Here is a 115,343-nt window from a genome sequence, read left to right as displayed (position 1 = left end):
GTAACTGCAGCAGGCGGTCCAGATCATCCGGATGCAGACACGGGCGCGCGGCATCGTGCACTAACACCCAGTGCGCGCCCTGCGCCGCCTGTAATCCCGCCAGCACCGACTCGGCACGCGTTTCGCCGCCGGTCACGCGCACAACACGCGGATCGCTGGCCAGCGGCAAACGGGCAAAGTGATTATCGTCAGGGCTTAACGCGACGATGACCTGAGAAACCGCAGGATGGGAGAACAGACGCGCAATACTGTGTTCCAGAAGTGTGTGCTGACCAATCGTCAGATACTGTTTGGGACAGGTTGCCTGCATGCGGCTGCCGATACCGGCAGCGGGCACCACGGCAATCACATCCGCAGAGTGGGACTGATTGTTCATGTTTTATCGTTGTTGGTTTTGCGCAGCTTGTTGCGCGTTGCGTTTGTTCTGGTCAGGCACCAGACGATAGAAGGTTTCACCCGGCTTAATCATGCCTAATTCACTGCGTGCGCGTTCCTCGATCGCTTCAGAGCCGCCATTGAGATCGTCAATTTCGGCAAACAGTTGATCGTTACGCATTTTAAGTTTGGCGTTTGTCGCCTTTTGTACCGCCACGTCATCGCTGACGCGCGTAAAATCATGGATACCATTCTTGCCTAACCACAAGGAATATTGCAGCCAGCCAAGCAGCACCAGTAGCAGTAACGTCAGTTTTCCCATCCCGCCCCCTAAAAACGGCTCAATCATCCCATAACTTTACTCAGGACTCCACACTGGCAGCGAAAATGCCTGCTAATGCCGTTCGCCTGAGCAAAAAAAGGAGAAGAATGAGAAGGCACAAGACCGGAAAACTTTTGTAACCTGCTGGTGCGTTTAGACATCAACGCCGTTACCAGCGTGACAGAAACAGGAACAGTATCCAGAACTGGAGGGCGACAGCGATAACGCATATCAGGGAGGTCCATATCCATTGCCCACGCAGCCAGGTACTCAGTACCATGCCCGTCAGGACGGAAACCGGAAACAGCGCCAGGAAAAAGGGCCACGTGTAGAGAAAGAAAAACAGCGTACTGGAGCCGTACAACAGGAAAGGAATGGCCAGCGCACACCAGTAACATACGAAACCAATGATACCACCCGGTAACACCGAACGCGGTTCATCAGGCGTACGTGAGTCTTTGCGTGCCAGCATGGGGGTTATATTCTGCATAAATATCCTGTCAACGCGAAGGCGGCAAAACGGAATGCGCTCTGCCGCTGTCTGTTCAGGAACTGATAATATCGCGCTGGCGCAGCAGATCTAATAATTGGGGCGTCAGTTTTGTAACCAATTGTTCCCCATTAAGCCGGATTTCTGGCTGTTCCGGCGCTTCATAAACGCTGTCTATACCGGTAAAATTTCGCAATTCGCCCGCGCGGGCTTTTTTATATAACCCTTTCGGGTCGCGCGCTTCACAGACTGCCAACGGTGTATCGACATAAACCTCAATAAACCGCCCTTCATCCAGCAGATCACGCACCATTTGACGCTCGGCCCGATGCGGTGAGATAAACGCGGTCAGCACCACTAACCCCGCATCCACCATCAGTTTTGCGACTTCGCCTACCCGGCGGATATTCTCTTTGCGATCGGCATCGCTAAAGCCCAGATCGCGGCACAGGCCATGACGCACGTTGTCGCCGTCCAGCAGATAGGTGCTGACGCCGATGCGGTGCAACGCCTGTTCCAGCGCGCCAGCCACGGTGGATTTTCCCGACCCCGAAAGGCCGGTGAACCACAGCACCACGCCCTGATGGCCGTGCTGCTGTTCACGCGCATCGCGCGTGACGGGATGGTCATGCCATACGACATTTTCATCATGCCGGGCCATTACTGACCGCCCAGCAGATCGCGTGCATTCCAGTGCGGGAAATGACGACGAACCAGCGCATTCAGTTCCAGTTCAAACGCACTAAATTCACCGTGCTGCTGGGGGTTATCGGCCAGCGGCTCATGAATAAGCCCAGCCCCGACGGTCACGTTACTCAGACGATCGATGATAATCATTCCGCCGGTGACCGGGTTATCCTGATAGCTGTCGAGCACCAGCGGTTCGTCAAAGGTAAACGTCACCAGACCAATGCCATTCAGCGGCAGGCTGTCCGCCTCGCGTTTTTCCAGCGAGTTAATCTCAACCTGATGAATGACCTTTTCAACACGACCGCGCGCTTTTTTGCCCGCAATTTTTACATCGTAACTTTGCCCGGCCTGTAACGGCTGCTCTGCCATCCACACCACATCGACGGTGGCTGACTGAACCGCACGCAGTTCCGCGCTTGCCTCCACAAGCAGATCGCCACGACTGATATCAATCTCATCATTGAGAACCAGCGTAATGGCTTCACCCGCGCCCGCCTCCTGCAAATCGCCATCAAAGGTCACGATGCGGGCAACAGTCGATTCAACGCCGGAGGGCAGCACTTTAACCCGCTGGCCCACCTTTACGGTCCCGGACGCGAGCGTACCGGCATAACCCCGGAAATCAAGATTGGGACGGTTAACGTACTGCACCGGAAACCGCATCGGCTGATGATCGACGACTGCGTTCAGCTCCACCGTTTCCAGCACGTCCAGTAAGGTCGGACCGGTGTACCAGGGCATGCTTTGACTCTGTGAGGCGACGTTTTCGCCTTCCAGCGCCGACATCGGCACGAAACGAATATCCAGGTCGTCGGGCAGTTGTCCGGCAAAATCGAGATAATCCTGTTTGATCTGCTCGAACACAGACTGCTGATAGTCCACCAGATCCATTTTGTTGATCGCCACGACCAGATGCTTGATTCCCAGCAGAGTGGAAATGAAGCTGTGGCGGCGGGTCTGGTCCAGCACGCCTTTACGGGCGTCGATCAGCAGAATAGCCAGATCGCAGGTCGATGCCCCCGTCGCCATATTGCGGGTGTACTGCTCATGCCCCGGCGTGTCGGCAATGATGAATTTGCGCTTCTCGGTAGAGAAATAGCGGTAAGCGACGTCAATGGTGATGCCCTGCTCACGCTCGGCTTGCAGGCCATCCACCAGCAGGGCCAGATCCAGTTTTTCGCCCTGCGTACCATGACGTTTACTGTCACTTTGTAATGACGACAGCTGATCTTCGTAGATTTGTCGGGTGTCGTGCAGCAGGCGACCGATCAGCGTACTTTTCCCATCGTCCACGCTGCCGCAGGTCAGAAAACGCAGCAGGCTTTTGTATTGTTGTGCGGTCAGCCAGGCTTCAACGCCGCCCTGTTCGGCAATTTGTTGTGCAATTACGGTATTCATCTGGCGTCTCCTTAGAAATAACCCTGACGTTTTTTCAGTTCCATCGAACCGGACTGATCGCGGTCAATTACCCGGCCCTGACGCTCGCTGGTGGTCGAAACCAGCATCTCTTCAATAATCTCAGGCAAGGTTTGCGCTTCAGATTCCACCGCACCGGTGAGCGGCCAGCATCCCAGGGTACGGAAACGCACCATGCGCTGTTTAATCACTTCACCTGGCTGAAGGTTGATACGGTCGTCATCGATCATCATCAGCATGCCGTCACGTTCCAGTACCGGACGCGGCGCGGCAAGATAGAGCGGAACAATCTCAATGTTTTCCAGGAAGATGTACTGCCAGATATCCAGCTCGGTCCAGTTTGACAGCGGGAAAACACGGATGCTCTCGCCTTTGTTAATCTGGCCGTTATAGTTGTGCCACAGTTCCGGGCGCTGGTTTTTCGGGTCCCAGCGATGAAAACGGTCACGGAATGAGTAGATACGCTCTTTAGCGCGTGACTTCTCTTCATCACGGCGCGCGCCACCAAAGGCCGCATCGAAACCGTACTTGTTCAGGGCCTGCTTCAGGCCTTCGGTTTTCATGATGTCGGTGTGTTTGGCACTGCCGTGCACAAAGGGATTAATGCCCATCGCCACGCCTTCCGGGTTGCGATGCACCAGCAGTTCGGCCCCCATCGCTTTTACGGTGCGATCGCGGAATTCGTACATCTCACGAAACTTCCAGCCGGTATCGACATGCAGCAACGGGAAGGGCAGCGTACCCGGATAGAAGGCTTTGCGTGCCAGATGCAGCATCACAGAAGAATCCTTGCCGATAGAATACATCATGACCGGATTGCCAAATTCGGCTGCCACTTCACGGATGATATGGATACTCTCTGCCTCCAGTTGGCGCAGATGAGTGAGTCGTTTTTGATCCATCGTTTTTCCTCTCAAGCCAGATTGACAACGGCGGACTCACGAGCCCCCTGCTGTGCCGAATGCTGAAACCAGGCAAGTTGCCCGTGTAAATTAACCACTTCCCCAATCACCAGCAGGGCCGGGGAAGGCGCTGACGCTGCCAGCGTTTCAAGATGTTCAAGCGTGCCGGTCAGAACCTGTTGGTCGGACCGGGTGCCGCGGCCAATTACCGCCACCGGCGTCGACGCCGCGCGTCCATGGAGAATAAGCTGTCGACTGATTTCGGCGGCCTTCATCGCACCCATATAAATCGCCAGCGTTTGTCGCGCGCGCGCCAGGGACGGCCAGTCAATGTCATCACTGTCCGGCCGACAGTGACCGGTAATAAACAGAACGCTCTGCGCGTAATCACGGTGCGTCAGCGGGATACCGGCGTAGGCGGTTGCGCCAGCGGCAGCGGTAACGCCAGGCACGACCTGGAACGGAATGCCCGCCTGCTGGGCGGCCTGTAACTCTTCGCCGCCGCGGCCGAAGATAAACGGATCGCCGCCTTTCAACCGCACCACGCGCTTGCCTTTCTGCGCCAGCTGCACCATCAGTTGGTTGATTTCGTCCTGCGGTAACAGATGCGCGCTGGCACGCTTGCCCACGCAGATACGGTCGGCATCGCGTCGAACCAGATCCAGCACCTCTTCACTGACCAGATGGTCATAGAGCACCACATCGGCCAGTTGCATCACCTGCAGCCCGCGCAGCGTCAGCAGACCGCTGTCGCCCGGCCCGGCACCGACAAGGATAATCTCGCCCTGCCGGGGCGGCTGATCGCCCAGTTCGCTGTCCAGCGTCGCTTTGGCGGCCTCAACATCGCCTGTTGCCATCTGACTGGCAAAGCGGCCGTTAAAGATCCGTTCCCAGTAGCGGCGGCGATCGGACATGCGACTGAAGCGGGCTTTGACTTTGTCACGCCACTGCCCCGCCAGCTCGGCCATCTGGCCCAGATGAGACGGCAGCAACGTTTCCAGCTTTTCACGTAACATGCGGGCAAGGACCGGTGCCGTCCCGCTGGAGGAGATCGCCACCACCAGCGGTGAGCGGTCTACGATGGAGGGGAAAATAAAACTGCATTTCGGCTGATCGTCGACGACATTGACCAGTTTATGGCGGGCATTGGCCTCGTCATAAACCTGCGCATTCAGCGCGTTATCGTCGGTCGCGGCAATGACCAGAAACACCTTGTCTAGCTGTGCAGGCTCAAAAGCCGTCGCCAGCCATTCAAGCTGCTGTTCATCCAGTAAGGTTTGTAACTCCGGGCACAGCTCGCGTGAGGCAATCTGAATGCGCGCCCCCGCCCGACGCAGCAATTCAATCTTGCGCGCCGCGATATCTCCCCCGCCCACGACCAGTACAGGTCGACCCGCGAGATCGGCAAAAAGAGGCAAATAATCCACGTTAACCCTGGTGTTGTTACGATGCGTTATCGCGACTATACGTTCCCTAGTGAATTGAGATGAAATTACGAATTGGAATGAGATGTTACCGAATGGAATAACGCTAAAGAAAAGCTCAGAACAAAATGTGCTTAGCGGATGATCCTACAGGCCTTTCAGGACGATTCAAATTGTGTAATGAGCATCACAGTTTCATACTAGGCCACAAAAAATGCCCCTCCTTTTTAGGAATAAGCCACAAGGAACCCGACATGCTTGCCTTTCTCCGCCTGGCCGCACTGCTTGGTGGCAGCGTGATCTTCAGCGCTCAGGCCCTGACCGACCTCACAGGACACTTCGCCGAACAGCAGGTCCGTCATATCTCAACGTACTTTCCCGGTCGCATGAGCGGCAGCCCGGCCGAGTTGATGGCGGCGGAATACCTGCAACATCAGTTTACGGCCCTGGGGTTTGAAACCAATACCCGACAGTTCAATACGGGTTACACATGGCAGGAACGTGATGGCACATCACGCTGGCGCAAGCTTACCGCGACCTCGGTGATCGCCGCACGGGAAGGCAGCGCCCCACAGGAAATTCTGGTGATTGCCAGCCTGGATACCTGGATTCCACTCAGCGACAATGAGCAGGCGCGCGGCCTGGGTGGCCTGCGTTTGCAAGGCGTGGATGATAATGCTTCCGGATTAGGCGTGATGCTGGAACTGGCTAAGCAGTTAAGCCATAAGCCGCTTCATTACGGGGTGCGCTTTGTGGCGCTCAGCGCCAGCGAATCCCATCTGCATGGCATGGACGATTATGTGGCGCGCATGAGCGAGAAAGAGAAGAAGAATACGCTGCTGGTAATCGATCTCAACAGTTTGATTACGGGCGACCACCTCTATTTCAACAGCGGTATGAACACGCCGCGTGCCGTACGCAAACAGACCAGCGAACGCGCCCTGCTGCTGGCGCGTCGTTTTGGCATTTCCGCCGCCAGTCGTCAGCTCACGAAAAATGACTTTCACGGTGTCAATCCTTTCGATGCGGCAGGTTTTCCCTTACTGGATGTCACCGCCAGAAACTGGAACGCAGGCAGCAAAGACGGCGACCAACAGCGCCGCCGTTCCCGGCATTTCCCTGACGGTACCACCTGGCATCAGACCGACCGCGACAATCTGGATTTCCTGGATCACTGGCTGCCCGGTCGTATCAGTCTGCGCACCCATGACAGTGTGAAAGTCCTGCTGCCGTTACTGAGTGAACTAACCAACCCCAAAGTGTGAGGAGCTACGATGTACATCGTTTACCTGAACTATTTCCGCCCGATTGAGGACGTCGAGGCCCTGCTGGCTCCGCACATTACGTGGCTGGATCAGCATTTTAACAGCGGCGACTTTATCGCTGCGGGCCGAAAGGATCCGCGTACCGGCGGCATGATTATGGTCAAAGCAATGCCGCGCGCCCGGTTAGATCACATTCTGGCGGACGATCCTTTCGTTGCGGTGGCCCATTACGAGGTCACTAACGTCAACATCACGCGCGCAGCCGATGAAGTCGCGGTCCTCAAAGGTTATTAGCACGTCAGTGTGACCGACAGAAGAAGCAGGCTCTTCTGTCGGTTCAGGTAAAGTCAGACAGCTTTTGCCCCGCGTTAATAAGCGTTTTTAACAGCATCTGACGTCGCTCCTCGGGCGTATCCCGACTGACCATAAAACAAATCGCGGCCACGGCCAGATCGTTTCGGGCGCGAATCGGGGCGGCCATACAACAGGTAAAACTTTCAGACAGCCCTTCCGTCATCGAATAGCCCTGATGGCCCGCCCGATGAATATCGGTCAGAAAAGCCTGCTTATCTAAGACGTTACCATTGGCCAGCCGGTAATCCTCCTCGGGGATCAGGGCCAGAATCGCCTCATCACTCCAGTTACTCAACAGCAGACGGCCCGTTGCGGTCCAGGGAATCGGAATTTTAACGCCGATGTCTGAGGTGATTTTGAAAGGATGCGCATTGCTCTCTGACAGCACCACCGTATATTTATTGCCTTCCAGCATGCACAGCTGCACGGTTTCGCCATGCTCAGCAACCATCTCGATCATTAATTGATGCGCGCGGCGAATCAGAGGATTGTGCGCCATGTAGTCCGCACCGTAATAGTGCATTTCGCGGCCAAAATACACGCTGCCTTCTGCATCCAGTTCAACCAGCCCTGCCTCACTCAGCAGATTAACCAGTTCATAAACGCTGGAACGCGGCGCACCGGTCGCTTCAATCAGTTCGCGCATCGCCATCGGCTGGCGGGCAATATGCAGCTGACGGAAAATATCAATTACGCGGTCCACGCCGCGCGCTCTGGCGGGTTTATCTTCCTGCATACCACTTTTCTCCTACCGGCATCGCCACGTTAAATCGGTTCAGGCCGCCATCATACACAGCCAACATGTTTTTACCTGAGTACGCGCACAATAACCATCCTTTTCTTTTTTCTCCTGATGCTAATTATTGGGGCACCAAAAACGCGCACGCTGAATTAAAAAAAGAGACATCGATCACTTTTAATTTAAAAAACTAATCATTGATAAAAAATATTCGTGAGCCATACGTTAATGCTAAAAAATAATCCCGTTACTCGCTATTGCAAAATAATTAACATTGTGCAAATCTCGACCTATCCGGTATTGCAGATTTAATTCCGGTATACCAGACAAAGCAAGGTGACGATTTTAAGGGCATAAGTATGACTATCAAGCGTTACGGTACGGAAGGCGGCGTCGGAACCGGAGGACAAAAACTGCCTTTTGCACGTGCGGTCGAAGCCGATGGCTGGCTTTATATCTCCGGACAAACACCGATGACAGGCGGTGAAGTCGTAGAGGGCGGCATCATTGAGCAAACACGGCTGGCCTTTGAAAACTGCCTGACCATCATGCGGGAAGCGGGTTATCAGATTAAGGACGTGGTGCATGTGACGGCGGTCCTGACGGATGCCCGGTACTTTAGTTCATTTAATAAAGTGTTTAGTGAACTTTTTCACGACCATCCGCCCGCCCGAATCTGCAGCGTGCAGGACCTGGTTGTGGATTGCAAAGTCGAAGTCGATATGACGTGTTTTAATGCCGGACGAAAATAATAGCTGCGGTTTATTCGCCTGGTAAAAATAAACGCATCCAACAGAAAAGCCATAATTAAAAATATCCCGCCACATTATTTAATAATGTTGGTGATATCCCTCTTTTATTTGAGAGAAGAAATATGAATACCACTTTCCAGCAAAATGTATTCGTCCGGCTCCTTCCCGCTCTGCTCACCGTCGCGGCGCTGACCGGTTGTACACCGACCGAAAATAAAAACGAAACCGCAGGTGCAGCACCGCCATCCACGCTACAAACCGTTCTTCAGCGCGGCACATTGCGGGTGGGCGATTGCCTGAGTTTTGCACCGTTCGGTTTTTACGATAAAGCGGGTAATCCGGATGGTTACGATGTCGACCTGGCGAAAGCGCTGGCAAAAGAGATGGGCGTCAAACTGGAAATGGTGAATACCACCAGCGCTAACCGTATTCCCAATCTGCAAACCAACAAAGTGGATGTCGTGTTCTGTAATTTCACCCGTAACCTGACGCGCGCGAAAGAGATTGGCTTTACTCAGCCCTACGTGGTGGCCAGTGAAGCCATGCTGGTGCGTAAAGCGAGCGGGATCAAATCGGCCCACGACATGGCGGGCAAAACCATTGCGACCGTGAAAGGCTCGACCAACGGCGACGAAGTACGCAGCATGGGGATCGACGTGAAGATTCAGGAATATGACTCTTCTCAGGCCGCTATCCTGGCGGTGAAACAGGGACAAGCCGATGCGATGATTGAGGATAACAACTTCCTCGCCTACCAGGCCAAGCTCGATCCGACGCTGGAAGTGACAAACGAAGCGCTGGTCCCGCTGGAATATAACGCGTTTGGTGTTAAACAGGGCGATCAGATCTGGACGAACTACCTCAACGAGTTCCTGTTTGAAATTAATGCATCCGGTGAGAATGCCCAGCTCTACCAGAAATGGTTTGGCAGTAAACCTCGCTATCCGCTGAATCCGCAGTTCTGACCAGAGAGGACGCAGGTGATGTCCTGCGTCCTGTTAAGGAGGCTTCCTATGCGCTATCAATGGCTGACACTCTGGCAGTATGCCGACACCTTTCTCGCCGCGACCTGGCTGACGCTTCAGGTGACGCTGCTGGCGTTTATGCTGGCGCTGGCGCTGGGATTGCTGGCTGCCGTGGCAAAAGCCGCCCGCTTTGCGCCTGTTCGCTGGCTGAGCCACGGCTATGTTGAATTTATCCGTAACACGCCCGTGCTGTTGCAAATATTCATCGTGTTCTTTGGGCTGCCTTCGCTGGGCATCACCATGAGTGCGTTTACGGCGGGTGTGCTGGCGTTGGGCATTAACGTCGGAGCCTATCTGGCCGAGATTTTCCGGGCCGGGATTCAGTCGGTTCCTAAAGGTCAGCTGGAAGCCGCCTGGATTTTGGGCATCAGCCGCCGCCAGATGTTTATCAATGTGGTCATGCCCCAGGCAGCGCGCGCGGTCTGGCCCGCTATCGTGAATAACCTGATTCAACTGTTGCTGGGCACCTCACTGCTGTCAGCGATTGCGTTGCCGGAACTGACGGGCACAGCCACCGTGATTAACGCCCGGACGCTGCTCTACATCCAGACCTTTAGCGTTGTCGCGCTGGTCTACCTGTTTCTCAGCAACCTGTTCTCGTGGTTAGGGACGGTTGCGGGACGTCGGCTGTTCATGCCACCGCTGGTCGTCGCCGTAAAAAGGCCGCTCTGGTCACAGGCCAGAAAAATGCTGTCACCTTCCGCTAAACAGGAGCCGGTCCAATGAGCGAACTGATTCTCAGCAGCCTGCCATTGTTGTGGCGCGGTCTGATAATTACGTTGTTGCTGTCGGTTGCCGCCATTGTCGGCAGTACCTTGCTTGGCCTTCTGGCCGCCGTCTTGCGGACCAGCCGTCTGCCTGTCGCCCGGCAGATTGCGGTGATCTATACCGAGCTGTTTCGCGGCACACCGGTTTTGATCACGCTGATGTTTATCTACTTTGGCGTGGCGTATTTTGGCTATGACATCAACCTGTTTGCCGCAGGCATTTTGGGGCTGAGCATTTATCAGGGCGCATACATTGCCGAGATCTTTCGTGGTGGCATTGAGGCGGTCCCGAAAGGCCAGTGGGAGGTTTCCTGGATCCTCGGCCTGTCCAGACGACAGACCTTCACCAGCGTTATCCTGCCGCAAACCCGTGGGATCGTCTTGCCCCCGCTTGTCGGCCAGTATCTGTCGCTCATCAAAGATACCTCGATTGTCAGCATGATCGGCATGTCTGAACTGATGCATCAGGGCCAGGCCATCGTTGATCGTATCGGGCAGCCGGTGCTGATTTATGGTCTGGTCGCCCTGCTCTACTTCGCGCTTTGTTACCCGCTTTCTCGCTGGGTGCAACACCAGCAAACCAGGAACCCGTTATGATGAAAAATGCAGCCATTACCCTGAGCCGGATCACGAAGTCATTCGGCGCGACTCAGGTTCTGAAAGAAATCAGTCTGGATGTCTCGCCGGGCGAGGTTCTGGTGCTGATCGGAGCGTCCGGTTCGGGTAAAAGTACGGTACTGCGCATTATGAGCGGTCTGGAAAAAGCCGACGGCGGCGAAATTTGGGTTAACGGCATACCGCTGCACGATCAAAAACGGAGTCGCGATATCTGTGGGCACGTCGGCATGGTGTTTCAGCAGTTCAATCTGTTTCCCCACAAAACGGCACTGGGCAACGTCACGCTGGCCTTGATTAAAGATCAGAAACTCTCCGTCGCAGAGGCAAACGCGCGCGGCATGGCCGCGCTGGAACGCGTCGGACTGGCTGACCGCGCCGGCCACTATCCTTCTCAGCTTTCGGGCGGACAACAGCAACGTGTGGCTATCGCACGCGCGCTGGCGGTACAGCCCAAAATCATGTTTTTCGACGAAGCGACCTCCGCACTCGATCCCGAATTAGTCGGCGAAGTCATGGAAGTCATGCGCGGGCTGGCGCGTGAAGGGATGACCATGGTTGTGGTGACGCATGAGATGGGCTTTGCCCGCAAAACCGCTGACCGGGTGGTGTTTATGGATCAGGGCGTGATTGCCGAACAGGGCACACCAGACGCCATTTTCGGGCATCCCCAGAATCCACGCACGCAACAGTTTCTGTCACGCGTTCTTGAGCATTAAGGAGCCGCTATGTCTTTACGTCTTCCGCTAAACGCGGATGCCACGCTGGATGCCGCGCAGCCATCGCCCCGTTTTAAATCCGTTGCCGGTACCGGCGCGGCGCCGCTTGAGATCGGCACCGACGTCCTGCGCAGCGCAGCGGTGTTTTCGCCGGTGATGGTCATGAAACAGGCCGCACTGGAGAATAACCTGCAGCAACTCGCGGCATTCTGTCGCGAAAAAGGTGTCATGCTGGCGGCGCACGGTAAAACGTCGATGGCACCGACCATCTTACGGCGAGCTGTCAGTCAGGGCGGTGCATGGGGCATCAGCGCCGCCACGCCCGCTCAGGTCCGTGCCCTGCGACACTTTGGTATCCGCAATGTCTTTCTGGCAAACGAGTTAGTCGATCCTGCCGGTATTCGCTGGATCGGTGAATGGCAGCGCCAGCATCCTGACCACGGCTTTCTCTGTTATGTGGACTCACTGGCGGGCATCACGCTGCTGGAAGAGAACCTGGGCGATACGGCCATTGCCGTGTTGATTGAAGTATCGATTCCCGGCGGCAGAACAGGATGCCGAACCGAGGAGGAAGTGCTGAGGATAGCTGAACGCATCGCCCAGAGTCGTCACCTGCAGCTTGTCGGTGTCGCGGGCTATGAAGGGGCGCTGGGTGCCGCGCGTGATGCAGCGGGCGTGGCGTTAATTCAGCACTACTGCAACGTCATGTTATCTACCGCCACTCTGCTGGCTGAACGCCAGCTGTTTCAGAGTGAGACCATTCTGCTGAGCGCCGGTGGGGGGGCCTGGTTTGATGTGGTGACAGCGTGCTTTACCCAGGCCACGCTGCCGCTACCGGTTCAGCCTTTAATTCGCTCGGGGGCGTATATGGCACACGACAGCGGTCTCTATTCCCGTATCGCCCCCTTTGCGCAGCCGGGCTCAGGCCACCATTTTGAAGCCGCGCTGGAAATCTGGGGGCGCGTACTGTCCCGTCCGGAACCGGGACTGGCGCTGCTGGACTTTGGCCGACGCGATGTCCCTTTCGATCAGGATTTACCTGTCCCGCTATGGATGCGTGCCGCTGACGGCAGCGCATCGCGATCCGGCACGCATCTGTCGATCAGCGAGGTTAACGATCAGCATGCCTATCTGCGCCTTCCCGCGGATGAATCCCTTCAGCCGGGCGACTGGGTAGGATGCGGTATTTCTCATCCCTGTACCGCTTTTGATAAGTGGCGCTATCTTCCGCTGGTCGATGACGACTACCGCGTCGTGGACAGCGTAGAAACCGCGTTCTGACCGCAGAGAATCTCCACCGCTGAGGCCGCGACCCGGCCCATAACAAAACGGGCGATTCATCCGAATCGCCCGTTTTGTTATGCTGCCTTCATCAGCCTTCGTGCAAGCCGCACTCGCGTTTCAGGCCAAAGAAACGTGTTTCTTCTTCCGCCATGCCCGGTTCCCACTTACGCGTGGTGTGCGTATCTCCCACCGACAGGTAGCCTTCGTCCCACAACGGATGGTATTTCAGATTATGGGTTTGCAGATACTGATGAACCTGGCGGTTATCCCAGTCAATAATCGGCAGCACTTTAAACACACCGCGCTGAACGCCCAGCACCGGCAGACTGGCACGACTGCCTGACTGATCGCGACGCAGGCCCGCAAACCAGGTCTGGGCGCCCAGCGTTTCCAGTGCCCGGTTCATCGGCTCAACTTTGTTGATTTGATTGTACTGCTCAATGCCTTCAACCCCTTGTTCCCACAGCTTGCCATAACGCGCTTCCTGCCAGGCAGGCGACGTTTCGGCGCGGAACACCTTCAGGTTGAGATTGAGCTGGTCGGCCAGCTCATCTATAAAGCGATACGTTTCCGGAAACAGATAGCCCGTATCCGTGAGGATAACCGGAATATCGGGTTGCACACGCGTGACCAGATGTAGCGATACGGCAGCCTGAATACCAAAGCTGGACGAGAGCACATAAGCACCCGGCAGGTTTTCCAGTGCCCAGCTTACGCGTTCTTCCGCAGAGGCTTTTTCCAGTTGGGCATTCGTCGCGGCCAGCGCCATCGCGCGCTGGACCTTCGACATCGCATTCAGTGCTGCAAGATCGATACTCATTTTGCCTCCTGCCAGAAGTCGCGCGCAGGGTCCTGCACCGGTGCAACGATGCCCGCACGGATCACGAAGTCGCCAAAGCCTTCTGCGGCCTCGCGCTCTTTCGCCCAGCGCCCTACCAGCTCATCAATTGTGGCGAGAATTTCAGGTTCGGTAATGTTTTCACGGTACATACGTGGGATGCGCGTGCCGATACGGTTACCCCCAATGTGCAGGTTGTAACGCCCTGGCGCTTTCCCGACCAGGCCCACTTCTGCCAGCATCGCACGGCCACAGCCGTTCGGACAACCGGTAACGCGTAGCACGATGTGCTCTTCACCGACGCCGTGATTGTGCATGATCGCTTCAACCCGGGTGACGAAAGACGGCAGGAAACGCTCAGCCTCCGCCATAGCCAGTGGACAGGTCGGAAACGCCACGCAGGCCATTGAGTTTTCTCGCTGCGGCGTCACATTTTCCATCAGGCCATGTTCACGGGCAATCGCCTCAATCTGCGCTTTCTGGCTTTCTGGCACGCCCGCCACGATCAGATTCTGGTTGGCGGTCAGGCGGAAATCGCCCTGATGGATTTTGGCGATTTCGGCGATGCCGCTTTTTAACGGACGTCCCGGATAATCCAGCAGACGGCCGTTTTCAATGAACAGCGTCAGATGCCATTTGTTGTCGATCCCTTTGATCCAGCCGAAACGATCGCCGCGTGTAGTGAATTCGTAAGGGCGCGTCGGCTCAAACATCACACCGGCGCGCTTCTCAACTTCGGCCTTAAAGGTGTCAACGCCCACGCGCTCCAGCGTGTATTTGGTTTTGGCGTTTTTACGATCGGTACGGTTGCCCCAGTCGCGCTGCGTGGTAACCACCGCCGCGGCGACGTCCAGAATCTTCTCTACCGGAAAATAGCCGAATTCGCTGGCGGTACGGGCATAGGTCGCTTTGTTACCGTGCTCAATGGACAAACCGCCGCCCACCAGCAGGTTAAAGCCGACCAGCTTGCCGTTTTCCGCAATGGCAATAAAGTTCAGATCGTTAGCGTGCAGATCGACATCATTGTGCGGCGGGATCACCACCGTGGTTTTAAACTTACGCGGCAGGTAGGTTTCCCCCAGGATCGGCTCTTCGTCGGTTGTGGCGACTTTCTCCTGATCCCACCAGATCTCAGCATAGGCGCGGGTTTGCGGCAGCAGATGTTCTGACAGCTTTTTCGCCCATTCGTAGGCTTCCTGATGCAACGCGGATTCCACCGGGTTGGAGGTACACAGGACGTTACGGTTAACGTCATTCGCCGTCGCCAGCGCATCCAGCCCCACTTCGTGCAGCATCTGATGCGTAGGTTTGACGTTCTTTTTCAGGATGCCGTGAAACTGGAACGTCTGACGGTTCGTCAGACGAATGCTGCCGTAGAGCGTTTTCTCGGTGGCAAACTTATCGATCGCCAGCCACTGGGTCGGCGTGATAATCCCACCCGGCAGGCGGCAGCGCAGCATCATGGCATGGCGCGGTTCCAGCTTTTGCTCGGCGCGTTCTGCGCGAATATCGCGATCATCCTGCTGGTACATGCCGTGAAAACGGATCAGCAGGAAGTTGTCGCCGCTGAAACCACCGGTCAGTCCATCCTCAAGATCGTCAAGAATGGTTCCACGCAGATAATTGCTCTCTTTTTTTAACCGCTCTGCATCTGTCAGTTTGCCTTCAACCACCAGCGGTCCAGGGTATTTTTCAGTCATTAGTAAACGTCTCGCTGATAGCGGCGCTCAATGCGCAGCTCACTTAAAAATTCGTCAGCCGTTTCACGATCCATAGCACCGTGCTCGACCACCACATCCAGTAACGCCTGCTCAACGTCTCTTGCCATGCGATTTGCATCGCCGCAGACATACAGGTGCGCGCCATCCTGAATCCAGCGCCAGACTTCCGCACCCTTCGCGCGGATTTTATCTTGTACATATATTTTCTCTGCCTGATCGCGCGACCAGGCCAGATCGATGTGCGTTAACAGGCCGTCTTTAACATATTTCTGCCATTCAACCTGATACAGAAAGTCATCCGTAAAGTGCGGATTGCCAAAGAACAGCCAGTTTTTCCCGCTGGCCCCATCGTTATCACGCTGTTGCATAAAGGCGCGGAATGGGGCGATTCCGGTGCCCGGACCAATCATGATCACAGGTGCATCGGGATTCTCCGGCAGGCGGAAGTTATCATTATGTTCGATAAACACCCGGACTTCGCCGTCTTCTTCAACACGGTCTGCCAGCCAGGTTGATGCGCCGCCGCCACGCTGCCGTCCTTCGATATCAAAACGTACCGCACCCACGGTGATATGCACTTCGGTATCGGTCTCCGCCTGCGAAGAGGCAATCGAATACAAGCGCGGGGTTAAGGGACGCAGCAGGCCGGTCAGCTGCTCAGCCGTCAGTTGCGCAGGCGCCAGGCGAACCATATCGACAATCGGATAACGTTGCGCGTACTGTTGAAGTTTAGCTTTGTCATCCACCAGCGACAGCAGTTCGTCGTTGCGGGACAAAGTGGCGTACTGCGCAACAATTTGCGCGGTGTTGACCGTTAACTCGAAATGTTTCTGCAGCGCCTCTGCCAGCGGCAGCATCTGGCCCTGTACGTCAACCGGCTCATCGCCTTTTAACCACACCAGCTCCAGCAGTTCGCTGACCAACGCGGCATCGTTTTCATACCAGACGCCCAGCGCATCGCCGGGCTGGTAGCGCAAACCGGAATCGCCCAAATCAATTTCGATATGGCGGACGTCTTTATCCGAATCGCGGCCGGTGATTTTCTGATTGACCGATAAACTCGCGCTGAGGGGCTGCGTTTTGGAATAGGGGCTGGTGGACACTTCATTGACGCTGCCCGCCACGGTTGCCGCCGCCTGTGCGGGCGAGGCCGTCGGGACCCGTGCTTTCAGAATGTCGGTGAGCGCCTTGCGCCAGGCGCTGGCCTGCTCAGCATAGTCAACATCGGCATCAACCCGATCCAGCAGGCGTTCCGCCCCCAGCTCAGCCAGCCGTGTATCGAAATCTTTGCCCGCCTTGCTGAAGAATTCATAGGAGGTGTCGCCCAGACCCAGTACGGCAAAAGCCGCACCGTCCATTTTGGGCGCTTTTTTCGACATCAGGAATTTATGCAGCGCAACGGCTTCTTCCGGCGGCTCGCCTTCCCCTTGCGTGGAGGTCACCACAATCAGCAGCTTTTCCTGGCCGATTTGTTTAAATTTGTAGTCGCCGGCGTTCACCAGATTCACGGTCAGCTTTGCGGCCTGCAGGTCATCGCGGAGCTGTTCAGCCACCCGACGGGCGTTGCCGGTTTGCGAGGCGGAAAGCAGCGTAATCGCGGGCGCTTCAGGCTGTGCCGGAGCGCTGGCCACCGCCTGACCAGGCGCATGATTGACTTTGCCCCAGAAGTAGCCGGAGAGCCACGCCATTTGAGTGGTGGAAAAATCTGTCGTTGCTGCCTCTAAACGGGCAAGTTGCTCCGGAGAGAGCGGAAGCAGTGAACCTGGTGCCTGAGTCGTCATCGCGATAAAAATTCCAGTAGCAGAAATCCGGACCGAATAGTGGCGGAAGAGAGAGAAGGGTACAGCCAGCTATATTAACGATTAAAGACGCCTTCGACATATCAAATAACCAAAATGACTAAATGGTTTTTCAGATACAATTAATCGTTAAAAGTGGTAATCCTGACAGTCATCAACAGACTCAAGTAATCATCCTTCCCGCTCTGATTAATGGCGGGTGATTGCCCTGAATACGTGGCATAACGAATTGCCAACGCGACGATACGAGAGGATCGGGTGCCTGAGACAGTAACTGCATTATCGCCTGCGCTGACAGAGCGAATCCTGGATAAACTGGGCCTGGATCACTCCCCTGCCCCAGATGCGGCCGGGCTTCAGGCGCTTTACCGCGCCTGGTGCCAGAAGGTGCCCTTCGACAATATCCGCCGGCGCATTCTCGCGAACGATCCTCCTTCCCAACCGTTGCCCGGCACTACGGCCGACGATTTTTTCACGCACTGGCTACAATTTGGCACCGGCGGCACCTGCTGGGCCGGTCATGGCGCACTCTTTGCGCTGCTCATGCAACTGGGATTTCGTGCGCAACTCGGTGTATCCAGGATGCTGTCCTCGCGTCCGTCCCCCGTCGATTCTCCCGGTCATGGTCTGCTGTTGGTCACCCTCGACGATCGTCCTTTGGTGGTGGATGCTACGATGCTTCATGGCCATCCGCTGCCGCTTGAGGTAGCAGAGTATGCGCATCCCGTCTGGGGCACGCAGGTTCATCAGCAGGGCGACAGTTGGTTGATTAACTGGAAGCCGTTAGGTCGGGCAAGGCTGAATTGTCAGCTCCTGGCGCTTAATATCCCCTTCGCTGACTTTCAGGCGCGCCATCAAAAAAGCCGCAACACCAGTCGCTTTGACGGTGCACTGCTGATTCGTCGGGCAGGTCATGAAACACTCACCGGCATCGTTAAAGGTGAGCAGGTAGTAAGAGCCCAGGACGGAAGCGAAAGCTTCACGCCGCTGTCACAATCACAACAACATCAGTTGTTAATTGAACATTTCGGTATCGCCGAAGAAATCGTGGCGCGTCTTCCCGCCGACGTGTCGCACAACGGTTAACGGCTTTATGCCGGGTTAACGCCCTGATGCGCTTAACCATTCTGGCGATTGGCTGAGCAAACTGCGCTTAACGGGTGCGAAAAAGCTGCTTTTCAGGTAGAATTCGGCCCGTTTTTAATGCCTGAGAGCGATTATGTCTACCACGTTATTTAAAGAGTTCCAGTTCGAAGCCGCACACCATTTACCTAATGTACCGGCCGGACACAAATGCGGTCGTTTGCACGGTCACTCCTTCCTGGTGCGTCTGGAAATCACCGGCGAAGTGGATGCGCATACCGGCTGGGTGATGGATTTTGCCGAACTGAAAGCGGCCTTTAAACCCCTTTATGACCGGCTTGATCATTATTACCTCAATGACATTCCGGGACTGGAGAATCCGACCAGCGAAGTGCTGGCCAAATGGATTTGGGATCATATGAAGCCTCGCCTGCCGTTGCTGAGCGCGGTCATGATCAAAGAAACCTGCACCGCAGGCTGTACCTACCGCGGTTAACCGGCCGCCCTTCGCCAACGGGCGGCTGATCGGACACAGGGTTGATCAGTCGGCAGGGTTGCTGACATGTGCATTGTAACGTTCCGTCGGCTGTCATCCCGCTGTCATCTTTACCGACCAGGCTGTTCTCTCCTTCATTAAAGATCATGAGAATCAACAATGAACCTGAGAAAGCCTTTTCTGGCCTTGTCCGTTTTTATCACTGCCTCTGCCGCCGTCCAGGCGGAAAACATCCTTAACTTCCCGCAACCCGAAACGCTGCCGGATGCCTTCTATGCCGTCACGGAAATTCCGGCAGGCGGCATCATTAAATATGAAACCGATGCGAAAACCGGTTTCATCGTTGCCGACCGTTTTCAGTCCATGCCGGTTGCGTATCCGGCTAACTACGGTTCGCTGACGCAATCACTGGGCGGTGATAACGATCCGCTGGATGTGATCTTCTATACGCGCGCCCCACTCGCCCCCGGGACACTCATTAAACTGCGCCCGATTGGCGTACTGAAAATGATCGACGGCGGCGAAGTGGATGACAAAATTGTCGCCGTACCCGCCAGTCATGTCGATCCAACCTATGATGCGATTCAGACGGTAGCCGATTTGCCCAAAATGGAGCAGCAGCGGCTGGAGGCTTTTTTTCGCGTTTACAAGGAACTGCCCGAGGGCCGTAAGAAGGTTGAGCTGAAAGGGTTTGAAGACGCGAACGCCGCAAAAGCGGAGATTAAGCAGGCTTATGAAACCTGGAAAGCGAAACAGTAAATGAAAAAGGCGGCCAGGGCCGCCTTTTTGCTGTCAGGCAATATTCAGGTATTTATGCGTCTGCATCGACAGGCGCCAGTTGCGCGCAATGCAGGTTTCGATACACAGTTTAGTCGCATCATCTTTGCGACTGATCGGCTGCAGCGCAATAATGCGCGCTTTCGTGTCCTGAATCCCGGCCAGTAAATCGTCTAAGGCCTCCACATCACGTTGCCGTGCTACCGGATGTTTGATCTCATCTGCACGGCTCAGCGCCTGTGCCAGGACATCATAACCGCCGCGCATATTAACCTTCGGCGACACGGTCACCCAGGTTTGTGCAGAGCAGTGGATTTCGTGGGTCCCGCTGGTTTCGATCTGGCACTGAAACCCTGCGGCTTCCAGCGCGTCGGTCAGTGGGCGCAAATCGTAGATGGCCGGTTCTCCGCCGGTGATCACAATGTGACGGGCCGTCCAGCCCTGTTGCGCGATGCTGCTGAGCAGCATTGGCACATCCGCGTTGCCCCAGGCATCGCTTTCCACCGTTTTAACCAGAATATCGCCTAATGCTGTTTCCCGATCCGCCTGTTTTTCCCAGGTGTGTTTGGTGTCACACCAACTGCATCCTACCGGACATCCCTGTAAGCGGATGAAAATCGCCGGCACGCCGGTGTAATAGCCTTCGCCTTGCAGCGTCTGGAACATTTCGTTAATCGGGTACTGCATAATCATCTCTGTGAAGTTTTAAAACGTGATTATCGCAGAACTCAGCGCTGAGATCATGTCAGGTGATGCTGAACCGACGCGATCTGCTGTGAACGCGCCAGGCGACAGAAGGACATCAGGCGGGATCAGAGGGTCAGATCCACCCACACCGCCGCATGATCAGACGCTGCATTGACCTCTTTTTTCAGTTCGGGATAGGTTTCCCATTTTACCGGGCGAACACCGGGCCACATCCCTTTGCGCCACACGCCGCCTTTTTCGACCTTTTTCCACAGGGCGGGCGACAGCAAAATATAGTCAATTTTATTACTGGCGCTGCAACCGCCCCAGGTACCGGGATAGCCACCGTTATCAAACTTTTCATGGGTAAAGATATCTTTCAGGTCGGTGTCCTTCAGCAACGGCGATAAGGCCTCGCTGTCTGGCGTGTCGTTAAAATCGCCCGTGATCGCGATCAGGGTTTGCCCGTCTTTAATGCGTTGCTGATATATCGCTTTGACCCGCTCCGCCTGCCGTTTACGGCGGGCGTCAGAGCTGGCTTTTGCACCGTACCCTTTGCTTTTAAAATGGTTAACCAGCACAAGCAGGGTTTGACCGTCGGGCAAAGGAATCGTGAATTCGGGACAGTCGCGCGAGAAAATCAGCTCGCCCTGTTTATCTTTGTCATCGACATGGCTTCGGATTATGTCGATAGCAAAGTCTGCCGCGCTCATTAGCCCGACATCAATGCCCCGCTCATCGTTGCCATCAATCACCATCACATGATTAAACGGCGTGCCGCCGCGGGCAGGCAGCATCGTGTTATTAAATTCCAGCAACGCGGGGCGGCTTTCTGCTTCCACGACCGTCAGGATATCCGCCCTGAGATCTGTCATGACCTGCGCCGTTAATCCCATAGCAATCTCGTCTATCGGCGCACGTCGCAGTTCCAGCGATCCGACCCAGTCAGCACGGCCATTGGCGATAATGCGAATGCCGCTGTTGTCTGTGGGTCGGGTCAACAGTTTACCCCGGTTGCGCCGCAGGAGAACAAAAGGCCCGGTGTCTGACTTTTGCAGTCCCAGCGCCACCATCAGTTCAACCATCTGTTTTTTCATCGCGTCGGTATACTCAGCCTGCCCCAGCAGGGCATTCAGCTCGGCGAATTTTTCGAGTACCGGTTTTCCTGCACGCCATTCGTTCTGATTCATCGCTCTGGCGCGATCAAACAGGTTTTCAACGTTATACGAAGCCAGCCTCACAGGTTTTCTCCTTCAGCCAGTTAATCTTTGCCTGAAAGCGGTGATTCATGCGCCTCAGGCGAGCAACAGGATGCGTCAGATTCATGTATACAGCGTCAGTGTCGGTGGGTTGTGTTAAGCACAGATGTAAACAGCATAGACGTCGCAGAAAAAGGTGAGGAAGCCTGACGGCAAAGGCATAAAAAAACCCGCCACGTGGGCGGGTTTTCATCAGAAGTCAGAAGTCAGTAAACTTACTGGCCTTTTACTTCTTTCAGGCCGTTGAAGGGCGCTTTTGAACCCAGCGCTTCTTCGATACGGATCAGCTGGTTGTACTTCGCAACACGGTCAGAACGGCTCATTGAACCGGTTTTGATCTGGCCTGCAGCAGTACCGACCGCCAGGTCAGCGATGGTCGCATCTTCGGTTTCACCTGAACGGTGAGAGATCACAGCGGTGTAGCCTGCGTCTTTCGCCATTTTAATCGCAGCCAGGGTTTCGGTCAGTGAACCGATCTGGTTGAATTTGATCAGGATGGAGTTCGCGATGCCTTTCTCGATACCTTCTTTCAGGATCTTCGTGTTGGTAACGAACAGGTCGTCACCTACCAGCTGGATTTTGTCGCCCAGCACTTTGGTCTGGTAGGCGAAGCCATCCCAGTCAGATTCGTCCAGGCCATCTTCGATAGAAACGATCGGATACTGCTTCGTCAGATCTTCCAGGAAGTGGGTGAACTCTTCAGAGGTGAAGGCCTTACCGCCTTCACCGGCCAGCACGTATTTGCCATCTTTGTAGAATTCAGATGCCGCACAGTCCATTGCCAGGGTGATATCTTTACCCAGCTCATAGCCTGCTGCTTTTACCGCTTCCGCGATAACCGCCAGCGCTTCGGCGTTAGAACCCAGGTTTGGCGCATAGCCACCTTCGTCACCTACCGCTGTGCTCATACCTTTGCTTTTCAGCACTTTCGCCAGGTTGTGGAACACTTCTGAACCCATGCGGATCGCTTCTTTCACGCTTGATGCGCCGACAGGCTGAATCATGAATTCCTGAATGTCGACGTTGTTGTCCGCGTGCTCACCACCGTTGATGATGTTCATCATAGGCAGTGGCATAGAATATTTGCCTGGGGTGCCGTTCAGTTCAGCGATGTGCTCATACAGCGCCTGACCTTTAGAGGCTGCCGCCGCTTTTGCCGCAGCCAGTGAAACAGCCAGAATGGCGTTAGCACCGAAGTTAGATTTGTTCTCAGTACCGTCCAGGTCGATCATGATTTTATCGATGTTCGCCTGATCTTTCGCGTCTTTGCCTTTTACCGCTTCAGCAATCGGACCGTTAACCGCAGCAACCGCTTTAGTTACGCCTTTGCCCAGGAAGCGAGATTTGTCACCGTCACGCAGTTCCAGTGCTTCACGAGAACCGGTAGAGGCACCTGATGGTGCTGCAGCCAGGCCTACGAAGCCGCCTTCCAGGTGCACTTCAGCTTCAACAGTTGGGTTGCCACGTGAGTCGATAATTTCGCGACCGATGACTTTTACGATTTTGGCCATTACGATTTTCCTCAGTACAAGTTAGTCAATCCTAAGACAAACAACGCGCGAAAAGTTCGCGCGTTGTTCGTTAAACTTATTTCGCTAAACGCTTCTGATGCTCATGTGCTGCCTTCACAAACCCGGCAAACAACGGATGACCATCGCGTGGCGTCGATGTGAACTCAGGGTGGAACTGGCAAGCAATAAACCATGGATGGTTCGGGATCTCAATGATCTCAACCAACTGATCGTCGCCAGAACGTCCTGCCACGCGTAAACCCGCTGCTTCAATTTGCTTCAGCAGCATATTATTCACTTCGTAGCGGTGACGATGGCGCTCAACAATCGTGTCAGAACCGTACAGCTGGCGAACCTTGCTTTCCGGGGTCAACTGGCACTGCTGGCTGCCAAGACGCATGGTACCGCCCAGATCGCTCTGCTCAGAACGGACTTCAACGTTACCTTCTTCGTCACGCCATTCGGTGATCAAGGCGACCACCGGGTACTTACAGTCTGGCACAAATTCTGTGGAGTTTGCGCCTTCCATACCGGCAACATTGCGCGCGAACTCCATCAGGGCAACCTGCATGCCAAGACAGATGCCAAGATAAGGCACGTTGTTTTCGCGGGCATATTTCGCCGTCATCAGCTTGCCTTCGACACCGCGGTAACCAAACCCACCCGGAATCAGAATGGCATCTAAATCTTTCAGCAACTCGACACCGCGGGTTTCTACGTCCTGGGAGTCGATCAGCTTGATGTTGACGGTAACGCGATTCTTCAGCCCGCCGTGCTTCAGGGCTTCAATAACAGATTTATACGCATCCGGCAGTTCGACATATTTGCCCACCATACCAATGGTGACTTCGCCGCCCGGGTTCGCTTCTTCATAAATCACCTGCTCCCACTCGGCCAGATTGGCTTCCGGAGCATTCAGATTGAAACGCTTACAGATATAGTCATCCAGACCCTGCGATTTCAGCATGCCTGGAATTTTGTAGATGGAATCGACGTCTTTGAGCGAAATAACGGCTTTTTCTGGCACGTTACAGAACAGGGCAATTTTGCCACGCTCGTTGGCCGGCACAGCCCGATCGGAACGGCAGATCAGGACGTCTGGCTGAATACCGATAGAGAGCAGTTCCTTTACAGAGTGCTGCGTCGGCTTGGTTTTGACCTCGCCCGCTGCCGCCATGTAAGGCACCAGCGTCAGGTGCATGTACATCGTGTGTTCGCGGCCCACGTCGACGGCCATCTGACGAATCGCTTCCAGGAACGGCAGGGATTCGATATCACCGACCGTACCGCCGATTTCGACCAGCACGACGTCGTGACCTTCGCCACCTTCGATGATGCGCTCTTTAATCGCATTAGTAATATGCGGAATGACCTGAATCGTGGCACCCAGATAGTCGCCACGGCGCTCTTTGCGCAGGACTTCCGAGTAGATACGGCCAGTGGTGAAGTTGTTGCGGCGCGACATTTTCGTGCGGATGAAGCGCTCATAGTGACCCAAATCCAGATCGGTTTCGGCCCCATCATCAGTGACGAATACTTCACCGTGCTGTGTCGGGCTCATGGTACCCGGATCGACGTTAATGTACGGATCCAGTTTCATGATGGTCACGTTCAGACCACGCGCTTCGAGAATGGCTGCGAGGGAGGCTGCGGCAATGCCTTTACCCAGAGAGGAAACGACCCCGCCGGTCACAAAAATATAATTCGTTGTCATGCTGAACCTGAGAGTTTAGGTTTAAAGACGGTGGAATAACCAGGACGGGAAAACAGTATACTGGAAACCGCCATCAGCCACAATTGATGAATCACATCCCTCTCCTCACGCATTGCTGCGCGTACCTTAGCGGATAGCGGTTAACAAAATGTTGACGTACATCACAAAGTTGACGCGAAGCTGAATCGAGTAAGCCCAAGCGCGCACTTTATGCGCAGCGCTGGAATAATCAGCGTTTTTCGTCGGCTTTTACCTGCTGCCAGGCCGCTTCCATTTGTTCCAGCGTGGCGCCAGGCATAGACAGCCCCTGTGCAGTAATGATTGCTTCCACCGCACGGAAACGGCGTTCAAACTTATCGTTGGCCTTCTGTAGCGCGATTTCGGCTTTGCTGCCTAAGTGACGCGAGAGGTTAACCGTCGCAAACAGTAAATCGCCGATCTCTTCTTCCAGCTTTTGCGGGTCGACGACGCTTTGCTGCGCCTCGTGCATCACCTCATCGATCTCTTCATGCACCTTGTCGACCACCGGGCCCAGCGTGGTCCAGTCAAAGCCCACATTGTGGCAACGCTTTTGAATTTTATGGGCGCGCATCAGCGCAGGCAGCGCTTTTGGAATATCGTCCAGTGCCGAATGCTGGGCTTTCTCTGCCCGTTCCGCGCTTTTTATCGCCTCCCAGTTTTTCAACACCTCAGCGCTGTTCCCGGCGGTGCCTTCCGCAAAAATATGCGGATGGCGACGTTCCAGCTTGTCACTGATGGCATGGCAGATATCATCAAAATTAAAGCGCCCCTGCTCCTGTGCCATCTGGGCATAAAACACCACCTGAAACAGCAAATCGCCCAGCTCACCCCGCAGATCGTCGAAGTCTTCGCGCTGGATCGCATCCAGTACTTCGTAGGTTTCTTCCAGGGTATAAGGCGCGATGGTGGCAAAGGTCTGCTCGCGATCCCACGGGCAGCCCTGTTGCGGATCGCGCAGGGTTTTCATAATGCCCAGCAGGCGATCAATTGACGTCATAGGGTAATCCTTCCGGTGTTCCGTTGGCATAAACGCGGTGATAAAAGCAGCCAGGCGCACGTCGGTCAAAACGTGCGCCTGATGACAGGTTAGTGCAGGCGGCGGGCATCGATGATGTCAGGTACCTGATTGAGGCGAGACAGCACGCGCCCCAGGACCTGGTGATTGTAAATCTCGATGTCCATATCAATGGTGGCGAGCTGTTTTTTGGTATCGCTGCGGCTCGATACGCCGAGCACGTTGACCTTTTCGTTGGCGAGAATCGTGGTGATATCGCGCAACAGCCCGCTGCGATCGTTAGCCGTGACGCGCACCACCAGCGAATAGCCGCTGGAGTAGCTTTCGCCCCATACGGCATCGACGATGCGCTCTGGCGCGTTGGAGATCAGCTCCGACAGCTGATCGCAGTCGGCACGGTGAATGGAAATACCGCGTCCGTGGGTGATAAAGCCGACGATATCGTCGCCCGGGATAGGCTGACAGCAGCGTGCGATATGGTGCATGAGGTTGCCCACCCCTTCCACCACGACGCGACCACTTTCCTTGCGGGCAGACGGCGCGTGCGATTTTTGCGTCAGCTGACGCAGGGCTTCACGGTCCTGTTCTTCCGCCGTCGGCTTATTAAGTTTGGCCTGCAGGAAATTCACCATCTGGTGCAGACGAATATCCCCGCCGCCAATGGCGGCCAGTAACTCGTCCAGCGAAGTGACATTATAGCGCGGCAGCAGCAGCTTCTCGGCTTCGCGCAGGCTGATATCCATCTGGTTCAGCTCGTTGTCCAGAATCTGGCGACCGGCGAGAATGTTTTTATCGCGATCCTGCTTACGGAACCAGTTGTGAATTTTGGCGCGGCCACGGCTGGTGGTGATGAATCCTAAATTCGGGTTCAGCCAGTCGCGGCTTGGATTCGGCTGTTTTTGTGTGATAACTTCAACCTGGTCGCCCATCTGCAACTGATAGGTAAAGGGCACGATGCGCCCACCGATTTTGGCACCGATGCAGCGATGGCCGATATCGCTGTGGATATGGTAAGCAAAGTCCAGCGGCGTAGAACCGGCGGGCAAATCGACCACATCGCCTTTCGGGGTAAAGACGTAGACGCGGTCATCAAACACCTGACTGCGGACCTCTTCAAGCAGCTCGCCGGAATCGGCCATCTCTTCCTGCCAGGAGATCAGCTTACGTAACCAGGCAATGCGTTCTTCATGGCCTGCCGCCCCACGGGCATGGCTGGACGACGGACCTTCTTTGTATTTCCAGTGTGCCGCGACGCCGAGTTCCGCGTCCTCATGCATCTGACGCGTACGAATCTGGATCTCAACGGTTTTACCCTGCGGTCCCAGCACCACCGTATGAATGGACTGATAGCCGTTAGGCTTCGGGTTAGCGACGTAATCGTCGAATTCACTGGGCAGATGGCGGTACAGCGTATGTACCGTACCCAGCGCGCCATAGCAGTCCTGTAAACGCTCAGCCACAATACGCACCGCGCGCACGTCGAACAGCTCATCAAAGGCGAGCGATTTTTTCTGCATCTTGCGCCAGATGCTGTAGATATGTTTGGGACGGCCGTACACTTCGGCACGGACGCCCTCTTTCGCCATCTCTTTACGCAGGTTAACGACAAAGTTATCAATATATTGCTCACGATCGATACGACGTTCGTGCAACAGTTTCGCAATGCGCTTGTATTCTTCGGGATGCAGATAGCGGAAACAGTAATCTTCCAGCTCCCATTTCAGCTGGCCGATGCCCAGCCGGTTGGCCAGCGGCGCGTAAATATTGGTGCTTTCTTTGGCGGCCAGAACGCGTTCGTCTTCCGGTGCATCCTTCACCTCGCGCAGGTTCATAATGCGCTCTGCCAGCTTAAGCACCACGCAGCGGAAATCTTCCACCATCGCCAGCAGCATGCGGCGCACGTTATCCACCTGCTCTGAGGCCATTGAATCGTTATGAATGGCTTTCAGCTGGCGAATCGCATCCATATCGCGCACGCCATGTACCAGCGAAACGATGCCTTTGCCCACGGTTTTTTCCAGCTCTTCTTCGCTGACCACTTCGTCATTGGCGAGCGGGAAAATCAGTGCCGCGCACAGGCTTTCAATGTCCATGCTGAGCATTGAGAGGATTTCCACCATCTCAATACCGCGCCACAGCAGCAGCGACTGGTCGGGATGGCCTTGCGTCTGCGCCTCACAATAGCGCCAGGTTTCAGCAAGACGTTCACATGATTGCGGGTTAGCCACGCCAAGACTGGCGATCCACTGGTCGAGGGCAAATTCCCCTTCCGTATTTAAATGTGCACTTCTGACCGCAACCATATCCTCTCCTGCACAGCGCCCCTGCCGGACACTTATGTTTTTTTTCTGAACAGCACCATGGATTCGAGATGACGGGTATGCGGAAACATATCCAGCATCGCGACCCTTTCCAATTGGTAGCCCGCCGACAACAGTGTTTCGCTGTCACGCGCGAGTGTTACAGGATTACACGACACATAGACCACACGCTGTGGTGATAGTTTGACGACATGGGACATGACACCCGCCGCCCCGGCCCGCGCCGGATCGAGTAACACCTTGTTAAAGCCTTGCGTCGCCCAGGGCTGACGCGAAACATCGTCTTCCAGATTGTGCTGAAAAAATCTGACGTTTTTAAGATCATTGACCTCAGCATTATACTCCGCCTGCTGGACTAATGCTGCAACGCCCTCCACACCTACGGCATTTTGTACCGTTTTTCCTACAGGGAGCGTAAAGTTTCCCATGCCGCAAAACAGGTCCAGCACACGATCGTCAGGCTGTAAATCCAGCCACGCGATTGCCCTGGCGACCATCTGCTGATTCACCGTATCGTTAACCTGAATAAAATCCTGTGGACTGAAGGTTAGCGTAAGCTGGTGTGAATGATAAAACGGGCGTTGTTCGCTGATTGCGCGCAGTGCCTCGCCGCCATCATCCAAAAACAGCATGAGCTGATGCTGATGCGAAAACCGTTCCAGTTTTGCCATATCGTCAGCAGTTAATGCATCCAGATGACGCAATAACATCACCGGCCCGTTATCAGCCAGCACCAGTTCGACATGGCCTAAACGGTTGACAGCATTAAGCGTAGTGAGACAATTGCGCAGCGGAATAATCAGCGCCTCAAGTTGGGGCGCCAAAACGGGGCACTGCTGGATATCGACCAGATCGTTGGTGGCTTCCTGGCGAAAGCCCATCTGAAGCTGCTGTGTTTTGCTGTGCCACTGCAGGCCAAGGCGGGCACGGCGGCGATAGCCCCAGGCAGGACCGGCGATGATCTCATCCACCGTGATCGGCTGCTTTGCTGCCTGAGTAAGCATTCGTGCCAGCGCACGCGCTTTACTCTGCTGCTGTAGCGGCTCATCAACATGTTGCTGTTGGCAGCCGCCACAGCGGCTAAAATGCGGACAGCGAGGTTCAACCCGTGACGGGCTGTGGTTCAACAGACGCTCTGTTTTGGCGCGAGCATACTGGCGCTTCTCCTCCAGCAGGGTGACTTCCGCCTGTTCGCCGGGCAGCGCACCCGCGACAAACAGGGTTTTTCCTTTGTGCCGGGCCACGCCCTGACCGAAAGGATCCAGGTCTTCGATAGTAACGGTCAGCCTTTTTCGGGTCGTCACGCGCTGTTTTGCGGAATAAAATTGCGCCATAGTGTAGTTCTTTCTCTTTAAATTCGATGTGCATCCATTTCAGCGACGTGCACAGGGACGTTCAGGCCGAAACAGCAGGCGACTATTATGACTAAATACAGCCTGCGGGCGCGAATGATGATTTTAATCCTGGCGCCTACGCTAATGGTAGGCTTGCTGCTCAGCTCATTTTTTGTGGTGCATCGCTACAATGAATTACAGCGCCAGGTGATTGAGGCGGGGGCGAATATCATTGAACCGCTGGCGGTCTCCACAGAATACAGCATGACCTGGCACAATCGTGATGCGCTGCGTGAACTGGTGAGTTTACTCCATCGCCGCCATTCCGGCATTGTACGGGCCATTTCTGTTTTTGATGATAATAACCAGCTCTACGTCACCTCCAACACCAACCAAAACCTCAGCCTGAAGACAAAGCAGGCGATCCAGGCGCTGCCCGAGGATGTTTCCCTGGAGGGCAGCGGCAACCTGTTGATCCTGCGCAAACCCATCACCTCCGAGCGTTACGCCGTGGATGAATTGCCCGGACAGGATGCCAAGCCCGCCGGGAATCCGCTGGGCTACGTGGCGATAGAGCTGGATTTGCAGTCCGTGCGTTTACAGCAATACCGGGAAGTCTTTATTGCCACCCTGATGCTGCTGTTCTGCCTGTGTATTGCCATGTTGTTTGCCTATCGCCTGATGCGGGACGTTACCGGCCCCATTCGCAATATGGTCAGCACCGTTGACCGGATTCGTCGTGGGCAACTGGACAGCCGGGTGGAAGGCCACATGCTGGGCGAGCTGAGCATCCTGAAGAATGGGATCAATGCTATGGCGATGTCGCTTACCGCCTACCACGAAGAGATGCAGCACAACATCGATCAGGCGACCTGGGACCTGCGGGAAACGCTGGAGCAGCTCGAAATTCAGAATGTTGAGCTGGATCTGGCCAAAAAACGTGCCCAGGAAGCTGCCCGCATCAAATCCGAATTCCTGGCGAACATGTCCCATGAACTGCGCACGCCGCTGAATGGCGTGCTGGGCTTTACCCGTCAGATGCTGAAAACGCCGCTGCGCACCACCCAGCGTGACTATATGCTGACGATTGAACGTTCGGCCAATAACCTGCTGTCGATCATCAATGACGTACTGGATTTCTCGAAGCTGGAAGCCGGAAAGCTGATGCTGGAATCCATTCCTTTCCCGCTTCGCGCCACGCTGGATGAAACGCTGGTTTTGCTGGCCCCATCGGCCCACGAAAAGAAGCTGGAGTTGACGGTGGTATGCGATAACAACGTCCCCGACAACGTGATCGGTGACGCGCTTCGCCTGCAGCAAATCCTGATTAACCTGATGGGCAATGCGATTAAGTTCACTGAAAAAGGCACCATCAATTTACGGGTTGAGCAACATACCCTTACGGCAACCCAGGTTGAGCTGGAGATTCAGGTGCGTGATACGGGGATAGGCATTTCCGAAGAACAGCAGGCGCAGCTGTTTGAGGCCTTTCGCCAGGCGGATGCCAGCATTTCCCGTCGCCACGGCGGATCGGGGCTGGGACTGGTGATCACCCAGAAACTGGTGCGGGAAATGAACGGGGAGATCACCTTCGTCAGCCGCCAGAATCACGGTTCCACCTTTTGGGTGCGCGTGAAACTTGATCTCAATCCGAATGCACCGAGTATGCCGCGCGTCCTTGACGCACTATCGAACACCCGTATGGCCTATGTGGAAGCGAATCCCGATGTTGCCAGCGCAGTCGTCGAGATTTTAGGCGCGACGCCGTTACAGGTAGAGCACAGCTTAACGCTGGAAGGCCTGAGTCAGCCGCGTTATCCCCTGTTGCTGATGGCGATGCCTGTCGATGCCAGCCAGTCGCAGGTGCTGGAAAGCCGGTTTATCAATTCGCTGCTGGAACGCGCCGATCAGGTCATCATGGCGCTGCCAAGCCCAATGATGTTACTGGCCGATGAGCTAAAAGTACGTGGCATTGACGGCTGTATTGCCAAACCTGTCTCACAAACACGTTTACTGCCCATGCTGCTGGAGCTGCATGCCCGCCACAGTAACGATACCTCTTCCTCGCCGCGTCTGCCGTTAACCGTCATGGCGGTGGATGATAATCCTGCGAATCTCAAGCTGATCGGCGCACTGCTGGAAGAACAGGTTGAGCACAGCATCCTGTGCAATAACGCCGAGCAGGCCATCCACGTCGCCCACCGGCAAGCACTGGACGTGATTTTAATGGATATCCAGATGCCCGACATCGATGGCATTCGCGCCAGTGAAATTATCCGCACGCTGCCAAACCATGCCAACACGCCGATCGTCGCTGTAACCGCGCACGCGATCGATGGTGAACGTGAGCACCTGATCCGGGCCGGCATGAACGACTATCTTGCTAAGCCTATTGATGAAAATAAGCTCAGTCAGGTGTTGACGCGTTATATGCCCAGCCCGGCCAGCGCTGTGCCCGAGGTTCCCCAGATCCTGCCCACGCTGGACTGGAAACTGGCGTTGCGTCAGGCGGCCAACAAACCTGATTTAGCGCGGGATTTATTGCGAATGCTGCTGGAATTTTTGCCGGAAGTGCACGCTAAGATCGTACAGTACATGGCTGAAAACGATGCGGTTGCCTTGCGGGAAATTATCCATAAACTTCACGGCAGCGCCAGTTACAGCGGCGTACCGCGGATGAAGCAACTCTGTCGTAAACTGGAAAAAGAACTGCATCAGGCCAGTGATATTGAGGCGCTGGAGCCGGAGTTGCTGGAGCTGCAGGATGAGATGGAAAATGTGGCCAGACAGGCGCGCCGCGTGCTCGCTATGCCGTGAAAAGCCGGTCAGTCAGCAGGCCCCTGAACGCCAGGGGCCGACAAATTAGCGTTTAAAAACCCCCGATTTTCAGGGTGGCCGCCACATTGCGTGCAGTAAGCCGCACATTGTTGCGTGCGCCATCCAGCGCTTCATCCAGCGAACAGATACGGTATAGCACGCTGAATACCGCATCAATGCCATGTTGATGAACGACGCCGACATCGTCCGTCAGGCTACCGGCAATGCCAATCACCGGAAGACCAAACCGCTTTGCAACTTTCGCGACGCCAATCGGCACTTTGCCATTGATACTCTGACTGTCTATGCGCCCTTCGCCCGTAATCACCAGTTGGGCGTCCTGCAACTGCGCCGCCAGCCCCAGCGCTTCTGTAACGATTTCGATGCCGGGGCGCAGGGCCGCCTGGCAAAATGCATACAGCGCGGCCCCCATTCCCCCTGCGGCACCGCCACCGCTGACCTGCAGGACATCCATGCCCAGATCGCGCTGAATCATCGCAGCATAGTGCGTCAGCGCCTTATCGAGCAGTGCCACCCGTTCAGGTGTTGCGCCCTTTTGCGGGCCAAAGACCGCCGACGCACCGTCATCGCCTGTCAGCGTATTGGTCACATCACAGGCCACTTCGAAAAGGCACGCCCGGATACGGCTGTCCAGGCGGGAAATATCAATGCGGGCCAGATGCGGCAGCGCGCCGCCGCCTGGGCCAATCTCTTCACCTTGCTTATCCAGCAAACGTGCACCCAGCGCCTGCATCATTCCTGCGCCGCCGTCATTGGTGGCGCTGCCACCAATGCCAATAATGATGTGCTTTACCCCTTTATCCAGCGCGTTTTTGATCAGTTCACCTGTGCCAAACGAAGTGGTAATCAATGGGTCGCGCCGCGCCGCCGGGACCAGCTCCAGGCCACTGGCGGCGGCCATCTCGATATAGGCGGTCTCGTCGTTGCCCGACACCCCATAGAACGCCTCCACAGGTTCCCCCAGTGGACCGGTCACCTGTAACCTGATCTTTTTTCCCTGGGTTGCAGCGACCATCGCTTCAACCGTGCCTTCACCGCCATCAGCGACCGGTATTTTCACATAATGCGCATCGGGGAAAATCTCGCGAAATCCCGCTTCGATTGCCGACGCCACATCCAGGGCAGAGAGACTTTCTTTATATGAATCCGGTGCGATGACGATTTTCATAAGCAATCCAGGCGGTATGGTTTGACGGTAAGGGAAGGACATTCGCCCGGCATCCGCAGATACCGGGCAACCCTTAGCGCGAAATTTCGACGTTTGCTAACTTTTCATAATAGCAGGCCAGCGCGCTGTGGTCGGCGGTACCCTGTCCGTCGTTACGCAGTGCCTGCATCATCTCCATCACCGCCGCTGTCAATGGAAGAGGAGCACCAATGTCATGTGAGGTATCCAGTGCGTTAGCCAGATCTTTAATATGTAAATCGATACGGAAGCCGGGTTTAAAATTGCGGTCCATCACCATCGGCGCTTTCGCATCCAGCACGGTGCTTCCTGCCAGACCGCCACGTATAGCCTGATAGACCAGCTCCGGATTGACACCGGCTTTGGTCGCCAGTGTCAGCGCTTCTGACATCGCGGCAATATTCAGCGCCACAATCACCTGATTAGCCAGCTTGGTCACGTTACCGGCACCGATATCGCCGGTATGCACGACCGAGCCCGCCATGGCTTTCATGATGTCGTAACACTGGTCAAACACGGCTTTATCGCCGCCCACCATCACCGACAACGTGCCTTCGATGGCTTTGGGCTCGCCGCCGCTGACCGGCGCATCCAGCATACGGATCTGTTTTGCCGCCAGCGCATCATGAATTTCCCGGCTTGCCAGTGGGGCGATTGAGCTCATGTCGATGACAATCAGACCGGGTTTTGCCCCATTGATAATGCCATTTTCACCCAGACAAACCTCTTTGACCTGCGGCGAGTTCGGCACCATGGTGATGACCACATCGCACTGCCCGGCAATCTCTTTCGCGTTGCTGGCCGTTGTCGCACCCAGCGCGACCAGTTCGGCCTCGTTTTCGGCATGATGATCCCGCACGACCAGTGAATAACCCGCCTTCAGCAGGTTCTTACTCATAGGTTTGCCCATAATCCCAAGGCCAATAAAGCCAATTTTCATTGCGTCTCTCCTGGATGATTACGTTTTAAATTTGTCACACAACGCCTGCGTGGCACTACGGAAAACACCGAGATCGCTACCCACAGCAACAAAGGTCGCGCCCCACTCGAGGTAGCGGCGGGCGTCGGCCTCGACCGGCGCCAGAATCCCGCTGGGTTTGTTGGCAGCTTTTGCCCGTTCAAAGATGTGTTTGATGACGGGCAATACCGCCGGGTGCGCAGGCTGGCCGAGATAACCCAGCGCGGCGGACAGATCGCCCGGTCCGACAAAGATCCCGTCCACGCCCTCAACGGTCGCGATAGCATCGATGTTGTCCACGGCCTGCTGCGTTTCTATCTGGACTAACACCGTAATGTTGTCGTTGATAGTGCTGTTGTACGCTGGCATGGTGCCGTACATATTGCTGCGATGTGAAACGGATACGCCGCGAATCCCCGCGGGCGGATAACGCGTCGAGGCGACCGCACGTCTGGCCTCGTCTTCGTTCTCGACGAAGGGCACCAGAATGTTGTTAAAACCAATATCCAGCAGGCGTTTAATAATCACCGGCTCGTTACAGGGTGGACGCACAACCGGCGCACTATTGCTGCCTTTCAGCGCCATCAGTTGAGGCACAAAGGTGGTGATATCGTTAGGCGCGTGCTCGCCGTCCAGCACCAGCCAGTCAAATCCGGCCAGCCCCAGGACTTCGGTCGAAAGGGGATTCGCCAGGGCACACCAACTGCCAATCAGGGTTTCACCTGCCAGCAGGCGATGGCGAAATTCATTGCGCCAGGCTGTATTACTCATGGTTTTACTCCTGTGAAACGGGTTTCCTGCAGGAAGCCCAAAAACGTTAACGCACCAGGCACGGACGCTTGTGATCGAACGTCCACTGCGGAATCAGAAACTGCATGGCCTGTGCATCATCACGGGCACCCAGGCCATGCTTTTGATAAAGCGCATTAGCCTGCATCACCCGCTCCCTGTCCAGCTCAATACCCAGGCCCGGCTTCTGCGGCACTGCCACCCTGCCACCTTCAATCTGGAAAGGCGCTTTTGTGAGCCGTTGATTGCCCTCCTGCCAGATCCAGTGCGTATCAATGGCGGTGATGTTGCCCGGTGCGGCGGCCGCAACGTGCGTGAACATCGCCAGGGAAATATCGAAATGGTTGTTGGAATGGGAACCCCACGTCAGGCCAAATTCATGGCACATTTGCGCCACGCGCACGGATCCCTGCATCGTCCAGAAGTGCGGATCGGCCAGCGGGATATCGACTGACTGTAAAGACAAGGTGTGTCCCATCTGACGCCAGTCTGTAGCGATCATATTGGTGGCGGTAGGCAGGCCGGTGGCGCGCCGAAATTCGGCCATAACTTCGCGTCCGGAGTAGCCCTGCTCTGCGCCACAGGGATCCTCTGCATAGGCCAGCACACCTTTAAGCTGTTTACCCAGCGCGATGGCCTCCTCAAGCGACCAGGCCCCGTTGGGATCGATCGTGATACGCGCCTGGGGGAAACGCTTCGCCAGCGCAGCGATCGCTTCCGCCTCATCATGGCCGTTCAGCACACCGCCTTTCAGTTTAAAGTCGTTAAAGCCGTATTTTTCATAGGCTGCTTCGGCCAGCCTGACCACGGCCTCAGGCGTGAGCGCTTCCTCATGACGCAGGCGATACCAGTCACAGGTCTCGCTGTCCTGATTCTGATAAGGCAAGGTGGTTTTTCGGCGGTCGCCGACGTAAAACAGGTAACCCAGCATCTCGACGCTGTCGCGCTGCTGCCCGTCCCCTAACAGTGAGGCGACATTCACGCCCAGATGCTGTCCCAGCAGATCCAGCAGCGCGGCTTCGATGCCGGTGACGACGTGAATGGTGGTGCGCAGGTCAAACGTCTGATTACCGCGCCCACCGGCATCCCGATCGGCAAACGTCGTGCGCACCAGATTCAGGATATTTTTATATTCACCCACCGTTTTACCCACCACCTGCGCGGCAGCCTCTTCCAGCGTCTGGCGTATCTTTTCGCCGCCGGGGATTTCTCCCAGGCCCGTATTGCCGGCATTATCTTCAAGGATGACGATATTACGGGTAAAGAAAGGTGAATGGGCGCCGCTCAGGTTCAGTAACATACTGTCATAGCCGGCGACCGGAATGACCTGCATGGCGGTGATCTTCGGTGTCGTGTTCATTTGTTATCCCTTAAGCAGAGGCCCGGCCAAAAGCCGGGCGTTTACGGTCAAATGTCCAGCCGGGAACCAGGTACTGCATGGCCGTCGCGTCATTACGTCCGCCCGCTGGCAGTGATTTGTAGCGTTCGTTTGCCCGCCGCAGTTGCGCCCAGTCCAGTTCAATGCCCAGGCCCGGTGCAGTGGGCACTGCAATTTTTCCCTGCTGAATCGGCAGTGGATTTTTCGTCAGGCGCTGGTCGCCCTCCTGCCAGATCCAGTGCGTGTCTATCGCGGTGGGGTTACCGGGTGCCGCAGCGCCGACATGGGTAAACATGGCCAGGGAAATATCAAAGTGGTTATTGGAGTGACAGCCCCAGGTGAGTCCCCATTCATCGCACAGCTGAGCGACCCGCACGGCACCGCTCAGCGTCCAGAAATGGGGATCGGCCAGCGGGATATCGATCGCGTTGAGCATCAGTGCATGCTGCATCTCGCGCCAGTTGGTGGCGATCATGTTGGTGGCGACCGGCAGGCCCGTCGCGCGCCGAAACTCTGCCATCACCTCACGCCCGGAATAACCCTGCTCCGCCCCACAGGGATCTTCTGCATAGGTCAGCACATCCTGCATGCCTTTACACAGCCGGATCGCCTCGTCCAGCCGCCATGCGCCGTTAGGATCAACGGTGATACGCGCAGCGGGAAAGCGTTTTTTCAACGCCTGCGCGGTCGCGATTTCCTGTTCGCCCGACAGCACGCCGCCCTTGAGTTTAAAATCGTGAAATCCGTATTTATCCTGAGCCGCTTCCGCCAGCCTGACGATGGCCTCACTGCTCAGGGCTTCCTGATGACGCAGCCGATACCAGTCATGCTGCGCGTTCTCACCAGTGAGGTAAGGCAGATCGGTTTTGCGCCGGTCACCGATATAGAACAGGTAACCCAACACCGTGACCGCATCGCGTTGTTTACCCGGCCCCAGCAGCTCGGCGACCGGCACGCCCAGACATTGCCCCAGCAGATCCAGCAGCGCGGCCTCCAGCGCCGCAACCGCATTTACGCGCAGTTCGAACGTCCAGCCGCCCTTGCCAAGGGTCTCGAAATCCGCAGACTGATTGCCCCGATGCACCTGCTGTACCAGCCGGTTCAGGCAGGCGACCTGCTGACCTGTCACCTGCGGTACGGCATCCAGCAAGGCCTGATAAATGGTCTCGCCTCCCGGTGCCTCACCCAGCCCGGTATGACCCGCACTGTCCGTCAGTATTACAATGTTGCGGGTAAAACTGGCATTGTGTGCCCCCCCAATGTTGAGCAGCATACTGTCGTAACCGGCCACCGGCACAACCTGCATAGCGGTGATAACGGGCGTGGATTGCGTATTCATACAGGCTCCTTAGCGGGTTTTCAGCTCAATGCGCTTGATGTTATCCACCAGCACCAGATAACTGAGTACCGCGACAAAGGCGTGGATACCCACGTATACCAGCGCACCGTTATACGATCCGGTCGAGGCAATGATGTAGCCAATCGCGACAGGCGTGATAATGCCGGACGCATTACCAAACATATTGAACAGGCCGCCGCTCAGACCGCTGATCTCCTTCGGCGCGGTATCGGCCATCACCGCCCAGCCTAACGCACCAATGCCTTTGCCAAAAAAGGCCGTCGCCATAAACAGCACCACAACCCAGTCGGTTTCAACGTAGTTACATATCACCATAGAGGTCGAGAGCAGCATCCCGAGCACAATGGGCGTTTTGCGGGCAATGTTCAGGGAGCCGGTTTTGCGCATCAGCCAGTCGGAGATCACGCCACCCAGCACGCCGCCAATAAAGCCGCACAGTGCCGGTACGGAGGCAACAAAACCGGCTTTAAGAATCGACATTCCGCGCGCCTGAACCAGATAAACCGGAAACCAGGTGATAAAGAAATAGGTCAGTGCGTTGATGCAGTACTGGCCAATATAGATACCGATCATCATGCGTGACTGCAGCAGCTGTTTGATCTGGAACCGCTTGTCACGGAAGCTGACGTTTTGCTTTTCGCTTTTCTGATCCATGTTGATCAGTGCACCGCCCTGCTCCATGTATTCCCGTTCCGCCTGATTAACGCCAGGATGATCGCTGGGATCGTGAATCACTTTGAGCCAGATAAGGCTCAGGATGATGCCCAGTCCCCCCATGAACCAGAAGACATGAGCCCAACCGACTGCGGAGGTCAGCCAGCCCATGATGGGTGCGAAAATCACGGTCGCAAAATACTGGGCAGAATTGAAAATGGCCACGGCGGTACCGCGCTCCTGAGCCGGAAACCAGGCGGCCACAATCCGGCTGTTACCCGGAAATGAAGGTGCTTCTGCCAGCCCCACCATAAAGCGCAACATAAACAGCGCCATAACGATGGTGTAACCACTGAACAGGTCCACGAAACCTTGCAGCAAGGTAAATAACGACCAGAGGAAGATGCTCCAGAAATAGACGCGTTTGGAACCAAAGCGATCCAACAGCCAGCCGCCGGGGATTTGTCCAATAACATAGGCCCACGAAAACGCCGAGAAGATGTAACCCATGCCCACGGGATCGAGGCCAATATCCTTTGCCATCGCGGAGCCAGCGATGGATAACGTCGCCCGGTCGCCGTAGTTGAATGAGGTCACAATAAACAACATGACCACAATCCAGTAGCGTGCATTTGTCCGTTTCTGGACCGCCTCTGACGTCTGGTGAAAACTACTCATGATGCACTCCTGAAAAATAGCGAAAGTGACATTCGCTCTGACTGCATACACATCGCGTTGGGTATCAGAGAGATGTAGGTTAAACACGGCGATTTTTTTATTGGCAAATTACTCACGCGGCGTGACATATAACCTGACCGGGGAAACGGAAATCAGTATAAGAAGTGGGTTTCACGGTGACATTGGAATATCTCCCTGGAATAAGGAGAAGGAATCGTGCTTTTTTGGGCTATTGCATAAAACACTGCGGCGCATTTCACGTATTTTGGTATTCCTCACCCAAAGCCAACTCCTAGGCCCGACGATCGTCGGCTTTGTGAGAATCTTCACTTGATTTGGTAAAAAGACATGAAAACGGCCGTCTCTGAAGGCTGAATGTAGGTCAATTGCACAATGTGCAGGTGAGAACCCCTCTTTATACTGACGGTGGCAAATACTGAACCTGTGACACCTGACTTCTTATAATGAATGCGCCACAGAAATAAGGCGCGACGCACTGGAAGGTGAGCGATGATCCCCCTGTCAAACGAACAACCGCTCTATATCAAAGTTCATGAAAACGATAACGTGGCCATTGTGGTTAACAGCCAGGGACTGCCTGCCGGTACCACGTTTCGTGATGGCTTAACTCTGACCGAGCATATTCCCCAGGGACACAAGGTGGCGCTGCAGGCTATTCCTGATGGGCAGCCCATACTGCGCTATGGCGAGGTGATTGGGCTGGCCATGCGTGATATCGCCCAGGGGAGCTGGATCGACGAATCGCTAATTGCTCTGCCGGACGCCCCGGACTTAGCGCATTTACCTTTAGCGAATAATGTGCCGCCGGCGTTACCGCCGCTGGACGGTTATACCTTTGAGGGCTATCGCAACGCCGACGGCAGCGTGGGCACCCGTAATCTGTTGGGGATCACCACCAGCGTGCACTGCGTCGCGGGCGTGGTGGATTATGTGGTGCAAATCATTGAGCGTGATTTACTGCCCCGCTATCCCAACGTTGATGGCGTGGTGGCGCTGAATCATCTTTATGGCTGTGGCGTGGCGATCAATGCCCCCGCGGCGGTGATCCCGATCCGAACCGTTCATAATCTGGCCCTGAATGCCAATTTCGGCGGCGAAATCATGGTGGTCAGTCTGGGATGCGAAAAGTTACAACCCGAACGCCTGCTGACCGGCACGCCTGACGTACAGCCCATCTCGCTGGACGATGCGGATATTGTGCGTTTGCAGGACGAGAGCCGGGTGGGCTTCGGTGCCATGGTGGATGAGATTTTGCAGGTCGCAGAGCGTCACCTGAGCCGCCTTAATCAACGCCAGCGCGAAACCTGCCCGGCCTCTGAACTGGTGGTTGGCATGCAGTGTGGCGGCAGCGACGCGTTTTCGGGCGTGACCGCGAATCCCGCCGTCGGCTTCGCCGCTGATCTGCTGGTACGCTGCGGAGCCACCGTAATGTTTTCTGAAGTCACGGAGGTACGGGATGCCATTCATTTACTGACGCCACGCGTGGTTGACCAGGCCGTGGGCCAGCGACTGATTGAGGAAATGGCCTGGTATGATCGCTATCTCGATCAAGGCAAAACGGACCGCAGCGCCAATCCCTCGCCCGGCAACAAGACAGGCGGACTGGCCAACGTGGTGGAAAAAGCATTAGGCTCGATTGCCAAATCAGGCCGAAGCCCGATTGTGGAAGTGCTGTCGCCGGGACAACGGCCAACACGACGAGGGCTGATTTTTGCCGCCACGCCCGCCAGCGATTTTGTCTGCGGCACGCAGCAGCTGGCCTCAGGCATCACCTTACAGGTTTTTACAACAGGCAGGGGAACACCTTACGGCCTGGCGGCGATTCCGGTGATCAAAATGGCAACCCGTACCGCATTGGCTGAACGCTGGCATGATTTAATGGATATTAACGCCGGTACGATTGCCACGGGCGAAGAAACCATCGAGCAGGTTGGCTGGCGGTTGTTTACATTAATTCTGGACATTGCCAGCGGCCGGAAACAAACCTGGTCAGACCGCTGGGGCATCCGCAATCAGCTGGCGGTCTTTAATCCCGCACCGATCACCTGATGCCGTTTTTATGCAGACAGGCCGTGCTGACACCCGCGTGGCGCGCATGTCAGCCACGCGGGTGCCGTCTTCCCACCCTGTACAGTCAGAGCTGTTTGCCCCACTGCTCAACCCAGGGAGACGTTACCGACTCTGGCTCCGGATTTTCGGTGGCGTCGATGAGCAACACGTCACCGATCCGCTTCGCCTGGTGCGCCTGCAGCAATGCATCAAAACGTTTGCCTGCGCCGCAGAAATTTTCATAACTGCTGTCGCCCAACGCTATCACGCCATAACGCAGCGTGGGCTGATGGCCCAGCTTATCCTGCATAGCATGAAACAGGCCGGAAATCGTATCCGGAAAATCGCCCTGACCGGTGGTCGAGGTGATGATCAGAGCGACATCACTGGCATAGTGTTGCCAGTCGGCCAGTGTCGGATCTTCGAAAATCGTTACCTCATGGCCCTGCTGCTGCAACAACGGCTCAGCTTCTTCTGCAACCAGTAAGGCGTTCCCATAGACGGTGCCTACAAAAATCCCAATCTTTGCCATTTCTTTTCCCCTTTATTCCGGAACGCTATCCTGACCTGAGCCTGCGAGAAACTCAACCCGTGGCACATCAGGAATACAGGCCTGCCAGCCAAACTGCTCCATCACCCGTTGCCAGACAGGATCGAGCCCGGCACGAATAAGCAGCGGTTCGCCCGTCACAGGATGGTTAAGGGATAAGCTGCTGGCATGCAGCATCAAACGGCTGGCACCAAAGTGCGCAGCCGCACCACGATTCTGGCGTAAATCCCCGTGGGCCGAATCGCCGATGATGGGATGACGCAAATGGGACATGTGCCGACGGAGTTGATGTTTCCGCCCGGTTTGCGGTTTAAGCTCAACCAGGCTGTAACGTGCCGTGGGATAGCGACTGATGGCGACCGGCATTTCTACCGTTGCCAGTGCGGCGTAATCGGTCACCGCCGGCTGCGGCGCACGGGGTTCGCTGACAAATTTGTCCGCGATCTTGTCCAGCTCTTCCACCAACGGATAATCCAGCCTGTCACTGCCTTCAAGCCAGCCGCGCACAATGGCATGGTAGGTCTTTTCCATGTGGTGATGCTCAAACTGCTGGGACAGCAGGCGGCCTGCCTCACTGGACAGCCCCATCAGCAGCACGCCTGATGTGGGGCGATCCAGCCGATGCGCCGTGAAAACATGCTGGCCTATCTGGTCGCGTACCGTCTGCATCACAAACCGGGTTTCATGGCGATCAAGCCAACTGCGGTGTACCAGCCAGCCTGCGGGCTTATTCACCGCGACCAGCCACGCATCCTGATAAATGATTTCCAGCATCAGACCGGGTCATCCTGCAGCAATGCATCCAGCTGCTGTAAGGTCAGCAACAACAGTGTGCGCCCCGGCTGAACCGGCGTTAACGCCATTTCAAAATAGGGGGCAACCGCAAAATTTTTTGGCAATGCCTGGCCCGCACGAATCAGCATCTGCACCCGTGGAATCAGGACCCACTGCAACCATTCCAGTGGCTGCATCGTGTCGAGGAAAAAAGGTTGCTGGCTTGCGAAAGCCTGTTCGTCTGGCGCGTCCACCTGCCACAGATCGTGCTCACGCATGACGGCTTCGAGCTGTTCAAGCCGTTGCATAATAAACTGTTCTGACGTCATGCCTCACCTCTGACGAATAAAAAGGGGCGGCAAGGATAACCCGCAGGCACAAAAAAAGGGAGCACTGTATTAAACAGTGCTCCCGGTTCGTTTGCAGCTCTCCTGCTACGTTAATGCTCCCTGCTCATCCTTGACAACTTTTCCCGTGCGTAGTCCTTCCGCGAATCATCCTGATCACTCCTTAGCCTCCTGGCCCACCGCCTCGTCCGAGGGGCTCTCATTCTCCATCCTGGAGGTGTCCCTTAACTCATTCCTGAGTGTCCTGCTTCGTCCTGAAGCCTTCCCTGTGACGTAACAGCATTACGTTCCTGCCTCCTGGCTACCGTCTTCCTGACGGTTCCTGCTGTCCATGACGTCCTGTCAGCGAGACCTATTCTCTTAAGAAAAGCCTCAGGACACAAGGTGTTAAAACACGATATAACGCGATCCTGTTCAAGAGATTGAACAGCGGTGCTAATAAGTTAATGATTTACAATATTTTTACATCTCGGCCGCCACTTCACCGTTTCGCTAATATGGCGATCTCTCACACGGCATGTAAGAGATCTCTCACACGCGAAGCGGCACATCTCTGCAATTAATCACTAAGCGGTTGTAAATTATTAAGAAAAGTACAGATATCCGATGCCAGCGTAATACGTTTCTTCTGGCCGGGCGTTTCAAGGATGATGTCACCGCTCAGATTGCACAGGGAAATAATGTTCTCTTCTGACGCAGTGGTGGCAATAAACAGTGTTGGATTCTGCTTCAGGCGCCGCTGCATGACGAGGTGCCCGATCAGGTTTTCCTGCAGCCGGACAAAGTCGGTTTCACTCCAGACCTGGAGCAGCGTTAGCCTGTGGTCCTGCCACATAGCCTGCATGTCCCCCGCGAACTGGTGCGTATAAAAGGCCGTAATCTGCGGTTGCAGCGCAATCTCCAGCGCCCGCTCAACCGCCTCCAGCGAGGGCGGTAGTGTAAAGGGTTGCGGTTGCCAGAGCGCACACTCATCACGGTTTTCCAGCAAACAGGGGGAAGGAATACCATAAAGATCGCGACTGGCTGGCGCATGGCCCCGGCTCTGCTGCCAGTGCTGGCAGTAGCGCGTGGTAAAATCCGTTAACGCTTCAGCGGTTTGCTGCATCATTCAAATTCTCACTTCTGATAGGTTACACTTACTCACTTTGATGACTCTAGTGGTAACCGTTATGTCTTCTTACCAGCCGGACCCGGCACTGAGCAACCTGACGCTGGGCAAGCCTACAGCGTATCACGATCGCTATGACAACAGCTTATTACAGGCCGTGCCGCGCAGCATGAATCGCGAGCCTTTGGGCCTTTATCCCGATAATTTGCCGTTCTCGGGCAGTGATATCTGGACGCTCTATGAACTCTCATGGCTCAACAGCAAAGGCGTGCCCCAGGTGGCCGTGGGCGAAGTCGAGCTTGATGCCCGGAGCCGTAATCTTATCGAATCAAAGAGTTTTAAGCTCTACCTTAACAGCTTTAACCAGACGCGATTTACAGACTGGGCCGAGGTACGCCAGACGCTGGAGCAGGACCTGCGCGCCTGTGCCGAGGGCGATGTCCGTGTGGCGCTGTTTCGCTTACAGGAGATCGAAGGTCAGCCTGTCGGTCACTTTGCGGGCACCTGCATTGATGAGCAGGACATCGAGATTGAAGATTACGGCTTCAATGCCGATTATCTGATCGACGCCGCCGGTCAGGAACAGGTGCAAGAAACGCTGGTCAGCCATCTGCTTAAATCCAACTGTTTGATCACCAATCAGCCTGACTGGGGATCGGTAATGATTCGCTATCAGGGCCCGCGCATCGATCGTGAAGCTCTGCTGCGCTATATCGTTTCATTTCGTCAGCATAATGAGTTTCATGAACAGTGCGTGGAGCGTATTTTCAACGACCTGATGCGCTTTTGTCAGCCATCACAGCTGACCGTCTACGCACGTTACACGCGACGGGGTGGACTGGATATCAATCCGTGGCGCAGTAATGTGCCCTTTACGCCGGGCCATTCTCGTCTGGTTCGTCAATAGTTTGCGAATCCTTTCTCAGACTGTTAAACGCGCATACGGTTCCACTTGAGCAAACCTTGCCGACAAGGCTACTCTGGACAGGGCGGTAACCTGCGGGTTGCCAACCAGGGATTTTGGTCACTGCATTTGCAGTGTCAGTTATCACCCCAGCGGGTGCAAAGGAGTTCATTTGATTACACATGTCAGCCCTCTTGGCTCTATGGATCTGCTCTCCCAACTGGAAGTAGATATGCTGAAGCGCACGGCCAGCAGCGATTTGTATCAACTTTTCCGTAACTGCTCGCTCGCCGTACTCAACTCTGGCAGTCAGACTGACAGCAGCCATGAACTGCTGTCGCGTTTTGAGAACTTCGACATCAACGTACTGCGCCGTGAGCGCGGCGTTAAGCTGGAACTGATCAATCCCCCGGAAGAAGCCTTCGTCGACGGTCGTATCATCCGTTCACTCCAGGCCAACCTGTTTGCCGTCTTGCGCGACATCCTGTTTGTCAATGGCCAGCTCGCCAGCTCGGGGCGTTTACCCTGCGAAGAGGACAACGACTCAGCCACCATCACCAACACGGTGTTTTCCATTTTGCGCAATGCCCGCGCCCTGCATGTGGGTGAATATCCCAATACCGTTGTCTGCTGGGGTGGCCACTCGATCAACGCGGTGGAATACCAGTATTGTCGCAACGTGGGCACGCAACTGGGGCTGCGTGAGCTGAACATTTGTACCGGTTGTGGACCGGGCGTGATGGAAGCGCCGATGAAAGGTGCCGCCGTGGGCCATGCCCAGCAGCGCTATCGTGACAGCCGCTTTATCGGATTAACTGAGCCGTCCATTATCGCGGCTGAGCCACCGAATCCGCTGGTGAACGAACTTATCATCATGCCGGATATCGAAAAGCGCCTGGAAGCCTTTGTGCGCATCGCGCACGGCATCATCATCTTTCCGGGCGGCGTGGGCACCGCAGAGGAGTTCCTCTATCTGTTGGGCATTCTGATGAATCCACAGAACGCGCATCAGGTTCTGCCGCTTATTCTGACCGGCCCGAAAGAGAGCGCCGATTATTTCCGCGTACTGGACGACTTCATTGTCAGCACGCTCGGCGAGCAGGCACGTAAGCATTATCAGATCATCATTGACGATGCTGCTGAAGTTGCCCGTCTGATGAGAAAAGCCATGCCGCAGGTGAAAGAGCATCGCCGTGAAACCGGTGACGCCTACAGTTTTAACTGGTCAATGCGTATTGCTCAGGATCTGCAGGTGCCGTTTATGCCAACGCATGAAAATATGGCCAACCTCAATCTCTACACAAACCAGGCTCCAGAAAAACTGGCGGCGGATTTGCGCCGGGCCTTCTCTGGGATTGTTGCAGGAAACGTCAAAGAGATGGGCATTCGCGAAATCCGCGAAAAAGGCCCTTACAAACTGCACGGCGATGCCGACATCATGCACCGCATGGATGAACTGCTACAGGGCTTTGTGGCGCAGCAACGTATGAAACTGCCCGGCACTGCCTATATTCCGTGCTACGAAATCATCAAGTAAATCTGGAGGCAGCCTGCGGGCTGCCCATATCTTATGTCTCTTCACTTACTCATTGTTGACGCCCTCAATTTAATTCGTCGCCTGCATGCGGTACAAGGCTCGCCCTGCGTCGACAGTTGCGTAGGCGCGCTGCGTCAGCTTCTGGGGCACACGCGGCCGACGCACGTGGTGGCGGTGTTTGATGGTGAAGCCCGCCATCAGGGATGGCGGCACCAGTTGTTGCCTGACTATAAAAGTGGCCGCCCACCGATGCCCGACGATTTGCAGGCCGAAATGCCCGCGCTGAAGGACGCTTTTCGAAACGCGGGCGTCAGTTGCTGGATAGCCGACCAGGATGAAGCCGACGATCTGGCGGCGACGCTGGCGGTCAAAATGGCGCAGGCAGGTCATCAGGCGACCATCGTTTCAACCGACAAAGGTTACTGCCAGTTACTGGCACCGACGATTCGCATCCGTGACTATTTTCAAAAGCGCTGGCTGGATGTGCCTTTTATTGAAGCCGAATTCGGCGTTGCACCCGCGTTGCTGCCTGACTACTGGGGATTATGCGGCATCAGCAGCAGTAAAATTCCCGGCATCGCAGGCATTGGACCCAAAAGCGCCCGGGAACTGCTACAGCAGTTTGGTTCGCTGGAATCGCTGTATCAGCAGTTGGATCAGGTGCCGACCAAATGGCGTAATAAGTTACAGGCCGGACAGGAGATGGCGCTGATCAGCCGCGATGTGGCCCGGCTGAAACAGGATTTGGTGCTGGAAGGGAATCTGAATTTACTGCGTTACCATGGCGGCTAATCATATCAGACCGGGCACAATCGCGCCCGGTCTGCAGGGTTAACGCTCGTCGCGGCGGCCACCGACAGCGGCCCAGATGCGACGAATGTGCACTGTCACTTCTTCACGATCGTGATAAAGCTGACGTGCCCGAATCTGCGCGTTAACGCCATTTTCATTGAGTCGCTGCTCGATCATGGCCAGATTCTGCGTGACTTCTTCGTAGCGCTTCTTCATGGGCAGTTTCAGGTTAAATATGGCTTCGCGGCACCAGCCGTTGACCAGCCAGTCCGCCATCAGGTTCGCCACGCGAGCCGGCTTTTCCACCATGTCGCAGACCAGCCAGCTGATGTTGGTGCGGGGCGGACGGAAACGGAAACCGTCTTCACGCTCGTGAAAAACCTGGCCGGTCTCCATCAGGCTGGGCGCCATCGGCCCGTTATCCACGGCGTAAACCATCATGCTGCGCTTTACCAGTTGATAGGTCCAGCCGCCTGGACAGGCCCCCAAATCGACGGCATACATTCCACTGGCCAGACGTTCATCCCACTCATCGGCCGGAACAAAAACGTGAAAGGCCTCTTCCAGCTTAAGCGTGGACCGACTCGGCGCATCAGACGGGAACTTAAGACGCGGAATGCCCATATAAAAGGGTGAGTTGTTCTCCGGCAGTGAATACCCGACGTAGCAGGTGCCGGGGGCGATAAAGAACACATGCACGACCGGGCGTTTTGGGCTTTCATAGTTGAGCAGGATTTTGCTCTCACGCAGGCTGGCGCGCAGCGGGACGGTAAACTTGCGGCAGAACCTGGTGAGCTCTTTGGCTTCGTTGGTGTCCGGCACTTCAACACGCAGTTCCCCGCCCTTTTCCACCACGCCGCTTAACATGCCTACGATGGGGGAAATACGATCGTCCTGGGGCAGATCCCGCAGCAGTTCGCCAACAACCAGCATCTGACGGGCAAAAATCAACTGCTCAAACGGCAACTCGCGGATCAGTCTCTCCGCATCGGGCTGCTGGTAGCACTCAAACAGGACATAACCTGCACCCTCTTTAACCCGAGGAAAGCCGTAAACATTGCGCTCGGCGGCTTTAGCACTAATTTCCGCCGCACACTCTTTTTCAAAGCCAGCGCGGCAATACAGTAAAACTTTATTCATGGCGTTCTGCCTTGGTTTTAAGACGCAGTGCGCCAATCAACATCAATAGCCAGCCAACGAGGAAGAACAGCCCCCCGACTGGCGTGATAAAAACAAAAAACGTTAAGTGCGACAGCGCCAGGGAATAGAGGCTGCCGCTGAATAATACGGTACCCAGTGCCATAGAGGCGCTGCTCCAGTAGAACCAGATATTACAGCGATAAAGCATCGCCGCTCCCAGTCCCAGCACAGCCAGCGTATGATAAGCCTGGTATTCCAGCCCGGTATGAATCCAGGCCATTTCAGTCGCTCCCAGCGTTTTATTCAACACATGAGCACCAAAAGCACCAAATGCCACCAGGAAAAACCCACTGATGGCCGCAAAAATAAACATGGCACGTCTGGACATGAATGTATCCTCAAGGTGCGTTTGCAGGTCCCTGCAAAAAAATAAAAAAGTTACTGATCATAACGAAAGCGGAATTTTTCTTGTTCGGTAGCCGCTTTGGCGAGGATCCACTGTCGAAAGGCGGCTATTTTACCCAGTTCTGCCTGACTGTCATGACAAACCAGATAAAAAGCATTTTTGCTCACTAAAACGTCATTAAACGGACAAATCAACCGTCCCGCTTCGATTTCGCTTTGCGCCATAACGTTATTGGCCAGGGCAACGCCCTGCCCATGGATGGCCGCCTGCAGCACCATCGCGCTGTGGCTGAAAATGGGCCCCTGTTGCACATTGATATGCTGGACGCCTGACTGACGGATATACGCCTGCCAGTCACGGCGGGAAGCATCATGCAACAGTGTAAAACGAGCCAGATCCATGGGCGTTTTCAGGGGATTTTCACCCGTCATCAGCGATGGCGAACAAACCGGCAGCAAATATTCGGCATAGAGTTTTTCGACCCGCAGGCCTGGCCAGTTTCCCCGGCCATAGAAAATGGCCACGTCCACATCATCGGCCAGCTTCTCTTCATCCCGATCGACCGCCTGAATGCGGACGTCAATTCCCGGATAAGCCAGATTAAAGCTGGAAAGACGCGGGACCAGCCACTGAATCGCAAAGCTTGGCAGCAAACTCACCGTCAACGCCCCTTTGGCGCTGCGTGCCTGCAGTTTACGCGTCGCCTCGTTGAGCGCAGAGAAAATTTCTTTGATATCCAAATAGTAACTTTGGCCTTCCTCGGTGAGTAAAAGCGACCGGTTTCGCCGTCTGAACAGCTTCAGTCCCAGAAAATCTTCCAGTGATTTGATCTGATGACTGACAGCAGCCTGGGTCACAAACAGCTCTTCAGCGGCTTTGGTGAAGCTTAAATGGCGTGCTGCGGCATCAAATACCCGCAGTGCATTCAGGGGAGGAAGACGTTTTGACATGGTTATCCATAGCCAGCCTGGCAAAAAATACGCGGACTAATACAAAGCCTTAACGTATTAGAATTTATAATCCGAGACATTATAAATTGTCCGTTGAGGAAGCTCCAGCAAATACCTATAGTTGCGGTACTTCCTGAGCCGGAACGAAAAGTTTTTAGATTTGTGAGTGAGTTCGCAGATTTTCTGAAAGCTTTTGGCTTGTGGTCGTGATGTTGTGTTTGCAATTTTGATCTGACCTTTACAGATCAAGCTTTTTTATTTCCTGTAGATTTACCCTGTCTGTCCATTGTGATATTGAGTAGCACCGCAAATTGCGGTGCTTTTTTTATGCGCGGATTACTTCATCTCAACCATTTCTTTCACATCTGAACGGTTAATCTGCTGCTCATTGCCATTCGCATCTTTATAGCTAATCATACCGGTATCAGTATCGACTCTTGGTTTACCTTCAGCAACGATAGTGCGTCCGTCATTGGTATGCATTACGTAGTTGCTTGAACAGGCAGCCAGGGTAAAGGCCATTGTACAAACGGCCAGCATTGCGGCGAGTTTTTTCATCTTCTATCTCCTTGCAGATTGATTGCACCAAACCGCCCGCGTTACGCTGACCCGAGAAATGGTCAAGTGGGATCGACTATCAGAATGTCGTATCGCCATGCGGGTGAAGTTTTTACCTTGCAATATTCAGCATAACCCGCTTTTCCAGCTTTGCCAGACAGACATCCATCTTTCAGCCTGAGTCTGATAATTAACAACGAGCTATGTATGCGTGCCTTTAATCCTTCTTCATTCCGGCAGCAGTTTCCTGCCCTGAGCGACGCGGGTGTTTATCTCGACAGCGCCGCCACCACGCTAAAACCGCAGGCGGTAATCGAGGCGACTCAGCAGTTCTACAGCCTGAGCGCCGGTACGGTTCATCGTAGCCAGTTTGCAGCGGCTCGCCGGTTAACCGAGCAGTATGAGCAGGCGCGGGGCCAGGTGGCGCAGTGGCTCAATGCCGCCAGTGACCGGCAGATTGTCTGGACGCGCGGTACCACCGAAGCCATTAACCTGGTGGCGCAAAGCTGGTTAGCCCCGCGTTTACAGCCCGGCGATGAAATCCTCGTCAGCGAAGCCGAGCACCACGCCAATCTGGTTCCCTGGCTCATGGTCGCACAGGCCACGGGCGCGCGCGTGGTAAAATGGCCAATCGGTGAGGATCGCCTGCCCGATATCGCCGTGCTGCCCTCACTGATCACTCACCGGACGCGTCTGCTTGCGCTGGGTCAGATGTCCAATGTCACAGGCGGCTGCCCCGATTTATCCCGGGCCATCGCTCTTGCCCATGCGGCAGGGGCAAAAGTTATGGTCGATGGCGCGCAGGGCGTCGTACATTGCCCACCGGATGTACAGGCGCTGGATATTGATTTCTATGCCTTTTCCGGCCACAAGCTCTATGGCCCAATGGGCATCGGTGTGCTGTACGGTAAAGCGGAATTGCTGGAAGAGATGGCCCCCTGGCAGGGCGGCGGTAAGATGCTGACGAAGGTCGACTTCACCGGCTTTACGCCCCAGCCGGTGCCCTGGCGCTTTGAGGCCGGTACGCCAAACGTGGCGGGCGTGACCGGACTGAGTGCCGCGCTGAGCTGGCTGCAACAGCATAATATGTCTAAAGCGGAGATCTGGAGCCAGCAGTTAGCCAGTCTGGCCGAGGAACAGCTTGCAGAACTGCCGGGCTTTCGCAGTTTCCGTTGTGGCCAGGCCAGCCTGCTGGCCTTCGACATTCAGGGAGTGCATCACAGCGATATCGTGACACTGCTGGCAGAGCACGGGATCGCCTTACGTGCGGGTCAACATTGTGCCCAACCGTTAATGGCGGCACTGGGCGTTGAGGGGACGCTGCGCGTATCGTTTGCCCCCTATAATAATTTACAGGACGTCGATGCGCTGCTGCGCGCTATGCACAGCGCTGTCGCGTTGTTATCGGAGTTTTAATCATGCACGCATCCCTGCTTGCCCCGCATCCGTTCGGTGTTGAAATTACGCCTGCGGATCTGAAAGAAACCTTCTCTCACTGTCGGCAGTGGGAGGATCGCTACCGGCAGCTGATTTTACTTGGCCGACAGTTGCCGGCCTTACCTGACGCATTAAGAACACCGGACAGTGAGCTGAGTGGTTGCGAGAATCGCGTCTGGCTGGGCAGCCAGATCCGGGAAGAAGGTTCCCTGCATTTTTACGGTGACAGCGAAGGTCGCATCGTTCGTGGTTTGCTGGCCGTGCTGCTCACCGCTGTTGAAGGCCAGACGCCCGCGCAATTACTGGCGGCCGATCCGCTGGATCTGTTTGAATCGCTGGGCCTGCGTGCGCAGCTTAGCGCCTCACGCAGTAGCGGCCTGAAAGCGCTGGCCGATGCCGTCCAGCAGCATGCGCAACGGGCGCTGGGTTAACCGCTCATGGCGCAGTCGTCGGTCAGTGTTTAGCTAATCAGGTCAGGCTGCCGGCCTGGCAAACGCGGGCTAAAGCCGTACAACCGCGTAGCACGGCAGATTAGCATTACGCCTGGCGCGCGGCCCGTGCCAGAAATTTCTTCAGGGCATGCGAAACGGCAACAAAGCCAAAGGTGGCGGTGACCATCGTGGCTGCGCCAAATCCGGATTCACAATCCATTCTTTTCGGCCCTTCCGCTGTGCTGCGTGAGGCGCAAACCGAGCCATCCGCCTGCGGATAAACCAGCGCCTCTGTAGAGAAAACGCAGTCGATGCCCAGCTTGCCTTTGCTGTTTTTTACCACTCCCAGCTGTTTAAGCCGCTCGCGTAATTTAGCTGCTAGCGGATCCTGGATGGTCTTCGCTAAGTCAGTCACCTGGATTTGCGTGGGATCGATTTGCCCACCTGCGCCGCCCGTGGTGATCAGGGGAATCTTATTGCGTCGACACCAGGCAATCAGCGCCGCCTTGGGGCGCACACTGTCGATAGCGTCAATCACATAGTCGATATCGGCAGTCAGCAGCGTCGTCGTGTTTTCCGGGGTGATAAAGTCATCAATACAGATCACCTCACAGTCAGGATTAATGGCGCGCAGACGCTCGGCCATCACGTCCGTTTTGGCTTTACCCACATTGCCGCTCATCGCATGTATCTGACGATTGGTGTTGGTGATACAGACATCATCCATATCGATCAGGGTAATCCTGCCGATGCCGGTTCTTACCAGTGCCTCGGCAGCCCAGGAGCCCACGCCGCCAATACCAATCACACAGAAGTGGGCATCAGCGAAATGCTGCAACGCCGACTGCCCATAAAGACGTGCCGTGCCACCAAATCGCTGGTGCCAGGCATCGTTTAACACTTTCATAGTTGAACCTGTTACTGAGCGCGGGCCCGATCGCCCGCCGCTTCAAAATTTAGTTAGCGCCTAACAGCAGGCTGCCGTTGTTGCTGCTCTGCGCGTTGCTGAACAGCGGCTGACCGGCTCCCGGTGCCGATTTCAACACCCACACACGACCATAATGGTTATAGAACCCCGCCAGATGGGCAGCATCTGGCCCTACGCCCTGATAGATATCGAAGTGCTGGCCTTTGATCGCGCCGCCGACATCCAGCGCCACCATCACCCGCATTTCATATTTCCCGTTGAATTTGCCCTTTTCATTGAGCTGCGGCACTTCCGCCAGCAGCACTGTTCCGGCAGGAATCAGTGAACGATCGGATGCCACAGAGGCTTTCGCCACCAGCGGCACCGCGCTCGCGCCACGTACCGGCACATAAGGTTCGGGTTTGAAAAAGACAAAGGAGGGGTTAGTTTCTAGCAGCGCCCGCACTTCCTCGGGTGAATGTTCCTCAGCCCACTGGCGAATGGCCTGCATTGACATGTCTTCACGCTTGACCTCGCCCCGGTCGATCAGCTCTTTACCGATGCTATGATAACCCCAGCCGTTTTTGCCGCCATAACCAAAAAAGCTCATCGGACGTCCGTCACCAAAATCGACATAGCCGCTGCCCTGCACGTCCATAATAAAGTTATCGATGAGTGAGTTACTCCAGGCAATGACGTAGCGATCGTCTAACGCCCCACTGTATATCGATGCGCGGCTGGGTAATTTCTGACCGCGTTTGCGCGGCGGCATGCGGTAAATAGGGTACTGAAACTCGCCCTGTCGCGTGTAGCGTGCCTGAACGACCGGCGTGTAGTAGCCCGTGAACTGAACGTTACCGTAATTATCGGTGCCTTCCATCTGAAACGCATTTAACCCAAACTGGCGCAACTGTCGTGTATCGCCCCCCGCCATCAGCCAGTTTTCAACCGCACTGTAAGTGCTGTTGTTACGGCCAAACAAACCCGAAGCGGCCGCCTGGATTTGCTGAATCTGTTGCCCAAAATCTCTGCCGTTAACCGGACGGCCTTTGGCGTTAGGTTGATTCACCAGCGCTAAGGGTTGATCAAGTTTTCCGTCTTTATATTGTTGACCCCGATCGGTCGGCTTAGAACTACAGCCCGCCAGAAGCGCTAAAAATGCGCCAGTAAGTGCGTACTTCGCCCAACGTCCTTTCATCTTCATCTCTTTTTATAAGTGTTCGCCACGCGACGATAGCAAAGCCGTCATCAGAATGAAATCCATCCTCTTTCGTCATAACGGATATCGGTGCAATAAATCACCAATTGGTGGAATCCTTCAGCAATTAACAGCAAATTTAGCCTTTTAGGGCAAAAAGGGGTTGCAACAATCATCGTGCGGAGTATAGTGCGCATCCACGGACGCGGGGTGGAGCAGCCTGGTAGCTCGTCGGGCTCATAACCCGAAGGTCGTCGGTTCAAATCCGGCCCCCGCAACCAGTTCTTCTGTAGTTTTGCTCAGACAGAAGAAACAATGTGAAAAGTCGCTATGCGCAATCGGACGCGGGGTGGAGCAGCCTGGTAGCTCGTCGGGCTCATAACCCGAAGGTCGTCGGTTCAAATCCGGCCTCCGCAACCAATTCTTCTGAGATAATGCTCACTCAGAAGGGACAATGTGAAAGTCGCTATGCGCAATCGGACGCGGGGTGGAGCAGCCTGGTAGCTCGTCGGGCTCATAACCCGAAGGTCGTCGGTTCAAATCCGGCCCCCGCAACCACTTTAAACACCTGAGAAGGTGTTTTTTTGTTTCTGGCCTCCGTCAGTCAATCCCCCTCTCCTTTTTACCGCTCAGACACGCAGTGAGATCAGACCGCACGCGAATGTCGCAACAGATCTTGCTCTGGCCAACCCGTTTCTGCTTTTATGATTCATCCGGACACGACAAGGTCTGTTATGAATACCTTCAACATTGCTGCACTTGCTGCACAGTATCCGCCGGTTGCGGATATGATCGCGCTGAAAGAAACCATCTGGTTCAATCCTGCCACCACAACCGTCGCCAACGCCCTGCCCTTTGTGGGTCTGACAGAGCAGGACGTTGAAGCCGCCCATGCCCGCCTGAAGCGGTTTGCGCCTTTGCTGGCTCAGGCCTTTCCTGAAACCGCCGCCACGGGCGGTATAATCGAATCGGATGTGGTCGCGATCCCCGCCATGCAGGCCCGGCTGGAACAGGCGTACGGCCAGAAAATTGCAGGCACACTGCTGCTGAAGAAAGACAGCCACCTGCCGATTTCTGGCTCCATCAAAGCGCGTGGCGGCATTTATGAAGTCCTGAATCATGCCGAGAAACTGGCATTAGCTGCCGGTTTGCTGTCCCCGGAGGCGGATTACCGCACGTTGCTCTCCCCCACGCTTCGGCAGTTTTTTAGCCAGTACCGTATTGCCGTGGGATCGACCGGCAATCTCGGGCTGTCGATTGGCATCATGAGCGCCCGCCTCGGCTTTAACGTAACCGTTCATATGTCGGCGGATGCCCGGGAATGGAAGAAAGCAAAACTGCGCAGCCATGGCGTAACGGTGGTGGAATATGAACAGGATTACGGCGTGGCGGTCGGGCAAGGACGCAAAGCGGCCGCATCGGACCCCAACTGTTTCTTTATTGACGATGAAAACTCCCGCACGCTGTTTTTAGGTTATGCGGTCGCCGGCCAACGGCTGAAAGCGCAGTTTGAACAACAGGGCCGCGTGGTTGATGCTCAACATCCCTTATTTGTGTACCTGCCCTGCGGCGTGGGCGGTGGCCCCGGCGGCGTCGCGTTTGGCCTGAAGCTGGCATGGGGTGACCATGTTCACTGTCTGTTTGCGGAGCCCACTCATTCGCCCTGCATGTTGCTGGGCATAACAACGGGCTTACACGACGGCATTTCCGTACAGGACATAGGTATTGATAATGTCACGGCTGCGGATGGTCTGGCGGTAGGCCGGGCGTCCGGCTTTGTGGGCAGAGCCATGCAACGTCTGCTGGATGGCATTTACACACTTGATGATGCGCGCATGTACGACATGCTCGGCTGGCTGGCGCAGGAAGAAGGTCTGCGGCTTGAACCTTCTGCGCTGGCCGGGATGATCGGTCCACAGCACGTATGTGGTTCAGCGCACTATCACGCGCTGCACGACTTCAGCCCAACACAGTTACAACAGGCCACTCACCTGGTCTGGGCGACGGGCGGCGGCATGGTGCCGGAACAGGAAATGGCGCAGTACCTGGCAAAAGGCCGCTAAGTGGACGCACATCGCCGGCGAGACAGGAACGCCACGCAACCCGGTCCCTGTTCTTCTTCTGACGACAAACCCTGACAGCAGATAAGGCCGGGCGGGTGATTTTTCCTGCCCGGTTGCTTAACGGTGTGCCAGCGCCGCCCCGTTTTTGAAATAGGCCTTAATGCCTTCCAGAATGGCCTCGGCGACCTGATGTTGATAACGCGTGGTGCGGAGTTTACGCTCTTCTTCGACGTTGCTGATGAACGCGGTTTCCACCAGGATCGAGGGAATATCCGGTGCCTTCAGCACCGCAAAACCAGCCTGATCCACAGTGCGTTTGTGCAGATGGTTAATCCGCCCCATCCGGTGCAGCACTTCTTTGCCAAACTTCAGGCTGTCATGGATCGTCTGGCGCTGCACCATATCAAACATGGTGTGATCCAGATAGCGATCGCCACTCATGCTGACGCCGCCAATCAGGTCGGATTCATTCTGGGTTTGCGCCAGAAAACGCGCCGCGGCTGACGTCGCCCCCCGGGTCGAAAGGGCAAACACAGAGGAGCCCCGTGCGGCCCGGCTGGTGAACGCATCCGCATGAATGGAGACGAACAGATCGGCCCGCTGTTTCCGGGCTTTGGCCACGCGAACCCGCAGGGGAATAAACACATCCTCGTTACGCGTCATGTACGCCTTCATATTGTGTTCTTTCTCAATCAGCGCCTTAAGGCGGCGGCCAATCTTCAACACAATGTCTTTTTCACGGGTTTTGTATTTACCGTGCGCGCCCGGATCTTCCCCGCCATGGCCAGGATCGATCATGATAATGATGGGGCGATCGCGCCCGGCTTTACCGGGTAACGGCGGCTGAACGCTTTCATTTTTATCCAGATCGCCCTGGTTGTAATCTTTCAGTAATGCCAGCAGCGGATCATCTTCTACCGTATTCTGGCTGGGGTAGAGATCGACCACCAGCCGGTGTTGAATACTGGAGACCGGTGCAAGGCTGAAGATTTTTGGCGAGACGTTGCGTTTCAGTTCCAGCACCACCCGCACGGTATTGGCATCGAACTGCCCGACCCTGGCGTTTTTGATAAAAGGATCGTCCACCCTGACGTGCTGGTTAACGCCCTTAAGGACCGAATTAAGGTGCAGGTTCTCAATGTCGATGACCAGCCGGTCCGGATTCGTCAGTGCGAACTGCTTATACTTAAGGGCAACATTGGATTCCAGCGTCATGCGCGAATAGGTTGAAGAGGGCCAGATGCGAACCGCCATAATATGGCTGGTGGCCGCGATGCCCACACCGCTTACGCTGAGCAGCAGCAGTGCCCCAGTACCTTTTAATAATCGTCTACGTGAAATAAGGGGATGACCTTCCGACATGCCACTCCAGCTGTTATATCGTGTTTAAAAAAACGGCAACCAAATAAAATGGCGGCGAAAACTTTATCCAATCCGGCTGACGATGTCACCCCGGAAACTCTAAATAATGCAGTCTGTTAGCGGCGTTATCACCTGAAAAAACGTAAATAAACGTCAGGATTAGCGCTTGCAAAATGGCCGCCAAAGGCATAAAAATACAGAAAATACGAATAAACATTCACTGAGGGTTAGCCGTGAAGGAACGTAGTACTGAACTGGTTCAGGGTTTTCGCCATACCGTTCCCTATATCAATGCGCATCGGGATAAGACATTTGTCATCATGCTTGGCGGTGAGGCCATTGAGCATGAAAATTTCTCAAGCATCGTCAACGATATTGGCCTGCTTCACAGCCTTGGCATTCGTTTAGTCGTCGTGTACGGCGCACGTCCGCAGATTGATGCCAGCCTCGCCGCAAACCAGCTGGAACCGGTTTACCACAAATATACCCGCGTGACCGACGCGCAGTCACTGGAGCTGGTAAAGCAGGCCGCAGGCCGTCTTCAGTTGGATATTACCGCCCGCCTTTCCATGAGCCTGAACAACACTCCGTTACAGGGCGCGCATATCAACGTGGTGAGCGGCAACTTTATCATTGCCCAGCCGCTCGGCGTGGATGATGGCGTCGATTACTGTCACAGCGGTCGCATTCGTCGTATTGATGAAGAGGCTATTCACCGCCAGCTCGACAACGATGCTATTGTGCTGCTGGGTCCGGTGGCCGTGTCAGTGACCGGTGAAAGTTTTAACCTGACTTCTGAAGAAGTGGCCACGCAGCTGGCAATTAAGCTTAAAGCAGAAAAAATGATTGGCTTCTGTTCGGAACAGGGCGTAATCGATCGTGAAGGCAACATTGTCTCGGAGTTATTTCCTAATGACGCTCAGGCACGCATTGATGAAATGGAACGCGATGGCGATTTTCTGTCTGGCACGGTGCGCTTTCTGCGTGGCGCCGTTAAAGCCTGTCGCAGCGGCGTCCGTCGCAGCCATCTGATCAGCTATCAGGAAGACGGCGCCCTGTTACAGGAACTCTTCTCGCGCGACGGCATTGGTACGCAGATTGTCATGGAGTCCGCCGAGCAGATTCGTCGGGCCACGATCAACGACATCGGTGGCATTCTGGAGCTGATTCGTCCGCTGGAACAGCAAGGGATTCTGGTACGCCGTTCACGCGAACAGCTGGAAATGGAGATCGACAAATTCACCATCATTCAGCGGGACAACCTGACCATCGCCTGCGCCGCGCTCTATCCGTTTATGGATGAAAAGATTGGCGAAATGGCGTGCGTTGCGGTCCATCCGGATTACCGCAGCTCCTCGCGCGGAGAGCTGCTGCTGCAACGCGTTGCACTTCAGGCGAAGCAGATGGGGCTGGAAAAACTGTTTGTGTTAACCACACGCAGTATCCACTGGTTCCAGGAGCGCGGTTTCACGCCGGTGGATATCGAGTCGCTGCCGGAGAGTAAGAAAGAGATGTACAACTACCAGCGCCGTTCCAAGGTGCTGATGGCCGATTTAACCTGATGGCAGCCGGGCGGCCATCCCGCCGCCCGACCTGTTATCCCTGCGTTTCCGCCCCCAGCCTTTCCACCAGGCCACTTCGCCGCTGCGTCTGCAGCTGGACTGCCCGTTCAAATATCGCGCGATCGCTGTAAAGGGTCAGTTGTTTGCGTGCACGGGTAATGGCCGTGTAAACCAGCTCACGGGTCAGGACCGGCAAAAACTGCGTCGGCATGACCAGCGCGGTATGATCAAACTCTGAACCCTGCGACTTGTGCACCGTCATCACCCATGCCGTTTCATGAGACGGCAAACGGCTGGGCTGAATCGCTTTCACGCTGCCGTCTGGCAACGGAAAAAACACCCTGAGTTGCCCTTCAGCATCACGCAACGTAATGCCGATATCGCCGTTAAACAGCCCCAGGGCACTGTCGTTGCGGGTGATCATCACCGGACGTCCCGGATACCAGCGGCTGCCCAGTGCAGGACGCCGGATGCGCTGCAGCTGCATCAGACGCTGTTCGATGCGCTGATTTAATCCGTGCACACCGAATGGCCCTTCACGCAGGGCACACAGGAGCTGATAACGGCTAAATGCCGCAATGGCCTGTTCTGGCGCAGCCTGACGCTGAACGGCATCCAGATAGTCCTGATAGCCCTGCGCCACCTCGTTCAGCATGGTCTGATATGCCTCACCGTCATTCAGCGGCTGAAAAGACAGGTCAGCATGTCCGGCGGCGAACACCTTACTCATCTGGCGCGCATCGCCCTGGTTGACGGTGCGGGCAAGCTGGCCAATACCGGACTTTTCGTCAAAGCGGTAACTCTGGCGGAGCAGACAAATGCTGTCGCGAACGGCAGGCGCGGTATCGTCATCGCTGCCCGTAAGCGCACATTCGGTAAGCGTCACCAGTTGTGCGGCGCGCGCCGGACTGAAGCCGGTTTCGCTGCAACGACAAATGTCCCCCAACACCGCTCCGGCTTCAACCGAAGCCAGCTGATCGCGATCGCCCAGAAACACCACTCTGGCGTGAGGCGGCAAGGCGGAAATCAGTTTTGCCATCATCGTCAGATCAACCATCGACGCTTCATCAACCACCAGCACATCCAGGTGCAACGGGTTACCCGCATGGTAGCGCATGCGCTGCGAGTCAGGCTGTGCGCCAAGCAGGCGATGCAGCGTGGTCGCTTCAGCAGGAAAACGCGCACGCTCGTCATCGTCCACCGCCAGTCCCTGCAGAGCTTTTCCCAGGGATTCGGTCAGACGGGCTGCCGCTTTCCCTGTCGGTGCCGCCAGCTGTATGCGCAGAGGTTCGGGATTCAGGCGAATCAGCGCCGCCAGCAATTTCGCCACCGTCGTGGTTTTGCCGGTACCGGGTCCGCCTGAAATAACGGCGGTTTTACGGGTCAGTGCCACCGCAGCAGCAATTTTTTGCCAGTCGTCAGGCTGACGGCCAAATAACGTCTGCAGAACATCTCGTGCCTGCTGCGAATCGAACGTCCCGCTATCCGGCTGCAATGAGAAAAACCGGGCAACCTGGCCTTCACTTTGCCAGAGCCGGTGCAGGTATAAACGCTGGTGACTCAGCACCAGGGGCGTCACAACACAGCCATCGCTCACAGCTGACCAGCTGGCCAGCTGTGCATGCCGCTCCGCTTCATCAGGCGCGCCTGCAGCCTGCCACAGTGCCTGCGCCAGTGCGGGCTGACGACCGGAGAACAGCCCAGCCTCATTCAGGTTAGCCAGCGGCAGGCAGACATGTCCTTCGCCCGCGTCGGCACTCACACAGGCCGCTGCCAGCAACCGAAAGGGTTGCGTCTCATCTGCAATCAGGCGGGCAAACTGAATATCCAGAGGACGCAGTAAACGCTTTTCGACTGCCTGAAGCAGCAAGGCGTTTATATCACTCATAAGCTCTCCTCTGTATGACCAAACAATGCATCCAGTTCCTCAATAAAGGCGGGATCGGGACGAGTGGTAAAGATGCCGTTATCGGCAGAGGTGCCATCCACCCCGCGCAGGAATACATAAAAGACGCCGCCAAAATGCTGTTGGTAATCATAGCCCGCCAGGCGGTGCTGCAGATACCGGTGCAGCGCCAGTGTGTACAGCTGATATTGCAGGTCATAGCGATGGTCGATCATGGCCTGCGCCATCGCCTCCTGCGTATACGCGGTATGGCTGTCACCCAGCCAGTTCGATTTGTAATCCAGCAGATAATATTTTCCCTGCCAGCGAAATACCAAATCAATAAACCCTTTTAACATGCCTCTCACCTGACGGAAATCCAGCGCGGCAGCGCGCTGCGACAGTGGATCGTACCGGCGCATCAGCGCATCCAGATCGGCAGCCGTCAGCAGGCGGTTGATCGGCAGGTAAAACTCCATCTCAATCAGCCGATCAGCGCTGCGGATGCAGTCCAGGGTTAAGCCGTCTTTGTTGAGCGGCGTGGTCAGTACGCGGGCGATCCACTGCTGAATCACGGGCAGCCAGTTCAGGGAATAGCCCTGTTGCTGAAGCTGATCCTCCAGCCAGAATGCGTCCGGCGGCTCAGTGAAATCCATGGCCTCAAACAGCCCGTGCAGAAACGTGCCGGGAGCCGCACCGCGGGGGAAGTGGTGCGGCGTTAACAAGGGCTCTTCATCCTCAGCCGCCTCACCAGCAGCATCAATATCGAATTTCGGCAAAGCATCCAGCAGGGGGGAACTGCCGTGCTGTTGTAATCCGGAATAACTGGTGACGCGCCAGCTGTCCGCCAGCGCTCGGGTCATTTCCCGACTGCTCAGCGCGTTCTCGCGGTGTTCGCTGTCCTGCCACTTCGCGCCGGGCTGCAGCTCGCTCCGTATCATCTCAATCCCTTCGCCTGCGAGCGCCTCAAGATGGTGACTGAGCACGGCGGCATCGCCGCTCTCACCGCGCTGTACCAGGTAGCCCAGCGCGCTCTTATGCAGATCGCTGTCGCCCTCTTTTTTACGCGCGCCTTTGATCAGGGGCGCAATACCCACGCTGCAGTGGTAAACCGAGCGCGTCAGCGCGACATAGAGCAGCCGTAAATCCTCGGCCAGTCGCTCCTCTTCCGCCAGCGTCAGGCTCTGTGCATCGCCCTGCACGTCGAGCATGGCAGCAAAACTTTCACGGTCGTGATACAGGGCGCTGGCCGCTTCGCGAAATCCGGCCGCAAACGGCAGCCAGACCAGCGGATACTGCAGGCCTTTGGATTTGTGAATCGTGACGATCTGCACCAGATGGCGATCGCTTTCCAGACGCAGCTGCTGACTGGCGGCCTGGCTGTCAGGGCGGGCAATTTGCTGTGCCAGGAAACGCACCAGTGCATGCGTGCTGTCGAGCTGCGTTGCCGCTTCCTGCAGTAACTCGCCCAGATGCATCAGATCGGTTAAGCGCCGCTCGCCATTTTCGGAAGCCAGCATATTTTCCGCCAGTTGCCGTTTAATCATTACATCGCGCAACATGGGCAGTACGCCACGTTGCTGCCAGATCTGCTGCCAGCTGACAAACTGCTCTACCAGCGCATCCCACTCACGTTCGTTTTGCGCCAGCGCATCAAGTTGGGCGGCATCGATAGCAAAGATGGACGTGGCCAGCGCGCTACGCAGCAGCCGCTCCTGTTCAGGTGACTGCACCGCCTGCAACAGCCATAACAGCTCGCGCGCTTCAGGCGTGGTATAAACGCTGTCGCGGCTGGACAGGTAGACCGACGGAATGGCCAGCTTATTCAGCGCATCACGAATCAGACTGGCTTCATTGCGGCTACGCACCAGTACGGTGATATCCGAGGCCTTAACCGGCTGCAGTGCATCGCCTTTCCCTAACCGCGCCTTGCCCTGCTGACCGGCCGCCAGCCAGCGGCTGATATCGGCCGCACACTGCTGGGCCATAAATTGTTGGTAATCACTTACTCCAACACCTTCGCCCGGCTGGAGCCAGAAGCGCAAGGCAGGCTGGGGCTGATCATGGTAAACCAGCGTTAACGCCTGATTCGGGGCGGCCGGGCTGACCGCAAGAAACGGAATGGAAGAAAACAAAAAGGGTGCGTCAACCTGTGAAAACAGGCGGTTGACGCTGTTCACCATCGCGGGCGATGAGCGCCAGTTCGTCTCCAGCGTATAGTGAGCACTAACTTCACTACGGGCGCGTAAGTAGGTAAAAATATCTGCGCCGCGAAACGCATAGATCGCCTGCTTGGGATCGCCAATGAGCAGCAACGCCACATCCGGCTGTTGAATATACAGCGTACGGAAGATTCGGTACTGTTGCGGGTCGGTATCCTGAAACTCGTCAATCAGGGCCACCGGGAAACGGCCACGAATAGTTTCGGCCAGCAGCGCCCCGCCCGGCTGCTGAAGCGCTTCATCCAGACGACTTAACAGATCGTCAAATCCCAGCAAGGCACGCTGCCGTTTTTCCCGCTGCACCGTTTCTTTCACCTCGCTCAGCGCCTGCCAGATGATGATATCGCGGAGCGTCAGCGGTTCGGCAAGAAAGCCATCGACGGCATCGAACAGCGCATGTTGCGGTGCCTCGCCCTTTTTGGTTTTTTCGTGCAGCACCTGCTGGCCAAAGCGTTCAAGCTCTTTAGGAAACTGGTAATCCAGCGTATCGCTCTGTGCCCACTGAGTCACTTTCGCCACCCAGTTAGGTAAGTGCTTACTGCTGTAGCTGCGTTTGTCGACGCCGGAAGCCGCGATCATCCCTTCGATATCGGCACAGACAGTCTGCCACTGCTGCTTGAGGGCCTGGATGCGTTGCAGGTTAGCGGTATGACGTGATGCCAGCGTTTCGTCTGCGCGAGGCGGACGCTTCAGCCTGGGGGATTCCCCCTGCAGCCAGGGCCGTAACGTCGTCAACAAACTGTCCGGGCCGCTCCACTCCGCCGCGATCACCCGGGCCACATCCAGTGACAGGGGATAACACTGGCGACGCCAGAAATCCGCCGCGGCCTGGCGGAGTAACGTTTGTTCGTTTTCGATGAGTTCCTGCTCGAACAACATGCCTGACTCAAAGGCATTCAGGTTGAGCATGCGCTGGCAAAAACCATGAATGGTAAAAATCGCCGCTTCATCCATTTGCCGCTCAGCCGCCAGCAGCAGCGAGGCCGCCTGGGGCAAATCCGCTATCTGTTCAATCAGCTGTTGGTGCATGGTGTTATGGCTTTTACCCCGCACGCAGGCGAGCCGAAGCTGATGAATATTGTCACGAATACGGCCGCGCAGCTCCGCCGTGGCGGCTTCTGTAAAAGTCACCACCAGGATCTCTTCGACTGACAGCGGCCTGCGCCAGGCGTTCTCGCCCCCCAGCCCTAATAACAAACGCAGGTAGAGCAGACCAATCGTAAAGGTTTTACCGGTGCCCGCTGAGGCTTCAATTAACCGCTCGCCGTTGAGGGGCAGCGTTAGGGGGTTTAACGGTTCAGGTCTGGACGCCGTCATGGTGTTTCACTCTTGACCGGCAAAGACTGCTGTAATTTGGCGATTTCTGGCCAGGTCCGCCAGCCCGGTAACGGTGCGAACGCGATGTTATGCTCGCCGCTACCGGCGATTTGAGAGGTCATTGCCATGCCTTTTTTCTGCATGACGGCCTGGTGAAAGAAGTCCGACAGTCCGGAAGGGGTAAGCTGTTGAACCTGCTCCATCAACTTTTGTCGGGTATCAAAATCGTAATTCTGCCGATCAAAATCGCGGCTGTAACGATCGGCCTCTTCATTCAGCGTTTGTGGACGCTGTTTCAAATCGTTGATCATGGCCTGCTGATACTGCACAAAATCGGCCTGACTCATCGAGCGCAGGCGGTGTTCCGCCTGGGGATAAAACGCCTGATAGCGCTGCATCAGATAAGCGGGTGGCTTACTGTTACTTTGCAGCAGAAAGCCAATCCCCCACTGACGCCCTACCGGCATCCTGAACGCAAACACGGCATAACCTAACTGCTCCTCGGTACGCAGTTGGTTATAGAACCACGGCTGGACAATCTGACTGAGCATCGCGCTGTTGGCCATACTCTGGTATTCGTCATAACCCAGGGGAATATAAAGCGCCGCCAGCGCAGAGTCCGTGCTGCTGCCGTGCTGCTCCAGATTCGCCTTAAGTGGCTTTTCGACACTGAGGTAATTGCTGTGCCAGTAGTGCGTACCGTCGCACTGCATCTGCTGTTTCAGCTCGCGTCCCAGTTGCGTCACACTGTCAGCACTCAGATTACCGATCACCATCATTTCTGGCGTGGCATTTTTAATTAAGGCATCGCGATAGGCCACGACATCCTTCAGTGTAATCCCCTTGACCAGCTTACGGCGCGTGTCTCGCTGCGTGTAAGGCAGTTGGGATAAGAGCTGCATAGGCTGGATCGCCTGCTCAAAGGCTTTTCCTTTCTCAGCGGCATCCAGACGCTCCAGATACCAGGATTTGGCCTGTTGAAGCTGTGCCTCGCTGGGCTGAAAAGTGCTGTAGCGATTAACTAACTGCTTAAGCAGGTCAGGCAGGCGCTGTGTAAAGCCGCTGGCATTAAAGACCAGACCATCGTTTTCGCTGGTTGAAAAACTGATGCCGCCAATAGACGCCTGGGAACTCAGTTCATCCAGCGCCAGGCTTGCCAGATAATCATTCAGGCCGAACAGTACCTGCTGACGCGCATCACTGATCGCCTGCTGATTTCGCAGCGCGACGGTGATGCTGGCCTTTGGCTCGCTGGCATAGAACTGGCTTGGCATCCAGTAAATACGCATCCCGAAATCATTGTCGAGCTTAACCGGATGACGGTAGGTTTTGTCAGTCGACACCAGGGTAAACGCATCGGGAATGTAGGGATTTAAGCGCGGCATGGCGAGCTGAATCGCCTGGCCACGCTGTTGCCATTGAGTCAACGTCTGGGCCGTTATCTTATCAACCTGATAAGGCGCATTCACAAAATAGGCCAGCTTGTTATGCGGTTCCTGCGGGCTGATGTACCAGATTCGCGCCTGCGCTGGCGTCATGCTTTCCAGACGAGCATTGATAGCCGCGGGATCGTAGCGATCGGCCAGATAAGGCGCATCCAGCGTGTGCTCAACCGGGACACGCAGCATCGTATCCGCCAGCCACTCGATGTAGTCCATGTCGCGGGTGATTGACGGATAACGGAAGTCCAGCGCCAGCACATGCGAAACTTCATCGAAATAGCGTTGGTCGATACCGTTTTTGCGCAGCATCGCGAGATAGCTAAAAACAGCCGCGACGACCTCATCACGTTGTGCCAGACCTTTGTCCGTTAATGACACGCTGATGGAGAACACGCCGCTGGTGCGCTCGGTCACCGGATCGGCCCCCGCGCTGACGCCGTCGGCCAGGCCCTGTTTTTGCAGCCAGTCGGCCAGCGTATTGGGGCTGCGGTTACCAATGACATAGCTGATAAGCGTGTCCGTTTTACTGCGAAAGCGGTCACTGTTATTCGGTATACGGAACTCGATTTTTAACTGCTTACGCGGCTGCGCCGGCACATAGTGAATAATGATGCCCTGCTGGGCTTCCGTGATGACCGGCTCGGTAATCGCGGGAACGCTGGCATTGTGGTTAGCCACGCGCCCAAACGTATTCACGGCGATGGTCGCCATCTCTGCCAGCGGTTTATTACTGTAGATCACCGCCTTCATCAGATTGGCTGAATAGTGCGTGTGGTAAAAGTCCAGCAGCGCCTGATGCAGATTACTGCCGGGCTTATCGCGCAGGGTATCCAGATTGCCGCCGTAAAAATGCGCGGCCGGGTGCGCCGGGTTAATCGTCTCAGCCCCGACCTGTCCCATGCGCAAACCGTCACGGGACCGTGCCATGGTCAACTCCGCATTGACCGCATGGCGTTCCCGATCGGCATTGACCGGATCCAGTAAGGGTTCGGCAATCGCGTCGGCCAGACGATCGACGGCAGGCTCAAGCGCATCGTTTTCGACTTCGAGGTAATAAGCTGTGCGACAGGAGGCGGTGCTGGCATTATGGCTGCCACCGTGTTTCTTGAGAAAATCGGCAAGGCTGTCAGGCTGTGGGTAACGCGTTGAGCCCATCAGCACCATATGTTCAAGGTAGTGCGCCAGGCCGGGCTGCTGCGCGGGATCATCCAGTGAGCCAATGGGCAATGTCAGCGCAGCAAGGGATTTCGGCGCCTGAGTATCTGAAACCAACAGCACCGTCATGCCATTATTCAGCGTGATGGCCTGATACTGACGCGGATCCTGTTCGCTTTTCCCGATGGGCGTGTTGACAGGCTGCCAGCCCGCGCCGGTTTCGGCTTGTACCGCCAGCGCCAGTAAGCCCAGCAGAATTGCGGCGATCAAGCGTGCATGTGTGCGCATGTAAAACCTCTTACGTTACCCAAAAGCCGCGTTGCGAGCGCATTAACGGCTGAAAGTACAACAAACTTTTTGATGTTTTCATTACCCGGCAGCGGTCGCTTACCGGTCGTCCTGATGCGCCTGGAGTACCGGTAAATACCAGCATTCAGCCGCGTCGGTTATCTGCTGTATCCGGGGTTCATCCAGTGCCCTGCATAACCGTTGCAGGTAGGGATCGCTTCCCTCACCTTCCTGTTGGTAACCGCCGACCCAGGCGGCAAGCAGAGCGTTACGGGCTTTGAGCTGTGTCGCCTCATCTGTCATAAACTGATGATTTTTCTTGTCAAAACACGCATTAAGCCAGGCACCACCGCTTTTGGTCAGCAACATCAAAGGCTCGCGCATGCCCTGCAGATAGCCTTGCATATAGCGCGCCAGCGCATCAGTCGCCTCGTCCGGCGGCACGGCAGGGAAGCACCAGTAGCTGTGCTGTCGGCCAAACATCCGACTTTTACCGTCGCCACCCAGTGCACAATAAACTAAATGTTCCAGCCACAGTAATAAACCGTCATTGATATTCAGCACACCCGGTCGCCAACGCAGCAGGCCATCGCTCTGCACCTGGGTTAACCAGCCGGTTAATGTGACGCCCGCCAGTGCCAGATTGATCTCCCGACTTTCACCCTCACTGCGCTGAGTGATCACCTCTGCGGCCACCTCCTGCATCTCTTCGCGCTGAGCCTGCCAGAACAGCTCGCCAAACGCCCCATAAGGTAAATTGCCGGCGGCGCGGTGATGGGCATAAAGGCGATCGGTGTCCTCTCCTGTTACCAGCGCATTCAGTAGCTGCGCATTGATTTGATAGCGCTCCAGGCTGTCCAGAGCAAAGGGTTCACTGTCGGGCAGTTCATTTTCTTCAAGCCAGAAATTGACCCCCAGGCGCTGCTGAAACCAGGCCCGAACCGGATGACGCCAGAAGCGCAGAAACTGTTCGAAGGCTAATGTCTCTACAGGCGGTGTGCTCAGCGGCTGAACAAAATCAGGCTGGGGCTGACCGGTGCCCTGTGCGGCAGGCAGCCATTCACGAGCAAAGCTGTGTGCCGCTGACGCAGGCTGGAAGTTTTCCGGCGCAAACGGCATCCGGCTGTGTAAATGTTCCAGGTGTGCCCGTACCCGCTGTGCGCTGTCATCCAGTTCCCTGTCCTCGTCGCCAGGCAGGTAAAAACTTTGCCCGATATACTCCAGCAATTCGGTGACCAGCACCGAAGGGTAACGTTCGGTATTGTCCTGAATAGCGCGGCCAATATAGCTGATATAGAGCTGTTGCTGAGCGGAAATCAGGGCTTCCAGAAACAGATAGCGGTCGTCATCACGACGGCTACGGTCACCTTTGCGCGACTGCTGCTGCATCAGGTCAAACCCCAGCGGCGCTAAAGTGCGCGGATAAACGCCGTCGTTCATCCCCAGTAAGCACACCACGCTGAAGGGAATCGAGCGCATCGGCATCAGGGTACAAAAATTGATTTGCCCGGCAAGAAAGCGTTGACTGATCCGCTGCTGATCCAGCCGCCCACGCAGATCGTCGCGCAGGAGCACGACCGGAATCGCCTCATTGAAACGCGCGTCCATACCGTACTCAATCAGCGTTTTCCACTGCTCTTCCACCAGCAGCAATGCCGCTTCTGTTTCGGTATCCGGTGTAAAAAAGGCATTCAGCAGTTCGCGACACAGCGGCAGCCAGGCCTCCAGCGGGCGCGGCTCCGATAAGACCTGTCGCCAGTGATTAAGCCGGGACAGCAGTTCGGCCAGATGGCCCGCCAGTTCGGCGACCAGCCCACTTGATTCGTCATAAGGCAGAATACCTTGCCAGTCGCCATGCTGGCTTTCCATTGCATATCCCAGCAGCATACGTTGCAAGCCAAAGCGCCAGGTATGCTGACCGGTGACCGGCAGAGCCAGCGCTTCCACACTGGCATCATCCAGCCCCCAGCGCACGCCTGATTCGCTGACCCAGCGGCGCAACAGACGCAGGCCGCTTTCGTCAATCGAGAAGTGATTCGCTAAGGCCGGGACATCCAGCAGCGCCAGCACATCTTCAGAGACAAACCGGCTGTCCGGCAGTGACAGTAATTGCAGAAACGCAACGATAGCAGGATGCGCCTGACTGGCACGACGGTCAGAAATGGCAAACGGCAGATAGCGTTCTGCCGGGGCGTTTGCAAACACGGCCTGAATAAAAGGCGCGTAAGCGTCAATATCGGCCACCATGACGATAATATCCCGCGCTTTCAGCTCAGGATCGGCTTCCATCAATGCCAGAAGATGATCCTGTAGCACTTCAACTTCGCGCTGCGCACTGTGGCAAACCTGGATGGCAACAGAGCGATCCTGCGGGTCCAGCCGCCGTTTCTGCCCACTGTAAGCCAGTTCATCCGCCGTCAGGCCAATGATTGCCCTGTCCTGCAGATTAAGAAGATCGTGCTGCATGCAGTGCAGCAGGTTGTCTTCTTCGACGTCAACAAACGCATCGATTTCGCTGTTCAGCTCCATCTGGCTGAGCAGGAAGAGGTTATCGCGGCCTAACTTGCCCCAGGAGGCCAGCAGCGGGTTAGTCAGATGTTGTTCCCCTTGCTCACTAAACAGGGCTGGCGCGCGCGCCACATCACTGAATAAACCGCGATATTCTTCCCGGTCATGACGCCGCCGCTGGCGGCTTTGTAGCTTCGCCAGAAACGCATAGTCCTGAATATCGCCCCAGTAATCACGGCAGGGATTGGTAAACAGCAGATAGATATCAACGTGCCGCCCCAGCGCCTGCAACGCCTGTAAATAGACCGGCGGCAGCGCTGAAATACCACAGATAAACACCCGCTGCGGCAGGTTATCAGGTCGGGTTTGTGCCTGCTCAAGCGTGGTAATAAAGCGCGCATAGAGGTTGGCACGATGCCATTTGGGCTGGCCCAGCGCGTCGGTATAATCGACTAAATCACGCCACAACGCGGCCTGCCACACCTGCGCCTCTCCCAGGCCCTCGATCTGTTGACCGCGTTCCCAGCTGTTAAGCCAGTCCGCGCGGTAAACCAGATACTGGTCAAACAGGTCGGCAATGCGGGCGCTGAGCTGAAAAAGTTTGCGCCTGTCTCCGTCGTCACTCAGATAATGGCGCAGTGAGGCAAACTCGTCCTGCAGCAGCAACGTAGGTAAACGATGCATCAGTTTCCAGCTCATGCTGGCTTTGCTGAAGGCGCTCTCCGGCGGAATGTCTGGCAGGACGCGCACAAACATTTCCCAGATAAAGCTGGCCGGGAGCGGGAATTCGATATTTGCCGCAATGCCAAAGGTGCGCGCCAGTTCCATCTGCAACCACTGCGCCATCCCCGGGCTTTGCACCAGCACCATTTCTGACGCAAAGGGATCGTCAAGCGGATCCAGTTTAATCACTCTCGCTGCCAGACTTTTGAGCAGATCAAGCTGATTAGAGTGATAAACGTGAAACATGCAAACTCCTGTGGAAACGCTAAACGGCATGGCGATGGCAGACGGTACTCACTCTACCGCGTATCGCATTTGAAGCCTACCGTGAAAACCCATTCTCATCCGCTCAGCAGTGCAATCGCGTCAGGCTGGCCTGACGTTGATGCGGACCGCTCACCGTAACCGTTTCCAGCGTGCAGCCGCCCGGCCCCGTTTTTTTATCTGACCGCGTTTGCCAGCCCGCCACCTCGCGCCCCAACAACCGCTGTTCCGCCACACGCCAGGCTTCACGCTGCTGCCATTGCTGACTAAAGCCGAGCGTTAACACCCGGTGATACTGCAATAAGGCGCTGGTGCTGACGGCCATCAGTAACAGGGCAAACAAGGCTTCCGGCAGGCTGAATCCTGCCGCCTCACAGGCACTGCTCCGGCGCGGATTGCGGGCAATAATCAATCCAGCCCTGTGGCAACGGACTGATTTTGCTGCCCTCCAGCCTGACCCAGTGCCATAACGCCTTATCACCTTTTTGCGTTTCACCTTTAAGCAATCCTTTCTCATCGTCCACGCGATGCAGGCACGCCTGCCAGCCATACTGCGACTCGCGCTGGCAGGTGGCAGGTGGTTGCGCTGGCCACGTTAATGTCAGTCCCCATTGCAGTGCCGACTGGGCCTGCCAAAACCCCTGAATAGCGTGTTGCTCATCGGCGACGATAAACATTCCCTGCGCCAGCATCTCGCGGCTGGCCTGAAGCGTGATGCCGCCTGTCAGCAGGATGATGAGTACCATCCCCAGCGCACTGTTGCCCTCGGCGTTCACAGATTCATTCCTTCGACCCGGCTTTCCAGCGTTTCGGTTCGGTTCCCGCTTCGCCCCTGCAGTACAACGGTGACCAGCCGGCCTTCACGGCGCACGTCGAATGCCTCAATCGAAAGGAAAGCCGGATCGGAAAGCCGTTCCCATCCACTGCCGTTGCAGTTATCCACACCACGCTGCATCTCCAGTTGGTGTTGTCGCAGCCGGTAACCGTAGTAATCGCTCTCACTGTGCGTAACCCCTTCCCACTGACCGTTGCTGTTCTCGTCAAACCGGATCAGCACACAGCCTTCGGCTGTCATCAGGCCACCCGTTCCGCACTCCCCGTGGCAATAACCCGCCCGCCGGATCGCTTTTTCCAGCGTGGACAGCATTTGCTGTAACTCCTGACGCAGTTGAACCTGTTGTTGCAGCCTGAGGTTTTCGGCCAACAGTCGCGGCATAAAGCGTCCTGCACTGACCATTAGCACCGCACTGATCGCCATGGCGATGAGCATTTCCAGCAGACTAAACCCGGCCCTTTTCATTCGCAGTCCGCATCGTCAATACGGCAAAGACGAACTCGCGCCCGTGCAGAAATAATCACCCGTATTTTTCCGGCGCGATTGCGCAGCTCAATGCTGCCCGCTTTGGCCACGTTGCGGCGTCCGTAAAAACCCGGCTCGCCACGCAGGGCGTGAAGGGTGATGTCCGCATACGGCGCGATAAAGTGCAGGCGGCTTGCCGTACTGCAGCCATTCTGTGGCGGTGCTGCCACGCCGATACACCAGGGCTGTGTGGGGCGGTGCCACAGCACCAGGTCCCGGTTTTGCGCATTGGCCTGAGCACGGACGCGTAACAGAAAGTGTTGCAGTTGCAGCGCCGTATCGCGAAGCTGTTGACGCTGCTGCCAGCGCTGCCCGCCTTGCGTGGCAAAGGCGCTGAGTATGCCAGCGATTACCATCACCAGCAGCAGCTCCGCCAGCGTAAACCCTTTTGACTGTGATCTTTTCATGGCGGCAGAGTGCCGCAGCAGCGAGCGCTTCAGCAAGCCCGAAAGCCACCTGTTGGAAGCAAAGCTACAGCATTATTCCTCTGGATAAAGACATGATCAGTGCAAGTGTGCACCGCGCCGCAACATCGCTGTAAAAAAAACGCCCCGGCATGCTGTGGCAAGACCGGGGCGGATGCTGGCGGCGGGTGTTCAGACCGCAACCGGCGCTTTGATGGCGGGATGCGGATCGTAACCTTCAATCTCAAAATCGTCGAAGCGATAGTCAAACAGCGAGGCAGGCTTGCGTTTAATCACCAGCTTCGGTAACGGACGCGGTTCGCGCGTCAGTTGCAGGCGCGCCTGCTCCAGATGGTTGCTGTAAAGGTGCGTATCGCCGCCGGTCCAGACAAAGTCACCGACCTCCAGATCGCACTGTTGCGCGACCATATGCACCAGCAGCGCATAGCTGGCGATGTTAAACGGTAGCCCCAGGAAAATGTCGCAGGAACGCTGGTAAAGCTGACAGGAGAGCCTGCCATCCGCGACGTAGAACTGGAAAAAGGCATGGCACGGAGCCAGCGCCATTTCATCCAGTTCGCCCACGTTCCACGCCGAGACAATGATGCGGCGGGAATCCGGATCGCGCTTGATCTGTTCAATCACTTTGGTGATCTGATCAATCTCTTCGCCACGGGCGGTGCCCCAGCTACGCCACTGTTTGCCGTATACCGGTCCCAGATTGCCCTGCTCATCTGCCCACTCATCCCAGATAGAGACATTGTTTTCTTTCAGGTAACCAATGTTGGTGTCCCCTAGCAGAAACCACAGCAGCTCATGAATGATGGAGCGAACATGGCACTTTTTAGTCGTGACCAGGGGAAAGCCATCCTGCAGATTAAAACGCATCTGGTGACCAAAAATTGAAAGCGTGCCTGTACCGGTACGGTCAGATTTTGGTGTGCCTTCGTTCAGCACGTAGCGCATTAAGTCCAGATACTGTTTCATTTTTCCTCGTGAAGTTGTTGCTGCGGACGTCGACGGTACGCCCAAATCATCATAATCACACCGGCGATGATCATCGGCAGAGACAGTATTTGTCCCATGCTCAGGCCGCCGGTGAGCAAACCCAGTTGCGCGTCGGGCTGACGGAAGAACTCAACAATAAAGCGGAAGCAACCGTAGCCGATCAGGAACAGGCCGGACACGCTGCCCATCGGGCGGGGTTTGCGAATAAACAGGTTCAGGATAATGAACAACACAATGCCTTCAAGGAACAGTTCATAGAGCTGTGAAGGATGGCGCGGCAGGACGCCATAGGTGTTCAGCAGTGCCTGATATTGTGGGTTGTTAGCCGCCAGCGCGATATCTTCGCTGCGTGAGCCGGGGAACAGCATGGCGAAACGGAAATTGGGATCGACACGGCCCCACAGTTCACCATTGATAAAGTTGCCCAGACGACCGGCGCCGAGGCCGAACGGAATCAGAGGGGCAATAAAATCAGCAACCTGGAAGAAATGACGTTTGGTACGGCGCGCAAAAATCAGCATCACCAGGATGACGCCAATCAGACCGCCGTGGAACGACATGCCGCCATCCCAGACTTTGAAAAGGTAAAGCGGATTTTCCAGGAACAGCGGCAGGTTATAAAACAGCACGTAACCGATGCGTCCGCCCAGGAAAACCCCCAGGAAGCCGGCATACAACAGGTTTTCGACTTCCTCTTTTTTCCAGCCGCTGCCGGGTTTGTTCGCGCGGCGCACCGCCAGCCACATGGCGAACACAAATCCCACCAGATACATCAACCCGTACCAGTGAAGCGAAAGCGGTCCGATTGAGAAAATCACCGGATCAAACTGTGGAAATGCGATGTAGCCGTTATTCATCATTCACCGTTTTTTTTCTGCCCTGAAAGGGGACGTGATGCACATAAATTAAGGCTGTGCATCATAGCACAGCCAGTTTTTTGCGTAGTCGCAGAAATGTAACCTGGGTTAACGCCCGCCGCGGATCAGACCGCCCAGACCACGCTGTTCCATAAACGCCGACATCATCTGGCGTACCTCCGTCGCTGACGAGGCTTTAAGCGCCTGGGTGCTGAGCTTCTGCGTTTCTTCGTAATCCAGATGACGCAGCAGGTATTTAACACGCGAGACGTTTTTCCCGTTCATACTGAGGTGGTGATATCCCATTCCCACCAACAGCGCCACGCAGGTCGGATCGCCCGCCATTTCACCACACAAACACAATTCCAGATTCGCCAAATGGGCTTCAACAGAAATGGCCTGCAGTGCGCGCAACATGGCCGGATGGAGGGAATCGTACAGATTCGCCACGCGCGTATTGTTACGATCGACCGCCAGCAAATACTGGGTCAGATCGTTGGTGCCTACCGAGATAAAATCAACACGCGAGGCCAGATGCGGGATCATAAACAGCATCGAGGGCACTTCAATCATGATGCCGATGCGCGGCTTAGGAATCGCATAGCCGAGCATCTCTTCCACTTCTGCCCCGGCACGCTGAATCAGCCGTTTGGCCTCGTCGATCTCATCAATGTGGCTGATCATCGGCAGTAAGATGCTCAGGTTGCCGGAGGCGGCATTCGCACGCAGCATCGCGCGCACCTGCACCAGGAAAATTTCCGGTTGATCGAGCGTCAATCGAATCCCGCGCCAGCCCAGACACGGGTTCTCCTCGCTAATCGGCATGTAAGGCAGTTGTTTATCGGCCCCGATATCCAGCGTACGCAGCGTAACGGGCTTGTCGTGAAAGAGCTGTAACATGCCCTGATACTGTGCCACCTGCTCTTCTTCTGACGGGAATCCGCTTTGTAGCATAAACGGGATTTCCGTACGGTAAAGACCGATGCCGTCAACCCAACTGCCCTGCGTTTGCTCATGCTCCGGGCTCAGTCCCGCATTAAGCATCACCTGTATGCGCTGACCGCTTCTCAGTTCTGCCGGTCTGTCTACACCGCCTTCAGCCATCTTGCTGAGGGCATTTTCTTCATTGATTAACCGCTGGTACTCCTGCACGATCACCGGTTCAGGGTCGATCAGCAGTTCACCACGATAGCCGTCGACAATCAGCAGACGCTTATTGAGCTGGCCGGGCTGAATGTCTGCGCCCATCACCGTGGGGATCCCCATGGCGCGGGTCAGGATCGCGGCGTGCGAATTCGCGGCGCCGTCACGCACCACAATACCGGCCAGGCGATCATGCGGGATCTCGGCGAGCGTTGTCGCTGTCAGCTCATCGGCTACCAATACAAAGCGTTCGGGCCAGGCATTGACGCCCACCAGGGAATCATCAAGGTGGAACAGCAACCGCTGTCCAAGCACCCGCAGATCGCCCGCGCGCTCTTTCAGATAGCTATCCGTCAGGCTGGCAAACTGCGCGGCAAACTTTTCAATCACGGTTTTGACTGCCCACTCGGCCACGGATCCGCGTTCGATCTCATCGAAGAGATCTTTTTTCAGGCGGGCATCCGTTAACAGGTGCGAGTAGAGATCGAAGATTGCCGCGCTTTCTTTCTGCGCGCTGGCAGAAAAGCGTTTACTGAAGCGACGAAACTCACTGGCAGCTTCGCTCATCGCCAGTGACAAGCGCTCACGTTCGCGCAGTGGATCCAGCGTGGAGGCCGCGGAGACCTGATCGAGCAGGGGTTGGGTTTCATCCACCCAGCCCGGTGCAACCGCCACACCCGGTGCGGCCGCGATGGCGCGAACACGGGCCTGGCGATACTGACCAAACAGCTGGCTCAGCTGCGATTGTGACAGCAGGGCCGCTAGCTGGGTGGCGAGCGTAACCAGAAAAGACTCTTCGCTTTCGTCGAACTGGCGATGCTCGCGCTGCTGCACCACCAGCACGCCCAGAAGCTGGCGGCGGCTGATGATGGGCACACCAAGGAAAGAGCGATAGCGTTCTTCCTTAACGGAAGGGATGTATTTAAAGCTCGGATGGCTCTGCGCATCAGCAAGGTTGATAGGCTCGGCCAGGCGACCGACCAGGCCCACAATCCCTTCATCAAACGCCAGTTTCACCGTCAGGCCACGCGGTTTTTTCAGACCGCGCGTCGCCATCAGGTAATAACAGCGATGATCGTGATCGGCCAGATAAACGGAACAGACTTCCGTTTCCATCGCCAGACAGATCTCATTAACCAGGATGTCGAGTGCTTCGTTCAGACGGGGCGCACTCGCCACCTTTTCAACAATTTCTCGCAACTGAGTGAGCATAAAGGGCGTGGCCTATCCTCTTTTACGTCGATGGGCAGGATGATTTCGCTGCACCGCACTCTCCTGCATGGACATGACAACGCCTGCAAACTCCTTCATCACCCGACGGTACACATCGCGTTTAAAAGAGACAACCTGACGTACCGGATACCAAAAGCTCACCCAGCGCCAGCCGTCGAATTCCGGCGTGCTACTGTGTTGCACATTAATATCTGCATCACTGCACATCAACTGCAGAAGAAACCACTTTTGTTTCTGACCAATACAAACCGGTTTTGTGTCCCAACGCACCAAACGTTTTGGCAATTTGTAGCGCAACCAGTTACGGGTAGATGCAAGTATTCGGACATCCTTTCTGTGTAACCCTACTTCTTCGAACAATTCGCGATACATCGCCTGTTCTGCGGTTTCACCGGGATTGATGCCTCCCTGAGGAAATTGCCAGGAGTGCTGTCCAAAGCGCCTGGCCCATAACACTTGTCCCTGCCTGTTACAAATTACGATACCAACATTCGGGCGGTAGCCATCATCATCGATCACTGGACTACCTCAAAAGCTAAATTTGAATGGTCTGATTGTTTCACACTCCTTACAGGCGGTAAACCACTGGATTCGCGGGCAATGGGGACCGTAATCTCGGGATAACTCACAGAAGAATGCAAAGTTATAAACAAAGTAACGAGAAAACATCGATCTTATTCACGTTTTCTGTGGATAGCTTTGTGTAGAACACGGGAGTTAACTGAATAACCCGTTGGGAGGAATCTGAATACGCTTTACTGTGATTCTGAAATAGCCATTGAAATATAAGACTATTTCTCTGCTGAGGTTTGAATAAATTCGTCTGAGTGACATTGTATAATGTCCTGCCGCTGACAATTGGCTAAAGATCCACCACCCGGCTTTTTATCCACAGAGATCGGTTCAAGCTTGCAGCAAACCGGCTAATTTTTGCTAAAAAACAGCAAAGTCAAGGCTGTAAATCGAACCAGTAACCCGTCTGATGCCAGGTTATCCCATCTTTCTGTGGATAACTGGTCATAAGATCCTGTTCATTGTTGATAGCAAGTTGGGATAACCTGACCCGTCGTTAACAGCATGAGGCGGTGCATTCTTAAAAAAGCACTATGTTTCATGTTATTATGCGCGCCCTACCCTGCTCATTCCTGTGGAAAACCTGACAGGCCGCAGGGCGCTTATTTTTTAACCATACCGGGTTACGCATATGATCACTCTTCCAGAGCCACCTGAAAACGAATCGGTACTGTTCGCGCGGGCGCAGGCACTGGCAGGTTTACCTTTACACTGTCTGGCAGAACAGGCCGGCATTCCAACGCCAGCCAATCTGAAGCGCGATAAAGGCTGGGTGGGCATGCTGCTGGAATGGCATTTGGGGGCCAGCGCAGGCAGTAAAGCCGAGCAGGATTTTGCGCATCTGGGCATTGAGTTGAAAACTATCCCTGTCGATCGTGAAGGCAAACCGCTGGAAACCACATTTGTCTGCGTTGCACCGCTGACCGGTAACAGCGGCGTGACGTGGGAAAACAGTCATGTTCGCCATAAGCTGGCTCGCGTACTGTGGATGCCGGTTGAGGGTGAGCGTGATATTCCCCCTGGCGAGCGCCGGGTAGGCGCGCCCTTGCTGTGGAGCCCGACGGCACAAGAAGAAGACATGCTGCGTCAGGACTGGGAAGAACTTATGGATATGATTGTGCTGGGTCAGGTGGAACGTATTACTGCCCGTCATGGTGCCTGGCTGCAAATTCGCCCCAAAGCGGCTAACAGCCGGGCCCTGACCGAAGGGATCGGCGAACAGGGACAGCCCATTATGACGTTACCGCGCGGGTTTTATCTCAAGAAAAGCTTTACCGCCCCGCTGCTTGCCCGCCATTTTCTTCTCTGAATCCCCTTTCCCCTGGCCATGCACTATTTAAATGTGAGTTCGACAGATTAGGTGCGTATAATCTTCGTTTACTTTTCGTTTAGGATACGAGTGCAGGTATGTTCGAGTGGATTTCCGATCCTAACGCCTGGCTGGCGTTGGGCACCCTGACCATTCTGGAAGTGGTTCTGGGCATTGATAACATTATCTTTTTGTCATTAGTGGTGGCAAAACTGCCTAAACATCAGCAGGCCCGCGCACGGCGCATTGGTCTGATGGGCGCGATGCTGATGCGGCTGGGACTGCTGGCCTCGATTGCCTGGGTAGCAAAACTGACCAATCCCCTGTTTACCCTGATGGATCATCCGTTCTCCGCGCGCGATCTTATTCTGCTGTTTGGTGGCTTATTTCTGCTCTGGAAATCCAGCATGGAAATCCATGAAACTATCGAAGGTGAGGAAACCGAACACAAATCCAATGTGCATTCGTTCCTGGGGGCGATTGTGCAGATTATGTTGCTCGACATTATTTTCAGCCTCGACTCGGTTATTACAGCCGTCGGCCTTTCCGACCATCTGTTTATTATGATGGCCGCCGTGGTGATTGCCGTCTTAATGATGATGTTTGCGGCACGCAGTATTGGCGAATTTGTTGACCGTCATCCGTCGGTCAAAATGCTGGCGCTTTCTTTCCTGATTTTGGTGGGTTTCACCCTCATTCTGGAGAGTTTCGGCGTGCATGTACCAAAAGGTTACATTTATTTTGCCATGTTCTTCTCGATGGCCGTTGAGTGCCTTAACCTGATGCGCAGTAAGAAAAAAGTCAGCTAGCGTTGTCAAGGGCGGCGGCCTGCCGCCCACCTATTTTCAGATTGATACGATTAACCCAATCGGTAAAAGGATTTATTACTACACTTTTTTACAGTGGACGCGTTGCGAGGATAAGCACAATGAAAGGGCTGAGTAAGATTATATTGGTGGCCGTTGCCGCAGTGACATTAGGTGGTTGTAGTTCTGATTATGTGATGGCGACAAAAGACGGTCGCATGATTATGACGGAAGGCAAACCGAGCATTGATAAGGAGACCGGACTGGTACAGTACACCGATCAGTCAGGCCATACGGTACAGATTAACAGTGATGAAGTATCAACCATCATTGAGCGTTAAATGCGAAACGAGCAGGCCTGTCGACCTTTCCCTCTCCGGCAGGCTGTTTCTCCTTGTTGTTTCCCTTTCTTAGCCGCTACGCCTCGCGCTATAGTCCCTTAAGACACAATATCCATCCTCAGAGAAAAGGAAGCCGGCAATGCATTATCACCGTATCCCCCATAGCACGCTGGAAGTGAGTCAGCTTGGATTGGGCACCATGACGTTTGGTGAGCAAAACAGCGAAGCCGACGCCCACGCGCAACTGGATCTTGCGATCAGTTCAGGCATCAACCTGATCGATACTGCCGAAATGTATCCGGTGCCGCCTCGCCCGGAAACCCAGGGCCTGACCGAAAAGTACATTGGCAGTTGGTTAAAAAAGACCGGCAGCCGCGATAAAATCATTCTCGCCAGTAAAGTCGCAGGGCCGACCCGCGGCAACGATGCCTCCATTCGCCCTAATATGGCGCTGGATCGTAAGAACATTCGCGAAGCGCTGGATGCCAGCCTGAAGCGCCTGAATACCGATTATATCGACCTGTACCAGCTGCACTGGCCGCAGCGCCAGACCAACTTCTTTGGCAAACTTGGCTATCAGTACAGCGCTTCCAGCGTCCCGGTGACCCTGCTGGAAACGCTGGAAGCGCTGGCAGAACAGGTGCGGGCCGGTAAAATTCGCTACATCGGCGTCTCTAATGAAACCCCCTGGGGCGTGATGCGTTACCTGCAACTGGCAGAAAAGCATGAGTTACCGCGCATTGTTTCTATTCAGAATCCCTACAGCCTGCTGAACCGCAGTTTTGAGGTGGGCCTGGCGGAAATCAGCCAGCATGAAGGCGTGGAACTGCTGGCCTATTCGTGCCTGGCTTTTGGTACGCTAAGTGGGAAATACCTGAACGGTGCACAGCCTGCTGGTGCACGTAATACCTTGTTTAGCCGGTTTACCCGCTACAGTGGCGAGCAGTCTCAGCTGGCAGTCGCAGAATATGTGGCGCTGGCAAACAAGCATCAGATCGATCCCTCGCAAATGGCCCTGGCGTTTGTTCGCCAGCAGCCGTTTGTTTCCAGCACGCTGCTGGGCGCCACCACGCTGGATCAGCTAAAGATCAATATCGACAGCGCCAACCTGACGCTCAGTAGTGAGATTCTGGAAGAGCTTGAGGCGATTCACCGCCGTTATACCTACCCTGCACCTTGATGCCATGTGCCAGCCGCAAGTGCGGCTGGCAGTTCTGACTGACAGCCTGCGTTAACCCAATTCCAGAGCCAGCAGATCCTCGATACGCTGCGCGCGACGAATCTCGCGTGGCGTGCCGTTTTCAAACAGGATTTCCGGAATCAGCGGTCGACTGTTGTAGTTAGAGGACATGGACGCACCGTACGCCCCGGTATCGTGGAACACCAGATAGTCGCCGACTTTCGCGTCGGGAATCGCCCGGGTTTCCACTTTGCCCCCTTCAAGCTGGGTAAACACATCGCCGGACTCGCAAAGTGGCCCCGCGACAACGCTTTCACGCGTATCCTGTTCATCAATCTGTCGGTTGTCGCCAGCCATCAGGGAGATATGGTGATAGCTGCCGTACATCGATGGGCGCATAAGATCGCTGAATCCGGCATCCACCAGCACAAAGTGACGGCTGCCCATCTCTTTAACGGCCCGCACCTGCGACACCAGCACGCCTGACTCCGCCACCAGGAAACGGCCCGGTTCAATTTCCAGCTTCACGGCGTGGCCCAGATGTGAGGCAATACGCTGGCGCGCGGCGTCCCACAGGCCAAAATAGTGATCGGTATCAATCGCTTCCTCCCCATAGTGATAGGGAATGGATAAACCGCCGCCCGCAGAAATCGCCTCCAGATCCTGACCGAACGCCACCACCAGATCGACCATGGCATCGCAGACCTGCTGCAGGTGCGCATAGTCCACGCCCGAGCCGATATGCATGTGAATGCCGATCAGGCGCAATCCATATTGCTCAATCGCCGCCTGAGCAGCAGGCAAATCACTCGGCCAGATGCCGTGTTTACTGTTTTCACCGCCGGTATTGGTTTTCTGGCTGTGGCCATGACCAAATCCCGGATTGATACGCAGCCAGACCGCGTGCCCTGGCGAAACCGCACCCAGCTGATGCAGCATATCGACCGAACCGGCATTCACCGGCACATTTAGTTCCGCAACTCTGGCGAGTGTAGGCTCATCCAGCACGTCAGCCGTAAACACGATGTCGTCACCGCCAGGCGTAAAACCAGCCACGAGGGCGCGCTCAATTTCGCCCAGCGAAACGGAATCCACCTTAACTCCGGCCGATTTCATGAGGCGCAGGATGTGCGTATTTGAACAGGCTTTTTGAGCAAAGCGCACCACATCAAAAGCGTGAAGCTGTGCAATACGCTGCTGAATCACCTGCGCATCGTAAGCCCAGAACGGGCCCGAATACTGGCGGGCAAGCGGCAGCAGTTGATCAACGTTGAGGGCGGTTTCTGTGGTGTTTAACGGACGCGGCATGGCATTTCTCCTGTGGCAATCCTCCTATTAAGCCAGATTCGTGCCATGTCGAAAAATATCTGTTTTAATAGCATCTATGCATAAATGATATGGGATATCCCATGGCCACGATTAACTGGCGCCACATCGAGATCTTTCATGCCGTGATGACCAGCGGCAACCTCACCCAGGCCGCCACGCTGCTGCAAACCTCACAGCCCACGGTCAGCCGTGAACTGGCGCGGCTTGAACGGCAGTTGAGTCTGCAACTTTTTGAGCGCGTGCGTGGCCGCCTGCAACCGACGGTGCAGGGATTACGCCTGTTTGAAGAGGTGCAGCGCTCGTGGTATGGGCTGGACCGCATTATGGATGCGGCAGAAGGTTTGCGGCAGTTTCGTCAGGGCGAGCTGTCGATTGCCTGTCTGCCGGCCTTCTCACAGTCGTTGCTGCCGCCCATTTGTCAGACGTTTTTACAACGCTATCCCGACGTCAGCCTGAACATCATTCCGCAGGATTCACCGCTGCTGGAAGAGTGGCTGTCGGCGCAGCGCTATGATTTGGGTCTGACAGAAACGCTGCACGCACCTGCCGGTACCGATCGCCAGGCTTTACTGACCTGCGATGAAGTCTGTGTCTTACCGAAACAGCATCCTCTGGCGCAGCGCAACTTACTTACGCCGCAGGATTTTGCGGGTGAGAACTATGTCAGCCTGTCACGTACGGACAGCTATCGGCAGTTACTGGATGCACTGTTTCATGAGCAAGGCGTGACGCGCAGGATGGTGATGGAAACCCATAGCGCAGCCTCGGTGTGCGCGATGGTTCAGGCTGGCGTGGGTATTTCTGTCGTTAATCCGCTGACAGCACTCGATTATGCTGACAGCGGGATCGTCATGCGTCCGTTTAGCGTGGCGGTGCCCTTTACCGTCAGTCTGGTCCGGCCGCGCCACCGGCCGGCTTCAGCACTGGTTGACGCGTTTGCGGCGCACCTTCAACATCAGATTGCCCGTTTTCCGGCGCTGATTGCGGCCAGGCTGGTTTAGGCGTGAACGCTGGCCGCCGCGCCGCCTGATTTACGGAAGGTGATCACGCAGACGATCAGCCCCACCGCCGCCAGCGCGGCCGCGGCAACCGGCACGCTGGTCAGCCCATAGCCCCGGGCGATAACCGCTCCGCCTACCCAGGCGCCCAGTGCATTCCCGACATTAAAGGCCGAAATGTTCAGGGTCGACACCAGATTTGGTGCCTCCTTACCGTGGCGCACGACATTTATCTGCAAGCCGGGTACCGTAGCGAAGTTAGCCATCGCCCAAAGGAACAAGGTGATTTCCGCCAGCCACAGCGCATGGCTGGTCCAGCTAAACAGCAGTGAGAACAGCGCGATCAGCAGGAAACTGCCTGTCAGGCTGAGCGCCACATTGCGGTCAGCCAGTTTACCGCCCAAAATATTGCCTGCCGTCAGCCCCGCCCCAATCAGGAACAGAGTCCAGCTCACGCCATGATCGCTGATGCCGGTGACCTGCAACAGCAACGGCGCAATATAGCTGAACAGCGTAAACATGGCGGCAGCAAAACAGACCGTCATCAGTAACGACAGCCACAGTTTACCGTTTGCCAGCGCGCTAATTTCGCTGGCCAGATTGACGGGCTTCTCGTTTTTATTTCCCGGCAGGCTGGTGATCAACGCAATAAAGGCCAGCACACCAATTACCGCAACGCCCCAGAAGGTGGCACGCCAGCCAAACAGCTGACCAAACCAGGTCCCCAATGGCACGCCTAATACGTTGGCTAACGTCAGGCCGGTAAACATCAGCGCCACGGCGGACGCCTGGCGATCGGCAGCCACCAGACTGGCAGCCACCACAGCGCCAATGCCAAAAAACGCACCGTGACAGAGGGCGGTAATCACCCGCGCCAGCATCAGAAGGTTGTAGCTGTACGCCAGCGCGCACAACAGGTTACCGATGATGAAGATGGCCATTAACAGAATCAGCGTTTTCTTGCGTGGCAGTTTCGCGGTCAACAGTGCCATGACCGGCGCGCCAATCGCCACGCCCAGGGCATAGCCGCTGATGAGCCAGCCCGCTGACGGAATGGTCACCTGTAAATCGTTTGCCACTTCCGGCAGTAACCCCATAATAACGAACTCAGTGGTTCCGATGGCGAACGCACTCAGCGCCAATGCCAGTAATGCCACAGGCATAACACTCTCCCAAATATGATTATTGCGACGCGGTTGCTTCCGCGTGCATCGCGATGAACAGGCTATAATTTATGATCTCTGTCACATTCTGTATTACACCATAGTTGACTGTCATCGGATACTCACACAGAGGCAACACTGTATTGCAGGAAAGGCAATAATTGACAGTAAGATGAACTATGCTTATTAAACATGAGGTTAAGGAGAAAAGGATAGCCCGCCACTTAAAACAAGCAGAAAGGTTGCCAGCGAAGTAGCCGTTTTTTAGCTAATACCGATTTTAGTTATCAATAAAGTATTAGCGTTGCCGATAAAGCTCTTATGAATCGCCAGATGAAATGCAGTCCAACTGACGCGGAGAGAGAATAATGCAACGGCTTACCCTCTTACTGGTACTGGGCTTAACGGGTTGCTCAGTCGGTCACTATGAGTACAGTAAAGAAGCTGAAAAGCGGGTTGATATGACCGTTACCGGCATTCCAACCATCATGGGGCTGGGCACGCTGGGTACGACCATTCCCCTGACCCCGGACTACAGCCTCACGGCGGCCCACGTGGCGAAATATTCGCTTTACCGGGTGAAAGCCTGGCATCCGGAGTGCGACCTGGCGGTGGTCTACCACAAGAACAGCGAAGCCAACCTTCCTCCCGCCTTCCGTAACAGCCACATTGGCGACAAGGTGAACCTTTACGGGTACAGCTTTATCTCGGCCATGCCGGTCAGCTCAACCGGTCAGAATCTGGTGAATACCACGCTGGCCAATGACTGGAACAAAGCTAACTGTGTGGTGGTGGCAGCGAATGCCGGCGTAGTGAAAGGGATGTCTGGTGGCGCGGTTTACAATGCTTCTGACGACACACTGGCTGGCGTGATTGTCGGCTACAGCCAGCGCATTAACGATAACCACAGCGGCAAGACGTTGTATAAAGACGTCGCCCTTTATGTTCCTTACTCTCGCTTTCAGCACTGGCTGGATGACGCCGTAAAATCTTAATTTTTGTCGGGCAAACCGGGATGCTTGCCCATCGTCTGTTCAGGCGGATTCAGCCACCTGTCCTCACGGGTTGCTTCGTAGTCCGGATTGAGCGGATAAGTAATACGGTTTTCGGGTTTGCTCACCTCGCCCACCACTAAAAGGCGCGCCTCATGGTCGCGGTTGTTGATAAAGGTATGGCAGATGCCGGTTCCGGCCGGAAAAGCAACGGCATCGCCCGGCGACAGCGGGTACAACTCACCGTTTATCCAGGCGTCAGGATGACCTTCAAGCACAAAGATAAACTCTTCTTCCGCGCTCTCCGCGTGCGGATAGGACATGCGGCGTCCGGGCAACAGCCTTTCATGGTGAATGCCGAGGCGGGTTAACCCCAGTAAACGCCCCAGTGGCGCGCCAATCGACATGCGCTCATCGCTGTCAGAATAGTGTTCGTTATCGTCGCCTTCCAGCGTCTGCCAGTGGCGAATACAGTCGGGACGTTGTGTCATCGTGGTTGGCTCCCTGTTGAGATTTCAGTCTGGCAGAGGGAGCGGGATGACTCAAGCACGGCATCGCGAACAGCAGAAAGAAAAAAGGCCGGGATAACCCGGCCTTTTTACAGAACAACAAGACTTATTTAGCGCCAGGACGCAGCGCCGGGAACAGGATCACGTCACGGATGGTATGGCTGTTGGTAAACAGCATCACCATCCGGTCGATACCAATGCCTAAACCTGCCGTTGGCGGTAAGCCGTGTTCCAGTGCGGTAACGTAGTCTTCGTCATAGAACATGGCTTCATCATCGCCCGCGTCTTTGGCATTAACCTGCTGCAGGAAGCGATCAGCCTGATCCTGCGCATCGTTAAGCTCAGAGAAGCCGTTGCCGATTTCACGTCCGCCGATAAAGAACTCGAAACGGTCGGTGATTTCCGGGTTTTCATCGTTACGACGAGCGAGCGGAGAAACTTCCGCCGGGTATTCGGTAATGAAGGTAGGCTGAATCAGGTGCGCTTCTGCGGTTTCCTCAAAAATCTCGGTCACCACGCGGCCTAAGCCCCAGCTTTTCTCGACTTTGATGCCGATGGCCTGGGCGACTGCCACGGCTTTATCGAAATCGTCAAGATCGGCCAGATCGGTTTCCGGACGGTATTTTTTGATGGCTTCACGCATGGTGAGCTTTTCAAACGGCTTGCCGAAATCGAATTCCTGCTCACCATAAGGCACGACGGTGCTGCCCAGCACATCCTGCGCCAGCGTGCGGAACAGGCTTTCGGTCAGTTCGATCAGATCCTTATAATCCGCATACGCCATATAGAGTTCCATCATGGTGAACTCTGGATTATGACGTGGCGAAATCCCTTCGTTACGGAAGTTACGGTTGATCTCAAACACGCGGTCAAAACCGCCCACAACCAGACGTTTCAGATACAGCTCTGGCGCAATACGCAGGTACATATCGATATCCAGCGCATTATGATGCGTGATAAACGGACGCGCTGATGCGCCGCCCGGGATCACCTGCATCATTGGCGTTTCCACTTCCATAAAGTCGCGAGCGACCATGAACTGGCGGATACCGGCCATAATCTGAGAGCGAATTTTGAAGGTGTTGCGTGATTCATCATTGGCGATGAGATCAAGATAACGCTGACGATAACGTGTTTCCTGATCGGCCAGGCCGTGAAACTTATCAGGCAACGGACGCAGCGCTTTGGTCAGTAAACGCAGTTCTGAACAGTGAACAGACAGCTCGCCGGTTTTAGTTTTGAACAACTTACCGCGTGCGCCGAGGATATCGCCCAGATCCCACTTTTTGAACTGCTCGTTATAGATGCCTTCAGGCAGATCGTCACGTGCTACGTACAGCTGAATGCGGCCGCCAACGTCCTGCAGGGTGATGAAAGACGCTTTGCCCATAATACGGCGCGTCATCATACGGCCCGCCACGCTGACCTCAATGCCTAAGTCTTCCAGCTCTTCGTTACTCTTCTCGTCATAGCTGGCGTGCAGCCGATCGGAGGTGGTATCACGACGAAAATCGTTAGGAAACGCCACGCCGTTTTCACGCAGCACGCTCAGTTTCTCGCGACGCGTTTTCAGTTCGTTATTTAACTCAAGTGCGACGTCAGCGCTCTGCGGTTGTTGTTCAGACATGTCGGTTCCTTATAGCCCTGCTTTTAAACTTGCTTCAATGAAACGGTCCAGATCGCCATCCAGAACCGCCTGCGTATTACGCGTTTCCACGCCGGTACGCAGATCTTTAATTCGTGAGTCGTCCAGAACGTAAGAACGGATCTGGCTTCCCCAGCCGATATCCGACTTATTGTCTTCCAGCGCCTGCTTCTCGGCATTTTTTTTCTGCATCTCAAGCTCGTACAGCTTCGCCTTCATCTGCTTCATCGCCTGATCTTTGTTTTTGTGCTGAGAGCGGTCATTTTGACACTGCGTGACCGTACCGGTCGGAATATGGGTGATACGCACCGCAGATTCCGTCCGGTTAACGTGCTGACCACCGGCACCCGAGGCACGGTAAACGTCAATGCGCAGGTCTGCCGGGTTAATGTCGATATCGATATCGTCATCGACTTCCGGGTAGATAAACGCGGAGCTGAATGAGGTATGGCGGCGACCACCGGAGTCAAACGGACTCTTACGAACAAGGCGATGAACGCCTGTCTCGGTGCGTAACCAGCCAAACGCATAATCGCCCGACACGCGAATGGTTACCGATTTAATGCCCGCCACTTCGCCTTCGGACTCTTCAATAATCTCGGTTTTGAAGCCTTTCGCTTCAGCCCAACGCAGATACATACGCATCAGCATGCTGGCCCAGTCCTGCGCCTCGGTGCCGCCGGAGCCAGCCTGCAAGTCGATATAACAGTCTGCGCTGTCGTACTCACCCGAGAACATACGGCGGAATTCGAGTTCACCCAGTTTAACGTCCAGCGCGTCCAGTTCTTCGACCGCTTCGTTAAAGGTTTCTTCGTCATCGGCTTCCACAGCCAGATCAAGCAGGCCCTGTACGTCTTCCAGCCCCTGCGTCATCTGATCCAGCGTATTCACGATTGCTTCGAGAGAGGAGCGCTCTTTACCCAACGCCTGGGCGCGTTCAGGTTCGTTCCAGACGTCAGACTGTTCGAGTTCTGCGTTTACTTCTTCAAGGCGTTCTTTCTTGGCATCGTAGTCAAAGATACCCCCGAAGAACGTCGCTGCGCTCGGTGAGGTCCTGAATACGGTATTTGACCGGATTAATTTCAAACATGTGTTTAGCGTCTTTTTAACGTTTGATGGAATAAGAAATGTAACCTGCGAGTTTACCCGAAACCGGCGACAGTTTGTAGCGTTGAGAAAATGCGCAGGGTGTAAACGTTTGGGACAGGCTGTGCTGAAAGGGAGGGAGGCAACGTCAGAAAGGCCTGGCGGACGGACTCCCGTCCGTCCACCTTCATCCGTTAACTGAGCGGCCAGAGATGTTCAATAATCAACTGCACTGAGCGGTTACCGCGATATTCATTGATATCCAGCCGGTACGCCAGTTCAACCTCGCGAACGCTGCTGTCAGGCCACAGCGTGGTATCTACGTTAAACGCGATACCGTCGATCAATGGCCCGCCGCCCAGTGGCTCCACCATGACTTTCAGATGACGTTCCCCCACCAGCCGCTGCTGCAACAGCCGGAATTTGCCGTCAAACGCAGGCTCCGGAAAGGCCTGTCCCCAGGGACCGGCATCGCGCAGCATTTCGGCGGTCTCCAGAGAAAACTCAGCGGGTTGTAACGCGCCATCAGACCACATCACCCCTTGCAGCGCTTCGCCAGCCAGCCAGTCGCCGACCAGTTCAGCGAACCGCTGACGAAACTCCTCGTAGCGCGCCTCCTCCAGCGACAGCCCGGCCGCCATGGCGTGACCACCAAACTTCTGCATCAGCCCGGGGTGGAGCGTATCAAGCCGTTCCAGGGCATCCCGCAGGTGCAGGCCCGCAATCGAACGTCCCGAGCCTTTGAGCATGCCGTCGCCCGCAGGCGCAAAGGCGATGACCGGACGGTGAAAACGCTCTTTGAGCCGGGAAGCCAGAATACCTACCACGCCCTGATGCCATTCGGGATGATAAAAGGCCAGCCCCAGCGGCAAATCGGTTTGCTCACGCTCCAGCGTCTGACAGAGCGCCAGCGCCTCGCTTTGCATGCCCTGTTCAATCTCTTTGCGCATCTGATTGAGCGCATCCAGCTCGCTGGCTAGCATACGCGACTGGCTGAGATCGTCCGTCAGTAACAGCGCGACGCCGACCGACATATCGTCGAGCCTTCCGGCCGCATTCAGCCGCGGTCCCAGCGCAAACCCCAGGTCGCTGGCGGCCAGCTGGCGCGCATCGCGATTGGCGATTTCCAGTAGCGCCTTGATGCCCGGTCGGCATTTACCGGCACGAATGCGGCTCAGGCCCTGCCAGACCAAAATACGGTTATTTGCATCCAGCGGCACGACATCCGCAACCGTGCCCAGCGCCACCAGATCGAGCAGGTCAGCCAGGTTAGGTTCTGCCCGCGTGACGCCAAACCAGCCCTGGGTTCGCAGATGGGCACGCAGCGCCATCATCAGGTAAAAGGCCACACCAACGCCTGCCAGCGCACGCGACGGGAAAGTGCAATCAGGCAGGTTTGGGTTAACGATAGCGTCCGCGTCAGGCAGCGTTTCGCCGGGTAAATGGTGGTCGGTCACCAGCACCGCAATCCCGTGCGCATGCGCGACGGCGACGCCAGCATGAGAGGAAATACCGTTATCGACAGTGAGGATCATCTCCGCGCCGCGCGCTTTCGCCTGTTCGACAACCTCAGGACTGAGGCCGTATCCATCCTCAAACCGGTTAGGTACCAGATACTGAACATTGCTGCATCCCATGCTGCGCAGAGCCAGCACAGTAAGCGCGGTACTGGTGGCACCGTCAGCATCAAAATCGCCGACGACCATAATACAGCGTCCATCCAGCAGCGCTTCATGCAGCAAGGCGACGGCCTTATCAATACCGCTCAGCGCACTAAACGGCAGCAGGTTTTTCGCGCCTCTTTCCAGCTGAGCGGCATCACTGACGCCGCGTTGCAAATAAAGCCGACGCAGAAGCGGCGGCAAATCAGCAGGGAGCCCGGGCAAATCCGGTACCGCCTCACGACGACGTAATTCGACTTCGTGCTTTACCACGCCTTAACCACCACGCTTTTGATTATCCAGTACCTGTTTGAGTTCCTGAGGGCTTTGGTAGCCCGGGATCATCATTCCGCTATCGGTCAGAATGGCGGGCGTGCCCTGAATGCCGAACAGAATGCCGAGTTTATACTGCTGACCAATGTCAGTTTTGCATGACGCAGGCGCCTCCATCTTCGGCGCATCACCTTTCATCGCGTCATCGAAGGCTTTGTTACGATCGGCGCTGCACCAGACCGCTTTCATGGCGCTGGCGACATTACCGTTCATCCCTTCGCGTGGGAAAGCAAGATAACGAACCGTGATGCCCAGCGCATTGTAATCGGCCATCTGCTCGTGCAGCTTGTGACAATAGCCACAGGTAATGTCCGTGAACACCGTGACCACATGCTGCTCTTTTGGCGCTTTATAGATGATCATCTCCGGAACCAGCGCGTCGACCTTTTTATCCAGCAGCGTGTTGGTCACGTTCACCGGTTGCGTGCCGCTGACATCATAAAGGGGACCCTGGATCATGTGCTTACCATCATCGGTCACATACAGGACGCCGCTTTCGCTGAGCACGGTTTTGAAGCCTGGCAGCGGAGACGGCTGAATCTCGGTCTGGTGTAAACCCAGCTTTTTCAGGGAAAGCTGAATAGCGCTGTCATCAGCGTGGGTTAAACCGGAAAAGGCGCTGACCAGCAGCGCCAGCGTGGCAACATGTTTGTTCATTGTTTTCCTTATATCCGTCGGTCATGCACGCGGATGATGCTGTTGATGTAACAGTCGCAGACGTTCCGTGGCGACGTGAGTATAAATCTGGGTCGTGGAGAGATCGCTGTGTCCCAGTAACATCTGTACGACACGCAAGTCTGCTCCGTGGTTCAGCAAATGTGTGGCAAAGGCGTGGCGCAGCACATGGGGCGACAGCTTTTCGCTGTCAATGCCTGCCAGCGTGGCGTAGTGCTTGATTCGGTGCCAGAACGTCTGCCGCGTCATTTGCTGCGCGCGGCTACTGGGGAAGAACACATCCAGCGTTTGCCCGTTGAGCAACCACGGACGACCATGTTCCATATAATATTCCAGCCAGTAGACCGCCTCTTCACCTAATGGCACCAGGCGCTCTTTATTGCCCTTACCGATCACCCGGACCACGCCCTGACGCAGGCTGACGTCGTTCAGGGTTAATCCCACCAGCTCCGAAACACGCAGCCCGGTGGCATACAATAATTCCAGCATGGCTTTATCGCGCAGTTCCAGCGGCACGTTGACATCCGGAGCCTGCAGTAAACGCTCGACCTGTGCCTCGCTCAGATCTTTGGGCAGCCGCTGGGGCAGCTTTGGCGCGGCCAGTTGGGCGCTGGGATCGTCCACACGAATCTTTTCACGGTACAGGTACTGAAACAGGCGGCGCATAGCGCTGAGCAGACGCGCTGAGCTGGTGGCCTTATAGCCGCCTTCCAGTCGCTCTGCGAGAAACTGTTGCAGATCCTGCGGGCTTAATGACACCAGCGTCAGGCCGTGATGTGCCAGCCAGCCGGTGAGCGTTTGCAGATCCTGTCGATAGGAGGACAAGGTATTTTGCGCCAGATTGCGCTCAATCCACAGCGCGTCAAGAAACTGTTCTGTCAGTTCGCTGTCTTGCACGTTTTCCCCGCCGTTCAGTCTGAAATCGTGCTCATTATGCCTGATTCACCCCTGCTTCTGATACAATTACGCCAAAGTCTGGATTAACAGAGCACTATCTGCATGAAAATTGGTCTTTTTTACGGTTCCAGTACCTGCTACACCGAAATCGTAGCGGAGAAGATTCGGGATTTTATTGGCGACGAGTTAGTGACGTTGCACAACGTGAAAGATGACGATCCGCGTCTGATGGAAGAGTACGACCTGCTGATTTTGGGCATTCCGACCTGGGACTTCGGCGAGCTACAGGAAGACTGGGAGGCCATCTGGCCGCAGTTGCCCACCCTCAATCTGCATAACAAGATAGTGGCGCTTTACGGCATGGGCGACCAGATTGGCTATGGTGAATGGTTTCTCGACGCGCTGGGTATGCTGCACGACCTGCTGCAACCCATGGGCGTGCAGTTTGTCGGCTACTGGCCGCTGGATGGCTATGAATTTACCAGCCCCAAACCGCTTAGCGCGGATGGCAAACAGTTTGTCGGGCTGGCGCTGGATGACGTCAATCAGTTTGACGTGACGGATGAGCGCGTTGAGCAGTGGTGCGAGCAGATTCTGACGGAAACGGCCGAACGACTTTAGGCTGTCGGTGTTAACGCGCGCGTTGTCTGTCGCGAAAACAGCAGGCGCGTAAGGCGCGCCATTCAGCAGGCTGCATATTATCCTGCATGAGCCAAAACCGCGTTATCCTGCCCTGAGGGTTCTTCATGACCAGCAACACCGCGCCAGGTAACCAGTAAAGCGGTTGCTGCGTTTGCCAGTGTTCATCCTGCCAGTGCCAGTCACGGGCACTGTCACGTCGTAGCGCTCCACAGCGCAGACACAAGCGCCTGTCCTGCCGCCATCCTTCCCACACGATGAGGGCGAACAGCACCGGCTTTATCACCCACTCTGCCGCAGACAAGGGCATCAGCCCGACGCCGGCTAGCGTTACCACCAGCGTCAGGGCAAGGATTGTGCGCGCCTGCAACGAGGGATGAAGGTTACATTGCCACCGGGCCGCGTTCACGATTACGCTGCTGAATAAGCTTCACCATGCGTTTCAGCTCGGGATCGGCTGGCTCGCCGTGGTTCATCATCCAGTTGAAAAGGTCCGGATCGTCACTTTTCAGCAGGGCAATGAAAACCTGCTTGTCGGTATCGTTTAACGTGTCATATTCGTACTTGAAGAACGGCATAATAGCGACATCCAGTTCCAGCATGCCACGACGGCAGGCCCATTGAACGCGCGATTTATCATGAATATCCATGCATCAGTTTTCCTGTTTCACATCGTGGCGACTAGTGTAACCTGGATTAACAGCGGCTGCAGGCTCCAGACTTCGTCATGTGCACAACGCCGCAGGATGACGCTTTTGCTGGCGTTCATCACGCGTTTTGTGCGCCCTGTTCAGTAAACAGGTTGCAATGCCAGTCTGCTCTTTTACCATTGAAGATATTGTTCCGGATGAACCTTCATACTCAGGATTTATCAATGCCAACATTTACGCTTCCCCCACGTCAACCTGCGGCCTCATCGCGTCTGCCGCTCACGTTAATGTCTCTGGATACCTGGGCTCTGGTGTCTGTAGTGGGCCCTGACAGTACGTCCTATTTGCAGGGTCAGTTGACGCTGGATGTCGCCGCGCTGGATGCCGCCCATCATCTGCCCGCCGCCCACTGCGATGCGAAAGGCAAAATGTGGAGCAATCTGCGTCTGTTTCACCGCGGCGAAGGTTATGCCTATTTAGTGCGCCGGGCACTGCGTGATACTCAGTTGCCGGAGCTAAAAAAATACGCCGTATTCTCTAAAGTGACGCTGGCCGCCGATGACGATGTGGTGTTACTGGGCGTTGCCGGTTTCCAGGCTCGGGCGGCGCTGGCCGACCGGTTTGAAGCCCTTCCTGACAGTACCACTCCCGTGGTGCACCAGGGCGAAACCACCCTGCTGTGGTTTGCCCAGCCCGCAGAGCGCTTTTTACTGGTCACCTCGCTTGCTGAGGCAGAAGCACTGAAACAGAAGCTGGCCGAGGATGCTCAGTTAACAGACAGCACACAGTGGCTGGCCCTGGACATTGAAGCCGGTATTCCGGTGATTGAACCTGCGACCAGCGCGCAGTTTATTCCCCAGGCGACTAATTTGCAGGCACTGGACGCGATCAGCTTCAAAAAAGGCTGCTACACCGGGCAGGAGATGGTGGCCCGCGCGAAATACCGTGGCGCCAATAAGCGCGCCCTGTACTGGCTGTCAGGCCAGGCCAGCCATCTGCCTGCCGCAAACGACTCGCTGGAATTGCAGATGGGTGAACGCTGGCGTCGCACAGGTACCGTTCTCGCCGCCGTGCAGCTTGATGATGGCGTGACCTGGGTGCAGGTCGTGATGAATAACGATCTGGAGCCAGACAGCGTATTGCGCGTCGAAGGGGATGAAGGAGGCAAACTCACTATTCAGCCTTTGCCTTATTCGCTGGACGAAAACTGAGTGTCGGGGCGGGAACCTCTCCCGCCCTGTTTCTACATGACGTAGAAATAAATGGCGCAGAAATGACAGATGCAGCCGCCTAACACAAAACCGTGCCAGATGGCGTGATTAAACGGCACGCGGCGCGCCACATAAAAGATCACCCCCAGGGAATAGATGATGCCACCCAGCGCCAACAGCCAGATTCCGCCCGGCGACAGTTTCATCGCCAGTTGATAGACCACCACCAGCGACAGCCATCCCATACAAAGATACGTGACCAGTGACAGCACCTTATAGCGTTCGGCGATCGTCAGTTTAAACAGGATGCCCAGCAGCGCCAGTCCCCAGATGACCGCCATTAATGCGTGAGCCAGCGGTGACTGCAGCCCTGTCATCAAAAACGGCGTATAAGTGCCCGCAATCAACAGATAGATGGCGCAGTGATCCACTTTTTTCAGCACGCGTTTGGCGCGTGAATGACTGACAGCGTGATAAAGCGTGGACGCCAGAAACAGCACGATCATGCTGCCGCCATACAGGCTTGAGCTGACGATGGTGGTGACATCCGCATGGATCGCTGTTGCCTTAACCAGTAGCAGCACTAACCCAACGATTCCAAAGAGGCAACCCAGCCCGTGACTGATACTGTTGGCAATTTCCTCTGCCAGTGGATAGCCCTGCGTGGAAAAATGTTTATGCGTCATAACCTTCCTGCCTGAAAAGTGAGAGCCATTGCAGATTAATCACCAGATAAATTAATCAGAAAAACTTTCAGTGTACAAGTGTAAGCTTAAATTAATTAATGCGGTCAACGCCGGTTCAAATTCTGTTAAAATGCTGACTGGTCAACTATCTGGTGATTTTTTCATGTTCGCGCATCACGATCTTGCCACGCTCAACGATCTGGAATTGCAGGTTTATCAGTACATCATCAGACATCGTGAAAGTGTCAGTTACATGACCATTCGTGAACTGGCGGAGCAGGCCGCCGTGTCAACTACCACCGTGCTGCGTTTCTGTCGCAAAATGCACTGTGAAGGCTGGTCTGAGTTTCGTATCCGTCTGCGGCTGGCCCAGGAACACACGGCCCCAGCTTTACCGGTCTCTGGCCCGGCCGATATGCTGAGTTTTTTTAAAAGCATCAATAATGCTGAATTTGAGCAGGTCATCACCCAGGCAGCCGCGATGATCAGGCAGGCTGAGCGGGTATTTTTTATTGGTGTGGGCACATCAGGGAGCCTGGGAAAATACGGTGCACGTTTTTTTTCGAATGTGGGGAAATTCAGTCATGCTATTGATGATCCTTATTATCCCGTCAGTCCGAGCCTGTATGAAAATGCCCTGGCGATCATCCTTTCTGTCTCGGGCGAAACAGAAGAAGTACTGCGTATCGCCAGCCAGTTTAGCCTGAATAAATGCAAAATTATTGCGGTCACCAACAGTGAAAACTGTTCGCTGGCAAAAATGAGCGACTTTACGGTTTCCTATCACGTCCCGGTTATCCGCCTGGCGGATAACTGCGATATTACCACTCAGGTACCGGCGATTTATATTATCGAATCACTTGGCCGACGGTTAAGCCAGTAAAACACAGCGTTTTTTAGCTGTGACAAATCCCTTTTTTCGCACGGTGTTATACCGTGACTTTATAAAGTGCTTTGCTACACTCAGCCCAATTTTATCTGTATTGGAGAGTGGGTAATGAGCTTACCAGACACATTTTTGTGGGGCGGTGCCGTCGCGGCTCACCAGGTTGAAGGCGGGTGGGATCAGGGTGGAAAAGGTATTAGCATCGCTGACGTGCTGACAGGGGGTGCACACGGCGTGGATCGTGTCATTACCGATGGCGTTCAGCCCGGAAAATTTTACCCTAATCATCAGGCCGTCGAGTTTTACTCACACTACAAGCAGGATATTGCGTTATTTGCGGAGATGGGATTTAAATGCTTCCGTACCTCGATTGCGTGGACGCGTATATTCCCTAATGGCGATGAGCAGCAACCTAACGAAGCCGGCCTGCAGTTTTATGATGACCTGTTTGATGAATTACTGAAATATGGCATCGAACCAGTAATCACCCTTTCCCATTTTGAAATGCCCTACCACCTGGTAAAAGAGTATGGCGGCTGGCATAACCGTAAAGTCGTCGATTTCTTTGTGCGTTTCAGTGAAGTCGTGCTGGAACGATACAAAAATAAAGTTAAATACTGGATGACCTTTAACGAAATTAACAACCAACGTAACTGGCAATATCCGCTGTTTGGCTACTGCTGTTCCGGCGTTATTTTCACCGACCATGAAAAACCTGAACAGGCGATGTATCAGGTCATGCACCATCAGTTCGTTGCCAGTGCCCGGGTGGTGAAGCGCGGACACGAGATCAACCCGGACTTCAAAATTGGCTGCATGATCGCCATGGTGCCGGTTTATCCGTTCTCCTGCCATCCTGACGATGTCATGCTGGCTAAAGAAGCGATGCATCAACGCTATGTCTTTAGCGATGTACAAATGCGCGGTTACTACCCTGCCTACGCGCTGAAAGAGTGGGAACGCAAAGGCTACCACATTGAGATGCAACCAGAGGATGCAGATACCCTGCGTCAGGGCTGTGCCGATTACATCGGTTTCAGCTATTACATGAGTAATGCCGTGCAGCACAGCGCCAGCGGTGTTGACGACCCCATTACCGGTTTTGACGGAGTGGTCAAAAACCCGCATGTCAGCGCCTCAGACTGGGGCTGGCAGATCGATCCCGTTGGCCTGCGTTATGTGCTGAACGATCTGTACGAACGCTACCAGAAGCCGCTGTTTATCGTGGAAAACGGCTTTGGCGCGATCGACAAACCGAATGCGCAGGGCGTGATCGAAGATGATTACCGCATTACGTATCTGGCGGCGCATATCGCAGAGATGAAAAAAGCCGTCATTCATGATGGTGTGGATCTGATGGGATATACGCCGTGGGGCTGCATCGATTGTGTATCCTTTACGACCGGCCAGTACGACAAGCGCTACGGTTTCATTCACGTTAATAAAAACGACGATGGCAGCGGTGATTTCTCACGCGCGAAAAAGAAAAGCTTTGCCTGGTATCAGCAGGTTATCGCCAGTAACGGTGAAAAGCTGTAAGTCGGTTGCCGCAGCGTCACGCTGCGGCATGAATTTACCGCCCGCCGGCGGCATCAATGATGCTGCCGGTGATGTAAGAGGCCGCATCGCTGGCCAGCCAGACCACCACTTCTGCAATTTCTTCGGCATGTCCACCACGTCCCATCGGAACGCCGCTCGCCAGTCGGTCGACCCGGCCGGGCTCCCCGCCATCGGCATGCATCCCGGTGTAGATCAGACCGGGCCGCACGCCATTGACGCGAATTCCCTGTTGCGCGACCTCCAGTGACAGACCTTTCGTCAGCGTATCCATCGCGCCCTTCGATGCGGCATAGTCGACATATTCACCGGGAGAACCCGTACGGGCTGCCGCGGAGGAAACGTTCACAATACTGCCGCCCAGTCCTCCCAGGTGCGTTCCCATGCGCCGGACGGCTTCACGACAGCAGAGGAAGGTGCCCGTGACATTTGTGGCAAAAACCTGTTGAATGCGCGCCGCGTCCAGTTGCTCAAGACGGCATTGCTGAAACAGGATACCGGCGTTATTTACCAGCAGCGAGAGCGGCAGGTTCTCCTGATCCAGCCGTTGAAACAGCGCCATGACCTGCGCCTCGTCACTGATATCGGCCTGTACGCTAAAGGCTTCTCCGCCGTTACGCACAATCTCATCCACCACCCGCTGCGCTTCACTTTCGCGCGCGCGATAATTCACGGCCACACGGTAGCCCCGTGTCGCCAGTAAAACGGCGGTCGCACGGCCAATGCCGCGACTACCGCCAGTAACAAGCGCGAGTTTCATCTGAGCCTCCATAAAAAAAGGGCCGAAAACCGGCCCTCAAAACAGTTGTGTTAACCCGACTCAGGCATAATCGCTCATCGGTACACATGAGCAGAACAGGTTGCGGTCACCAAAAACATCATCCAGGCGCTTCACTGTTGGCCAGTATTTATTGTGGCTGCCTGCCGGGAAAACGGCCAGCTCGCGGCTGTAAGGATGCGTCCATTCGCCAGTCACTTCCATTTGTGTGTGAGGCGCGTTAACCAGCGGATTATTATCCATTGGCCACTCGCCCTTTTCCACCCGCCCAATTTCCATACGAATCGCCAGCATGGCATCAATAAAGCGGTCCAGCTCCAGTTTGCCTTCCGATTCGGTAGGTTCCACCATCAGCGTGCCCGCGACCGGGAATGACATGGTTGGCGCATGGAAACCGTAGTCGATGAGGCGTTTTGCAATATCCAGTTCACTGATCCCGGTCTGCTCTTTCAGCGGACGAATATCCAGAATACATTCGTGCGCCACACGACCATCCCGCCCGGTATACAGAATCGGATAAGCTGATTTCAGACGGCTGGCGATGTAGTTGGCATTGAGAATCGCCACCGAACTGGCCTGCTTGAGCCCTTCCGCGCCCATCATGCGGATGTACATCCAGCTGATTGGTAAAATGGAAGCACTGCCAAACGGTGCAGCAGATACAGCGCCCTGCTGTGTCAGCACACCATCAATCTGCACCACGCTGTGACCGGGTACAAACGGTGCCAGATGCGCTTTCACGCCAATAGGTCCCATGCCCGGGCCGCCGCCGCCGTGCGGAATACAGAAAGTTTTGTGCAGGTTAAGGTGCGAAACGTCAGCGCCAATATAACCCGGCGTCGTAATACCCACCTGGGCATTCATGTTCGCACCGTCCAGGTATACCTGGCCGCCGTACTGATGCACGATCTGGCACACTTCACGAATAGTCTCTTCATACACGCCGTGCGTGGATGGGTAGGTCACCATGATGCATGACAGTTTATCGCCCGCCTGTGCGGCTTTTTCGCGCAGGTCGCCCAGATCGATATTACCCTGTTTGTCACAGGCCACGACCACCACATCCATGCCCGCCATCTGGGCTGAGGCCGGGTTGGTCCCGTGTGCTGAGCTGGGAATCAGGCAAAGGTGACGTTCACCTTCACCACGACTTTCATGGTAACGACGAATTGCTAACAGCCCCGCGTATTCCCCCTGTGCACCGGAGTTCGGCTGCATGCAGAGCGCATCGTAACCGGTAAGCTGAACCAGCCACTGGGAAAGCTGGCCAATCATTTGCAGGTAGCCGCCCGCCTGTTCTGCCGGGCAGAACGGATGCATTTCGGCAAATTCAGGCCAGGTGATGGGAATCATCTCTGCGGCAGCGTTAAGCTTCATCGTGCATGAACCCAGCGGAATCATCGCCTGGTTGAGAGCCAGATCTTTTTTCTCCAGGCTGTGCATATAGCGCATCATCTCGGTCTCACTGTGATGGCGATTGAACACAGGGTGAGAGAGGATGTCGCTGACGCGCTGCTGGCTTGCAGGGATTGACTGGCTGTCTGCCGCAACCTGGCTATCAAGTTGATCGATATCCAGACCATGATCATCGCCCAGCAGGATGGCGAACAATGTCGCAACGTCTTCACGACATGTGGTTTCATCCAGCGTGATACCGACAGCGTTATGAATATCACTACGCAGGTTAACGCCGAAACTCAGCGCACGGTTTAACACGGCGGCTTTATCGGTCACGTCCACTGTCAGCGTGTCGAACCAGTGGTGATGACGCAGCTTCAGCCCGCCACGTTGCAGTCCGGCAGCCAGGATATCGGTGAAGCGGTGAATACGTGAAGCGATACGTTTCAGCCCAACAGGTCCGTGGAACACGGCATACAGTCCCGCGATATTGGCCAGCAGCACCTGAGAGGTACAGATATTGGAGTTGGCTTTTTCCCGACGGATATGTTGCTCGCGAGTTTGCATCGCCATACGCAACGCGGTGTTGCCAGCGGCGTCGCGTGAGACACCGATAATACGGCCAGGCATAGAACGCTTGTGTTCATCACGGCTGGCAAAGAAGGCCGCATGAGGACCGCCATAGCCCATTGGTACACCAAAGCGCTGAGCGGAACCGAACACAATATCCGCGCCCTGCTTGCCCGGCGATTCAAGTAACACCAGGGCCATAAAATCCGAGGCCACGCTGACGACTACTTTACGGGTTTTCAGCTCGGCAATCAGGCTGGTGTAATCGTGTACCTCGCCCGTGGTGCCTACCTGCTGAAGCAGGACACCAAACAGATTATCGTGCTCCAGGGCTTTCTCCGCGCTGTCGATAATCAGTTCAAAACCAAAGGTTTCGGCGCGGGTCCGTACCACATCCAGCGTTTGCGGATGGATATCATCAGCGATAAAGAACCGGTTGGCATTTTTCAGTTTGCTGATGCGTTTTGCCATCGCCATCGCTTCGGCCGCCGCGGTGGCTTCATCCAGCAGTGAAGCGGACGCGATATCCATGCCGGTCAGATCAATGGTGACCTGCTGGAAGTTTAGCAGCGCCTCCAGGCGTCCTTGAGAAACTTCGGGCTGATACGGCGTGTAAGCCGTGTACCAGCCCGGATTTTCCAGCATGTTCCGCAGGATAACGGGCGGCGTTATCACCGCACTGTATCCCATGCCGATCCAGGATTTGTAGCGCAGGTTTTGCGCGGCAATCGCTTTTAACTCTGCCAGCGCCTGCTGTTCAGTTGCCGCATCGCCAACGGCGGGCGGACCGGGCAACTGAATGTCGGCGGGAACAATAGAACCAATCAACGACGCCAGAGAGCTGGCACCAATCGCCTCCAGCATAACGGCCTGTTGTTCTGGCGACGGACCAATATGGCGCTCAATAAACGCACCGTTGTGTTCAAGCTGGCTGAGAGTCTGAGTCATGAGCTGTAAATCCTGAATCGGGCTGGGGAACAGAGAGTGCTGGTCAGATATCGGCGGCCTCATCTGGAGGCCGCGCAACGATTACTCGTCAATAGATGCTTTGTAGGCATCCGCGTCCAGCAGTGAGTCTAGTTCTGACTCATCGCTGGCTTTGATCTGGAATAACCAGCCGTCCTGATAAGGCTCGCTGTTAACCAGCTCTGGGGAATCATTCAGCGCGTCGTTCACGGCGATAATTTCGCCACTGACAGGAGAATAGATATCGGAAGCCGCTTTTACGGATTCGGCGACGGCGCACTCTTCGCCGGCAGCGAACGTCGCCCCTACTTCTGGCAGGTCCACAAAGACCATATCGCCCAGTAATTCCTGCGCGTGTTCGGTGATGCCGACGGTGTAAGATCCATCCGCATTTTTGCGCAGCCATTCATGACTGTCGCGGTATTTCAACTCAGCTGGCACATTGCTCATCGCCCTTTCTCCTGTAATTATGTTTTACTGCGCAACCGGCTTGCCGGCGCTAACGAAAACGGGTTTAGTCACTTTTACGGGCATTTCACGGTTGCGGATTTCGACGATAGCGTCTTCGCCAATGCCCGCAGGCACGCGGGCCAGCGCAATGCTGTAACCCAACGTTGGTGAGAAAGATCCGCTGGTAATAATGCCCTGCTGCATCTGCCCCTGACTATCCGTAAAACGCACGGGCAGGCCGTTACGCAGTACGCCTTTTTCTGTCAGGATCAGGCCAACCAGTTTTTCAGTGCCTTTTTCGCGCTGACTTTCCAGTGCTTCGCGCCCGATAAAATTGCGGTCCGCCGGTTCCCAGCACAGGGTCCAGCCCATGTTGGCGGCCAGCGGTGAGACGCTTTCATCCATTTCCTGACCGTAAAGATTCATGCCCGCTTCCAGACGCAATGTATCACGTGCGCCCAGCCCGGCGGGTTTGACGCCCGCGGCGAGCAGGCGCTGCCAGAATGTAACGGCCTGCGCCGCAGGCAGCGCGATCTCATAACCCGCTTCGCCGGTATAACCGGTGGTGGCGATAAACAGCTCCCCGGCCTGCATACCAAAGAACGGCTTCATACCTTGTACAGCCTGACGCTGTGCATCACTGAAGAGCGTTTGTGCTTTTTGCTGGGCCTGTGGGCCCTGCACGGCGATCATCGCCAGATCGTCACGCTCCCGGACTTCCACGCCATAACCCTGCGCATGTTCATTGATCCATGCCAGATCCTTTTCACGCGTCGCAGAGTTCACGACCAGGCGGAAAAACGTCTCATCCATGAAATACACGATCAGATCGTCAATCACGCCGCCCGACGCATTCAGCATGCCGGTGTAAAGCGCTTTGCCGGGTTGCGTCAGCCTCGCGACATCGTTTGCCAGCAGAAAACGCAAAAACTCACGCGTACGTGCACCGTGCAGATCGACGATGGTCATGTGCGAAACATCAAACATGCCTGCGTCGTTGCGAACAGCATGATGTTCATCCAGTTGGGAGCCATAGTGCAGCGGCATCATCCAGCCATGGAAATCCACCATACGCGCACCGTTTTCCTGATGCTGGTCAAACAGAGGTGTGTGCTGAGTCATAACTATCCTGTGCTGAAACAAGTAAGTTTGAAACCACGCCGCCGGGAGCCGACGCAAACGTTCTCTTTGCAATGACGTTACCACTGAACGGGTCGATTAACCATAAGCAAAGCGAGGTCGAACGCAGACGCACAGCCTAATCGCGCAAAAGAAAAAGCAGGACAAAAGACTGTGATTTTGTGATTAAACACACAAAAAATACGACCTATTCATTTTTTTACAGCCATTTTATTCGTACCGACACGCAAGATGTTAAAAAAATAGCGAAGCAAAAATGGCATCGAATAAAAATAAGTAATGCGAAACATCACGCAAAATTAGAATAAATCAAATGAGGCGCTGCAACGGTGCAGGACTGCATTTTTACGGTGCAGTCCTTTTTTAAAATAAAAAAGCCAGCAATTACGCTGGCTTTAAGAAAGGGATTCGCGTCAGCGAAGCCAGGCGGGAATGTCGTTCAGGCCCATCGCCTGCCGCAACATGACAGGTTTCACGCCCGGTAAATTATCGGCCAATTTTAGCCCGACATCGCGAAGCAGCTTTTTAGCCGGATTATTGCCCGCAAACAGCTCACGAAATCCCTGCATGCCCGCGAGCATCATGGCGGCACTGTGTTTACGGCTGCGTTCATAGCGGCGCAGATAGAGGTGCTGCCCGATATCTTTGCCCTGCTGATGCAGGCGGCGAACTTCACCAATCAACTCTGCGGCATCCATAAAACCGAGATTGACACCCTGCCCGGCCAGCGGATGAATGGTATGCGCAGCATCGCCCACCAGCGCCAGGCGATGTGCAGCAAAGCTGCGCGCATAGCGTGCCGTGAGGGGGAATGCCTTCCGTTCGCCTTCCAGTTCGCACAGGCCAAGGCGCATATCAAACGCCACCGACAACTGTTGATTAAAGAGCGCCTCAGGCATCGTTTCCAGCCGGGTGGCTTCCTGGGGCGACAGCGACCAGACGATGGAGCACAGATGCGGATCCTGCATCGGCAGAAACGCCAGAATGCCATCGCCATGGAATACCTGACGCGCGACGCCATCATGTGGCATGGAGGTACGGATGTTCGCCACCAGGGCATGGTGTTCATAATCCCAGAAAGTCAGCGGAATATCGGCTTTGTTGCGCAGCCAGGAATTGGCACCGTCTGCGGCAACCATCAGCCGTGCGCTCATCATGCCGCCATCCTGTAGCGTAATGAAGGCTTCGTTATCGCCAAATGCCACCTGCTGAAGATGTGACGACGGCAGCAACGTCACGTCACTGCACTGCCTGGCTCGCTGCCATAAGGCGCAGTGAATCACCGGGTTTTCGATAATGTGCCCGAGATGGGTTAAGCCCTGCTGCTCACCGTCAAATGAGATAGCACCAAAGCTGTCACGATCCCAGACTTCCATGGCCTGATAAGGGCTGGCTCTGAGCGACAGGATCGTCGACCAGACATCCAGTTTTTGTAAAAGACGTTCACTGGCCGCATTGATAGCCGATACGCGGACAGACGGAGAAGCGGTGGCATCAAATTGCGGCTCGGGCGCTTGTTCGAGTACGGCGATACGCAAGCCACTGCCCTGCAGACCGCAGGCCACGGCCAGTCCTACCATACCGCCACCGGCGATCACCACATCATAAGTTTGCATCAGTGCCTCTCAGTTAACGCTTAACCCAGCCAAGCGTGCGCTCGGCCAGAAGATTTCTCAGCAACGGCAGATGATCCATTGCCAGCAGGCCAAGGTTGCGCCCGACGACCAGCGGTGCATGGCGGTTGGCAAACAGGCGCACCAGACCGTCGGTGAGACCGATGGTCGTGGCCCGATCCTGTTGGCGACGCTGACGGTAATGCTGCATGACAGCATAGCTGCCGGGGTCCTGTTGCTGCCGGTGCGCGGTGGCCAGGGTTTCGGCTAAGGACATGACATCCCTCAGGCCCAGGTTAAATCCCTGCCCGGCAATAGGGTGCAGCGTCTGGGCTGCGTTGCCCACGGTGGCAACACGATGTGAAACGACCGGTTCGGCCTGTTGCAATGCCAGCGGATAGATATCGCGTTTACCGGTGTGGGTAAATTTCCCCAGTCGCCAGCCGAACGCGTGCTGAAGTTCGCTGAGAAACGTCTCGTCGTCCCAGCGCTCAAGCTGCGGGCGCTTATCCAATGAATGACACCACACCAGCGACAGACGGTTGTCAGACATCGGCAGCAGGGCGAGCGGGCCGAACTCAGTAAACCGTTCAAAGGCCCGCCCCTGGTGCGGTATCTCGCTGGTGACATTCGCAATGAGTGCCAGTTGCTGATAAGTTTCGGTTTGCCACTGAATACCGCAGGCTGCCGCGACAGCCGAACGCGAGCCATCAGCCGCCACCAGCACATCAGCGTCCAGCTGTTCATCATTATCCAGCGTGACCTTCACGTGCGCCTGAGTACGGTTCACATTGGTGACCCGTGCCGGACAGCGCAGGGTGACGCCGGGAGCCTGTTTAAGCTGCGCGAATAAACGCTGGCCTACGTCGAACAATTCGACGACCTGGCCCAGCGCGGGAATCGCATAGTCGCTGGCCGTCAGTGAGACAAAACCCGCATGACCCCGATCAGAAACATGGATCGTCGTGATCGGCGTTGCGCAGGGGGCAATGCGCTGCCAGAGATTAATATTGGCCAGTTGCTGACAGGTGCCGGCAGACAGCGCAATGGCACGGCCGTCATAACCTGGATGCGCGCGGCTGGCAGGTTCGCTGCTTTCGATCAGCGTGACGGGCAGCGCGCCCTGTGTCAGGTGCGAAATAGCCAGCGCCAGCGTGGCGCCGGTCATTCCGCCACCTGCGATGAGGACGGTCATCCTGCGCGTGCCGCCGCCATCAGCGCCTCAATAGCATCCGGATCTTTCACGACGCTGTCAGTGAGATTCTCATTACCTGTTTCAGTGATCACAATGTCATCCTCAATGCGAATGCCGATACCGCGGTATTCCACCGGCACGTCGGCATCGGGGGCAATGTATAAGCCTGGTTCAATAGTAATGACCATGCCCGGTTCCAGAATGCGATCCCGGCTTGGCGTGCCGTAGTGCCCCACATCATGGACATCCAGCCCCAGCCAGTGGCTCAGGCCATGCATAAAGAATTTGCGATGCGCGTCTTCAGCAATTAACGCGTCAACCTCGCCCTGCAACACGCCCAGTTCAACCAGACCGGTCACCATGATGTGCACCACCTCATCATTCACCTCGCGAATACTGACGCCAGGCCGGAAACGGGATAATGCCGTCTCTAACGATTTCAGCACGATGTTGTAGACAGCACGTTGAGCGGGTGAGAATTTACCGTTTACCGGGAAGGTGCGGGTAATATCGCCTGCGTACCCCTGCCATTCACATCCCGCATCAATCAGCACCAGGTCGCCATCCCGCAGCTCACATTCATTCTCGGTATAGTGCAGAATACATCCATTTTCACCGGAACCGACGATGGTGTTGTAGGAGGGAAAACGCGCACCGTGGCGGTTAAACTCATGATGAATTTCGCCTTCCAGATGATATTCGTACAGGCCGGGGCGACAGGCCTGCATAGCGCGCGTATGGGCCAGCGCACTGATCTCACCTGCACGGCGCAGAATGGCGATTTCTTCCGGACTTTTGAACAGGCGCATCTCATGCACCCAGGGACGCCAGTCTGTCAGGCTGGCAGGGGCGCTCAGGTTCTGGCGGAAACCGCGACGTAGTTTATCCAGTGCACTGAACACCAGCTTGTCAGCCTCAGGATATAACCCTTGCGCGTGATAAACCTCATCCAGACCGTTCAACAAAAGATGAAGCTGCTCACCGATATCGTTCCAGGGCAGTGCGCGATCCACACCCAGTTTTGCCGGTGCCGCCTCCTGGCCCAGACGGCGACCAAACCAGATTTCTGCGGTCAGGTCGCGGACACGATTAAACAGCACACTGTGGTTGTGGTTCTCATCACTTTTGATCAGCACCAGTAAGGCTTCAGGCTCATTAAAACCTGTGAAGTACCAGAAATCACTGTTTTGACGAAACGGATATTCGCTGTCGTTACTGCGCGTTACTTCAGGCGCCGCAAAAATTAACGCTGCGCTGCCCGGAACCATTTTCGCTAACAGCGCCTGACGACGCTGCTGGAAGGTCTCCAGTGAAATCATGTCTGCACTCCCTGTTGAACTGAGATATCTGGCTTAGTGTAACGTTGGCTTCTGTACTTCAGGTGCGGTTGGCTGCGGGCGCGTGAACGTATCATGACAAAGTAGCGCCGCGACGCGGACGTACTCGATCACCTCCTCCAGCGACTGCTCCAGCTCTTCCTGATCTTCGTCTTCGTCATAGCCAAGCTGCGCGATAGTACGCAGATCATCAATGGCCTCGCCGGTTTCGCCGGTGACCTTATCCAGTTTAGGCTGAGTTACGCCCAGGCCGAGTAAAAAATGGTTTACCCAGCCAGCCAGTGCGTCCGCCCGATCAAACACGGTGATGTCATCATCGTCGGGCAGCATCAGTTGAAAGAGAAAGCCATCTTCTTCAAGCGCCGTCGTAATATTTGCATGCAAATCCTGCAGCGGCTGGGCCAGCGTGTGCGAAAAAGCCATGCCTTCATTCGCGAGATCGTGGACCAGCGTTTTCCAGCTGGTATCCTGATTACCGCCACACAGAATACCGCTGAGTAATCCGTGCATTTCGGCAGGTGTCATTCCGACGCCGTGCTGTGAGAGCGCCGCCGCCAGCGCATTGTAATCAGGGGTTGCGTTCTGTGAAGACATCATTTTTCATCGTCGTTGGCTGTAAGAGTTCGTGGTATGCTACCACTAGCTGCCTCAAGGTTTCCAGAAAAGGGGTTGTATCTTATTTCTCAGGTCTATATAGTTGCCCGCCTCCCAGGCCATTGAAGGCTAAGGGAATGGCGAGCCAGGTAATCAGTCAGGAAGGTGGCATGTCTGCACAACCGGTAGATTTACAAATTTTTGGTCGTTCTTTGAGAGTAAATTGTCCGCCTGAACAGCAAGATGCGCTGAACGCGGCGGCGGAAGATCTCAATCAACGGTTGCAAGATTTAAAAGTTCGCACTAGAGTCACCAATACAGAGCAACTGGTGTTCATTGCCGCGTTAAACATTTGCCATGAACTGGCACAAGAAAAAAACAAGACGCGCGACTATGCTGCTAATATGGAACAACGAATCCGTATGTTACAGCAGACGATAGAGCAGGCATTAGTTGAGCAAGGTCGCATAACTGATCGTCAGGATGCGAAGTTCGAATAATACTTCATGGTCACTGTGCTACACTGACGGTGAAGTCAATTTTCTCTGAGATGTTTGCAAGTGGGCCAGTCCCCTGAGCCGATATTTCATACCAACAGAATGTGACGCTCCGCAACCTGTGAGCATGCTCGGTCCGTCCGAGAAGCCTGATGGTTGCGACGGCATGTTCACCTTGAACCAAGGGTTCAAGGGTTACAGCCTACGGCGGCATCTCGGAGATCTCCTTTCTGGTTGTACTGCATTATCCCCCACCAGACATGATATAGTGCGTCGCTCAGGCGACTTCTTCTGGGGGACACCATGTCAGAACCCTCTTTACTTCAGCGACAGGACATTCGTCAGCATGTTCGTCATTTACGTCGCGCCTTAACCCCGGAACAGCAACATACTGCCGCCGAACAGCTTGCGGAACACGCGATTAACTTTGCGCCTGTCTCCGACGCCCAAAACGTCGCGCTGTTCTTATCCGTCGATGGGGAAATTAATACGCGTCCGCTTATCGCAAAATTATGGCAGCAGAACAAACGCGTTTATCTTCCTGTGCTTCATCCCTTCTCTGCCGGTCATCTGCTTTTTCTGCGCTATACGCCAGAAACGCCGTTGAGCCCGAACAAGCTACGTATTCCTGAACCGCCACTCGATATCCGGCATATGGTTACGCTGGACGAACTGGATGTGATGATGGTGCCGCTGGTGGCCTTTGATCGCAGTGGTCAGCGTCTGGGCATGGGGGGCGGTTTTTACGACCGCACGTTACAAAACTGGAAACAGCACGCTTTTTTACCGGTTGGCATCGCGCACGACTGCCAGTTGGTCGATTCGCTGCCTGTGGCGGCCTGGGATATTCCTTTGCCCGCCGTGCTGACGCCGTCAACGTTGTGGTTGTGGGAAGAATAAACCCAGGCACTGTTGTGCGCCTGGGTTGATTATTTTGATAAATCAGTAGAGGAGACGGGCGCGGATAGTGCCAGGGATAGCCTTCATCAGCTGCAGCGCTTTCTCTGCCAGTTCGTGCTCGGCATCGATATCAATCACCACATACCCCATCATGGGTGAGGTTTGCAGGTACTGCGCGGCGATATTGATGCCCTGTTCGGCAAAAATCTGGTTAATTGCGGTCAGCACACCCGGACGGTTTTCATGAATGTGCAGCAGACGGCTTGCGCTGACGCCGTGCATCGGCAAGGACACTTCAGGGAAGTTCACTGCAGACAGCGTTGAACCGTTATCGGAATATTTCGCCAGTTTGCCTGCCACTTCGATACCAATGTTTTCCTGCGCTTCTTCGGTGGAACCCCCGATGTGTGGCGTCAGAATGACATTATCGAACTCACTCAGTGGCGAGACAAACGGATCGCTGTTTGTGGCTGGCTCAACCGGGAACACGTCAATGGCCGCGCCCCCGACCTGCTTGCTGGCCAGCGCGTCACACAGTGCCGGAATATCCACGACGGTGCCGCGTGAGGCGTTGATTAACAGCGCGCCAGGTTTCATCTGCGCCAGCTCATCAGCAGAGATCATATTTTGTGTCGAGGCGGTTTCAGGCACATGCAGACTGACGACATCGCTCATATTCAGCAACTGCGTCAGGCTTCGCACCTGCGAGGCATTACCCAGCGGCAGCTTATTTTCAATATCGTAAAAATACACGTGCATGCCCAGGCCCTCAGCCAGCACGCCTAACTGCATACCAATGTGACCATAGCCGATAATGCCCAGCTTCTTACCGCGCGCTTCGAATGAGCCTTTAGCAATCTTATTCCAGACACCGCGATGGGCTTTGGCGTTCGCTTCTGGCACGCCACGCAGCATCAGCAGCATTTCGCCAATCACCAGTTCGGCGACCGATCGCGTGTTAGAAAACGGGGCGTTAAAAACGGGAATACCGCGCTTTGCCGCCGCATTTAAATCAACCTGGTTGGTACCGATACAGAAACAGCCCACAGCGACCAGTTTTTCTGCTGCGGCAAAAATCTCTTCAGTCAGTTGGGAACGGGAACGGATACCGATAAAGTGCGCGTCACGGATGGAAGCCTTTAATGACTCGCTATCCAGTGCGCCTTTGTGGAATTCAATATTGGTGTAACCTGCAGCACGAAGATTGTCCAGCGCGCTCTGGTGGACACCTTCCACCAGCAGGAACTTAATCTTGTCTTTTTCCAGTGAAACCTTTGCCATTTCCCAACCCTATTCAGAATTCAACGAGGACTGAACGCAGTCAGCCAGCAGTCAAAATATCAAAAAAAACGCCAGCAGCAATACAAACGATTGCCTGACCGGCTGGCTGGCTGGATTCAGAAGCCAAACTTTGCCGGACAAAATCGTGGGTTGGCCGCATCGGGGAGAATGAACCCGCTGTTGATGACGCTTATGTGACATAAGTCACCAAATTTCAGCCTGGCGAGAAAAGTTTTTTTTTAATTAAAAAACGCGGGCGCAAATTATGCGCCCGTCGCGTTATTTTTTCAGCGTTTTGACCCCATCCGGTCCGCCAATCAACGCCACATCGGCACCCCGGGTAGCGAAAAGCCCGACGGTGACGACGCCCGGTAACGCGTTAATGGTTTTTTCCAGCTCAATGGGATCCAGAATACGCAGATTATGCACGTCCAGGATGATATTACCGTTGTCAGTGACGACATTCTGGCGATACTCAGGCAAACCGCCCAGCCTGACCAGTTCACGCGCGACGTAGCTGCGTGCCATGGGAATCACTTCAACGGGCAACGGAAAACGCCCCAGCACGTCGACTTCTTTCGATGCATCGGCAATACAGATAAACTTTTTAGCCACGGCCGCGACGATTTTTTCGCGGGTCAGCGCGGCACCGCCGCCTTTGATCATCTGCATCTGGGGATTAATTTCGTCGGCACCATCAACATAGATGGCCAGGTCATCGATTTCATTCAAATCAAACACCTGAATACCGAGGCTTTTGAGCTTTTGCGTGGAGGCTTCAGAGCTGGACACGGCACCTTCAATCTGGTGTTTGATGCTGCCGAGCGCATCAATAAAATGGGCAGCGGTAGAGCCTGTTCCCACGCCGACGATCGTACCTGGCTGGACATAATCAAGTGCAGCCCAACCAACAGCTTTTTTCAGTTCATCCTGCGTCATGGTATGTTTAGAACCTGTGCGATAAGAAAATGCGCGTAGTATAAAGCAAGGTTTGCTGAAAATGCTCGGATGCATTGGGCGGATTTAATGCTTTGGAAGCCAGCCCACAAAAATACCCCAAACTTTTGCTCAGGCACATTTGTGGCATCGTAACGTCCACCCTGAAGGAGAGAAAAGAATAATGAAACGCCCGGACTACAGAACGCTTCAGGCGCTGGACGCAGTGATACGTGAACGTGGCTTTGAACGTGCTGCGCAAAAACTGTGCATCACCCAGTCGGCCGTATCGCAACGCATCAAACAGCTGGAAAACCTGTTTGGTCAGCCGCTGTTGGTTCGCACCGTGCCCCCTCGTCCCACTGAGCAGGGGCAAAAGCTGCTTGCGCTGTTGCACCAGGTTGAACTGCTGGAGGAAGAGTGGCTGGGGGATGAAATCAGCGGTACGACGCCGTTACTGCTCTCCCTGGCGGTGAACGCCGACAGTCTGGCCACCTGGCTGTTGCCTGCATTAAAAGACGTGCTGGCCGATTCGCCGGTGCGCCTTAACCTCCAGGTTGAAGATGAAACCCGTACGCAGGAACGTCTGAGACGTGGCGAAGTGGTCGGCGCAGTCAGTATCCAGCCCCAGCCTTTACCCAGTTGTCTGGTTGATCAACTGGGCGCCCTGGATTACCTGTTTGTGGCTTCCCGTGACTTTGCCGAGCGCTTTTTTCCCAACGGCGTCACCCGTTCCGCGTTGCTGAAAGCGCCTGCCGTCGCATTTGACCATCTGGATGATATGCATCAGGCCTTTTTACAGCAGAACTTCGATCTTTCGCCGGGCAGCGTGCCCTGCCATATCGTTAACTCTTCTGAAGCCTTTGTGCAGATGGCCCGTCAGGGCTCAACCTGCTGTATGATCCCGCATCTGCAGATTGAGCGCGAACTGGCGAGCGGTGAGCTGATCGATCTGACACCGGGGCTGTATCAGCGCCGGATGTTGTACTGGCACCGTTTTGCACCGGAAAGCCGACTGATGCGTCGGGTCACCGATGCGCTGATTGCGCATGGTCATCGGGTTCTGCGTCAGGACACGATGGAATAGCGGCCAGAGGCGAAAGTGAAGGCCGGATAAACTGGAAGACGGTGCGTGCCAAACGCGACTCTCTGCCGCTACCGGGCAGCATTCCTGGTCTGCTTATTCTCCTGACAAACCGCCCGGAACCGGACAGCCTGTCCGGGCTTCTGCTGAACTAAAGAGAATAATCCCCTGTGCCGCAGCAAGCGTCAGGCGTTGCAGTGAGAGTGTACCCTGCTAAAAGCAGCACGGCTCCATGGCCATCAGGGGCGTGATTTCAGCAGGTGATACCGGGCGCTGAAAAGCGGGAATCAACCAGAGATTGCCCCCGCAGGGATGCGGGGGAAAAGCGCCGCCGGTAAAGGAACAGGCCGACTGCGACAGTCCGTCAGGTTGCTGAGCGATGGAAAGGCACCGCATCAGCGGCGCAAAGCGCACCTGGTAAACACGGCCGCTGATGGCTTCACGACAGCATCGATAGGCTTACTGTGCCGTATTGGGTTTCATCTCAAAAACCACATCAACCTGGTCATCGAAGTTAATGCTTTGCTGGTCGTAGGTTTCCTGCGCGGAAGTATCGGCCGCTGCCGCGGAGGCTTTAAACATGCGATTCATCGGCATAGGCTGGTAGTTAGCGACCTGATAGCGAATGCTGTAGATTGGCCCCAGTTTGGCGTTAAAGCCTTCTGCCAGTTCTGTGGCTTGCTGAGTCGCATTTTTGATGGCGGCTTTCAGCGCCTGCTGCTTGTAGCGCTCAGGATTGGCGACGCCTAACTCGACGCTGCGAACTTCGTTCAGGCCCGATTTCAGCGCGCCGTCAAGCAGCTCATTCAGCTTGTCCAGCTGGCGGACGGTCACCTGAACCTGACGTACCGCACGATAACCTTTCAACTGCGATTTACCGTCTTTGGTATAATCGTATTCTGGCTGCGTGGTCAGGTTGGCCGCTTCAATATCCTTTTTCTCGATGCCGTTTTTCTGCAGGAAATCAAAATACTGCGCAACACGACTGTCGACCTGTTTCTTTGCCTCTGCGGCATCTTTCGATGAGACATTCACCACAATTGACAGCGTCGCGATATCCGGGCGGGCATCAACCGTCGCTTTGCCTGACGTCACAACATGCGGTCCGTTTGGCAGTTCATCAGCCTGTGTGCTTAAAGGCAATGCCCCTGCGCTCATCATCGCGACAAGCGCCAATGCTTTCAGTTTCATGAAAGTCCTCCTTGAAAGGTCAGTTCGGTGGCTTCGGGTCCGAAGCCGGCATGCGCATCATATTACGCCTTGCTTGGAGTGAAGGTAATGACAAAAGTTCGGAAAACGGGTCTGGATAACCCGTTTTCGTTTACCTTTTGCTCAAAATCCTTTGATGGCCTGCTGTACGAGTTGAAACGCGATAAACCACATGACCGCGCCGACCAGCAGGTTGATGAGGCGTTGCGCGCGCGTTGTCTGCAGTAACGGCGCAAGCCAGGCCGCCAACAGGGCTAAGCCAAAAAACCACAACACAGAGGCACTGACGGTCCCCAGGGCGAACCACTGACGCGCGTGGGTATCAGGAAACTGGCTTCCCAGGCTGCCAAGCACAACAAAGGTATCGAGATAAACGTGGGGATTGAGCCAGGTGACTGCCAGCAGGGTAGCAATGATCCGGCCTCGGCTCTGCCGGATATCCAGGCCTGACGCCAGCGCCAGCTCGCGGCGAAAAGCGGTCCGTAATGCGCCCCAGCCATACCAGAGCAAAAAGGCCACACCTGCCCAGGTAATCACGGTCAGCAGCAGTGGCGACTGCTGCAGGAGCGCACTTCCCCCAAAAATCCCCGCGCAGATCAGCACGACATCGCTCAGCGAGCAGAGCGTGGCGGTCATCAGATGATAGTGCCGTTTCACGCCCTGATTAAGTACGAAGGCATTTTGTGGCCCCAGCGGCAGAATAAGCGCGGCCCCAAGAGCAAGCCCTTGAAAATAAATCGATAACACGGGAAATATCCTTACATCAGTCAGATGTCAGGCATTATAGGGAAGCCGATATGATTAGCGG

Annotated in this window: 103 protein-coding genes, 3 tRNA genes and 1 other RNA gene (1 of these 107 running past the window's edge); 37 read left to right on the top strand and 70 right to left on the bottom strand. The window is 55.4% G+C overall.

The window, feature by feature from the left end; translation table 11 throughout:
- The 7 genes from ispD to cysG all read right to left on the bottom strand — a co-directional run.
- A protein-coding gene (ispD, locus tag GC087_RS05625; protein ID WP_324029893.1) for a 2-C-methyl-D-erythritol 4-phosphate cytidylyltransferase crosses the window boundary here: on the bottom strand, positions 1–376 show its 5' portion. Its footprint begins 341 nt before the window's first position; only the first 376 of its 717 coding nucleotides appear in the window; it begins with the start codon at positions 374–376; its stop codon lies beyond the left edge, outside the window.
- Positions 377–379: 3 nt separating this feature from the next.
- On the bottom strand, positions 380–697 hold the full coding sequence (gene ftsB, locus GC087_RS05620) for a cell division protein FtsB (RefSeq protein ID WP_006120735.1): 318 nt from the start codon (positions 695–697) through the stop codon (positions 380–382).
- Between the two features lie 169 nt (positions 698–866).
- On the bottom strand, positions 867–1,187 hold the full coding sequence (locus tag GC087_RS05615) for a DUF3561 family protein (protein ID WP_006120736.1): 321 nt from the start codon (positions 1,185–1,187) through the stop codon (positions 867–869).
- A gap of 55 nt (positions 1,188–1,242) precedes the next feature.
- Positions 1,243–1,848, bottom strand: coding sequence for an adenylyl-sulfate kinase (cysC, locus tag GC087_RS05610; protein WP_033739539.1), 606 nt, complete (start codon positions 1,846–1,848; stop codon positions 1,243–1,245).
- Positions 1,848–3,275 carry a sulfate adenylyltransferase subunit CysN gene (gene cysN / locus GC087_RS05605; RefSeq protein ID WP_033739540.1) on the bottom strand — a complete coding sequence of 476 codons (1,428 nt, stop codon included), beginning with the start codon at positions 3,273–3,275 and terminating at the stop codon, positions 1,848–1,850. Before cysN ends, cysC begins: the two co-directional genes overlap by 1 nt.
- Positions 3,276–3,286: 11 nt before the next feature.
- Positions 3,287–4,195 (bottom strand): sulfate adenylyltransferase subunit CysD, encoded by a 909-nt coding sequence (gene cysD, locus GC087_RS05600; protein WP_006120739.1) that lies wholly within the window; start codon positions 4,193–4,195, stop codon positions 3,287–3,289.
- 11 nt (positions 4,196–4,206) lie between these two features.
- Complete coding sequence (cysG, locus tag GC087_RS05595; protein ID WP_033739542.1) at positions 4,207–5,622, bottom strand: siroheme synthase CysG; 1,416 nt, start codon at positions 5,620–5,622, stop codon at positions 4,207–4,209.
- A 251-nt stretch (positions 5,623–5,873) separates the two neighbouring features.
- Between cysG and GC087_RS05590 the strand changes: the two genes are divergently transcribed.
- On the top strand, positions 5,874–6,884 hold the full coding sequence (locus GC087_RS05590; protein ID WP_006120741.1) for an aminopeptidase: 1,011 nt from the start codon (positions 5,874–5,876) through the stop codon (positions 6,882–6,884).
- 9 nt (positions 6,885–6,893) lie between these two features.
- Positions 6,894–7,178: a YciI family protein gene (locus GC087_RS05585; RefSeq protein ID WP_033739545.1), complete on the top strand. Its 285-nt coding sequence runs from the start codon at positions 6,894–6,896 to the stop codon at positions 7,176–7,178.
- 43 nt (positions 7,179–7,221) lie between these two features.
- Here GC087_RS05585 and GC087_RS05580 read toward each other — a convergent pair whose 3' ends face one another.
- Positions 7,222–7,974 carry an IclR family transcriptional regulator gene (locus tag GC087_RS05580; RefSeq protein WP_033739547.1) on the bottom strand — a complete coding sequence of 251 codons (753 nt, stop codon included), beginning with the start codon at positions 7,972–7,974 and terminating at the stop codon, positions 7,222–7,224.
- Between the two features lie 362 nt (positions 7,975–8,336).
- Between GC087_RS05580 and GC087_RS05575 the strand changes: the two genes are divergently transcribed.
- From GC087_RS05575 to GC087_RS05550, 6 genes are all read left to right on the top strand, one after another.
- A complete protein-coding gene (locus GC087_RS05575) occupies positions 8,337–8,729 on the top strand; it encodes a RidA family protein (RefSeq protein WP_033739549.1) in 393 nt (130 codons plus the stop codon).
- Between the two features lie 122 nt (positions 8,730–8,851).
- Complete coding sequence (locus GC087_RS05570) at positions 8,852–9,694, top strand: ABC transporter substrate-binding protein (RefSeq protein ID WP_039338353.1); 843 nt, start codon at positions 8,852–8,854, stop codon at positions 9,692–9,694.
- 48 nt (positions 9,695–9,742) lie between these two features.
- On the top strand, positions 9,743–10,480 hold the full coding sequence (locus GC087_RS05565) for an amino acid ABC transporter permease (protein WP_039338355.1): 738 nt from the start codon (positions 9,743–9,745) through the stop codon (positions 10,478–10,480).
- On the top strand, positions 10,477–11,118 hold the full coding sequence (locus GC087_RS05560) for an amino acid ABC transporter permease (RefSeq protein ID WP_006120747.1): 642 nt from the start codon (positions 10,477–10,479) through the stop codon (positions 11,116–11,118). The genes GC087_RS05565 and GC087_RS05560 overlap by 4 nt, the downstream gene beginning before the upstream one ends.
- Positions 11,118–11,855, top strand: a complete 738-nt coding sequence (locus tag GC087_RS05555; protein ID WP_324030584.1) for an amino acid ABC transporter ATP-binding protein — start codon at positions 11,118–11,120, stop codon at positions 11,853–11,855. Before GC087_RS05560 ends, GC087_RS05555 begins: the two co-directional genes overlap by 1 nt.
- A gap of 9 nt (positions 11,856–11,864) precedes the next feature.
- Positions 11,865–13,136 (top strand): alanine racemase, encoded by a 1,272-nt coding sequence (locus tag GC087_RS05550; RefSeq protein WP_324029891.1) that lies wholly within the window; start codon positions 11,865–11,867, stop codon positions 13,134–13,136.
- Between the two features lie 91 nt (positions 13,137–13,227).
- On the opposite strand, the gene GC087_RS05545 is transcribed toward GC087_RS05550, so the two are convergent.
- From GC087_RS05545 to cysJ, 3 genes are read right to left on the bottom strand one after another with little or no spacing between them, the layout of a single operon-like run.
- Positions 13,228–13,959, bottom strand: coding sequence for a phosphoadenylyl-sulfate reductase (locus GC087_RS05545; RefSeq protein ID WP_006120753.1), 732 nt, complete (start codon positions 13,957–13,959; stop codon positions 13,228–13,230).
- A complete protein-coding gene (gene cysI, locus GC087_RS05540; RefSeq protein ID WP_324029889.1) occupies positions 13,956–15,677 on the bottom strand; it encodes an assimilatory sulfite reductase (NADPH) hemoprotein subunit in 1,722 nt (573 codons plus the stop codon). Before cysI ends, GC087_RS05545 begins: the two co-directional genes overlap by 4 nt.
- Entirely contained in the window at positions 15,677–17,479 is a 1,803-nt protein-coding gene (gene cysJ / locus GC087_RS05535; RefSeq protein WP_324029887.1) for an NADPH-dependent assimilatory sulfite reductase flavoprotein subunit, read from the bottom strand. The genes cysI and cysJ overlap by 1 nt, the downstream gene beginning before the upstream one ends.
- 276 nt (positions 17,480–17,755) lie before the next feature.
- Between cysJ and GC087_RS05530 the strand changes: the two genes are divergently transcribed.
- From GC087_RS05530 to GC087_RS05520, 3 genes are all read left to right on the top strand, one after another.
- Positions 17,756–18,583, top strand: a complete 828-nt coding sequence (locus GC087_RS05530) for an arylamine N-acetyltransferase family protein (protein WP_324029885.1) — start codon at positions 17,756–17,758, stop codon at positions 18,581–18,583.
- Between the two features lie 133 nt (positions 18,584–18,716).
- Complete coding sequence (queD, locus tag GC087_RS05525; RefSeq protein ID WP_006120757.1) at positions 18,717–19,076, top strand: 6-carboxytetrahydropterin synthase QueD; 360 nt, start codon at positions 18,717–18,719, stop codon at positions 19,074–19,076.
- Positions 19,077–19,235: 159 nt separating this feature from the next.
- A complete protein-coding gene (locus GC087_RS05520; RefSeq protein WP_039338364.1) occupies positions 19,236–19,835 on the top strand; it encodes an inorganic diphosphatase in 600 nt (199 codons plus the stop codon).
- A gap of 33 nt (positions 19,836–19,868) precedes the next feature.
- Here the strand turns inward: GC087_RS05520 and queE are convergent, their stop codons facing one another.
- From queE to rlmD, 7 genes are all read right to left on the bottom strand, one after another.
- Positions 19,869–20,540 carry a 7-carboxy-7-deazaguanine synthase QueE gene (queE, locus tag GC087_RS05515; protein WP_006120759.1) on the bottom strand — a complete coding sequence of 224 codons (672 nt, stop codon included), beginning with the start codon at positions 20,538–20,540 and terminating at the stop codon, positions 19,869–19,871.
- Positions 20,541–20,665: 125 nt separating this feature from the next.
- Positions 20,666–21,781, bottom strand: coding sequence for an endonuclease/exonuclease/phosphatase family protein (locus tag GC087_RS05510; protein WP_324029883.1), 1,116 nt, complete (start codon positions 21,779–21,781; stop codon positions 20,666–20,668).
- 233 nt (positions 21,782–22,014) lie between these two features.
- A complete protein-coding gene (eno, locus tag GC087_RS05505) occupies positions 22,015–23,310 on the bottom strand; it encodes a phosphopyruvate hydratase (protein ID WP_006120761.1) in 1,296 nt (431 codons plus the stop codon).
- 76 nt (positions 23,311–23,386) lie between these two features.
- Complete coding sequence (gene pyrG / locus GC087_RS05500) at positions 23,387–25,024, bottom strand: glutamine hydrolyzing CTP synthase (RefSeq protein ID WP_006120762.1); 1,638 nt, start codon at positions 25,022–25,024, stop codon at positions 23,387–23,389.
- Between the two features lie 229 nt (positions 25,025–25,253).
- The gene (gene mazG, locus GC087_RS05495) at positions 25,254–26,042 is read right to left on the bottom strand and encodes a nucleoside triphosphate pyrophosphohydrolase (RefSeq protein ID WP_033739678.1); all 789 of its coding nucleotides are present in this window, start codon (positions 26,040–26,042) and stop codon (positions 25,254–25,256) included.
- Positions 26,043–26,131: 89 nt separating this feature from the next.
- A complete protein-coding gene (gene relA / locus GC087_RS05490; RefSeq protein ID WP_006120764.1) occupies positions 26,132–28,363 on the bottom strand; it encodes a GTP diphosphokinase in 2,232 nt (743 codons plus the stop codon).
- 32 nt (positions 28,364–28,395) lie between these two features.
- On the bottom strand, positions 28,396–29,715 hold the full coding sequence (gene rlmD / locus GC087_RS05485; protein WP_205955625.1) for a 23S rRNA (uracil(1939)-C(5))-methyltransferase RlmD: 1,320 nt from the start codon (positions 29,713–29,715) through the stop codon (positions 28,396–28,398).
- Positions 29,716–29,802: 87 nt separating this feature from the next.
- Between rlmD and barA the strand changes: the two genes are divergently transcribed.
- Positions 29,803–32,532 (top strand): two-component sensor histidine kinase BarA, encoded by a 2,730-nt coding sequence (barA, locus tag GC087_RS05480; protein WP_324029879.1) that lies wholly within the window; start codon positions 29,803–29,805, stop codon positions 32,530–32,532.
- A 52-nt stretch (positions 32,533–32,584) separates the two neighbouring features.
- On the opposite strand, the gene GC087_RS05475 is transcribed toward barA, so the two are convergent.
- From GC087_RS05475 to GC087_RS05450, 6 genes are all read right to left on the bottom strand, one after another.
- Positions 32,585–33,721, bottom strand: a complete 1,137-nt coding sequence (locus GC087_RS05475) for a glycerate kinase (RefSeq protein ID WP_324029877.1) — start codon at positions 33,719–33,721, stop codon at positions 32,585–32,587.
- A gap of 73 nt (positions 33,722–33,794) precedes the next feature.
- The gene (gene garR, locus GC087_RS05470) at positions 33,795–34,679 is read right to left on the bottom strand and encodes a 2-hydroxy-3-oxopropionate reductase (protein WP_324029876.1); all 885 of its coding nucleotides are present in this window, start codon (positions 34,677–34,679) and stop codon (positions 33,795–33,797) included.
- Between the two features lie 18 nt (positions 34,680–34,697).
- Positions 34,698–35,468: a 2-dehydro-3-deoxyglucarate aldolase gene (gene garL, locus GC087_RS05465; protein ID WP_324029874.1), complete on the bottom strand. Its 771-nt coding sequence runs from the start codon at positions 35,466–35,468 to the stop codon at positions 34,698–34,700.
- 46 nt (positions 35,469–35,514) lie between these two features.
- A complete protein-coding gene (gudD, locus tag GC087_RS05460; protein ID WP_110268345.1) occupies positions 35,515–36,846 on the bottom strand; it encodes a glucarate dehydratase in 1,332 nt (443 codons plus the stop codon).
- 10 nt (positions 36,847–36,856) lie between these two features.
- The gene (locus tag GC087_RS05455; protein ID WP_324029871.1) at positions 36,857–38,203 is read right to left on the bottom strand and encodes an enolase C-terminal domain-like protein; all 1,347 of its coding nucleotides are present in this window, start codon (positions 38,201–38,203) and stop codon (positions 36,857–36,859) included.
- 9 nt (positions 38,204–38,212) lie between these two features.
- Positions 38,213–39,556 carry an MFS transporter gene (locus GC087_RS05450; RefSeq protein WP_054633225.1) on the bottom strand — a complete coding sequence of 448 codons (1,344 nt, stop codon included), beginning with the start codon at positions 39,554–39,556 and terminating at the stop codon, positions 38,213–38,215.
- A 510-nt stretch (positions 39,557–40,066) separates the two neighbouring features.
- Here GC087_RS05450 and garD point away from each other — a divergent pair.
- Positions 40,067–41,626: a galactarate dehydratase gene (gene garD, locus GC087_RS05445; RefSeq protein ID WP_324029869.1), complete on the top strand. Its 1,560-nt coding sequence runs from the start codon at positions 40,067–40,069 to the stop codon at positions 41,624–41,626.
- An 85-nt stretch (positions 41,627–41,711) separates the two neighbouring features.
- Here the strand turns inward: garD and GC087_RS05440 are convergent, their stop codons facing one another.
- From GC087_RS05440 to syd, 4 genes are all read right to left on the bottom strand, one after another.
- Complete coding sequence (locus GC087_RS05440; protein ID WP_033739574.1) at positions 41,712–42,158, bottom strand: flavodoxin; 447 nt, start codon at positions 42,156–42,158, stop codon at positions 41,712–41,714.
- A 12-nt stretch (positions 42,159–42,170) separates the two neighbouring features.
- Positions 42,171–42,950, bottom strand: a complete 780-nt coding sequence (gene truC, locus GC087_RS05435; protein ID WP_054633223.1) for a tRNA pseudouridine(65) synthase TruC — start codon at positions 42,948–42,950, stop codon at positions 42,171–42,173.
- Entirely contained in the window at positions 42,950–43,279 is a 330-nt protein-coding gene (locus tag GC087_RS05430) for a YqcC family protein (protein ID WP_006120775.1), read from the bottom strand. Before GC087_RS05430 ends, truC begins: the two co-directional genes overlap by 1 nt.
- A gap of 577 nt (positions 43,280–43,856) precedes the next feature.
- Positions 43,857–44,405 (bottom strand): SecY-interacting protein, encoded by a 549-nt coding sequence (syd, locus tag GC087_RS05425; protein WP_006120776.1) that lies wholly within the window; start codon positions 44,403–44,405, stop codon positions 43,857–43,859.
- Positions 44,406–44,466: 61 nt separating this feature from the next.
- Here syd and queF point away from each other — a divergent pair, with 61 nt between their 5' ends.
- The 3 genes from queF to xni all read left to right on the top strand — a co-directional run bounded on the left by queF (position 44,467) and on the right by xni (position 47,638).
- Positions 44,467–45,312, top strand: a complete 846-nt coding sequence (queF, locus tag GC087_RS05420; RefSeq protein ID WP_033739575.1) for an NADPH-dependent 7-cyano-7-deazaguanine reductase QueF — start codon at positions 44,467–44,469, stop codon at positions 45,310–45,312.
- A 169-nt stretch (positions 45,313–45,481) separates the two neighbouring features.
- Positions 45,482–46,846 carry a nucleotide 5'-monophosphate nucleosidase PpnN gene (gene ppnN, locus GC087_RS05415; protein WP_006120778.1) on the top strand — a complete coding sequence of 455 codons (1,365 nt, stop codon included), beginning with the start codon at positions 45,482–45,484 and terminating at the stop codon, positions 46,844–46,846.
- 33 nt (positions 46,847–46,879) lie between these two features.
- Entirely contained in the window at positions 46,880–47,638 is a 759-nt protein-coding gene (xni, locus tag GC087_RS05410; RefSeq protein WP_006120779.1) for a flap endonuclease Xni, read from the top strand.
- 39 nt (positions 47,639–47,677) lie between these two features.
- Here the strand turns inward: xni and rlmM are convergent, their stop codons facing one another.
- From rlmM to GC087_RS05390, 4 genes are all read right to left on the bottom strand, one after another.
- On the bottom strand, positions 47,678–48,778 hold the full coding sequence (rlmM, locus tag GC087_RS05405) for a 23S rRNA (cytidine(2498)-2'-O)-methyltransferase RlmM (protein WP_058708955.1): 1,101 nt from the start codon (positions 48,776–48,778) through the stop codon (positions 47,678–47,680).
- On the bottom strand, positions 48,771–49,166 hold the full coding sequence (locus tag GC087_RS05400) for a DUF423 domain-containing protein (RefSeq protein ID WP_014605150.1): 396 nt from the start codon (positions 49,164–49,166) through the stop codon (positions 48,771–48,773). Before GC087_RS05400 ends, rlmM begins: the two co-directional genes overlap by 8 nt.
- A 50-nt stretch (positions 49,167–49,216) precedes the next feature.
- Positions 49,217–50,134, bottom strand: a complete 918-nt coding sequence (locus GC087_RS05395; RefSeq protein WP_006120782.1) for a transcriptional regulator GcvA — start codon at positions 50,132–50,134, stop codon at positions 49,217–49,219.
- 336 nt (positions 50,135–50,470) lie between these two features.
- Positions 50,471–50,692, bottom strand: a complete 222-nt coding sequence (locus tag GC087_RS05390) for a YgdI/YgdR family lipoprotein (protein WP_006120783.1) — start codon at positions 50,690–50,692, stop codon at positions 50,471–50,473.
- Positions 50,693–50,899: 207 nt separating this feature from the next.
- On the opposite strand from GC087_RS05390, the gene csdA reads away from it, so the two are divergent.
- Entirely contained in the window at positions 50,900–52,108 is a 1,209-nt protein-coding gene (csdA, locus tag GC087_RS05385; protein WP_058708956.1) for a cysteine desulfurase CsdA, read from the top strand.
- 2 nt (positions 52,109–52,110) lie between these two features.
- Positions 52,111–52,560, top strand: coding sequence for a cysteine desulfurase sulfur acceptor subunit CsdE (gene csdE, locus GC087_RS05380; protein WP_033739583.1), 450 nt, complete (start codon positions 52,111–52,113; stop codon positions 52,558–52,560).
- A gap of 106 nt (positions 52,561–52,666) precedes the next feature.
- Here the strand turns inward: csdE and tcdA are convergent, their stop codons facing one another.
- A complete protein-coding gene (gene tcdA / locus GC087_RS05375) occupies positions 52,667–53,467 on the bottom strand; it encodes a tRNA cyclic N6-threonylcarbamoyladenosine(37) synthase TcdA (RefSeq protein ID WP_324029866.1) in 801 nt (266 codons plus the stop codon).
- Between the two features lie 49 nt (positions 53,468–53,516).
- Entirely contained in the window at positions 53,517–54,665 is a 1,149-nt protein-coding gene (gene mltA, locus GC087_RS05370; protein ID WP_033739585.1) for a murein transglycosylase A, read from the bottom strand.
- Positions 54,666–54,869: 204 nt separating this feature from the next.
- On the opposite strand from mltA, the gene GC087_RS05365 reads away from it, so the two are divergent.
- The 4 genes from GC087_RS05365 to dsdA all read left to right on the top strand — a co-directional run bounded on the left by GC087_RS05365 (position 54,870) and on the right by dsdA (position 56,728).
- Positions 54,870–54,946 (top strand) — tRNA-Met (locus GC087_RS05365).
- Between the two features lie 62 nt (positions 54,947–55,008).
- Positions 55,009–55,085, top strand: a tRNA-Met gene (locus GC087_RS05360).
- A gap of 61 nt (positions 55,086–55,146) precedes the next feature.
- Positions 55,147–55,223, top strand: a tRNA-Met gene (locus tag GC087_RS05355).
- Positions 55,224–55,399: 176 nt separating this feature from the next.
- Complete coding sequence (gene dsdA, locus GC087_RS05350; RefSeq protein WP_058708958.1) at positions 55,400–56,728, top strand: D-serine ammonia-lyase; 1,329 nt, start codon at positions 55,400–55,402, stop codon at positions 56,726–56,728.
- 117 nt (positions 56,729–56,845) lie between these two features.
- On the opposite strand, the gene amiC is transcribed toward dsdA, so the two are convergent.
- The gene (gene amiC / locus GC087_RS05345; RefSeq protein WP_033739588.1) at positions 56,846–58,090 is read right to left on the bottom strand and encodes an N-acetylmuramoyl-L-alanine amidase AmiC; all 1,245 of its coding nucleotides are present in this window, start codon (positions 58,088–58,090) and stop codon (positions 56,846–56,848) included.
- 233 nt (positions 58,091–58,323) lie between these two features.
- Here amiC and argA point away from each other — a divergent pair, with 233 nt between their 5' ends.
- Positions 58,324–59,652: an amino-acid N-acetyltransferase gene (gene argA / locus GC087_RS05340; protein WP_006120790.1), complete on the top strand. Its 1,329-nt coding sequence runs from the start codon at positions 58,324–58,326 to the stop codon at positions 59,650–59,652.
- 34 nt (positions 59,653–59,686) lie between these two features.
- On the opposite strand, the gene recD is transcribed toward argA, so the two are convergent.
- The 12 genes from recD to rppH all read right to left on the bottom strand — a co-directional run bounded on the left by recD (position 59,687) and on the right by rppH (position 77,980).
- Positions 59,687–61,540, bottom strand: a complete 1,854-nt coding sequence (gene recD, locus GC087_RS05335) for an exodeoxyribonuclease V subunit alpha (protein ID WP_324029864.1) — start codon at positions 61,538–61,540, stop codon at positions 59,687–59,689.
- On the bottom strand, positions 61,537–65,076 hold the full coding sequence (gene recB / locus GC087_RS05330; protein WP_058708959.1) for an exodeoxyribonuclease V subunit beta: 3,540 nt from the start codon (positions 65,074–65,076) through the stop codon (positions 61,537–61,539). The genes recD and recB overlap by 4 nt, the downstream gene beginning before the upstream one ends.
- On the bottom strand, positions 65,073–67,961 hold the full coding sequence (gene ptrA, locus GC087_RS05325; RefSeq protein WP_324029862.1) for a pitrilysin: 2,889 nt from the start codon (positions 67,959–67,961) through the stop codon (positions 65,073–65,075). The genes recB and ptrA overlap by 4 nt, the downstream gene beginning before the upstream one ends.
- Positions 67,962–68,060: 99 nt before the next feature.
- Positions 68,061–71,438: an exodeoxyribonuclease V subunit gamma gene (gene recC / locus GC087_RS05320; RefSeq protein ID WP_054687109.1), complete on the bottom strand. Its 3,378-nt coding sequence runs from the start codon at positions 71,436–71,438 to the stop codon at positions 68,061–68,063.
- Positions 71,439–71,541: 103 nt separating this feature from the next.
- Positions 71,542–71,868: a prepilin-type N-terminal cleavage/methylation domain-containing protein gene (locus GC087_RS05315; protein ID WP_172913418.1), complete on the bottom strand. Its 327-nt coding sequence runs from the start codon at positions 71,866–71,868 to the stop codon at positions 71,542–71,544.
- Entirely contained in the window at positions 71,828–72,232 is a 405-nt protein-coding gene (locus tag GC087_RS05310; RefSeq protein ID WP_205953613.1) for a DUF2509 family protein, read from the bottom strand. Before GC087_RS05310 ends, GC087_RS05315 begins: the two co-directional genes overlap by 41 nt.
- Positions 72,229–72,756 (bottom strand): prepilin peptidase-dependent protein, encoded by a 528-nt coding sequence (locus tag GC087_RS05305; RefSeq protein WP_081011334.1) that lies wholly within the window; start codon positions 72,754–72,756, stop codon positions 72,229–72,231. Before GC087_RS05305 ends, GC087_RS05310 begins: the two co-directional genes overlap by 4 nt.
- Positions 72,753–73,223: a prepilin-type N-terminal cleavage/methylation domain-containing protein gene (locus GC087_RS05300; protein ID WP_324029860.1), complete on the bottom strand. Its 471-nt coding sequence runs from the start codon at positions 73,221–73,223 to the stop codon at positions 72,753–72,755. The genes GC087_RS05305 and GC087_RS05300 overlap by 4 nt, the downstream gene beginning before the upstream one ends.
- Positions 73,224–73,412: 189 nt before the next feature.
- Positions 73,413–74,207, bottom strand: coding sequence for a thymidylate synthase (gene thyA / locus GC087_RS05295; protein ID WP_324029858.1), 795 nt, complete (start codon positions 74,205–74,207; stop codon positions 73,413–73,415).
- On the bottom strand, positions 74,204–75,085 hold the full coding sequence (gene lgt, locus GC087_RS05290) for a prolipoprotein diacylglyceryl transferase (RefSeq protein ID WP_033739682.1): 882 nt from the start codon (positions 75,083–75,085) through the stop codon (positions 74,204–74,206). Before lgt ends, thyA begins: the two co-directional genes overlap by 4 nt.
- Positions 75,086–75,193: 108 nt before the next feature.
- Entirely contained in the window at positions 75,194–77,440 is a 2,247-nt protein-coding gene (gene ptsP / locus GC087_RS05285) for a phosphoenolpyruvate--protein phosphotransferase (RefSeq protein ID WP_006120799.1), read from the bottom strand.
- Between the two features lie 12 nt (positions 77,441–77,452).
- Positions 77,453–77,980, bottom strand: a complete 528-nt coding sequence (gene rppH / locus GC087_RS05280; RefSeq protein ID WP_006120800.1) for an RNA pyrophosphohydrolase — start codon at positions 77,978–77,980, stop codon at positions 77,453–77,455.
- Between the two features lie 685 nt (positions 77,981–78,665).
- Here rppH and mutH point away from each other — a divergent pair.
- The 4 genes from mutH to GC087_RS05260 all read left to right on the top strand — a co-directional run bounded on the left by mutH (position 78,666) and on the right by GC087_RS05260 (position 81,670).
- Positions 78,666–79,343, top strand: coding sequence for a DNA mismatch repair endonuclease MutH (gene mutH / locus GC087_RS05275; RefSeq protein WP_006120801.1), 678 nt, complete (start codon positions 78,666–78,668; stop codon positions 79,341–79,343).
- A 98-nt stretch (positions 79,344–79,441) separates the two neighbouring features.
- Positions 79,442–80,152, top strand: a complete 711-nt coding sequence (locus tag GC087_RS05270) for a TerC family protein (RefSeq protein ID WP_006120802.1) — start codon at positions 79,442–79,444, stop codon at positions 80,150–80,152.
- 119 nt (positions 80,153–80,271) lie between these two features.
- Positions 80,272–80,490, top strand: coding sequence for a YgdI/YgdR family lipoprotein (locus GC087_RS05265; RefSeq protein ID WP_058708963.1), 219 nt, complete (start codon positions 80,272–80,274; stop codon positions 80,488–80,490).
- Between the two features lie 139 nt (positions 80,491–80,629).
- Positions 80,630–81,670 carry an NADP(H)-dependent aldo-keto reductase gene (locus GC087_RS05260; protein ID WP_006120804.1) on the top strand — a complete coding sequence of 347 codons (1,041 nt, stop codon included), beginning with the start codon at positions 80,630–80,632 and terminating at the stop codon, positions 81,668–81,670.
- A gap of 51 nt (positions 81,671–81,721) precedes the next feature.
- On the opposite strand, the gene lysA is transcribed toward GC087_RS05260, so the two are convergent.
- Positions 81,722–82,978 (bottom strand): diaminopimelate decarboxylase, encoded by a 1,257-nt coding sequence (gene lysA, locus GC087_RS05255; protein ID WP_058708964.1) that lies wholly within the window; start codon positions 82,976–82,978, stop codon positions 81,722–81,724.
- 101 nt (positions 82,979–83,079) lie between these two features.
- On the opposite strand from lysA, the gene GC087_RS05250 reads away from it, so the two are divergent.
- The gene (locus GC087_RS05250; protein ID WP_006120806.1) at positions 83,080–84,000 is read left to right on the top strand and encodes a LysR family transcriptional regulator; all 921 of its coding nucleotides are present in this window, start codon (positions 83,080–83,082) and stop codon (positions 83,998–84,000) included.
- On the opposite strand, the gene GC087_RS05245 is transcribed toward GC087_RS05250, so the two are convergent.
- Positions 83,997–85,160 carry an MFS transporter gene (locus tag GC087_RS05245; protein WP_324029855.1) on the bottom strand — a complete coding sequence of 388 codons (1,164 nt, stop codon included), beginning with the start codon at positions 85,158–85,160 and terminating at the stop codon, positions 83,997–83,999. The genes GC087_RS05250 and GC087_RS05245 overlap by 4 nt on opposite strands.
- Before the next feature lie 368 nt (positions 85,161–85,528).
- On the opposite strand from GC087_RS05245, the gene GC087_RS05240 reads away from it, so the two are divergent.
- Positions 85,529–86,155, top strand: coding sequence for a hypothetical protein (locus GC087_RS05240; protein ID WP_006120808.1), 627 nt, complete (start codon positions 85,529–85,531; stop codon positions 86,153–86,155).
- Here the strand turns inward: GC087_RS05240 and GC087_RS05235 are convergent.
- From GC087_RS05235 to xerD, 6 genes are all read right to left on the bottom strand, one after another.
- Positions 86,152–86,643, bottom strand: coding sequence for a cupin domain-containing protein (locus tag GC087_RS05235; protein ID WP_033739605.1), 492 nt, complete (start codon positions 86,641–86,643; stop codon positions 86,152–86,154). The two genes, GC087_RS05240 and GC087_RS05235, sit on opposite strands and share 4 nt — an antisense overlap.
- Before the next feature lie 124 nt (positions 86,644–86,767).
- The gene (lysS, locus tag GC087_RS05230; RefSeq protein WP_033739607.1) at positions 86,768–88,288 is read right to left on the bottom strand and encodes a lysine--tRNA ligase; all 1,521 of its coding nucleotides are present in this window, start codon (positions 88,286–88,288) and stop codon (positions 86,768–86,770) included.
- A 9-nt stretch (positions 88,289–88,297) separates the two neighbouring features.
- A protein-coding gene (prfB, locus tag GC087_RS05225) for a peptide chain release factor 2 (RefSeq protein ID WP_100208631.1) occupies positions 88,298–89,396 on the bottom strand; the annotation gives its coding sequence in 2 pieces (ribosomal slippage) (positions 88,298–89,320 and positions 89,322–89,396; 1,098 coding nt in all).
- A gap of 190 nt (positions 89,397–89,586) precedes the next feature.
- Complete coding sequence (recJ, locus tag GC087_RS05220; RefSeq protein WP_039338426.1) at positions 89,587–91,326, bottom strand: single-stranded-DNA-specific exonuclease RecJ; 1,740 nt, start codon at positions 91,324–91,326, stop codon at positions 89,587–89,589.
- A gap of 3 nt (positions 91,327–91,329) precedes the next feature.
- Entirely contained in the window at positions 91,330–92,043 is a 714-nt protein-coding gene (gene dsbC, locus GC087_RS05215; RefSeq protein ID WP_039338429.1) for a bifunctional protein-disulfide isomerase/oxidoreductase DsbC, read from the bottom strand.
- 21 nt (positions 92,044–92,064) lie between these two features.
- Positions 92,065–92,958 (bottom strand): site-specific tyrosine recombinase XerD, encoded by an 894-nt coding sequence (gene xerD, locus GC087_RS05210; RefSeq protein ID WP_033739613.1) that lies wholly within the window; start codon positions 92,956–92,958, stop codon positions 92,065–92,067.
- 102 nt (positions 92,959–93,060) lie between these two features.
- Here xerD and fldB point away from each other — a divergent pair, with 102 nt between their 5' ends.
- Entirely contained in the window at positions 93,061–93,579 is a 519-nt protein-coding gene (fldB, locus tag GC087_RS05205) for a flavodoxin FldB (RefSeq protein ID WP_006120814.1), read from the top strand.
- A gap of 10 nt (positions 93,580–93,589) precedes the next feature.
- Here fldB and GC087_RS05200 read toward each other — a convergent pair whose 3' ends face one another.
- The gene (locus GC087_RS05200) at positions 93,590–94,006 is read right to left on the bottom strand and encodes a protein YgfX (protein ID WP_033739615.1); all 417 of its coding nucleotides are present in this window, start codon (positions 94,004–94,006) and stop codon (positions 93,590–93,592) included.
- Complete coding sequence (sdhE, locus tag GC087_RS05195; RefSeq protein ID WP_006120816.1) at positions 93,981–94,247, bottom strand: FAD assembly factor SdhE; 267 nt, start codon at positions 94,245–94,247, stop codon at positions 93,981–93,983. The genes GC087_RS05200 and sdhE overlap by 26 nt, the downstream gene beginning before the upstream one ends.
- Positions 94,248–94,471: 224 nt before the next feature.
- On the opposite strand from sdhE, the gene ygfZ reads away from it, so the two are divergent.
- Positions 94,472–95,458 (top strand): tRNA-modifying protein YgfZ, encoded by a 987-nt coding sequence (ygfZ, locus tag GC087_RS05190; protein ID WP_162285990.1) that lies wholly within the window; start codon positions 94,472–94,474, stop codon positions 95,456–95,458.
- Positions 95,459–95,490: 32 nt separating this feature from the next.
- Here ygfZ and trhA read toward each other — a convergent pair whose 3' ends face one another.
- Positions 95,491–96,144 (bottom strand): PAQR family membrane homeostasis protein TrhA, encoded by a 654-nt coding sequence (trhA, locus tag GC087_RS05185; protein ID WP_058708966.1) that lies wholly within the window; start codon positions 96,142–96,144, stop codon positions 95,491–95,493.
- 163 nt (positions 96,145–96,307) lie between these two features.
- Between trhA and GC087_RS05180 the strand changes: the two genes are divergently transcribed.
- Together GC087_RS05180 and GC087_RS05175 are read left to right on the top strand one after the other, a co-directional pair.
- Entirely contained in the window at positions 96,308–97,027 is a 720-nt protein-coding gene (locus tag GC087_RS05180) for a MurR/RpiR family transcriptional regulator (protein WP_033739684.1), read from the top strand.
- 114 nt (positions 97,028–97,141) lie between these two features.
- Positions 97,142–98,569 carry a 6-phospho-beta-glucosidase gene (locus GC087_RS05175; RefSeq protein ID WP_058708967.1) on the top strand — a complete coding sequence of 476 codons (1,428 nt, stop codon included), beginning with the start codon at positions 97,142–97,144 and terminating at the stop codon, positions 98,567–98,569.
- 34 nt (positions 98,570–98,603) lie between these two features.
- Here GC087_RS05175 and GC087_RS05170 read toward each other — a convergent pair whose 3' ends face one another.
- The 8 genes from GC087_RS05170 to GC087_RS05135 all read right to left on the bottom strand — a co-directional run bounded on the left by GC087_RS05170 (position 98,604) and on the right by GC087_RS05135 (position 108,628).
- Complete coding sequence (locus GC087_RS05170; RefSeq protein WP_058708968.1) at positions 98,604–99,347, bottom strand: SDR family oxidoreductase; 744 nt, start codon at positions 99,345–99,347, stop codon at positions 98,604–98,606.
- Positions 99,348–99,407: 60 nt separating this feature from the next.
- Positions 99,408–102,281, bottom strand: coding sequence for an aminomethyl-transferring glycine dehydrogenase (gene gcvP / locus GC087_RS05165; RefSeq protein WP_058708969.1), 2,874 nt, complete (start codon positions 102,279–102,281; stop codon positions 99,408–99,410).
- Between the two features lie 81 nt (positions 102,282–102,362).
- Positions 102,363–102,749 (bottom strand): glycine cleavage system protein GcvH, encoded by a 387-nt coding sequence (gene gcvH / locus GC087_RS05160; protein ID WP_033739626.1) that lies wholly within the window; start codon positions 102,747–102,749, stop codon positions 102,363–102,365.
- 24 nt (positions 102,750–102,773) lie between these two features.
- Positions 102,774–103,871: a glycine cleavage system aminomethyltransferase GcvT gene (gene gcvT, locus GC087_RS05155; RefSeq protein ID WP_324029850.1), complete on the bottom strand. Its 1,098-nt coding sequence runs from the start codon at positions 103,869–103,871 to the stop codon at positions 102,774–102,776.
- A 431-nt stretch (positions 103,872–104,302) separates the two neighbouring features.
- A complete protein-coding gene (gene ubiI / locus GC087_RS05150; protein ID WP_006120825.1) occupies positions 104,303–105,505 on the bottom strand; it encodes an FAD-dependent 2-octaprenylphenol hydroxylase in 1,203 nt (400 codons plus the stop codon).
- Positions 105,506–105,518: 13 nt separating this feature from the next.
- Positions 105,519–106,697 carry a 2-octaprenyl-6-methoxyphenyl hydroxylase gene (ubiH, locus tag GC087_RS05145; RefSeq protein WP_058708971.1) on the bottom strand — a complete coding sequence of 393 codons (1,179 nt, stop codon included), beginning with the start codon at positions 106,695–106,697 and terminating at the stop codon, positions 105,519–105,521.
- Positions 106,694–108,016 carry a Xaa-Pro aminopeptidase gene (pepP, locus tag GC087_RS05140; protein ID WP_080752861.1) on the bottom strand — a complete coding sequence of 441 codons (1,323 nt, stop codon included), beginning with the start codon at positions 108,014–108,016 and terminating at the stop codon, positions 106,694–106,696. Before pepP ends, ubiH begins: the two co-directional genes overlap by 4 nt.
- 33 nt (positions 108,017–108,049) lie before the next feature.
- Positions 108,050–108,628, bottom strand: coding sequence for a YecA/YgfB family protein (locus GC087_RS05135; RefSeq protein WP_006120828.1), 579 nt, complete (start codon positions 108,626–108,628; stop codon positions 108,050–108,052).
- 170 nt (positions 108,629–108,798) lie between these two features.
- Between GC087_RS05135 and zapA the strand changes: the two genes are divergently transcribed.
- From zapA to GC087_RS05120, 3 genes are all read left to right on the top strand, one after another.
- On the top strand, positions 108,799–109,128 hold the full coding sequence (gene zapA / locus GC087_RS05130; RefSeq protein ID WP_006120829.1) for a cell division protein ZapA: 330 nt from the start codon (positions 108,799–108,801) through the stop codon (positions 109,126–109,128).
- Positions 109,129–109,167: 39 nt separating this feature from the next.
- A non-coding RNA gene (gene ssrS, locus GC087_RS05125) (6S RNA) lies at positions 109,168–109,351 on the top strand.
- 77 nt (positions 109,352–109,428) lie between these two features.
- Positions 109,429–110,025 (top strand): 5-formyltetrahydrofolate cyclo-ligase, encoded by a 597-nt coding sequence (locus GC087_RS05120; protein ID WP_033739632.1) that lies wholly within the window; start codon positions 109,429–109,431, stop codon positions 110,023–110,025.
- A 42-nt stretch (positions 110,026–110,067) separates the two neighbouring features.
- Here the strand turns inward: GC087_RS05120 and serA are convergent, their stop codons facing one another.
- A complete protein-coding gene (gene serA / locus GC087_RS05115; RefSeq protein WP_006120831.1) occupies positions 110,068–111,306 on the bottom strand; it encodes a phosphoglycerate dehydrogenase in 1,239 nt (412 codons plus the stop codon).
- A gap of 279 nt (positions 111,307–111,585) precedes the next feature.
- A complete protein-coding gene (gene rpiA / locus GC087_RS05110) occupies positions 111,586–112,245 on the bottom strand; it encodes a ribose-5-phosphate isomerase RpiA (protein WP_033739634.1) in 660 nt (219 codons plus the stop codon).
- Positions 112,246–112,426: 181 nt separating this feature from the next.
- On the opposite strand from rpiA, the gene GC087_RS05105 reads away from it, so the two are divergent.
- On the top strand, positions 112,427–113,329 hold the full coding sequence (locus GC087_RS05105; RefSeq protein WP_006120833.1) for a LysR family transcriptional regulator ArgP: 903 nt from the start codon (positions 112,427–112,429) through the stop codon (positions 113,327–113,329).
- Positions 113,330–113,785: 456 nt separating this feature from the next.
- Here the strand turns inward: GC087_RS05105 and GC087_RS05100 are convergent, their stop codons facing one another.
- Both GC087_RS05100 and argO read right to left on the bottom strand, forming a co-directional pair.
- The gene (locus tag GC087_RS05100) at positions 113,786–114,517 is read right to left on the bottom strand and encodes an oxidative stress defense protein (protein WP_058708972.1); all 732 of its coding nucleotides are present in this window, start codon (positions 114,515–114,517) and stop codon (positions 113,786–113,788) included.
- A 141-nt stretch (positions 114,518–114,658) separates the two neighbouring features.
- The gene (gene argO, locus GC087_RS05095; RefSeq protein WP_039339289.1) at positions 114,659–115,282 is read right to left on the bottom strand and encodes an arginine exporter ArgO; all 624 of its coding nucleotides are present in this window, start codon (positions 115,280–115,282) and stop codon (positions 114,659–114,661) included.
- Between the last annotated feature and the right edge of the window lie 61 nt (positions 115,283–115,343).

Source organism: Pantoea sp. JZ2 (assembly GCF_035191405.1).
Taxonomy (GTDB): domain Bacteria; phylum Pseudomonadota; class Gammaproteobacteria; order Enterobacterales; family Enterobacteriaceae; genus Pantoea; species Pantoea stewartii.
The sequence above is the reverse complement of the archived record's forward strand: the minus strand, read 5'-3'. Positions and strand labels throughout refer to the sequence as shown.

Coding starts and splice junctions, on each gene's coding strand:
- ftsB (WP_006120735.1), bottom strand. CDS start 697: ATGGGAAAACTGACGTTACTGCTACTGGTGCTGCTTGGCTGGCTGCAA.
- GC087_RS05615 (WP_006120736.1), bottom strand. CDS start 1,187: ATGCAGAATATAACCCCCATGCTGGCACGCAAAGACTCACGTACGCCT.
- cysC (WP_033739539.1), bottom strand. CDS start 1,848: ATGGCCCGGCATGATGAAAATGTCGTATGGCATGACCATCCCGTCACG.
- cysN (WP_033739540.1), bottom strand. CDS start 3,275: ATGAATACCGTAATTGCACAACAAATTGCCGAACAGGGCGGCGTTGAA.
- cysD (WP_006120739.1), bottom strand. CDS start 4,195: ATGGATCAAAAACGACTCACTCATCTGCGCCAACTGGAGGCAGAGAGT.
- GC087_RS05590 (WP_006120741.1), top strand. CDS start 5,874: ATGCTTGCCTTTCTCCGCCTGGCCGCACTGCTTGGTGGCAGCGTGATC.
- GC087_RS05585 (WP_033739545.1), top strand. CDS start 6,894: ATGTACATCGTTTACCTGAACTATTTCCGCCCGATTGAGGACGTCGAG.
- GC087_RS05580 (WP_033739547.1), bottom strand. CDS start 7,974: ATGCAGGAAGATAAACCCGCCAGAGCGCGCGGCGTGGACCGCGTAATT.
- GC087_RS05575 (WP_033739549.1), top strand. CDS start 8,337: ATGACTATCAAGCGTTACGGTACGGAAGGCGGCGTCGGAACCGGAGGA.
- GC087_RS05570 (WP_039338353.1), top strand. CDS start 8,852: ATGAATACCACTTTCCAGCAAAATGTATTCGTCCGGCTCCTTCCCGCT.
- GC087_RS05565 (WP_039338355.1), top strand. CDS start 9,743: ATGCGCTATCAATGGCTGACACTCTGGCAGTATGCCGACACCTTTCTC.
- GC087_RS05560 (WP_006120747.1), top strand. CDS start 10,477: ATGAGCGAACTGATTCTCAGCAGCCTGCCATTGTTGTGGCGCGGTCTG.
- GC087_RS05555 (WP_324030584.1), top strand. CDS start 11,118: ATGAAAAATGCAGCCATTACCCTGAGCCGGATCACGAAGTCATTCGGC.
- GC087_RS05550 (WP_324029891.1), top strand. CDS start 11,865: ATGTCTTTACGTCTTCCGCTAAACGCGGATGCCACGCTGGATGCCGCG.
- GC087_RS05545 (WP_006120753.1), bottom strand. CDS start 13,959: ATGAGTATCGATCTTGCAGCACTGAATGCGATGTCGAAGGTCCAGCGC.
- cysI (WP_324029889.1), bottom strand. CDS start 15,677: ATGACTGAAAAATACCCTGGACCGCTGGTGGTTGAAGGCAAACTGACA.
- cysJ (WP_324029887.1), bottom strand. CDS start 17,479: ATGACGACTCAGGCACCAGGTTCACTGCTTCCGCTCTCTCCGGAGCAA.
- queD (WP_006120757.1), top strand. CDS start 18,717: ATGTCTACCACGTTATTTAAAGAGTTCCAGTTCGAAGCCGCACACCAT.
- GC087_RS05520 (WP_039338364.1), top strand. CDS start 19,236: ATGAACCTGAGAAAGCCTTTTCTGGCCTTGTCCGTTTTTATCACTGCC.
- queE (WP_006120759.1), bottom strand. CDS start 20,540: ATGCAGTACCCGATTAACGAAATGTTCCAGACGCTGCAAGGCGAAGGC.
- eno (WP_006120761.1), bottom strand. CDS start 23,310: ATGGCCAAAATCGTAAAAGTCATCGGTCGCGAAATTATCGACTCACGT.
- pyrG (WP_006120762.1), bottom strand. CDS start 25,024: ATGACAACGAATTATATTTTTGTGACCGGCGGGGTCGTTTCCTCTCTG.
- mazG (WP_033739678.1), bottom strand. CDS start 26,042: ATGACGTCAATTGATCGCCTGCTGGGCATTATGAAAACCCTGCGCGAT.
- relA (WP_006120764.1), bottom strand. CDS start 28,363: ATGGTTGCGGTCAGAAGTGCACATTTAAATACGGAAGGGGAATTTGCC.
- rlmD (WP_205955625.1), bottom strand. CDS start 29,715: ATGGCGCAATTTTATTCCGCAAAACAGCGCGTGACGACCCGAAAAAGG.
- barA (WP_324029879.1), top strand. CDS start 29,803: ATGACTAAATACAGCCTGCGGGCGCGAATGATGATTTTAATCCTGGCG.
- GC087_RS05475 (WP_324029877.1), bottom strand. CDS start 33,721: ATGAAAATCGTCATCGCACCGGATTCATATAAAGAAAGTCTCTCTGCC.
- garR (WP_324029876.1), bottom strand. CDS start 34,679: ATGAAAATTGGCTTTATTGGCCTTGGGATTATGGGCAAACCTATGAGT.
- garL (WP_324029874.1), bottom strand. CDS start 35,468: ATGAGTAATACAGCCTGGCGCAATGAATTTCGCCATCGCCTGCTGGCA.
- gudD (WP_110268345.1), bottom strand. CDS start 36,846: ATGAACACGACACCGAAGATCACCGCCATGCAGGTCATTCCGGTCGCC.
- GC087_RS05455 (WP_324029871.1), bottom strand. CDS start 38,203: ATGAATACGCAATCCACGCCCGTTATCACCGCTATGCAGGTTGTGCCG.
- GC087_RS05450 (WP_054633225.1), bottom strand. CDS start 39,556: ATGAGTAGTTTTCACCAGACGTCAGAGGCGGTCCAGAAACGGACAAAT.
- garD (WP_324029869.1), top strand. CDS start 40,067: ATGATCCCCCTGTCAAACGAACAACCGCTCTATATCAAAGTTCATGAA.
- GC087_RS05440 (WP_033739574.1), bottom strand. CDS start 42,158: ATGGCAAAGATTGGGATTTTTGTAGGCACCGTCTATGGGAACGCCTTA.
- truC (WP_054633223.1), bottom strand. CDS start 42,950: ATGCTGGAAATCATTTATCAGGATGCGTGGCTGGTCGCGGTGAATAAG.
- GC087_RS05430 (WP_006120775.1), bottom strand. CDS start 43,279: ATGACGTCAGAACAGTTTATTATGCAACGGCTTGAACAGCTCGAAGCC.
- syd (WP_006120776.1), bottom strand. CDS start 44,405: ATGATGCAGCAAACCGCTGAAGCGTTAACGGATTTTACCACGCGCTAC.
- queF (WP_033739575.1), top strand. CDS start 44,467: ATGTCTTCTTACCAGCCGGACCCGGCACTGAGCAACCTGACGCTGGGC.
- xni (WP_006120779.1), top strand. CDS start 46,880: ATGTCTCTTCACTTACTCATTGTTGACGCCCTCAATTTAATTCGTCGC.
- rlmM (WP_058708955.1), bottom strand. CDS start 48,778: ATGAATAAAGTTTTACTGTATTGCCGCGCTGGCTTTGAAAAAGAGTGT.
- GC087_RS05400 (WP_014605150.1), bottom strand. CDS start 49,166: ATGTCCAGACGTGCCATGTTTATTTTTGCGGCCATCAGTGGGTTTTTC.
- GC087_RS05395 (WP_006120782.1), bottom strand. CDS start 50,134: ATGTCAAAACGTCTTCCTCCCCTGAATGCACTGCGGGTATTTGATGCC.
- GC087_RS05390 (WP_006120783.1), bottom strand. CDS start 50,692: ATGAAAAAACTCGCCGCAATGCTGGCCGTTTGTACAATGGCCTTTACC.
- csdA (WP_058708956.1), top strand. CDS start 50,900: ATGCGTGCCTTTAATCCTTCTTCATTCCGGCAGCAGTTTCCTGCCCTG.
- csdE (WP_033739583.1), top strand. CDS start 52,111: ATGCACGCATCCCTGCTTGCCCCGCATCCGTTCGGTGTTGAAATTACG.
- tcdA (WP_324029866.1), bottom strand. CDS start 53,467: ATGAAAGTGTTAAACGATGCCTGGCACCAGCGATTTGGTGGCACGGCA.
- mltA (WP_033739585.1), bottom strand. CDS start 54,665: ATGAAAGGACGTTGGGCGAAGTACGCACTTACTGGCGCATTTTTAGCG.
- dsdA (WP_058708958.1), top strand. CDS start 55,400: ATGAATACCTTCAACATTGCTGCACTTGCTGCACAGTATCCGCCGGTT.
- amiC (WP_033739588.1), bottom strand. CDS start 58,090: ATGTCGGAAGGTCATCCCCTTATTTCACGTAGACGATTATTAAAAGGT.
- recD (WP_324029864.1), bottom strand. CDS start 61,540: ATGAGTGATATAAACGCCTTGCTGCTTCAGGCAGTCGAAAAGCGTTTA.
- recB (WP_058708959.1), bottom strand. CDS start 65,076: ATGACGGCGTCCAGACCTGAACCGTTAAACCCCCTAACGCTGCCCCTC.
- ptrA (WP_324029862.1), bottom strand. CDS start 67,961: ATGCGCACACATGCACGCTTGATCGCCGCAATTCTGCTGGGCTTACTG.
- recC (WP_054687109.1), bottom strand. CDS start 71,438: ATGTTTCACGTTTATCACTCTAATCAGCTTGATCTGCTCAAAAGTCTG.
- GC087_RS05305 (WP_081011334.1), bottom strand. CDS start 72,756: ATGAAAAGGGCCGGGTTTAGTCTGCTGGAAATGCTCATCGCCATGGCG.
- GC087_RS05300 (WP_324029860.1), bottom strand. CDS start 73,223: ATGAAAAGATCACAGTCAAAAGGGTTTACGCTGGCGGAGCTGCTGCTG.
- thyA (WP_324029858.1), bottom strand. CDS start 74,207: ATGAAACAGTATCTGGACTTAATGCGCTACGTGCTGAACGAAGGCACA.
- lgt (WP_033739682.1), bottom strand. CDS start 75,085: ATGAATAACGGCTACATCGCATTTCCACAGTTTGATCCGGTGATTTTC.
- ptsP (WP_006120799.1), bottom strand. CDS start 77,440: ATGCTCACTCAGTTGCGAGAAATTGTTGAAAAGGTGGCGAGTGCGCCC.
- mutH (WP_006120801.1), top strand. CDS start 78,666: ATGATCACTCTTCCAGAGCCACCTGAAAACGAATCGGTACTGTTCGCG.
- GC087_RS05270 (WP_006120802.1), top strand. CDS start 79,442: ATGTTCGAGTGGATTTCCGATCCTAACGCCTGGCTGGCGTTGGGCACC.
- GC087_RS05265 (WP_058708963.1), top strand. CDS start 80,272: ATGAAAGGGCTGAGTAAGATTATATTGGTGGCCGTTGCCGCAGTGACA.
- GC087_RS05260 (WP_006120804.1), top strand. CDS start 80,630: ATGCATTATCACCGTATCCCCCATAGCACGCTGGAAGTGAGTCAGCTT.
- lysA (WP_058708964.1), bottom strand. CDS start 82,978: ATGCCGCGTCCGTTAAACACCACAGAAACCGCCCTCAACGTTGATCAA.
- GC087_RS05250 (WP_006120806.1), top strand. CDS start 83,080: ATGGCCACGATTAACTGGCGCCACATCGAGATCTTTCATGCCGTGATG.
- GC087_RS05245 (WP_324029855.1), bottom strand. CDS start 85,160: ATGCCTGTGGCATTACTGGCATTGGCGCTGAGTGCGTTCGCCATCGGA.
- GC087_RS05240 (WP_006120808.1), top strand. CDS start 85,529: ATGCAACGGCTTACCCTCTTACTGGTACTGGGCTTAACGGGTTGCTCA.
- GC087_RS05235 (WP_033739605.1), bottom strand. CDS start 86,643: ATGACACAACGTCCCGACTGTATTCGCCACTGGCAGACGCTGGAAGGC.
- lysS (WP_033739607.1), bottom strand. CDS start 88,288: ATGTCTGAACAACAACCGCAGAGCGCTGACGTCGCACTTGAGTTAAAT.
- dsbC (WP_039338429.1), bottom strand. CDS start 92,043: ATGAACAAACATGTTGCCACGCTGGCGCTGCTGGTCAGCGCCTTTTCC.
- fldB (WP_006120814.1), top strand. CDS start 93,061: ATGAAAATTGGTCTTTTTTACGGTTCCAGTACCTGCTACACCGAAATC.
- sdhE (WP_006120816.1), bottom strand. CDS start 94,247: ATGGATATTCATGATAAATCGCGCGTTCAATGGGCCTGCCGTCGTGGC.
- ygfZ (WP_162285990.1), top strand. CDS start 94,472: ATGCCAACATTTACGCTTCCCCCACGTCAACCTGCGGCCTCATCGCGT.
- trhA (WP_058708966.1), bottom strand. CDS start 96,144: ATGACGCATAAACATTTTTCCACGCAGGGCTATCCACTGGCAGAGGAA.
- GC087_RS05180 (WP_033739684.1), top strand. CDS start 96,308: ATGTTCGCGCATCACGATCTTGCCACGCTCAACGATCTGGAATTGCAG.
- GC087_RS05175 (WP_058708967.1), top strand. CDS start 97,142: ATGAGCTTACCAGACACATTTTTGTGGGGCGGTGCCGTCGCGGCTCAC.
- GC087_RS05170 (WP_058708968.1), bottom strand. CDS start 99,347: ATGAAACTCGCGCTTGTTACTGGCGGTAGTCGCGGCATTGGCCGTGCG.
- gcvP (WP_058708969.1), bottom strand. CDS start 102,281: ATGACTCAGACTCTCAGCCAGCTTGAACACAACGGTGCGTTTATTGAG.
- gcvH (WP_033739626.1), bottom strand. CDS start 102,749: ATGAGCAATGTGCCAGCTGAGTTGAAATACCGCGACAGTCATGAATGG.
- gcvT (WP_324029850.1), bottom strand. CDS start 103,871: ATGACTCAGCACACACCTCTGTTTGACCAGCATCAGGAAAACGGTGCG.
- ubiI (WP_006120825.1), bottom strand. CDS start 105,505: ATGCAAACTTATGATGTGGTGATCGCCGGTGGCGGTATGGTAGGACTG.
- ubiH (WP_058708971.1), bottom strand. CDS start 106,697: ATGACCGTCCTCATCGCAGGTGGCGGAATGACCGGCGCCACGCTGGCG.
- pepP (WP_080752861.1), bottom strand. CDS start 108,016: ATGATTTCACTGGAGACCTTCCAGCAGCGTCGTCAGGCGCTGTTAGCG.
- GC087_RS05135 (WP_006120828.1), bottom strand. CDS start 108,628: ATGTCTTCACAGAACGCAACCCCTGATTACAATGCGCTGGCGGCGGCG.
- zapA (WP_006120829.1), top strand. CDS start 108,799: ATGTCTGCACAACCGGTAGATTTACAAATTTTTGGTCGTTCTTTGAGA.
- GC087_RS05120 (WP_033739632.1), top strand. CDS start 109,429: ATGTCAGAACCCTCTTTACTTCAGCGACAGGACATTCGTCAGCATGTT.
- serA (WP_006120831.1), bottom strand. CDS start 111,306: ATGGCAAAGGTTTCACTGGAAAAAGACAAGATTAAGTTCCTGCTGGTG.
- rpiA (WP_033739634.1), bottom strand. CDS start 112,245: ATGACGCAGGATGAACTGAAAAAAGCTGTTGGTTGGGCTGCACTTGAT.
- GC087_RS05105 (WP_006120833.1), top strand. CDS start 112,427: ATGAAACGCCCGGACTACAGAACGCTTCAGGCGCTGGACGCAGTGATA.
- GC087_RS05100 (WP_058708972.1), bottom strand. CDS start 114,517: ATGAAACTGAAAGCATTGGCGCTTGTCGCGATGATGAGCGCAGGGGCA.